This window comes from Serinibacter arcticus, assembly GCF_003121705.1.
In the GTDB taxonomy this organism is placed as follows: Bacteria; Actinomycetota; Actinomycetes; order Actinomycetales; family Beutenbergiaceae; genus Litorihabitans.
Window position 1 is genome coordinate 2,702,856 of sequence record NZ_PYHR01000002.1, and the last position, 115,343, is coordinate 2,818,198.

Annotated in this window: 100 protein-coding genes and 3 pseudogenes (2 of these 103 cut by a window edge); 72 read left to right on the forward strand and 31 right to left on the reverse strand. The window is 72.2% G+C overall.

All coding sequences use genetic code 11. The features are described from left to right. Positions 1-668: the 3' portion of a Gfo/Idh/MocA family protein gene (locus C8046_RS12135; RefSeq protein ID WP_109229675.1), read on the forward strand. Its footprint begins 466 nt before the window's first position; 668 of the gene's 1,134 nt are visible here — the last part of the coding sequence; the start codon falls outside the window, past its left edge; its stop codon occupies positions 666-668. On the opposite strand, the gene C8046_RS12140 is transcribed toward C8046_RS12135, so the two are convergent. Both C8046_RS12140 and uxaC read right to left on the reverse strand, forming a co-directional pair. Then, positions 637-2,109, reverse strand: coding sequence for a mannitol dehydrogenase family protein (locus tag C8046_RS12140; protein ID WP_199224463.1), 1,473 nt, complete (start codon positions 2,107-2,109; stop codon positions 637-639). The two genes, C8046_RS12135 and C8046_RS12140, sit on opposite strands and share 32 nt — an antisense overlap. Continuing rightward, a complete protein-coding gene (uxaC, locus tag C8046_RS12145; protein ID WP_109229676.1) occupies positions 2,106-3,497 on the reverse strand; it encodes a glucuronate isomerase in 1,392 nt (463 codons plus the stop codon). Before uxaC ends, C8046_RS12140 begins: the two co-directional genes overlap by 4 nt. Before the next feature lie 152 nt (positions 3,498-3,649). Between uxaC and uxuA the strand changes: the two genes are divergently transcribed. Continuing rightward, entirely contained in the window at positions 3,650-4,834 is a 1,185-nt protein-coding gene (gene uxuA / locus C8046_RS12150; protein ID WP_109229677.1) for a mannonate dehydratase, read from the forward strand. On the opposite strand, the gene C8046_RS12155 is transcribed toward uxuA, so the two are convergent. The 4 genes from C8046_RS12155 to C8046_RS12170 form a co-directional block, all read right to left on the reverse strand. Next, on the reverse strand, positions 4,756-5,955 hold the full coding sequence (locus C8046_RS12155; protein ID WP_109229678.1) for a LacI family DNA-binding transcriptional regulator: 1,200 nt from the start codon (positions 5,953-5,955) through the stop codon (positions 4,756-4,758). The two genes, uxuA and C8046_RS12155, sit on opposite strands and share 79 nt — an antisense overlap. Before the next feature lie 44 nt (positions 5,956-5,999). Further along, positions 6,000-8,069 carry an alpha-glucuronidase gene (locus tag C8046_RS12160; protein WP_109229679.1) on the reverse strand — a complete coding sequence of 690 codons (2,070 nt, stop codon included), beginning with the start codon at positions 8,067-8,069 and terminating at the stop codon, positions 6,000-6,002. A gap of 73 nt (positions 8,070-8,142) precedes the next feature. Further along, the gene (locus C8046_RS12165; protein ID WP_109229680.1) at positions 8,143-9,534 is read right to left on the reverse strand and encodes a serine hydrolase domain-containing protein; all 1,392 of its coding nucleotides are present in this window, start codon (positions 9,532-9,534) and stop codon (positions 8,143-8,145) included. Positions 9,535-9,570: 36 nt separating this feature from the next. Continuing rightward, positions 9,571-10,608, reverse strand: a complete 1,038-nt coding sequence (locus tag C8046_RS12170; RefSeq protein ID WP_235866306.1) for a LacI family DNA-binding transcriptional regulator — start codon at positions 10,606-10,608, stop codon at positions 9,571-9,573. A gap of 175 nt (positions 10,609-10,783) precedes the next feature. Between C8046_RS12170 and C8046_RS12175 the strand changes: the two genes are divergently transcribed. From C8046_RS12175 to C8046_RS19470, 20 genes and pseudogenes are all read left to right on the forward strand, one after another. Further along, the gene (locus C8046_RS12175; RefSeq protein ID WP_109229682.1) at positions 10,784-13,132 is read left to right on the forward strand and encodes a beta-glucosidase family protein; all 2,349 of its coding nucleotides are present in this window, start codon (positions 10,784-10,786) and stop codon (positions 13,130-13,132) included. Continuing rightward, positions 13,129-14,157, forward strand: coding sequence for an ABC transporter permease (locus C8046_RS12180; RefSeq protein ID WP_199224464.1), 1,029 nt, complete (start codon positions 13,129-13,131; stop codon positions 14,155-14,157). The genes C8046_RS12175 and C8046_RS12180 overlap by 4 nt, the downstream gene beginning before the upstream one ends. Beyond that, complete coding sequence (locus tag C8046_RS12185; RefSeq protein WP_235866307.1) at positions 14,154-15,089, forward strand: carbohydrate ABC transporter permease; 936 nt, start codon at positions 14,154-14,156, stop codon at positions 15,087-15,089. Before C8046_RS12180 ends, C8046_RS12185 begins: the two co-directional genes overlap by 4 nt. A gap of 53 nt (positions 15,090-15,142) precedes the next feature. Continuing rightward, a complete protein-coding gene (locus tag C8046_RS12190; RefSeq protein ID WP_109229684.1) occupies positions 15,143-16,810 on the forward strand; it encodes an extracellular solute-binding protein in 1,668 nt (555 codons plus the stop codon). Between the two features lie 122 nt (positions 16,811-16,932). After that, entirely contained in the window at positions 16,933-18,444 is a 1,512-nt protein-coding gene (locus tag C8046_RS12195) for a GH39 family glycosyl hydrolase (protein WP_109229685.1), read from the forward strand. Then, a complete protein-coding gene (locus C8046_RS12200; protein ID WP_109229686.1) occupies positions 18,441-19,145 on the forward strand; it encodes a YesL family protein in 705 nt (234 codons plus the stop codon). Before C8046_RS12195 ends, C8046_RS12200 begins: the two co-directional genes overlap by 4 nt. Beyond that, positions 19,138-21,300, forward strand: a complete 2,163-nt coding sequence (locus C8046_RS12205) for a beta-galactosidase (protein ID WP_235866308.1) — start codon at positions 19,138-19,140, stop codon at positions 21,298-21,300. Before C8046_RS12200 ends, C8046_RS12205 begins: the two co-directional genes overlap by 8 nt. Then, on the forward strand, positions 21,297-22,505 hold the full coding sequence (gene manD / locus C8046_RS12210; protein ID WP_109229687.1) for a D-mannonate dehydratase ManD: 1,209 nt from the start codon (positions 21,297-21,299) through the stop codon (positions 22,503-22,505). Before C8046_RS12205 ends, manD begins: the two co-directional genes overlap by 4 nt. Positions 22,506-22,586: 81 nt before the next feature. Beyond that, positions 22,587-23,288, forward strand: coding sequence for an FMN-binding negative transcriptional regulator (locus C8046_RS12215; protein ID WP_109229688.1), 702 nt, complete (start codon positions 22,587-22,589; stop codon positions 23,286-23,288). Between the two features lie 170 nt (positions 23,289-23,458). Continuing rightward, positions 23,459-24,789 (forward strand): annotated as a pseudogene (locus C8046_RS12220) (amidohydrolase). A 91-nt stretch (positions 24,790-24,880) separates the two neighbouring features. Continuing rightward, entirely contained in the window at positions 24,881-25,591 is a 711-nt protein-coding gene (locus tag C8046_RS12225; protein ID WP_109229689.1) for a histidine phosphatase family protein, read from the forward strand. 49 nt (positions 25,592-25,640) lie between these two features. Next, a complete protein-coding gene (locus tag C8046_RS12230) occupies positions 25,641-25,973 on the forward strand; it encodes a nuclear transport factor 2 family protein (RefSeq protein WP_109229690.1) in 333 nt (110 codons plus the stop codon). Between the two features lie 73 nt (positions 25,974-26,046). Then, positions 26,047-27,039, forward strand: coding sequence for a DNA-3-methyladenine glycosylase family protein (locus tag C8046_RS12235; protein ID WP_109229691.1), 993 nt, complete (start codon positions 26,047-26,049; stop codon positions 27,037-27,039). Positions 27,040-27,299: 260 nt separating this feature from the next. Further along, entirely contained in the window at positions 27,300-30,092 is a 2,793-nt protein-coding gene (locus C8046_RS12240) for an AAA family ATPase (RefSeq protein WP_109229692.1), read from the forward strand. A gap of 585 nt (positions 30,093-30,677) precedes the next feature. Further along, positions 30,678-30,935 (forward strand): glutaredoxin-like protein NrdH, encoded by a 258-nt coding sequence (gene nrdH / locus C8046_RS12245; protein WP_109229693.1) that lies wholly within the window; start codon positions 30,678-30,680, stop codon positions 30,933-30,935. A gap of 133 nt (positions 30,936-31,068) precedes the next feature. After that, positions 31,069-31,485 carry a class Ib ribonucleoside-diphosphate reductase assembly flavoprotein NrdI gene (nrdI, locus tag C8046_RS12250; RefSeq protein ID WP_109229694.1) on the forward strand — a complete coding sequence of 139 codons (417 nt, stop codon included), beginning with the start codon at positions 31,069-31,071 and terminating at the stop codon, positions 31,483-31,485. 23 nt (positions 31,486-31,508) lie between these two features. Continuing rightward, positions 31,509-33,614 carry a class 1b ribonucleoside-diphosphate reductase subunit alpha gene (gene nrdE, locus C8046_RS12255; protein ID WP_109229695.1) on the forward strand — a complete coding sequence of 702 codons (2,106 nt, stop codon included), beginning with the start codon at positions 31,509-31,511 and terminating at the stop codon, positions 33,612-33,614. Positions 33,615-33,664: 50 nt separating this feature from the next. After that, complete coding sequence (gene nrdF, locus C8046_RS12260) at positions 33,665-34,639, forward strand: class 1b ribonucleoside-diphosphate reductase subunit beta (protein WP_109229696.1); 975 nt, start codon at positions 33,665-33,667, stop codon at positions 34,637-34,639. A 114-nt stretch (positions 34,640-34,753) separates the two neighbouring features. After that, a pseudogene (locus tag C8046_RS20230) lies at positions 34,754-35,140 on the forward strand (TetR/AcrR family transcriptional regulator); the annotation flags it as partial. 51 nt (positions 35,141-35,191) lie between these two features. Next, on the forward strand, positions 35,192-35,584 hold the full coding sequence (locus tag C8046_RS19470; RefSeq protein WP_235866309.1) for a hypothetical protein: 393 nt from the start codon (positions 35,192-35,194) through the stop codon (positions 35,582-35,584). A 491-nt stretch (positions 35,585-36,075) separates the two neighbouring features. Here C8046_RS19470 and C8046_RS12270 read toward each other — a convergent pair whose 3' ends face one another. Beyond that, positions 36,076-36,294: a hypothetical protein gene (locus tag C8046_RS12270; protein ID WP_109229697.1), complete on the reverse strand. Its 219-nt coding sequence runs from the start codon at positions 36,292-36,294 to the stop codon at positions 36,076-36,078. 215 nt (positions 36,295-36,509) lie between these two features. Between C8046_RS12270 and C8046_RS12275 the strand changes: the two genes are divergently transcribed. Then, positions 36,510-39,623: a glycoside hydrolase family 2 TIM barrel-domain containing protein gene (locus tag C8046_RS12275; RefSeq protein ID WP_109229698.1), complete on the forward strand. Its 3,114-nt coding sequence runs from the start codon at positions 36,510-36,512 to the stop codon at positions 39,621-39,623. A 688-nt stretch (positions 39,624-40,311) separates the two neighbouring features. Here C8046_RS12275 and C8046_RS12280 read toward each other — a convergent pair. Next, positions 40,312-40,938: a TetR/AcrR family transcriptional regulator gene (locus C8046_RS12280; protein WP_109229699.1), complete on the reverse strand. Its 627-nt coding sequence runs from the start codon at positions 40,936-40,938 to the stop codon at positions 40,312-40,314. Positions 40,939-41,272: 334 nt separating this feature from the next. On the opposite strand from C8046_RS12280, the gene C8046_RS12285 reads away from it, so the two are divergent. The 6 genes from C8046_RS12285 to C8046_RS12310 all read left to right on the forward strand — a co-directional run bounded on the left by C8046_RS12285 (position 41,273) and on the right by C8046_RS12310 (position 48,406). Next, a complete protein-coding gene (locus C8046_RS12285) occupies positions 41,273-41,983 on the forward strand; it encodes a hypothetical protein (protein WP_146197153.1) in 711 nt (236 codons plus the stop codon). Positions 41,984-42,553: 570 nt separating this feature from the next. Further along, a complete protein-coding gene (locus C8046_RS12290) occupies positions 42,554-43,216 on the forward strand; it encodes an S-layer homology domain-containing protein (RefSeq protein WP_235866310.1) in 663 nt (220 codons plus the stop codon). A gap of 222 nt (positions 43,217-43,438) precedes the next feature. After that, a complete protein-coding gene (locus C8046_RS12295; protein ID WP_109229702.1) occupies positions 43,439-45,457 on the forward strand; it encodes an AAA family ATPase in 2,019 nt (672 codons plus the stop codon). 533 nt (positions 45,458-45,990) lie between these two features. Further along, the gene (locus tag C8046_RS12300) at positions 45,991-47,193 is read left to right on the forward strand and encodes an amidohydrolase (RefSeq protein ID WP_109229703.1); all 1,203 of its coding nucleotides are present in this window, start codon (positions 45,991-45,993) and stop codon (positions 47,191-47,193) included. Between the two features lie 63 nt (positions 47,194-47,256). Continuing rightward, the gene (locus tag C8046_RS12305) at positions 47,257-47,883 is read left to right on the forward strand and encodes a Pr6Pr family membrane protein (protein WP_109229704.1); all 627 of its coding nucleotides are present in this window, start codon (positions 47,257-47,259) and stop codon (positions 47,881-47,883) included. A gap of 64 nt (positions 47,884-47,947) precedes the next feature. Then, positions 47,948-48,406, forward strand: a complete 459-nt coding sequence (locus C8046_RS12310) for a GNAT family N-acetyltransferase (protein ID WP_109229705.1) — start codon at positions 47,948-47,950, stop codon at positions 48,404-48,406. Between the two features lie 14 nt (positions 48,407-48,420). Here C8046_RS12310 and C8046_RS12315 read toward each other — a convergent pair whose 3' ends face one another. Next, positions 48,421-48,777, reverse strand: coding sequence for a nuclear transport factor 2 family protein (locus C8046_RS12315; RefSeq protein WP_109230916.1), 357 nt, complete (start codon positions 48,775-48,777; stop codon positions 48,421-48,423). 237 nt (positions 48,778-49,014) lie between these two features. On the opposite strand from C8046_RS12315, the gene C8046_RS12320 reads away from it, so the two are divergent. The 8 genes from C8046_RS12320 to C8046_RS20235 all read left to right on the forward strand — a co-directional run bounded on the left by C8046_RS12320 (position 49,015) and on the right by C8046_RS20235 (position 61,212). After that, positions 49,015-52,260: a chitobiase/beta-hexosaminidase C-terminal domain-containing protein gene (locus C8046_RS12320; protein WP_109229706.1), complete on the forward strand. Its 3,246-nt coding sequence runs from the start codon at positions 49,015-49,017 to the stop codon at positions 52,258-52,260. Positions 52,261-52,416: 156 nt separating this feature from the next. Beyond that, complete coding sequence (locus C8046_RS12325) at positions 52,417-53,274, forward strand: hypothetical protein (RefSeq protein WP_109229707.1); 858 nt, start codon at positions 52,417-52,419, stop codon at positions 53,272-53,274. A 99-nt stretch (positions 53,275-53,373) separates the two neighbouring features. Next, positions 53,374-54,573: an ROK family transcriptional regulator gene (locus C8046_RS12330; protein WP_199224466.1), complete on the forward strand. Its 1,200-nt coding sequence runs from the start codon at positions 53,374-53,376 to the stop codon at positions 54,571-54,573. Between the two features lie 204 nt (positions 54,574-54,777). Further along, complete coding sequence (locus C8046_RS12335; RefSeq protein ID WP_109229709.1) at positions 54,778-56,148, forward strand: extracellular solute-binding protein; 1,371 nt, start codon at positions 54,778-54,780, stop codon at positions 56,146-56,148. Positions 56,149-56,151: 3 nt separating this feature from the next. Beyond that, the gene (locus tag C8046_RS12340; RefSeq protein ID WP_109229710.1) at positions 56,152-57,108 is read left to right on the forward strand and encodes a carbohydrate ABC transporter permease; all 957 of its coding nucleotides are present in this window, start codon (positions 56,152-56,154) and stop codon (positions 57,106-57,108) included. Continuing rightward, a complete protein-coding gene (locus tag C8046_RS12345) occupies positions 57,108-58,034 on the forward strand; it encodes a carbohydrate ABC transporter permease (protein WP_109229711.1) in 927 nt (308 codons plus the stop codon). Before C8046_RS12340 ends, C8046_RS12345 begins: the two co-directional genes overlap by 1 nt. 122 nt (positions 58,035-58,156) lie before the next feature. Next, entirely contained in the window at positions 58,157-60,202 is a 2,046-nt protein-coding gene (locus tag C8046_RS12350; RefSeq protein ID WP_419183556.1) for an alpha-mannosidase, read from the forward strand. Next, a complete protein-coding gene (locus C8046_RS20235; RefSeq protein WP_419183557.1) occupies positions 60,151-61,212 on the forward strand; it encodes a glycoside hydrolase family 38 C-terminal domain-containing protein in 1,062 nt (353 codons plus the stop codon). Before C8046_RS12350 ends, C8046_RS20235 begins: the two co-directional genes overlap by 52 nt. 209 nt (positions 61,213-61,421) lie before the next feature. Here C8046_RS20235 and C8046_RS12355 read toward each other — a convergent pair whose 3' ends face one another. Both C8046_RS12355 and C8046_RS12360 read right to left on the reverse strand, forming a co-directional pair. Next, complete coding sequence (locus tag C8046_RS12355) at positions 61,422-61,889, reverse strand: hypothetical protein (protein ID WP_146197154.1); 468 nt, start codon at positions 61,887-61,889, stop codon at positions 61,422-61,424. Then, positions 61,886-62,431, reverse strand: coding sequence for an RNA polymerase sigma factor (locus tag C8046_RS12360; protein ID WP_109229713.1), 546 nt, complete (start codon positions 62,429-62,431; stop codon positions 61,886-61,888). Before C8046_RS12360 ends, C8046_RS12355 begins: the two co-directional genes overlap by 4 nt. A gap of 121 nt (positions 62,432-62,552) precedes the next feature. On the opposite strand from C8046_RS12360, the gene C8046_RS12365 reads away from it, so the two are divergent. The 7 genes from C8046_RS12365 to C8046_RS12395 all read left to right on the forward strand — a co-directional run bounded on the left by C8046_RS12365 (position 62,553) and on the right by C8046_RS12395 (position 65,533). Further along, a complete protein-coding gene (locus C8046_RS12365; RefSeq protein ID WP_109229714.1) occupies positions 62,553-63,122 on the forward strand; it encodes an Asp23/Gls24 family envelope stress response protein in 570 nt (189 codons plus the stop codon). 2 nt (positions 63,123-63,124) lie between these two features. After that, entirely contained in the window at positions 63,125-63,517 is a 393-nt protein-coding gene (locus C8046_RS12370) for an Asp23/Gls24 family envelope stress response protein (protein WP_199224467.1), read from the forward strand. A 15-nt stretch (positions 63,518-63,532) separates the two neighbouring features. Beyond that, positions 63,533-63,712, forward strand: coding sequence for a DUF2273 domain-containing protein (locus C8046_RS12375; RefSeq protein ID WP_109229715.1), 180 nt, complete (start codon positions 63,533-63,535; stop codon positions 63,710-63,712). Further along, positions 63,705-64,073 carry an Asp23/Gls24 family envelope stress response protein gene (locus C8046_RS12380; protein ID WP_109229716.1) on the forward strand — a complete coding sequence of 123 codons (369 nt, stop codon included), beginning with the start codon at positions 63,705-63,707 and terminating at the stop codon, positions 64,071-64,073. Before C8046_RS12375 ends, C8046_RS12380 begins: the two co-directional genes overlap by 8 nt. Then, positions 64,070-64,705 (forward strand): DUF6286 domain-containing protein, encoded by a 636-nt coding sequence (locus tag C8046_RS18105; RefSeq protein WP_146197155.1) that lies wholly within the window; start codon positions 64,070-64,072, stop codon positions 64,703-64,705. The genes C8046_RS12380 and C8046_RS18105 overlap by 4 nt, the downstream gene beginning before the upstream one ends. A 248-nt stretch (positions 64,706-64,953) precedes the next feature. After that, complete coding sequence (locus tag C8046_RS12390; RefSeq protein ID WP_109229718.1) at positions 64,954-65,247, forward strand: hypothetical protein; 294 nt, start codon at positions 64,954-64,956, stop codon at positions 65,245-65,247. A gap of 73 nt (positions 65,248-65,320) precedes the next feature. Beyond that, complete coding sequence (locus C8046_RS12395) at positions 65,321-65,533, forward strand: CsbD family protein (protein WP_109229719.1); 213 nt, start codon at positions 65,321-65,323, stop codon at positions 65,531-65,533. Positions 65,534-65,652: 119 nt separating this feature from the next. On the opposite strand, the gene C8046_RS12400 is transcribed toward C8046_RS12395, so the two are convergent. Both C8046_RS12400 and C8046_RS12405 read right to left on the reverse strand, forming a co-directional pair. Continuing rightward, entirely contained in the window at positions 65,653-66,660 is a 1,008-nt protein-coding gene (locus tag C8046_RS12400) for an LLM class F420-dependent oxidoreductase (protein WP_328587596.1), read from the reverse strand. Between the two features lie 204 nt (positions 66,661-66,864). Beyond that, complete coding sequence (locus C8046_RS12405; RefSeq protein WP_109229720.1) at positions 66,865-67,785, reverse strand: LLM class F420-dependent oxidoreductase; 921 nt, start codon at positions 67,783-67,785, stop codon at positions 66,865-66,867. A gap of 133 nt (positions 67,786-67,918) precedes the next feature. Here C8046_RS12405 and C8046_RS12410 point away from each other — a divergent pair, with 133 nt between their 5' ends. From C8046_RS12410 to C8046_RS12425, 4 genes are all read left to right on the forward strand, one after another. Then, positions 67,919-68,824, forward strand: a complete 906-nt coding sequence (locus tag C8046_RS12410) for a hypothetical protein (protein ID WP_146197156.1) — start codon at positions 67,919-67,921, stop codon at positions 68,822-68,824. A gap of 337 nt (positions 68,825-69,161) precedes the next feature. Beyond that, on the forward strand, positions 69,162-70,580 hold the full coding sequence (locus C8046_RS12415; RefSeq protein ID WP_109229722.1) for a polysaccharide deacetylase family protein: 1,419 nt from the start codon (positions 69,162-69,164) through the stop codon (positions 70,578-70,580). Between the two features lie 48 nt (positions 70,581-70,628). Then, positions 70,629-71,939, forward strand: coding sequence for an amidohydrolase (locus tag C8046_RS12420; RefSeq protein WP_109229723.1), 1,311 nt, complete (start codon positions 70,629-70,631; stop codon positions 71,937-71,939). Next, a complete protein-coding gene (locus tag C8046_RS12425; RefSeq protein ID WP_235866311.1) occupies positions 71,936-72,436 on the forward strand; it encodes a low molecular weight protein-tyrosine-phosphatase in 501 nt (166 codons plus the stop codon). Before C8046_RS12420 ends, C8046_RS12425 begins: the two co-directional genes overlap by 4 nt. Positions 72,437-72,448: 12 nt before the next feature. Here the strand turns inward: C8046_RS12425 and C8046_RS12430 are convergent, their stop codons facing one another. Both C8046_RS12430 and C8046_RS12435 read right to left on the reverse strand, forming a co-directional pair. Continuing rightward, positions 72,449-72,973: a phosphoribosyltransferase gene (locus C8046_RS12430; RefSeq protein ID WP_109229724.1), complete on the reverse strand. Its 525-nt coding sequence runs from the start codon at positions 72,971-72,973 to the stop codon at positions 72,449-72,451. Positions 72,974-72,998: 25 nt separating this feature from the next. Beyond that, the gene (locus tag C8046_RS12435) at positions 72,999-73,631 is read right to left on the reverse strand and encodes a DNA-3-methyladenine glycosylase I (RefSeq protein WP_109229725.1); all 633 of its coding nucleotides are present in this window, start codon (positions 73,629-73,631) and stop codon (positions 72,999-73,001) included. Between the two features lie 114 nt (positions 73,632-73,745). Here C8046_RS12435 and C8046_RS12440 point away from each other — a divergent pair, with 114 nt between their 5' ends. Beyond that, positions 73,746-74,420: a GNAT family N-acetyltransferase gene (locus C8046_RS12440; RefSeq protein ID WP_109229726.1), complete on the forward strand. Its 675-nt coding sequence runs from the start codon at positions 73,746-73,748 to the stop codon at positions 74,418-74,420. Then, positions 74,417-75,124: a pentapeptide repeat-containing protein gene (locus tag C8046_RS12445; RefSeq protein WP_109229727.1), complete on the forward strand. Its 708-nt coding sequence runs from the start codon at positions 74,417-74,419 to the stop codon at positions 75,122-75,124. Before C8046_RS12440 ends, C8046_RS12445 begins: the two co-directional genes overlap by 4 nt. A 31-nt stretch (positions 75,125-75,155) precedes the next feature. Here the strand turns inward: C8046_RS12445 and C8046_RS12450 are convergent, their stop codons facing one another. Beyond that, positions 75,156-75,554 carry a VOC family protein gene (locus tag C8046_RS12450; RefSeq protein ID WP_109229728.1) on the reverse strand — a complete coding sequence of 133 codons (399 nt, stop codon included), beginning with the start codon at positions 75,552-75,554 and terminating at the stop codon, positions 75,156-75,158. A gap of 142 nt (positions 75,555-75,696) precedes the next feature. Between C8046_RS12450 and C8046_RS12455 the strand changes: the two genes are divergently transcribed. Further along, positions 75,697-76,875: a glycosyltransferase gene (locus C8046_RS12455; RefSeq protein WP_235866312.1), complete on the forward strand. Its 1,179-nt coding sequence runs from the start codon at positions 75,697-75,699 to the stop codon at positions 76,873-76,875. Here C8046_RS12455 and C8046_RS12460 read toward each other — a convergent pair. Then, positions 76,872-77,417 carry a MarR family winged helix-turn-helix transcriptional regulator gene (locus C8046_RS12460; protein WP_109229730.1) on the reverse strand — a complete coding sequence of 182 codons (546 nt, stop codon included), beginning with the start codon at positions 77,415-77,417 and terminating at the stop codon, positions 76,872-76,874. The genes C8046_RS12455 and C8046_RS12460 overlap by 4 nt on opposite strands. A gap of 426 nt (positions 77,418-77,843) precedes the next feature. Between C8046_RS12460 and C8046_RS12465 the strand changes: the two genes are divergently transcribed. Further along, on the forward strand, positions 77,844-79,151 hold the full coding sequence (locus C8046_RS12465) for a hypothetical protein (RefSeq protein ID WP_109229731.1): 1,308 nt from the start codon (positions 77,844-77,846) through the stop codon (positions 79,149-79,151). Positions 79,152-79,154: 3 nt separating this feature from the next. Here C8046_RS12465 and C8046_RS12470 read toward each other — a convergent pair whose 3' ends face one another. Beyond that, complete coding sequence (locus tag C8046_RS12470; RefSeq protein WP_109229732.1) at positions 79,155-80,093, reverse strand: NADP-dependent oxidoreductase; 939 nt, start codon at positions 80,091-80,093, stop codon at positions 79,155-79,157. A gap of 54 nt (positions 80,094-80,147) precedes the next feature. On the opposite strand from C8046_RS12470, the gene C8046_RS12475 reads away from it, so the two are divergent. Continuing rightward, positions 80,148-80,870 carry a phosphatase PAP2 family protein gene (locus C8046_RS12475; protein WP_109229733.1) on the forward strand — a complete coding sequence of 241 codons (723 nt, stop codon included), beginning with the start codon at positions 80,148-80,150 and terminating at the stop codon, positions 80,868-80,870. On the opposite strand, the gene C8046_RS12480 is transcribed toward C8046_RS12475, so the two are convergent. Together C8046_RS12480 and C8046_RS12485 are read right to left on the reverse strand one after the other, a co-directional pair. Beyond that, entirely contained in the window at positions 80,857-81,294 is a 438-nt protein-coding gene (locus tag C8046_RS12480; protein ID WP_109229734.1) for a hypothetical protein, read from the reverse strand. The two genes, C8046_RS12475 and C8046_RS12480, sit on opposite strands and share 14 nt — an antisense overlap. Positions 81,295-81,458: 164 nt before the next feature. Next, positions 81,459-83,525, reverse strand: a complete 2,067-nt coding sequence (locus C8046_RS12485) for an HNH endonuclease signature motif containing protein (RefSeq protein ID WP_109229735.1) — start codon at positions 83,523-83,525, stop codon at positions 81,459-81,461. 770 nt (positions 83,526-84,295) lie between these two features. Here C8046_RS12485 and C8046_RS12490 point away from each other — a divergent pair. The 5 genes from C8046_RS12490 (at position 84,296) to C8046_RS12510 (ending at position 91,054) form a co-directional block, all read left to right on the forward strand. After that, the gene (locus C8046_RS12490; protein WP_109229736.1) at positions 84,296-85,231 is read left to right on the forward strand and encodes a carbohydrate ABC transporter permease; all 936 of its coding nucleotides are present in this window, start codon (positions 84,296-84,298) and stop codon (positions 85,229-85,231) included. After that, complete coding sequence (locus C8046_RS12495; RefSeq protein WP_109229391.1) at positions 85,231-86,172, forward strand: carbohydrate ABC transporter permease; 942 nt, start codon at positions 85,231-85,233, stop codon at positions 86,170-86,172. Before C8046_RS12490 ends, C8046_RS12495 begins: the two co-directional genes overlap by 1 nt. Positions 86,173-86,239: 67 nt before the next feature. Further along, complete coding sequence (locus C8046_RS12500; protein WP_109229737.1) at positions 86,240-87,586, forward strand: ABC transporter substrate-binding protein; 1,347 nt, start codon at positions 86,240-86,242, stop codon at positions 87,584-87,586. A gap of 147 nt (positions 87,587-87,733) precedes the next feature. Then, on the forward strand, positions 87,734-88,786 hold the full coding sequence (locus tag C8046_RS12505) for a LacI family DNA-binding transcriptional regulator (protein ID WP_109229738.1): 1,053 nt from the start codon (positions 87,734-87,736) through the stop codon (positions 88,784-88,786). A gap of 141 nt (positions 88,787-88,927) precedes the next feature. Then, complete coding sequence (locus C8046_RS12510; protein ID WP_109229739.1) at positions 88,928-91,054, forward strand: beta-galactosidase; 2,127 nt, start codon at positions 88,928-88,930, stop codon at positions 91,052-91,054. 13 nt (positions 91,055-91,067) lie between these two features. Here the strand turns inward: C8046_RS12510 and C8046_RS12515 are convergent, their stop codons facing one another. Beyond that, entirely contained in the window at positions 91,068-91,736 is a 669-nt protein-coding gene (locus tag C8046_RS12515) for a TetR-like C-terminal domain-containing protein (protein ID WP_109229740.1), read from the reverse strand. 77 nt (positions 91,737-91,813) lie between these two features. Here C8046_RS12515 and C8046_RS12520 point away from each other — a divergent pair, with 77 nt between their 5' ends. The 4 genes from C8046_RS12520 to C8046_RS12535 all read left to right on the forward strand — a co-directional run bounded on the left by C8046_RS12520 (position 91,814) and on the right by C8046_RS12535 (position 96,197). Further along, entirely contained in the window at positions 91,814-92,566 is a 753-nt protein-coding gene (locus tag C8046_RS12520; RefSeq protein WP_109229741.1) for an SDR family oxidoreductase, read from the forward strand. 214 nt (positions 92,567-92,780) lie between these two features. Further along, positions 92,781-93,647, forward strand: a complete 867-nt coding sequence (locus tag C8046_RS12525; protein WP_199224468.1) for a cohesin domain-containing protein — start codon at positions 92,781-92,783, stop codon at positions 93,645-93,647. A gap of 56 nt (positions 93,648-93,703) precedes the next feature. Continuing rightward, the gene (locus tag C8046_RS12530; protein WP_235866313.1) at positions 93,704-95,560 is read left to right on the forward strand and encodes an amidase family protein; all 1,857 of its coding nucleotides are present in this window, start codon (positions 93,704-93,706) and stop codon (positions 95,558-95,560) included. A gap of 214 nt (positions 95,561-95,774) precedes the next feature. Further along, the gene (locus C8046_RS12535) at positions 95,775-96,197 is read left to right on the forward strand and encodes an organic hydroperoxide resistance protein (RefSeq protein WP_109229743.1); all 423 of its coding nucleotides are present in this window, start codon (positions 95,775-95,777) and stop codon (positions 96,195-96,197) included. Here C8046_RS12535 and C8046_RS12540 read toward each other — a convergent pair. Continuing rightward, a pseudogene (locus tag C8046_RS12540) lies at positions 96,194-97,116 on the reverse strand (ROK family protein). The gene C8046_RS12535 and the pseudogene C8046_RS12540 overlap by 4 nt on opposite strands. Further along, entirely contained in the window at positions 97,074-97,406 is a 333-nt protein-coding gene (locus C8046_RS12545; RefSeq protein WP_158277210.1) for a MarR family transcriptional regulator, read from the reverse strand. The pseudogene C8046_RS12540 and the gene C8046_RS12545 overlap by 43 nt, the downstream one beginning before the upstream one ends. 233 nt (positions 97,407-97,639) lie before the next feature. On the opposite strand from C8046_RS12545, the gene C8046_RS12550 reads away from it, so the two are divergent. Both C8046_RS12550 and C8046_RS19475 read left to right on the forward strand, forming a co-directional pair. Next, complete coding sequence (locus C8046_RS12550) at positions 97,640-99,784, forward strand: alpha/beta hydrolase-fold protein (protein ID WP_146197158.1); 2,145 nt, start codon at positions 97,640-97,642, stop codon at positions 99,782-99,784. Positions 99,785-99,988: 204 nt separating this feature from the next. Then, positions 99,989-103,153, forward strand: a complete 3,165-nt coding sequence (locus C8046_RS19475; RefSeq protein WP_235866314.1) for a discoidin domain-containing protein — start codon at positions 99,989-99,991, stop codon at positions 103,151-103,153. Positions 103,154-103,306: 153 nt separating this feature from the next. Here C8046_RS19475 and C8046_RS12560 read toward each other — a convergent pair whose 3' ends face one another. From C8046_RS12560 to C8046_RS12585, 6 genes are all read right to left on the reverse strand, one after another. After that, entirely contained in the window at positions 103,307-103,948 is a 642-nt protein-coding gene (locus C8046_RS12560; protein ID WP_235866315.1) for a rhomboid family intramembrane serine protease, read from the reverse strand. Positions 103,949-103,974: 26 nt separating this feature from the next. Next, complete coding sequence (locus tag C8046_RS12565; RefSeq protein ID WP_235866316.1) at positions 103,975-104,754, reverse strand: sulfite exporter TauE/SafE family protein; 780 nt, start codon at positions 104,752-104,754, stop codon at positions 103,975-103,977. Beyond that, positions 104,751-105,308, reverse strand: a complete 558-nt coding sequence (locus tag C8046_RS12570; RefSeq protein ID WP_109229748.1) for a TetR/AcrR family transcriptional regulator — start codon at positions 105,306-105,308, stop codon at positions 104,751-104,753. Before C8046_RS12570 ends, C8046_RS12565 begins: the two co-directional genes overlap by 4 nt. A gap of 42 nt (positions 105,309-105,350) precedes the next feature. Next, positions 105,351-106,856 carry an MFS transporter gene (locus C8046_RS12575; protein ID WP_109229749.1) on the reverse strand — a complete coding sequence of 502 codons (1,506 nt, stop codon included), beginning with the start codon at positions 106,854-106,856 and terminating at the stop codon, positions 105,351-105,353. Between the two features lie 110 nt (positions 106,857-106,966). Then, positions 106,967-107,464 (reverse strand): DUF6992 family protein, encoded by a 498-nt coding sequence (locus tag C8046_RS12580; RefSeq protein WP_109229750.1) that lies wholly within the window; start codon positions 107,462-107,464, stop codon positions 106,967-106,969. Next, positions 107,428-108,084 (reverse strand): VOC family protein, encoded by a 657-nt coding sequence (locus C8046_RS12585; protein ID WP_109229751.1) that lies wholly within the window; start codon positions 108,082-108,084, stop codon positions 107,428-107,430. The genes C8046_RS12580 and C8046_RS12585 overlap by 37 nt, the downstream gene beginning before the upstream one ends. Before the next feature lie 104 nt (positions 108,085-108,188). Here C8046_RS12585 and C8046_RS12590 point away from each other — a divergent pair, with 104 nt between their 5' ends. Both C8046_RS12590 and C8046_RS12595 read left to right on the forward strand, forming a co-directional pair. Continuing rightward, positions 108,189-108,680 carry an SMI1/KNR4 family protein gene (locus tag C8046_RS12590; protein ID WP_199224469.1) on the forward strand — a complete coding sequence of 164 codons (492 nt, stop codon included), beginning with the start codon at positions 108,189-108,191 and terminating at the stop codon, positions 108,678-108,680. Positions 108,681-108,694: 14 nt separating this feature from the next. Continuing rightward, complete coding sequence (locus tag C8046_RS12595; protein WP_109229752.1) at positions 108,695-109,264, forward strand: mismatch-specific DNA-glycosylase; 570 nt, start codon at positions 108,695-108,697, stop codon at positions 109,262-109,264. A gap of 27 nt (positions 109,265-109,291) precedes the next feature. Here the strand turns inward: C8046_RS12595 and C8046_RS12600 are convergent, their stop codons facing one another. Further along, the gene (locus C8046_RS12600) at positions 109,292-109,798 is read right to left on the reverse strand and encodes a hemerythrin domain-containing protein (RefSeq protein WP_109229753.1); all 507 of its coding nucleotides are present in this window, start codon (positions 109,796-109,798) and stop codon (positions 109,292-109,294) included. A gap of 140 nt (positions 109,799-109,938) precedes the next feature. Continuing rightward, positions 109,939-110,361 carry a transferase gene (locus tag C8046_RS19790; protein WP_158277211.1) on the reverse strand — a complete coding sequence of 141 codons (423 nt, stop codon included), beginning with the start codon at positions 110,359-110,361 and terminating at the stop codon, positions 109,939-109,941. A gap of 535 nt (positions 110,362-110,896) precedes the next feature. On the opposite strand from C8046_RS19790, the gene C8046_RS12610 reads away from it, so the two are divergent. From C8046_RS12610 to C8046_RS12635, 6 genes are all read left to right on the forward strand, one after another. Next, positions 110,897-111,667, forward strand: a complete 771-nt coding sequence (locus C8046_RS12610; protein ID WP_109229755.1) for an isocitrate lyase/PEP mutase family protein — start codon at positions 110,897-110,899, stop codon at positions 111,665-111,667. A 10-nt stretch (positions 111,668-111,677) separates the two neighbouring features. Beyond that, positions 111,678-112,160: a hypothetical protein gene (locus C8046_RS12615; protein WP_109229756.1), complete on the forward strand. Its 483-nt coding sequence runs from the start codon at positions 111,678-111,680 to the stop codon at positions 112,158-112,160. A 149-nt stretch (positions 112,161-112,309) separates the two neighbouring features. Then, the gene (locus tag C8046_RS12620) at positions 112,310-112,930 is read left to right on the forward strand and encodes an HdeD family acid-resistance protein (protein ID WP_109229757.1); all 621 of its coding nucleotides are present in this window, start codon (positions 112,310-112,312) and stop codon (positions 112,928-112,930) included. Between the two features lie 39 nt (positions 112,931-112,969). Further along, positions 112,970-114,124, forward strand: a complete 1,155-nt coding sequence (locus C8046_RS12625; protein WP_199224470.1) for a GTPase family protein — start codon at positions 112,970-112,972, stop codon at positions 114,122-114,124. Positions 114,125-114,176: 52 nt separating this feature from the next. Beyond that, positions 114,177-114,950: a deoxyribose-phosphate aldolase gene (gene deoC, locus C8046_RS12630; RefSeq protein ID WP_109229758.1), complete on the forward strand. Its 774-nt coding sequence runs from the start codon at positions 114,177-114,179 to the stop codon at positions 114,948-114,950. 236 nt (positions 114,951-115,186) lie between these two features. Next, on the forward strand, positions 115,187-115,343 hold the 5' portion of the coding sequence (locus C8046_RS12635) for an MDR family MFS transporter (protein ID WP_328587597.1). Its footprint extends 1,613 nt past the window's final position; 157 of the gene's 1,770 nt are visible here — the first part of the coding sequence; it begins with the start codon at positions 115,187-115,189; its stop codon lies off the right edge, out of view.

Below are 115,343 nucleotides of genomic sequence, written 5' to 3' on the forward strand. Positions count from 1 at the left end.
GCCACGAGGCCTGGCACCCGCAGCCCGACTTCTACTACGCCCGCGGCGGTGGCCCCGTGCTCGACATGGGGCCGTACTACCTGACGAGCCTCGTGCACCTGCTCGGTCCGGTCGTGGCCGTCAGCGGCGCCGCCTCGAGGCTCCGGGACACCCGCACGATCGCGACGGGTCCGCGGGCCGGGGCCGTCATCGACGTCGAGGTCCCCACGCACGTCGCCGGGACGCTCGTCCACGCGAACGGGGCGATCTCGACGGTCACCGTGAGCTTCGACGCGGTCGGCACGCATGCGCGACCGATCGAGGTGCACGGCGAGGAGGGATCGCTCGCGATCCCCGACCCCAACCGTTTCGACGGCGACGTCGAGCTCCTCGCGCGGGGCACCCGCGACTGGGTCACACTGGAGCCGAGCGCCGGGTTCGTCGACGCCTCCCGCGGGATCGGGCTGCTGGAGATGGTGGAGGCGGCCGGGCTGGAGGCGGCGTCGTCGGCATCGTCGGCATCGTCGGACACCCCGCGCGCGAGCGGCGGCGTCGCGCTCCACGTCATGGAGATCATGACGGCGCTGCTCGACTCCGCGGAGACCGGCCGGCGGATCGACCTCACCACCGCGCCCCTCGTCCCGCCGGTCGTCCCCCTCACGCCGGCCGAGCGGTGGCGCCGGGGCTGATCTCGCCGCAGTGCCGCGAGCCCTCAGCCGCCCCGACCAGCCGCCGCACGCCGTCGCGCACCCGGGCGCCCACGGGCGTCCCGGCGAACAGCGCCGGATCGAGCATCGCCAGCAGCGCCTCGACCGGTTCGGCGGCCGAACACGCCCGCGCGACGTCGTCCCCGGCCGCGTCCACGAGCGGGAGGCCGCGCCGGTGGGCCGCGACCCAGGCCGCGACGGCGAGCTCCGCGCCCGGCGCCGCGCGCCCGGCGTCGGCCTCCGCCCGCAGCACGGGCAGGATCCGCAGCCGGATCTTCGCGCTTCCGTCGGCCGAGATCTGGGCGAGCCGGTGCTCGACCCGGTGGTTGCGGAAGCGGGCCAGCAGCGCGCGGCTGTAGGCGGCGGCATCCAGGTCGGCCGGGAGGTGGCGCGCGGCCTCGCTCCACCAGCCCTCGACGGCGCGGCGGAGCGTCGGGTCCTCGATCGCCTGCGCCACCGTGACGTGGTCCGCGAGCAGCCCGGCGTACGCGAGCAGGCTGTGGGCGCCGTTGAGCAGCCAGAGCTTGCGCGACTCGAAGGGCTCGACGTCGTCGACGACCAGCGCGCCCGCGGCCTCCCACGCCGGTCGGCCGGCCGGGAACTCGCCCTCTAACACCCAGTCCGAGAACGGCTCGGTGACGACGGGGACGGCGTCGGACCGGCCGGTCGCCCGCCGCACCGTCTCCGCGAGGTCGGGTTCAGCGCGCGGGGTGATGCGATCGACGGAGGTGGAGATGACCGATGCGTGGTCGGCGAGCCAGGACGCGAGCGAGCCGTGGTGCCCGCCGGCGTCGACCTCCGCGGCCAGCGCGAGCAGCCCGCCCCGCAGCAGCGCGCCGTTGCCGGGCAGGTTGTCGCACGGGACGAGGGCGATCGGGCCGGCGCCCGCCCGCCGTCGAGCCTCGAGCCCCGCGAGCAGGCGTCCGGGGGCGGTGGTCGCCCCGGTGAGGGCGGCGGGGTCGTCGACGGCGGACGCCTCCCGCAGCCGCGCGAGGTCCGCGAGGAGTGCCGGATCCGCGAGGTCCGGTCCGCCGTCGGGCGCGAGGCGGTAGCCCGCCTCGGTGATGGTGAGGGTCACGACGGCGGTGCGCGGGTCGGCGAGGTGGGCGTTGATCAGGTCGGTGCGGGGGCCGGGGTGCGCGGCGACGATGCTGTCGACCACGGTGAACGCGTCGCCGTCCTCGCTGCGCTCGACCAGCGTGTAGAGCCCGTCCTGGCGCGCGAGCGCGGCCGGGACGTCGAGGTCGCCCGGCCGGGGGGCGCGACCGCCGAACGCGACGATGCCCCACTCGGCGGCGTCGTCGGCCCTGGCGGTGTACCAGGCCTGGTGCGCCCGGTGGAAGGCGCCCAGGCCGAGGTGGACCAGGCGCGGCGGGGCGGCGGGGGCGGTGTCGCGCCGCAGGGGGCGCGGATCGGCGGTCACAGCTTGAACGCCCGGCGCGGCACGGCGTCGACGAGGTCGCGGGCGACGCGCCCGGCCTGGTCGTGGGAGAGGCGCCCCTCGCCGACGAGGCGGGCGAGGTAGGCGGCGTCGGCGCGACGCGCGGTGTCGTGGCGGGCGGGGATCGACAGGAACGCGCGCGTGTCGTCGATGAAGCCGGTGCCGCGGTAGAAGCCGGCCGTCTCGGTGACGGCGGAGCGGAACCGCGCGATCGCGTCGGGAGCGTCGAGGAACCACCACGGGGCGCCGACGTAGACGCTCGGGTAGAACCCGGCCAGCGGGGCGAGCTCGCGCGAGAACGTGGTCTCGTCGACCGTGAACAGCGCGAGGTGCAGGCCCGGCTCCAGGCCGTGGCGCTCGAGCAGGGGGCGCAGGCCGTCGACGAACGACGTCGGCAGGGGGATGTCGTGCCCCGTGTCGGGCCCGAAGGTGCGCAGCGTGGCGGAGGAGTGGTTGCGGCGGACGCCGGCGTGGATCGTCATCACCAGGCCGTCCTCGACGCTCATGCCCGCCATCTGCAGCAGGAGGTGGCCGCGGAGCGCGCGGTTCTCGGCGGCGTCGGACTCTCCGCGCAGCGCGCGCTGCAGCAGGCGGTCGGCCTCCCCGGGCTCGAGGTCGATCGTGAACGGCTCGACGACGCCGTGGTCCGCCGAGAAGGCGCCGTGGCCGACGAAGTGGGCGCGTCGCTCGCGCAGGGCGTCGAGGTAGCCGGCGAACGTGGCCGGGTGGCCGGTCGCCGCGAGGAGCGCCTCCGCGCGACCGACGAACGCCGCGCCGTCGGGATCCAGGTAGGCGTCCGGCCGGAACGTCGGCGCGACGCGCAGTCCCTGGGCCTGCAGGAGGGCGTGATCGGCGAGATCGTCCAGCGGGTCGTCGGTGGTCGCGAGCACGTCGATCCGGAACCGCTCGAGCAGCGCGCGGGGCCGGAAGGCCGGGGTGCTGAGCGCCTCGGCGACGGCGTCGTAGATCTCGTCGGCGCTCGCGGCGTCGAGCGGGGTGTCGATGCCGAAGACGCCCGACAGCTCCTCCTCGATCCAGTAGCCCGTGGCCGTCCCCGCGAAGAGGTGGAAGCGCCGCGCCACCTCGCGCCAGGTCTCGCGCGGATCGGCGACGGCGCCGGCCATGCCGATGAGGTGGGGGTCGGCGCCGTCGGCGTGCAGGAGGCGCGTGAGGTAGTGGTCGCCGACGACGAGCAGCTCCGTCGGGTTGCCGAACGGCTCGTCCGCCCGCAGCAGCGAGGCGGGGACGTGACCGTGCGGCGAGAGGATCGGCGCGTCCGCCACCGCCCGGTACAGCTCGCGCGCGATCGCGCGCAGCGTCGGGTCGAGGGGCAGGAGGCGATCGGGGTCGCGGCGGTGCGAGCGGGGCATCGCACCAGCAGACCGGATAGCCCTGGGCTTGTCAATCGTTTGCCACCAGGCGGGCCGCCCCGCTACCGTCGTGGACGACCCCTCGGCCGGTCGCCGTCGAGTTCGATGGGGTTTTCCGCCGAGACGCTGCGACGACGCACGAGGAGACGACTGTGGAGCACACCTGGCGCTGGTTCGGGCCGGAGGATCCGGTGACGTTGGCGGAGATCCGTCAGACGGGGGCGACGGGGATCGTGCATGCGATGCACGAGATTCCCAACGACCGGCCCTGGCCGTTGGAGGCGGTCCTGGAACGCAAGGCCGTGATCGAGGAGGCCGGGCTGACGTGGTCGGTGGTGGAGTCGATCCCGGTCACGGAGTCGATCAAGCGCGGCGACGCGGGTAGGGACGAGGCTGTCGCGACGTGGATCGCGTCGTTGCGGTCGGTGGCCGCGGCCGGGATCGAGGTGGTCTGCTACAACTTCATGCCGGTCCTGGACTGGACCCGGACCGATCTTCGTCACCGCCTCCCCAGCGGGGCGTGGGCGTTGCGGTTCGACCAGGACGCGTTCGCGGCGTTCGAGCTGTTCATCCTGCAGCGGCCCGGGGCGGTGCGGGAGTATGACGACCTCGAGCAGGAGCAGGCGCGGCAGGTCTACGACGCGCTCGGTGATGCCGGGCGCGCCGAGCTGGTCGAGACGGTGATCGCGGGCCTGCCGGGGTCGGAGGAGCATCACACCCTGGAGACCCTGCGGGCGGCGATCGCGGCCTACGACACCGTGTCCGAGGCTGACCTGCGGGCCAACCTCGCGGCCTTCCTCCGGGCGGTGGTGCCGGTCGCGCAGGAGCTGGGGGTGCGGTTGGCGATCCATCCCGACGATCCGCCCCGACCGCTGCTGGGTCTGCCGCGGGTGGTCTCGACCGCCTCCGATGCGCGTGAGCTGCTGGCGGCGGCGCCGTCGGTCGCGAACGGGTTGACGTTCTGCACGGGCTCCTACGGGGTGCGGGCCGAGAACGACCTGGTCGCGATGGCGGGGGAGTTCGCCGAGCGGATCTACTTCGCCCACCTGCGCTCGACCGTGCGCGAGGAGCCGGATGCGCGGTCCTTCCACGAGGGCAATCACATCGCGGGTGATGTCGACATGGTCGGGGTCATCACCGCGCTGGTGAAGGAGGAGCGTCGGCGGGCGGCCCTGCCGCAGGGTGGTCCCCGGATCCCGATGCGTCCCGACCACGGCCACCAGATGCTCGATGACCAGCACCGCACCACCAACCCCGGCTACCCCCTCATCGGACGCCTGATCGGACTGGCCGAGCTCCGCGGGGTCGAGACCGCCGTCGCCGCACTGCTGCCCTGAAGCGCCCCGCGACCGGACCCAAATGGCCTCGCGACCGGCCCCCAAAGGGCCTCGCGACCGGACCTGAAGGGCCTCGCGAGTGGACCCGAAAGGCCTCGCGAAGGGTTAGGCGGAGGGGCCGGGCCCGTCGACGCGCGCAGCACCAGCTCGGCCGGCAGCGCCGGGGCGGCCTCCGGCTCCGTGCCCTCGATCTCGGCGAGCAGCAGCCGGACGGCGGCGTCGCCGGCCTTCCCGAGCGGGCTGCGCACCGTCGTGAGCGCCGGGCTCGCCAATGCCGCCCCGAAGATGTCGTCGAACCCGACCACGCTCAGGTCGTCGGGCACGGCGACGCCCCGCTCGCGCAGCTGCGCGATCAGGCCGAGCGCCACGAGGTCGTTGTAGGCGACGACGGCCGTCGCGCCCGACGCGAGCACCGCCGTCGCCGCCTCGCCGCCCCCCTCGAGGGTCGCCGCGTACGGACCGAGATCCACGACGTCCAGGCCGCGCGACGCTGCGGCCGCGCCGAGCAGCTCGCGTCGTCGGCGGCTCGCCCACGACGCCGGGGGCCCCGCGATCCAGCCGAGGCTGCGGTGGCCGTGCGCGTGCAGGTGGGCGACGACGTCGTCGATCGCCGTCGTGAGGTCAGGCACCAGCGTGGGCAGGCCCGCGACCTCCCGGTTCACCACGACCACCGGCGTGCGCTCGGCGAGGGCGAGCACCTCGGCGTCGTCGACGCGCGGCCCCATCAGCAGCACGCCGTCCACGGCCTGCGCGAGCCGGTCGACCGAGGCGATCTCCAGCTCGGGGGAGTCGTGGGACTCGGCGAACAGCAGGGTGTACCCGGCCGCCGTCGTCACCGCCTCCGCGCCCCTGACGAACCCGGAGTACACCGGGTTCGTCAGGTCGGAGAGCATGACGGCGATCATCCGCGTGCGCCCGGTCTGCAGCGCCCGGGCCACCGGGTTGAGGCGGTAGCCGAGCTCCGCCGCGGACGCCTGGATCCGCGCCTCCGTGGCGGCCCCGAGCCGGCCCGGCTTGTTCAGGGCGCGCGAGACGGCGGACGTGCTCACCCCCGCGTGGCGCGCGACGTCGGCGAGGGTCACCCCTCGCGCCCGCCGGACCCCCGGTTCGCTCCGTACCACGCACGCTCCTTCCAGCGACGGCCCAGCCTAGGGCGAAGCGCCCGTCAGTAGATCGTCCGTCCGCTCGCGTCGGGGACGCCGGACTTGCGGAAGAAGTACGTCCGGATCTGGTCGCGCCACTCGATCGCGCTGCGACGCTGCTCGGCCAGCCGTTCGCGGACCCGCGCGTCGAACGAGGCGGGCAGCGCCCCGCCCACGAGGTCGGCGACCGACTCCCACGCCTCCTCGACGCCGTCCAGCTCCTCGACGGCGTCGGACCGGGAGTCGTAGATGTGCTGGATCACGGTGGTGCCCGAGTGCAGCACGTGGGTGTACGGCACGTGGTGGAAGAACAGCACGAGCTCGTCCGGGCAGGTCTCGAGCGACTCGTAGACGTCGTGCCACGGCTGCGGGTACTGCCCGGTGAAGCCGGTCCCGGTCGCCCGCGTGCGGTCCACGCCCACGCCGTCGCGATCGGCGAAGTGGTACGTGCCCCACGCCGAGTACTCGTAGCCGTCGACGTCGGGCCCGTAGTGCTGGCGCGTCGGGCTCACCATGAAGCAGACGCCGAGCGGCGCGGTGTAGCCCTCGTACCGGCGCCAGGACTCGTCCATCACGGAGTGCAGCACCGCGCGCAGCCGCGTGAGGTCGGCGTCGTCGGCCCCCGCGAAGGTCAGTGCGATCCACTCGTCCAGAACGTCCTGCGCCCGCAGCGTCGGGTCCCAGGCGAGCCGGCCGAACGCGTACAGGTTGGCCTGCGCGAGCGGGTGCCCGGTCCAGAACTCGTCCGAGCCCACGTTGGAGACGGCGGAGATCCCGCCCGGGCGCCCGCCGCCCTCACCGGCGACGATCTGCGCGACCGACCGCTCGCCGTCGAGCGGGAAGGAGAGGATCTCGCTCCACCACGGCGCCAGGTAGCAGACGTGCTTCTGCTGACCCGTGTACTCCTGCGTCACCTGCAGCTCCAGGGCCACGCGGGTGCGGGGCATCGCCGCGATGACCGGCGAGACGGCCTCGCGCACCTGGAAGTCCAGCGGGCCGTGCTTGACCTGCAGCACCACGTTCGGCTCGAACGAGCCGTCCAGCGGCGCGAAGTGGTCGAACGAGGCGCGGGCGCGGTCGGTGCGGCGGTCGCGCCAGTCCTGGTGGTGGTTGTAGACGAACGCGCGCCAGATCAGCGTGCCGTCGTGCGGGGCGAGCGCCCGCGCGAGCACGTTCGCGCCGTCGGCGTGGGTGCGGCCGTAGGCGAACGGCCCGGGCTGACCCTCGGAGTCGGCCTTGACGAGGAAGCCGCCGAAGTCCTCGATGACGTCGTAGACGCGGGCGGCCGCCGTCGCCCACCACTGCTCGACGGCCGGCTCGAGGGGGTCGGAGGTGTCCAGGTCGCCGAGCAGCACCGGGGACCCGAACGAGACCGACAGGTAGGTGCGGATGCCGTAGGGCCGCAGCGCGTCGGCGATGCGCGCGACGTCGGGCAGCCCGTCGGTGAGCAGCCGCGCCTCGCGGGCGTGCACGTTGACGTTGTTGATCGCGACGGCGTCGACCCCCGTCGCGGCCAGCAGTCGCGCGTACTCGCTCACCCTGCTCAGGTCGGCCCGCACCTCGCCGTCGGCGTAGAAGATCGACCCGCCCGAGTAGCCGCGCTCGATCTGCCCCATCACGGGGTGCACGGCGATGTTGTCCCAGTGGTCGAGCATCCGCAGCGGCTGGTGCGGTGCGGACGCGGTGACGCCGTCGGCCGGGACGGCGCCGGTGAGGCGCGCGACGGCGGTCTCCCGCACGAACGCGTAGAACCCGCGCAGCGCGGCGACGTCGTCGTGCCCGAGCACGAGGGTCCGGCCCGCCTCGCGGACGAGGACGTAGCCGTGCGGCGCCGGGTCGGGCAGCGCGGTGAGCGTGGTCAGGCCGAGGTCGGCGGGGGTGGCGACGGCGTCGCGCACCGCCACCACTAGCTCTGCCCGTGCGGACGTCCCCTCGGGGGCGCCGGACAGCTCGGCGCGGACGGTGTCGAGCAGGCCGTGGCCGAGGACGGCGACGCTGCGGGTGCGCACGGCGTCCAGGGCGGCGTCGGGCAGCCAGGCGGCGTGCGGGGTCGGGGTGGACGTGGGCGTGGACGTGAGCGAGGAGGTGGTCATGGCTCCGAGGGGGATCGGTGGGCGGCAGGGTGGTCGGGGGGCCGGCGGGCAGCGTGGCCAGTGAGCGGCACGGTCAGCGGGCAGCGCGGTCGGTGACGTGGTCGGGCACGAGCAGGGTGGTGAGGTCGGGTCGCCACAGCGGCGTGGTGTGCCAGCGCACGTCGAGCGCGCCGGCGGGGTCGCGGCGCACGAGCAGCCGGTGGGGCGAGCTCGTCACCACGAGGTGGGCCAGCGCGGAGCCGTCGGCGCGTCGCTCGCCGCGCGTCGCCGTCGCGAGCCCGCGCTCGCCGTGCGGCACCCGGGCGTGGCGCCAGTCGCCGTCGGGCACCGGCAGCACCACCGACCCGTGGCCGAGCGGGAACCGCAGCTCCCAGCCCGCGCCGCCGTCGGCGTCGCGCAGCTCCCAGCCGACGGGGTCGATCGCCTCGCCCGGGATCCCGGCCACGACGGCGTCGCGCGCGCCCCAGGAGTCGGCGGCCACGACGCGCTCGGCCAGCAGTGCGGCGGCCTCGTCGTCGGGCGGCAGCGCGTCGTCGGCGAGCTCCGCGAGCAGCGCCCAGAACGCGTCCAGCGTGCGCTGCACATCGGTCGTCGCGCCGAGGTAGCCGATCACGAGGCCGCGCTCGGGCACCGCGACGCCGAGCTGGCCGTAGGCGCCGTCGAGCCGGAAGCCGTGCCGGCTGCGCCACAGGTGCAGCCCGTAGCCGTGCGCCCAGTCGCCGGTGGTTCCGGGCTCGCCGCCGTCCCCCGCCGACTCGGACGGGAGCGGGGTGGCGGGGGTGGTCATCGCCGCCACGACCTCGGCCGGCACGAGGCGGTGCCCGCCCGCGCAGCCGTCCTGCGCGATCAGCAGGGCGAGACGCGCGAGGTCCTCCGCCGTCAGGTGGAGCCCAGAGAACCCCTCGTCGAGGTCGCCGAGGGGGCGCCACCAGCGCTCGCCGATCCCCAGCGGGTCGAGCAGTCGCGGCCGCACGTAGTCCCCGAGCCGCTCGCCGGTCAGCGTCGTGACGATCTGCGAGAGCGCGAAGCTCGCGGGGGAGCTGTAGGCGAAGTGGCCGCCCGGCGCGTGCTCGGGCGGGGTGGTCAGCAGCGCCTCCACCGAGAACGGCAGCGCCAGCGTCTGCTCGCGGGAGTGGCCGGTGGCCATCGCCAGCAGGTGCCGCACGGTGAGGCCGTGCGGGTTGGGGAGGTCGAGGTGGGTCTCGAGCCGGTCGTCGAGCGTCAGGCGCCCCTCGCCCACGAGCAGCCCGATCCCCAGCGCGGTGACGGTCTTGGAGACGGAGTAGACGAGCGCGGGGCCGTCGGTGTCGTAGGGGCGCCAGGCGGTGCGCAGCACCACGTCGCCGTGCCGCAGCACGACGAGGGCGTGCGGGTCCAGGCCGTCCTCGAGGCGGTCCAGCAGGGCCAGCAGCGCACGTTCGGGGACCCCGCGCGACGACGGCGTCGCTCGGTCGAGGTGGGGCATCGGTGCTCCAGGGGGTGGGGGTGAGGGGCGGTCGGGTCAGACGGCGCCCGGGGTGGGCGTCGGAGGGGGTGGTGCCGTCGAGGCGCGCACCACCAGCTCGGTGCCGAGCTCGACCTGCGTCGTCGGCGCGGGGCCGCCGGCCGACAGCGTGAGCAGCATCCGCGTGGCGAGCGACGCCATCTCGCGCAGCGGCTGGTTGATCGTGGTGAGGGCGGGGTTGAGCCACTGCGTGATCGGCAGGTTGTCGTACCCCACGACCGAGACGTCCTCGGGGATGCGCAGTCCGAGCTCGCGGGCGGCGCGCATGACGCCGAGCGCCTGGTAGTCCGAGCCGGCGAAGATCGCGGTGGGGCGGTCGGGCAGCGACAGCAGCTCCCGCCCGAACCGGTAGCCGCTCTCGGCGTCGAACGCCCCCCAGCGCACCAGCGCGGGATCGCGCGGCAGCTGGGCCTCGTCGTGCGCCGAGCGGTAGCCGTCGACGCGGGCGCGGGAGCACAGCACGTCGTCGGGACCCGAGATGACGGCGATCCGCCGGTGGCCGAGCCCGACCAGGTGACGCGTGGCGGCGAGGCCACCGTTCCAGTTGTTCGACCCGACGGTGGGCACCCCGGCGGGCGGCTCGCCCTGGGTGTCGAGGACCACGAACGGGATCGAGCGCGAGCTGAGCTGGTGGCGGTGGGTCTCGTCGAGGCTGGAGAGCACGAGCAGCACGCCCAGCGGGCGGCGCGCCATCACGTCGTCGATCCACTCCTGGGGCGGGCGGTGCGAGCCGCCGAGCTCGGAGAGCACGACGCCGACGCGCTGCTCGCCGCACACCCGCTCGACGCCGGTGATGATCTCCTGCGCCCACAGGTTGTCGGCCTGGTGGAAGACCAGGTCGAGCAGGCGCGGGCCGCTGCCGTTCGTGGGTCCGGCCACGGGTTTGCGGTAGCTGTGGCGGGCGAGCGCCTCCTCGACGCGCGACCGCGTCCCGGGGGCGACGTCGAGCCGGCCGTTGAGCACCTTGGAGACGGTCGGCACCGAGACGCCGACCTCTCGGGCGATGTCCGCGATCGTCGCGCGGGTCTGTGCCACGTTGTTTCTCCTTCGAAAGTGTCGCCAGCCTAGCCCCATCCGGGCGTGAGGTGGGTCACTGATCAAACGTTTGCCATTGGGGGTTGACGGATCGCCGACGCGCTCCGTACGGTCGTGGCACTAAAGATATCGGAGACGATGTCGAAATGTTTCGACCACAGCGGAGTGGGGACGGATGACTGACCAGACGCAGGCACCCTGGCACGACACCCGGCGAGGTGTGCCCGAGCGCGTCGAGGCCCTCGTGGCGGAGATGACGCTCGAGGAGAAGGTGAGCCAGCTCGTCGGCCTGTGGGTCGGGGCGGACGCCTCGGGCGGCGACGTGGCCCCCCACCAGGGCGACATGACGCAGAACGGTCCGGAGCTGGCGGACGTGATCGTCGGTGGCCTCGGCCAGCTCACGCGCCCGTTCGGGACCGCGCCCGTCGACCCCGCCCTCGGGGCGCGGTCGCTGGCCCGGTCACAGCGCGCGGTGATGGCGGCCAACCGGTTCGGCATCCCCGCGCAGGTGCACGAGGAGTGCCTCGCCGGCTTCGCCGCCTGGGGCGCCACCGCCTACCCCGTCCCGCTCTCGTGGGGCGCCACCTTCCACCCCGAGCTCGTGCAGGAGATGGCTGCGCAGATCGGTGAGTCCCTCCGCTCGGTCGGCGTCCACCAGGGCCTCGCCCCCGTGCTCGACGTCGTCCGCGACTACCGCTGGGGACGCGTGGAGGAGACCATCGGCGAGGACCCCTACCTCGTGGGCACGGTCGGTGCCGGCTACGTGCGCGGTCTCGAGAGCACCGGCCTGGTCGCCACGCTCAAGCACTTCGCGGGCTACTCCGGCTCCCGCGCCGCCCGCAACCACGCGCCGGTCTCCGCCGGCCCGCGCGAGATGCAGGAGATCTTCTACCCGCCGTTCGAGATGGCGCTGCGCGAGGGCGGGGCCCGCTCGGTGATGAACTCCTACGCCGACGTCGACGGCGTCCCCGCCGCCGCAGACGAGCAGCTGCTCACCGGCCTGCTCCGCGAGGACTGGGGCTTCGAGGGCGTCGTCGTGGCGGACTACTTCGCGATCGCGTTCCTGCGCACGCTGCACCGCGTGGCGGCGACCGACGGCGAGGCCGCGGCGCTCGCGCTGACGGCCGGCATCGACGTCGAGCTGCCCTCGGTGTTCGCCTACGGCGAGCCGCTGATCGAGGCGGTCCGCACGGGTGCGCTGGACGTGGCGGTCGTCGACCGCGCGCTGCGGCGCGTGCTGGAGCAGAAGGCGCAGCTCGGGCTGCTCGACGCGGGCTGGACGCCCGAGGTCGACGGCGAGATCGACCTCGACGCCCCGGCCCACCGCGAGGTGGCGCTGCAGCTCGCCCGCGAGGCGGTCGTCCTGCTGGCGAACGACGGCGGGGCCCTCCCGCTCGCTCCGGCCGCCCGGCTCGCGGTGCTCGGCCCGCTCGCCGACGACCCCTTCGGGATGCTCGGCTGCTACTCCTTCCCCGCGCACGTCGGGGTCCACCACCCCGACCACGCGACGGGCATCGAGATCCCCTCGGTCCTGGCCGAGCTGCGCACCCACCACGCCGGTGAGGTGACCTTCGCCCGGGGCTGCGACGTCAAGGCCCCCGGCCGCGAGGGCTTCGAGGAGGCCGTGGCGGCCGCGCGGGCCGCGGACGTCGCCGTCGTCGTCGTCGGCGACCAGGCCGGGCTGTTCGGCCGCGGCACGTCGGGGGAGGGCTGCGACGCCGCCGACCTCCGTCTTCCCGGCGAGCAGCAGGCGCTCGTCGAGGCGGTGCTGGAGTCGGGCACCCCCGTCGTCGTGCTGGCGCTCGCGGGCCGGCCGTACGCGTTCGGCACGTTCGCCGACCGCGCCGCCGCCCTCGTGCAGACGTTCTTCCCCGGCCAGCTCGGCGGGCGCGCGATCGCCGAGGTCCTCACGGGCGCGGTCAACCCCTCCGGCCACCTGCCGGTCGGGATCCCGCGCGACGCCGGCTCCCAGCCCTCGACCTACCTCGCGCCGCCCTACGGCCGACGCAACGAGGTCTCCAACATCGACCCGACGCCGCTGTACCCGTTCGGGCACGGCCGCTCCTACGCCGAGGCGACCTGGGGCGCGGTCACCAGCACCGGTCCGACCTGGGACGTCGACGGCGAGGTCGAGGTGGGCGTGGACGTCACCAACACCACGGACACCACGGTGGCCGACGTCGTGCAGGTCTACCTCCACGACCCGGTCGCCCAGGTGCCGCGGCCCGACCACAAGCTGATCGGCTACCAGCGCCTGACCCTCGCCCCGGGTGAGACGGGCCGGGTCTCCTTCCGGATCCACGCGGATCTCACGTCCTACGTGAACCGCGCGGGGGAGCGGATCGTCGAACCCGGCGCCGTCGAGCTGCGCGTGGCGCGCTCGAGCCTCGACGTGCACGAGGTCGTCCCGCTCGAGATCGTCGGCGCGCAGCGACCGGCCGGTGCGGCCCGACGGCTCGTCACCTCCTCCACCGTGGCGCTCGCCGCCCGCGCGGGAGCGTCCGAGACGGTGGTGCCGGCATGAGCCTCACCGGGCCGGAGGCCACGCGCGGGGCCGACGCCCCGGCGACGCCCGGCGTCGCCGCCGTCGCCCTCGAGGAGAAGACGGTCGTCCCGCGCCGCAAGACCCGCCGCGACGGCAGCGCCAAGCTGACCTGGCGCAAGGCGCTGCGTCGCGACTGGCAGCTGTACACGTTCCTCATCGTGCCGCTGGTGTTCCTGCTGATCTTCCGCTACCTGCCGATGCTGGGAAACATCATCGCCTTCCGGCGGTTCCGTCCCGGCGGCTCGATCTTCGGCGACGAGTGGGTGGGCCTGTACTACTTCGAGGCCTTCATCAACAACCAGCAGTTCTGGACGGTGTTCTGGAACACCGTCATCCTCGGCGGGCTCACGCTGCTGATCTGCTTCCCGCTCCCGATCGTGCTCGCGCTCCTGCTGAACGAGCTCCGCTCGCGGCGCGCGAAGAAGTTCGTGCAGACGATCTCCTACCTGCCGCACTTCATGTCGATCGTCATCGTGGCCGGCCTCGTGCTGCAGCTCACGGCGGTCAACGGCACGGTGAACCAGATCGTGGAGGCGTTCGGCGGTGACGCGGTCGCCTTCATGCAGAGCCCGGAGTGGTTCCGCACGATCTACGTCTCCTCCGAGGTGTGGCAGACCGTGGGTTGGGGAACGATCCTCTACCTGGCCGCGCTGACCACCATCGACTCCCAGCTCTACGAGGCCGCGCGCATCGACGGCGCGAACCGGTGGAAGCAGACCTGGCACATCACGCTGCCCGGCATCCGCCCCACGATGATGGTGCTGCTCATCCTGAACATCGGGTCGTTCATGGCGGTGGGCTTCGAGAAGGTCCTCCTGCTGCAGAACCCGTTGATCTACTCGACGGCCGACGTCATCTCGACCTATCTCTACCGGGTCGGCATCCAGTCGGCCCAGTTCTCCTACGGCACCGCGATCGGCCTCTTCGAGGCCCTGATCGGGCTGGTGCTCGTCCTCAGCGCGAACGCCATCTCGCGCCGCGTGGTTGGAGCCTCGCTGTGGTGACCGATCCCCTGACCAGGACGCCCGACATCGCGGAGGTCCGCCCCGAGGGCGGCTCCCTCAAGGACACGACGGGCTACCGCGTGTTCCGCGTGGTGAACGTCGTCATCCTCACGCTCGTCTGCGCCGTCACGCTCTACCCGTTCCTCAACCTGATCGCGAAGGCGTTCTCCTCGGAGGGCTTCATCGCGGCCGGCGAGGTCAACCTCATCCCGCGCGGCTTCAACACGGCCACGTTCGCCGCCGTGATGAGCGACCCGCTGTTCTGGACGAACTACCGCAACACGTTCGTCTACACGGTGCTCGGGACGGTGATCGCGATGGCGATCACCACGACGTACGCCTACGCGATCAGCCGGCCGCGACTCAAGGGCCGCACGTTCTTCGTCGGCATCGCCGTCTTCACGATGTTCTTCAGCGGCGGCCTCATCCCGAACTACATCCTCGTGGCCAACTTCCTGGGCTGGCGCAACTCGATGTGGGCGATCGTCGTCCCCGGGGCGCTGTCGGTCTTCAACCTCCTGGTCATGAAGTCGTTCTTCGAGAACTTCCCGGTCGAGCTCGAGGAGGCGGCCTCGATCGACGGCCTGTCCACCTACGGCGTCTTCGCCCGGATCGTCCTCCCGCTGTCGAAGGCCGTCATCGCGACGATGACGCTCTTCTACGCCGTCAGTCTGTGGAACTCGTGGTTCAGCGCGTTCCTCTACCTCGACGACAAGAACCTGTTCCCAGTCACGGTCTACCTGCGCAACCTCATCGCGGCCGCCACCGGCACCGAGGCCGTCACGGGTGGCGCCGGGGGCGACGCCGTCCAGATCGGCGCCAACATCCAGTCGGTCACCATGCTCCTCACGGTGCTGCCGATCATCTGCTTCTACCCGTTCATCCAGAAGTTCTTCGTCTCGGGCGTGATGCTCGGGTCGGTCAAGGGATGAGCACCCGCCCCACGCGTCGAAACGACGACGTTTCACTCGAAGGAGACAGCACCATGATCACCACCCGCAACAGATGGACGACGGCCGTGGCCGCCGCGGCGGCCTGCGCCGTTCTCGCCGCCTGCTCGAGCGGCGGTGGAGGCACCGGAGGTGGCGACGCCGACGGCGAGGCCGGCATCGGCGAGGCCCAGTCCGTGGGCGCGATGGAGGAGTTCGAGGCCGGCACCACGTTCCGGGCGACCGAACCGCTCGAGTTCTCCCTGATGTACCGCGACCACCCGAACTACCCGGTGCTGGGTGACTGGCTCGCGTTCTCCACGCTCGAGAGCGAGCAGAACGTCACCTTCAGCCGCACCGACGTGCCGCTGGCCGACTGGGACCAGAAGAAGGCGCTGCTCATCGGTGCCGGTGACGCCGCGGAGCTCATCCCGGTCACCTACCCGGGCCAGGAGGTCCAGTTCATCAGCGGCGGGGCGATCCTGCCGGTCTCGGACTACCTCGAGTACATGCCGAACTACACGCAGAAGGTCGAGGACTGGGGCCTCCAGGACGACATCGACGCGCAGCTGCGCCAGGCCGACGGCAAGTACTACCTGCTGCCCGGCCTGCGCGAGATCCCGGACGTGCAGTACTCGGTCGTCATCCGCGAGGACCTGTTCGCGAACGCCGGCATCACCGAGGACCCGGAGGACTGGGAGGAGTTCGCCGAGCAGCTCGAGCAGGTCAAGGCCGCGAACCCCGGGCTCTCCCACGCGTGGTCGGACCGCTGGACCGACAGCACGCCGCTGGGCTCCGCGCTCAACGTCATGGCGCCGACCTTCGGGACGTCGGCCGGCTGGGGCTACGAGAACGCCTGGTACGACCAGGAGGCCGAGGAGTTCGTGCTGGCCGGGACCACGGACGCCTACCGCGACCTGGTCACCTACGCCGCCGGCCTCGTCGCCGACGGGTCGCTCGACCCGGAGGTCACGCAGAGCGACGACCAGGCGATCCAGAAGTTCGTCTCGGGCTCGTCGGCCGCGATCTCCGGCAACACGCAGGAGCTCACGTCCTACCGCACGAAGTTCGCCGACAGCGGTCAGGCCGACGTGCCGCTGCGTCTGATCGAGATCCCCGACGGCCCGTTCGGCAACTACCTCTCCGGCAGCCAGCTCTCCTCCGGTCTCATGATCTCCGCGAAGGCCGCCGAGCAGCCGCACTTCAAGGCGCTGCTGCAGTTCGCGGACTGGCTCTACTACTCCGACGAGGGCATCGAGTTCGCCCAGTGGGGCGTGGAGGGTGAGACCTACACCAAGGACGCCGAGGGCGTGCGCACGCTCGAGCCGACCATCGGCTGGAACGCCCTCAACCCGGACGCGCCGGAGCGCCTGAACGCCGACTACGGCTTCAGCAACGGCGTCTTCCTGCTGGCCAACGGGTCCACCACGGACCTGCTGCAGTCGGTGATGTCCGAGGAGATCCAGACCTGGACCGACGAGGTGCTCGCCGGCAAGGAGACCCTCCCGGTCTCTCCGTCCCCGCAGTTGGAGGAGCTCGAGCTCGAGCAGACCTCCCTGCTGGACACCCAGATCCAGGACGCCGTGATGGCCGCGACCGCCGCGTTCATCACCGGTGGCCGCTCGCTCGACACCTGGGACACCTACGTCTCCGAGATCGAGGGTCTGGGCGCCACGCAGCTCATCGACACCTACAACGCCGCGCTCGAGCGGCAGCAGGGCTGAGTCGACGGCCGCCCCACCCGGACCCCAGGTCCGGGCGGGGCGGCCGCGTCGCGCCCGGCCCTGTCGGGTACGGCCCCAGCCCGCCGTCCCCGCACCGCCCGAGTCGGACCACCGGAGCTCCCATGACTCACGTCCTCGTCCCCGCCACCCCGCAGCGCACGCTGACCGACGCCTGGCGCGCCTGCGTCGGCACCGGCCGCACACGCGAGGTGCTGCACGCCGACTACCGCGACTCGCTCGCGCTCGTGCAGCGCGAGATCACCTTCGGCGCCACCCGCGCGCACGGGATCCTGCACGACGACATGGGCCTCGTGCGCCGCTACGAGCACGAGGGCGTCGCCGGCACCCGGTACTCCTTCAGCTACGTCGACCTCGTCATCGACACCTGGCTCGAGGCCGGCATCGCGCCGTTCCTCGAGCTCGGGTTCATGCCGCGCGACCTGGCCTCGGGCGAGCAGACCATCTTCTGGTGGCAGGGCAACGTGACACCGCCGCGCGACGCGCGCGAGTGGGCCGACCTCGTCGCCGCGCTGCTGCGCCACCTGGTGGCGCGCTACGGCGTCGAGCAGGTCCGCACCTGGCCCGTGGAGGTGTGGAACGAGCCGAACCTGCCGGACTTCTGGAGCGGGTCGGAGGCGGACTACCACGACCTGTACGAGGTGACCGCGCACGCGGTGAAGGAGGTCGACGCCGAGATCGCCGTCGGCGGCCCCGCCGTCTCCCCGGGGGCGGACGACTGGCTGCCGCGGTTCGCCGACGTCGTCGAGCGCCGGGACCTGCCGTGCGACTTCGTGAGCAAGCACGCCTACACCAGCGGTCCCGCGCAGCACGTGCCGTTCGGGACCTACCAGACGCTGCGCCCCGCGTCCCACCTGCTCGAGCAGTTCGCGACGCCGTCGACGCTGCTGGCGGGGACGGCCCTGGCGGGCCTGCCGGTCCACATCACCGAGTTCTCCTCCTCCTACCGCCCCGACAACCCGATCCACGACACCGCCTACCAGGCCGCCTACCTCGCCCCGGTGCTCGCCGCCGGCGGTGACCACGTCGCCTCCTTCTCCTACTGGACGCTGTGCGACGTGTTCGAGGAGGTCGGGATCCCGACCGCGCCCTTCCACGGCGGGTTCGGCCTGCTCGGTCACCGCCAGGTGCGCAAGCCCGTGTTCCACCTCTACGCCTTCGCCGCCGCGCTGGGCGCGGACGTGCTGGCCCGCGGCGGGGACCACCTCGTCACGCGGCACCCCGACGGCCGGATCGCGGCGCTGCTGTGGCAGCCCCTCGACCCGACCCGCGTGGCCGAGGCCGGGCACACCGTCCGCCTCGACCTCTCGGTCGCCGCGCCTCAGGTGCACGTCAGCGAGCGCCACGTCGACGCCGAGCGCGGCAACGCCCGCACCGCCTGGCAGGCGATGGGCTCCCCGCTCGCACCGTCGGCGCGGGCCACCGAGGACCTGCACGCCGCCTCCGTCCCGGCCTACCGGGGACGGGCCGTCCGCGCCGAGGGCGGCCGCGTCGTCGTCGACGTCGAGCTCGGCCGGCACGGGATCGCGCTGGTCGAGGTGGCGCCGACCGACCCGCAGCCCGCACCCTGGCTGGACGAGGGCCGCCTGCTCGGCGGCCCGGGGACGAAGGGATGACCGCCATGACGGAGCGCGGTGCCACCGGCGCGGAGGAGGTCGGCCGGGGACCGCTCTCGCGCGGGACGGCGGCGTTCTACCGATACCTCGTGCTCACGGCCCTGATCGCGCTGACGACCCTGCCGGGGAGCGTGCTCGCGTTCCTGCTGCACCGGGACGCCTCCAACGCCCCGCTGTTCGCGCTCGCGCTGGTGCCGCTCGCGCCCGCGCTGTCGGCCGCCCTGTACGCCCAGCGGGAGTGGGAGCGCGACGACGACCAGCGCCCCGCGCGCCCGTTCTGGCGCGGCTACCGACGCAACCTCGGCGACGTGCTGCGGTGGTGGGTGCCGGCGCTCGCGCTCGGGACCGTGCTCGCGATCAACCTCGCCGGGGCGGGCCTGGTCGCCGGGGCCGCGTTCTACGTGCCGGTCAGCCTGCTGCTCCTCGTCGTCCTCGCCTTGCTCTGCGCGCAGATGCTCGTCATCACCGCCACGCTCAGCTTCCGCACGGTCGACGCCGCGCGCATCGCGCTGCACGGCCTCGTGCGGTACTGGCGGTTCGACGTCGCCGTGCTCTGCCTCCTGCTCGTCGTCGGCGCGCTCGTGGTCCTGGCCTGGGACCCCGCGCCGATCCTCGCCTCCGGCGTGCTCCTCGCCATGCTCCGCCCGTTCGCCCGACCCGTCGTCGCCGACGTCACCGAGAGGTTCACCACCCGTGACTGACCCGCAGCTCCCGACCGCCCCGACCGCTGCCACCACCCCCGTGTCCGTGCCGCTCCCGCTGGCGCCGCTGCGCACCCCGGCGCCCGCGCCGACCCCCGCGCGCCTGCCGGCCACGCCCGGCCTCGCGTTCGGCGGCGACTACAACCCCGAGCAGTGGGGCAAGGACGTCTGGGACGCGGACTACGAGGCGTTCGACGCCGCCCGCATCACCACCGTCACGCTCGGCGTGTTCATCTGGTCGCTCACGCAGCCGGCGGAGGACACGTTCGACTTCACGGTGCTCGACGAGATCGTCCAGCGGGCCGCCGACGAGGGCCGCACGATCTGCCTCGCCACCGGCACCGGCGCGCTGTCGCCCTGGATCGCCCGCGCCCACCCCGAGGTGACGCGCGTCGACTTCGAGGGGCGCAAGCACCGCTACGGACAGCGACACAACGCGTGCTGGAGCTCGCCGCACTTCCGCCGGCTCGCCGTCGGGATCGCGGGGAAGGTGGCCGAGCGCTACGCCGACCACCCGGCGGTCGTCGCGTGGCACATCGGCAACGAGTACGGCGGCGACGGCGGGGCCTGCTACTGCGACCTGTGCGCGGCCGAGTTCCGCCTGTGGCTGCAGCAGTGCTACGGCACGCTGGACGAGCTCAACGAGGCCTGGAACACGACGTTCTGGTCGCACCGGTTCGGCGACTGGGACGAGATCGTGCCGCCGAGCGCCCTGACGGAGCACTGGAAGGGGCGCGGCTACACCGCCTTCCAGGGCATCACGCTGGACTACTACCGGTTCACCACCGACAACGCGATCCGGCAGTACAACGAGGAGAAGGCCGCGATCCGGCAGTTCTCCGACCTGCCCGCGACCACCAACTTCATGGGCTTCTTCCAGCCGCTGGACTACCACCGCTGGGCGCCCCACCTCGACTTCGCCTCCTGGGACAACTACCCGCCGCGCAGCGACGAGCCGTGGCGCACCGCGCTGACGCACGACCTCATGCGCGGTCTGAAGGACGGCGCCCCGTTCTGGCTGATGGAGCAGACGCCGACCGTCACCGCGTCGCGCGACGTCAACCCGGTGCGCCGCCCCGGCATCATGCGGCTGTGGTCCTGGCAGGCCGTCGCGCACGGCTCCGACTCGGTCCTGTACTTCCAGATGCGGCAGTCACGGGGCGCGTGCGAGATGACGCACGGCGCCGTGCTCGACCACTCCGGGCGCCTGGACACCCGCGCCTTCCGCGAGGTCGCCGGCCTCGGCGCCGAGCTCGAGCGGGCGGGCGAGGCCCTGCGCGGCGGCCGGACGCCGGCGCGCGTCGCGCTCCTGGTGGACTGGGACTCCTGGTGGGCCGTGGAGATGGCCGACGGGCCCAACCGCCTCGTGAAGTACGCCCCGACGGTGCTGGAGTGGGGCCGGGCGCTGTGGGAGGCGGGCGCGCAGCTCGACGTCGTGCCCGTGACGGCGGACCTCGGCGGGTACGACGTCGTGGCCGCGCCCCTGCTGCACCTCGTGGCCGGTGACCTGCCGGAGCGGCTCGCGGCCGTGACGGCGCGCGGCGGCACCGTCGTCACCGGCTACCTCTCGGGCCGGGTCGACGAGGACGACCGCCGGTTCCTCGCCGACGTGCCCGGCCCGCTGGCCGACCTCGTGGGTGTGCGCGTCACCGAGACGGACGCGGCCGAGCCGGAGGTCGGCAACCCGGTGGCGTTCGACGGCGACGCCCCGCTCGAGGTCCCCGGCCGGATGATCTTCGAGCTGCTGGAGCCGCACCCCGGCACCGAGGTCGTGGCGCGCTACGGCGCCGACTTCTACGCGGGCGTCCCGGCCGTGACCCGGCGCCGCACCCCGGCGACGGGTGACGCGGCGGGCGACGGCGAGGCCTGGTACCTCGGCACGCAGCTCGACCAGCCGGGCCTGGCCCACGTGCTCCGCCGCGTGCTCGCGCGGCACGACCTCCTCGGGCCGTACGCCGACGTCCCCGGGCTCGAGCTCGCCACGCGCGTGGCGCCGTCGGGCGGTCAGGTCGACCTCCTGCTCCACCACGGCACCGAGGCCGTCACCGTGGCGCTGCACGCGAGCGGCACGGACCTGATCACGGGCCGTCGGCTGCTGGCCGGCGAGGAGCTGCGCCTCGAGCCGACCGACGTCGTCGTGCTGGCGCTGTCGTGACCACCATCGAGCGGGCCGAGGTCCTGCTCACCTCGCCCGGCCGGAACTTCGTCACGCTGCGGATCACGACGTCGGACGGCGTCACCGGGCTCGGTGACGCGACCCTCAACGGGCGCGAGCTCGCCGTCGCGAGCTATCTGCGCGACCACGTCGTGCCGCTCCTGGTCGGCCGCGACCCGGCGCGCATCGAGGACCTGTGGCAGTACCTGTTCCGCGGCGCCTACTGGCGCCGCGGCCCGGTGACGATGACCGCGATCGCCGCGGTCGACGTCGCGCTCTGGGACGTCAAGGGGAAGGTGGCCGGCCTGCCGGTCTACCAGCTGCTGGGCGGCCGCTCCCGCGAGCAGGTGCTGGTCTACACGCACGCCTCCGGCGAGAGCGTGCCCGAGATGCTCGAGGACGCCGACCGCGCCCGCGAGCTCGGGTACGCGGCGATCCGCGTGCAGGCCGCCGTGCCGGGGATCGCGGGCACGTACGGCGTGAAGAAGAACGGTCGGTACGAGCCCGCCGACCACGCGCTGCCGCAGGAGCAGCCCTGGTCGACGGAGGCCTACCTGGCGTTCGCGCCCGACTACCTGCGCGCCGCGCGCGAGCACCTGGGCGCCGAGGTCCACCTCCTGCACGACGTCCACCACCGGCTCACGCCGCTGGAGGCGGCCCGGTTCGGGCGCAGCGTGGAGGACGTCGGCCTCTACTGGATGGAGGACCCCACGCCGGCCGACAGCCAGGACGCGTTCCGGCTGATCCGTCAGCACACGACGACGCCGATCGCCGTCGGGGAGGTCCTGACCTCGATCTGGGACGTCAAGGACCTCATCACCGAGCAGCTCGTCGACTACGTCCGCTGCTCGGTCGTGCACGCGGGCGGGATCACGCACCTGCGGCGCATCTACGACCTCGCGGCCCTGTACAACGTGCGGTCGGGCTCGCACGGCGCCTCCGACCTCTCACCCGTGACGCAGGCCGCCGCGACCCACCTCGCGACGGCGATCCCGAACTTCGGGATCCAGGAGCACATGGGCTACCCGGACCTGACGGCGGAGGTGTTCCACGGCGGTGCCCGCTACGACGGCGGGGCGCTGCACGTGGACGACGTCCCCGGTCTCGGCGTGGAGTACGACGACGCCGCGGCGGCCCGGTTCGAGTACTCGCCGAAGTACCTGCCGGTCGCCCGCCGGCTGGACGGGTCCGTGCACGACTGGTGAATCCCGGGTGAGGCTGCGGGCGGGGCTCGCGCGGACCGTTCGTGTCACCGGCCGGACACCTGCCGGTGCGACACTCCTCCCATGCTCGACACTCCCGACTACGAGGTGCACGACGTCGCGTGGGTGCGCGACCTGCTCGCCCGTCGACCCTGGATGACGATCGTCGCCGCGCCCGGCGGCGTCCCCACGGCCACGCACATGCCGGTGCTGCTGGAGGACGCCCCGGCCGGTGACCCCGGCGCGCCGCTCACCCTCGTCACCCACCTCGGCATCCCCGACGACGAGATCCTCGGCCTCGCCGACGGCGTCGAGGTGCTCGTGGTCGTCGAGGGCGCGAGCGGCTACGTCTCACCCGGCTGGTACGCCTGGGGTCCGGCGGTGCCGACCTGGAACTACGAGGCCGCACACCTGCGTGCCCGCGTCGAGATGCTCGACGCCGAGGCCACCTGGGACGCGCTGGTCGCCACGATCGACGTCTTCGAGCGCGAGCGCTCCGAGCCGTTCGTCCTCACGACGGCGGGCCCGGGCGGCACCGACGACCTGGCCTACGCGCGCCGCATCCAGCGCGGCGTGGTCGGCGCGCGCCTGCACGTCACGTCGTGGCAGGCCAAGAGCAAGCTGTCGCAGGACAAGCCGCCGGAGGTCGTGGCGCGCATCGTGCGCGGCCTGGAGACCGACGGCGACCCGCACGCGGACGCGGGCCTCGCCGTCGCGATGCGGACGGCGCACGGGCTCGGGAGCCGCGGCCACGCGGGAGCCGGCCTCGCGGGGGACGTGGCGTGACCGCCGTCCTGACCCCGACCCTGACCCTCCTGCGCGGCGCCCGGCTCGTCGGTGCGGACGCGCCCGTCGACGTCCGGCTCGCGGCCGGCCGGATCGCGGGGATCGCCCCGGCCGGCACGCTCACCCACGAGCGCGGCGAGGACGTCGTCGAGCTCGCCGGGCGCTGGCTCGTGCCCGGTCTGTGGGATGCGCACGTCCACTCCGTCCAGCACGCGCTCGCGGCGCAGCGGCTCGACGTCAGCGGCGCCACGTCCGCGCGCGAGGCCGCCGACCTCGTCGCCGAGCGCGCCGCGTTCCTGCCCGCGGGGAGCGAGGGCGTGCTCGTGGGCTACGGCTTCCGCGACGCCGCGTGGCCCGACGTCCCCTCGACCGAGCTGCTGGACCGTGCGGCGCCGGGGCTCGCCGTCGTGCTCGTCAGCGGCGACCTGCACTGCGGCTGGTTCTCGACGGCGGCGCTCGCGCGGTTCGACCGCGTCGCGCCCGACGGCACCGGCCTCGTGCGCGAGGACGAGTTCCTCCCGATCGCGGGCGACCTCGACAACGCGGGCGACGCCGTCCGCGACCGGTGGGTGCTGTCCGCGGCGGCCGAGGCGGCCAGGCGCGGCGTGGTGGGTGTGGCCGACTACGAGGCCGAGGACCCGCTCTCGTGGTCGCGCCGCGCGACGGCCGGCGAGGTGCCGCTGGCCCTGCGCGTGCGCGCGGGCGTGTGGCCGCAGTTCCTGGCGGAGACCATCGCGGCCGGCCGCCGCACGGGGGACGCGCTGCCGGGGTCGCCGCGCGACGCCGTCGGGCAGGCGCTCGTGACGGTCGGCCCGCTGAAGGTGATCACGGACGGCTCGCTCAACACGCGCACCGCCTACTGCCACGACCCCTACCCGGGCACGAGCGACCGGGGCGTGCTCACCTACGCCCCGAGGAGCTGCGCGACCTCATGGGCCGCGCGCACGCGGCCGGGCTCCGGTGCGCGATCCACGCGATCGGCGACGACGCGTGCGGACTCGCGCTCGACGCGTTCGCCGCCACCGGCGCGCGCGGCAGCATCGAGCACGCCCAGCTGCTGGCCGGCCGCGACGTGCCGCGGTTCGCGGAGCTCGGCGTCGTCGCGAGCGTGCAGCCCGCACACCTCCTGGACGACCGCGACGTCGCCGGCGACCTCTGGCCCGGACGGACCGACCGCGCGTTCGTGCTGGCCGCGCTGCACGCGCACGGCGCGTCGCTGGTGCTCGGTTCGGACGCCCCCGTGGCGCCGCTGGACCCGTGGCTCGCGATCGCCGCGGCCGTCCGTCGTACGGGCGACGAGCGCCCGGCCTGGCACCCGGAGCAGCGGCTTGAGGCGACGACGGCGCTCGCGAGCTCGACCGACGGGCGCGGCACGACGCCGTCCGTCGGTGAGGTCGCCGACCTGGCGATCACCGACGTCGACCCGCTGGCCGCCGACCCCGGGACGAGCGTCGCCGGGACGCTGCTCGCGGGGGAGTGGACGCACCGCGGGGAGATTTGAGGCCCCGCGCGAGGATGACGCAACACAGAGTTCACCCGACCGCCACGCGGGCGTCGCCCAACCGGCCACGGGGCGTCCTAGCGTCGCTGCCATGACCACGACAGCACCGGTCGCACCGACGACGACCACGCTCACCCTCGTCCGCCACGGGCAGACGCACCTCAACGCCCGCCGCATCATGCAGGGCTCCTGCGACTCCCCGCTCACCCGCACCGGCCGCGCCGGCGTGCTCGTGACCGCGCAGCACCTGTCCACCCACGACTTCGACGCCGCCTACTCCTCCCCGCAGGGTCGCGCCGTCATGACGGCGGTCGAGATCGTCCGCCACCACGCGGACCTCCCGCTGCGCAGCGTCCAGGGCCTGCGCGAGTTCTCCTTCGGCGCCTACGAGCGCCGCCCCGAGCGCGAGCTCGACGAGGTCGAGCCGTGGGCCGAGCTCATCCCCCGCGTGCTCTCGGGTCAGCACCCCGGCCTGCCCGGGGGCGGCGAGTCGGGCGAGGCGTTCATGGACCGCGTCCGCACGACGTTCTCCGAGATCGTGGACGCGCACCCCGGCGAGCACGTGCTCGTGGTCGGCCACGGGCTCACGCTCGGCGCCTACCTCGCCACGATCGACCCGGTCGGCCTGGTGCCGCTGCCCAACGCGTCGGTGTCCACCGTCGAGGTGGTGCGCGAGCCCGGGACCGACGTCACGATCTCGCGGATCCTCTCCGTCGCGGTCGACGTCGCCGGCCACGGCTCGCTGTCCGCCCGCCCGGCGCCCGCCGTCGTCGGCGTGCGCGAGGCCGAGCGGGTCGCCTGACCGAGGGCCTAGGCTGACGCCCCCGCACGTCTGTCAGCAGGAGGCACCCATGTCCGGCACCACCCTTCCCGAGCCCGTCGCCCGCGTGGTCGCGGCCATCAACGACGCCGACATCGACGCGTTCGTCGACGCCTTCACGCCCGACGGCGTGGTGAACGACTGGGGCCGCGTGCTCACGGGTCCCGAGGGCGTGCGGTCGTGGGGGCAGAGCGACGCCATCGGCGCCGGCGCCCGGATGACGGTCGTCGAGGCCACCACCGACGGCGACACGACGATGATCACCTTCGACTGGCGCAGCTCGGTCTTCAACGGTCGCTCGGACGCGTACGTCACCGTGCGCGACGGGAAGGTCGCGGAGTTCCGCATCCCGCCGTCGCACTGACGGGGCGTGTGTCGCGGACGACGCGGTGGTGGCCGGGGCGCCCGTGTCGGTGCCCCGGCCTACCGTGGCTCCCGTGACGAACGGGGCGGAGGGCGGAGAGGGGCCGGGTCCGCCGCGCCCCCTCGCGACCACGTACGCGCCGTCGCACCCGCTCGACCTCGCCCGCACGATCCGGCCGCTGCGGCACGGGAGCGGCGACCCCGCCGCCGTCCTCGTGCGCGACGGCGCGTGGCTGGCGCTGACCACGCCGCTCGGCCCGGCGACGCTCGCCCTGGCCAGGACGCACGACGGCGTGTCCGCGCACGCGTGGGGGCCGGGCGCCGAGTGGGCGATCGCCTCGGTGCCCGACCTGTGCGGTGCCTCCGACGACCTCGAGGGGTTCGACGCGACGCGCCACCCGGTGCTGCACGAGGCCGCGCGGCGCTTTCCCGGGCTGCGGCTGACGCGCACGAACCGCGTCCTGGACGCCCTCGTGTCCGCCGTGCTCGAGCAGGAGGTGACCACGATCGAGGCCCTGCGCGGCTGGCGCCTCCTGGTGGGGCGGTACGGCACCCCCGCCCCCGCCGTCGTCGGGATCCCGACGGCGACCGCCGCGTCCGCCCCGCGACTCACCGTCCCGCCCACCGCCGCCGGGTGGCGGGCCGTGCCGTCCTGGGCCTTCCACGCGGCGGGCATCACGGAGCGGCGCTGGCGCACCGTCGTCGGCGCCGCCGAGGTGGCCCCGCGGCTGGAGAGGACGCTGCGCGCCGGTCGCGGGGGTCCGGAGACCAGCCGGCTGCTGAGGACGCTGCCGGGCATCGGGGTGTGGACGGCGGCGCTCACGACGCAGACCGCGCACGGCGATCCCGACTCGCCCGCCTACGGCGACGAGCACATCGCCCGCGCCGTGTGCTGGCAGCTCGCGCGCGAGCTGCTCCCCCCGCGCGTGGCCGACCTCCGGATGGCCGAGCTGCTCGAGCCGTGGGAGGGGCACCGGGAGCGCGTCGTCCGGCTCCTGCTCGCCACGGGGGTGGCCGCTCCGCGTCGCGGTCACCGGCTGGCCCCGCCACCGCACCGGTCCTGGTGACGGCCCGTCCCGGTGACGGGCCGAGAACGGGAGTGCAGGGGGCAGGCGCTCCCGTTCTCGGCGGCGGCGCAGCGGCCGGTCGTGGGGGACACGGGACCGGCACCGCGCGGCACCTCCAGCGTGGTCGGGGTGAGCGGTCGCCGTCAGTAGGGGGTTCCCTACAGTGAGGCGAAACCGTGCGCGAGATCGACCCCAACGCGCCGGAAGGGTGTCACGACCCGGTCGTTGGCCCTAATCTCGTCGGCAACGGGGGTGTGTGAGTGGCCGGAGAGACGGCGTTCGTGGCGCGGCAGGAGCCGCTCGACGAGCTCGTCCGCGCCTGTGCGACGGCCCAGGCACGCGGGCGGGCGTTCGCCGTCGTGGTCCGCGGGGAAGGTGGCGTGGGCAAGACCACGCTGCTCGCCCACCTGCTCGCCGCGGCGGAGGAGCGGGGCTTCTTCCTCGCTGTCGGACGTGCGGACGAGATGGACCGGGGGCGGCCGTTCGCCGTCGTCCGCGACCTCGTCGCCCGCGTCCCCCGCGAGAAGGTCCCGCCCTCGGCGCTGACCGCGCTCGCCGCCCTCGTCTCCACCCTCGGTGCCGGTCCGGGCCGGAGCCACGTCCCCGATCCCGACACGGACGCCGTGCTCGGCGACATCGCGACCGTGCTGACGGAGGTCAGCCGGCACGGTCCGGTTCTCGTCGCGCTCGAGGACCTCCACCACGCGGACGTCGCCACGCTCGCCGCCGTCGCCGCAGCGGTGAGGCTGTGCGAGTCGCTGCCGGTGGTGCTGGTGGTCACGATCCGCACGGGCTACTCCGAGCGGACGGCCGTGCTGGAGGACTTCGTGCGACGCCGGGAGCGCGAGGGGTGGGGCCTCACGACCGATCTCGGCGCCCTTGGGCACGACGACGTCGCCCAGCTCATCGGCCGGCACCACCCCGCGCTCTGCGTCGACGGGTCGCCGCCCGGCGACCTGGTGGTCCAGGTCCTCGAGCGCACGGGCGGGAACCCCCTCTTCGTCACGGAGCTGCTCCGACACCTCGCCGACCCGTCGCACCTCCAGGGCCCGATCGATCCCCGTGACGCGCTGTCGGTGCGGATGCTGAACCACGACCCGGAGGCGATCGAGGTCGCCCGGGCGCTCTCGGTCTACTCGCGGCTGCACGTCGAGGACCTGCGGTTCGCGGAGACCGTGACCGGACTGCCCGGCCCCGCGGTGACCGCCGCCTTCGACCGTCTCCTGCGGACGGGGCTGCTGACGGCTCGCAGCAACGCCTACGTCTTCGCCCACCCCCTGTTCCGCGAGGCGCTCTACGACAACCTCGGGGCCGCCACCCGGACGCGGCTGCACGGCATCGCCGCCGCCGTGATCGCGCAGAGCCGGGACCAGGGCCACGCCGTCGACGTGTTCGAGTGGGCGACCCACGTGCTGCGCTCGACCCCGCGCGGGGGCGAGGAGGGGGTCGCGGCCGCCCTCGCCGCCGCCGAGGCGGCCGCTCCGCTCTCCCCCCTCGTCGCGGCGACCTGGCTCCAGCAGGCGGCCGACCACCTCGCCGACGGTGACGGCAGGGGCGCCGACCTGCTCGCGCGCGCGGCCAGCTCGCTGAGCCTCGGGGGCGACGGCGCAGCGGCCATCGCCGTCGCCGTCAGCGCCGTGGAGCGGTACGGCGTCATCGGCGGCGGGCGGGAGCTCGCCCGCACCGCGGGACTGGTGCTCGCCGCCGCCGGGCGATTCGACGAGGCCCTCGCGCTGATCGACCGGTCCCGGGCCGCGGGAGCCGCGGATCCGGCGCTCGTCGGTCTCCAGGCCCTGGCCCACGGCCAGCTGGGTCACCGTGAGGAGGCCGCGGCCTCCTGGGGGTCGTCGACCGCGTTGCTGGACGCGGCGGCCGAGCCTGACCTCGCCCACCTCCTCACCGCCGCCCTGGGTGCCCACGTGCTCGGTCGCCCCGAGCTGCAGACGTACGCGGACCGGCTCGAGGAGATCGCCGGCGCGGTCGGCCCGGCCCTGCGGCTGGAGCTGCTGGCGTCATTGCTGCCGGGGGCGCTGCACGGTCCGGGCGGAGCCCCCGAGGCGCGCCGCCTCGTCGACGCGTGCCTCAGCGTGCGCCGCGGGTCGCCGTTGACGTCCGCCGGACCCCGGGTGCTCGCCGAGGTCGAGCTCGCGTTCTTCGACCGGGGCTGGGAGCGCGCGATCGACGACGCCACGCTGGCGCTGCGGGCGGCGCTGCACCCCGACAGCAGCACGGCCTTCGACGGCGTCCGGGCGCTCGGCGCGATCCTCCTCGACGACGCGGGTCGCCCCGGCGAGGCGGCCCGGTTCGTGGACGGGCTGCGGTCACGGGCGACGGCGGTCAGCGTCTACGTCGACGTGGCGCTCGCCCGCGTGCTGGCGGGGCGGGGTGACGTGGACGGGGCGGCGGAGCGGCTGGCAGCCCGCGTGCGAACCCTGCTCGCGCTGGGCCAGCCGACGGCGATCGGGCTGGCGCTCGACGAGCTGGTGCAGCTCGGATCCCCGCGTGCCGCCGCAGCGGCGGTGACGCTGGTCGGGCCGGTCCGCGACCTGGTGGCCCCGCTCGGCAGGCCCCTCGAGGACCTCTACACGCTGCGGTGCCAGGCCCGGGTCCACGGTGACGTCCACGCCGCGCGGGCCTGCCTGCGGATCGCCCAGGAGCAGGACGTCACGGCGGAGATCGGCCGCTCCTCGCTCGTGCTCGGCACGCTCGGCGACTCCCCGGCCGAGAACCTCCGACGCGCCCACACGATCTTCCGCGACCTCGGCGCGGTGCGGCTGGTGCGGCTGACGAGCGCCGCGATGCGCGTCCGGCGCGTCCCGGTGCCGCGGACGCGGGGGCGCGCCGGGGTGGCGCTCGGCATCGAGGTCGAGGTGGCGCGCCTGGCCGTCGAGGGGCTGACGAACCAGCAGATCGCCTCCCGGCTGAGCTACAGCGTCAAGACGGTCGAGGTCTACCTCTCGCGCGCCTACCAGCGTTTCGGCGTCGCCGGTCGGGTGGCGCTGGCGAGCGCGGTCTCCCGCGGGGAGATCGTGCTCGACGGCGGCGCCGGCTGACGGGGCGCCGTCGCCGCTCCCGCCCTCCCGCCGCGCCCGCCCTCCGGCGGTGGTCCGCCGTCGCCCTCCCTCGAAGCCCCGACCGCGCCCTTGTGGTCGCCGGCCCGCCCTGACCGCGTCCTTGTGGTCGCGATCCGGCGCTCGCAGCGACCACAAGGACGCGGTCGGCCACCCGCAGCAACCACAGGGGCGCGCCCGCGGAGCTGCCTTCCTCGCCCCGTCGTCGCCCAGCACCGATGTCAGTGGTCGGTGAGACGCTTCTGGCATGTCGCAGCACACGAGTTCTTGGGCGTGTCGACCGCCTCGCCGGGCGGTGCGGGATCGGCGCTCCACAGGTTGCCCACAGGGCCTGCAGACGGCGATCGGCGCGGTGCCGCGGGCGGGCACGAACCTGTCCACAGGGTGGGGAAACGTCGTACCCAGCCTGTGGGCCGACACGCCGCCAGACACGACATGTGGTGGTGCGTTGCGTGGCCGACCACTAGGTGTAGTGTCTGGAAGCCGGGAAGCAGTTCACCCGACCAAGAACAACATCCGTGTAACTACACGGGTCGAAGCCGACCGGGCGTCGTCGAGGGGAATCACGTGAGCATCACCGTTTTCAGCAAGCCGAACTGCGTGCAGTGCACGGCCACCTACCGTGCGCTCGACAAGCACGGCCTGAGCTACGAGATCGTCGACCTGAGCGTCGACGCCGAGGCGCTCGAGTCCGTCAAGGCGCTCGGCTACCAGCAGGCTCCGGTCGTGCTGGCGAACGGCGACCACTGGGCCGGCTTCCGTCCGGACCGCATCAAGGCGCTCGCGACGGCCGCCGCCGCCACGGGCGTGGTCGCCACGGCCTGATCGCCGCGAGGCCCGCACGGTTCCACCGGGACCGTGCGGGCCGCGCCGCGGTCGCCCGTCGTCACGACGGCGTACGCGGCACCGGTCCGTCGGCCGCCCGGCGCCGGCACCACGAGAGGGAGAGGAGCGGGAGTTGTCCATCGTCTACTTCTCGTCCGTCTCCGAGAACACGCACCGGTTCGTCCAGAAGCTCGGACTCCCGGCCAGCCGCATCCCGCTCCGCGCGAAGGACGATCCCCTCGTCGTCGACAGCGAGTACGTGCTGATCCTTCCCACCTACGGGGGAGGGGTGACCAAGGGTGGGGCCGTCCCCAAACAGGTGATCCGGTTCCTCAACGACAGCCACAACCGCCTCCTCCTGCGCGGCGTCATCGCCGCCGGGAACACGAACTTCGGCGAGGCGTACTGCCTCGCGGGGGACATCATCGCCGCCAAGTGCGACGTCCCCTACCTCTACCGCTTCGAACTCCTCGGAACCGATCAGGACGTCTCGCGCGTCCGTGAAGGATTGGCACAGTTTTGGCTACGACGCTCGCAGATCCCGGCCTGACCACCACCCACCGCTTCGACGGCATGGACTACCACGCCCTCAACGCGATGCTCAACCTGTACGGCCCGGACGGCCGGCTCCAGCTCGACGCCGACCACGCCGCCGCGCGCCAGTACTTCCTCCAGCACGTGAACCAGAACACGGTGTTCTTCCACAACCTGGACGAGAAGCTCTCCTACCTGGTGGAGGAGGGCTACTACGAGGGCGAGGTCCTCGCGAAGTACTCCCAGGAGTTCCTGCACCAGATCTGGGACGAGGCGTTCGCCTACAAGTTCCGCTTCTCCACGTTCCTCGGCGCGTTCAAGTACTACACCTCGTACACGCTGAAGACGTTCGACGGGAAGCGTTACCTCGAGCGCTTCGAGGACCGCGTCGTCATGGTCGCGCTCACCCTCGCCGACGGCGACGAGGCGCTCGTGCGCAACATCGTCGAGGAGGTCATCACGGGCCGCTTCCAGCCCGCGACCCCCACGTTCCTCAACGCCGGCAAGCAGCAGCGCGGCGAGCTCGTCTCGTGCTTCCTGCTCCGCATCGAGGACAACATGGAGTCGATCGCGCGGGGCATCAACTCCGCCCTGCAGCTGTCCAAGCGCGGCGGCGGCGTGGCCCTGCTCCTGAGCAACATCCGTGAGCACGGCGCCCCGATCAAGAAGATCGAGAACCAGTCCTCCGGCGTCATCCCCGTGATGAAGCTGCTCGAGGACTCCTTCTCCTACGCCAACCAGCTCGGCGCGCGTCAGGGTGCCGGCGCGGTGTACCTCTCGGCCCACCACCCCGACATCCTGCGGTTCCTCGACACCAAGCGCGAGAACGCGGACGAGAAGATCCGCATCAAGACGCTCTCGCTCGGCGTCGTCATCCCGGACATCACGTTCGATCTGGCGAAGAAGAACGAGGACATGTACCTGTTCTCGCCGTACGACGTCGAGCGCGTCTACGGCGTGCCCTTCTCGGAGATCTCCGTGACGGAGAAGTACCACGAGATGGTCGACGACGGCCGGATCCGCAAGACGAAGATCAAGGCCCGCGACTTCTTCCAGCTGCTCGCCGAGATCCAGTTCGAGTCGGGCTACCCGTACATCGTGTTCGAGGACACGGTGAACGCCGCCAACCCGATCAAGGGCCGCGTCACGATGAGCAACCTGTGCTCGGAGATCCTCCAGGTCTCCACGGCCTCGACGTTCAAGGACGACCTGAGCTACGACCACATCGGTCGCGACATCTCCTGCAACCTCGGTTCGCTGAACATCGCCAAGGCGATGGACTCGACCGACTTCGCCAAGACGATCGAGACGTCGATCCGTTCGCTCACCGCCGTGTCCGACCAGACGGAGATCACCTCCGTGCCGTCGGTCCAGGAGGGCAACGACGCGTCGCACTCCATCGGCCTCGGCCAGATGAACCTCCACGGCTACCTCGCTCGCGAGCGCGTGCACTACGGCAGCGAGGAGGGCGTCGACTTCACGAACATCTACTTCTACACGGTCGCCTACCACGCCATCCGCGCCTCCAACCGCATCTCGATCGAGCGCGGCACCACGTTCCGCGGCTTCGAGGACTCCAAGTACGCCTCGGGCGAGTACTTCGACAAGTACACCGACCAGGTGTGGGTGCCGGCGACGGCGCGTGTGGCCGAGATCTTCGCCAAGGCCGGCATCGCGATCCCGACGCAGGAGGACTGGCGCGAGCTGAAGGCCAGCGTCCAGGCGCACGGCATCTACAACGCCTACCTCCAGGCCGTCCCGCCGACGGGGTCGATCTCCTACATCAACCACTCCACGAGCTCGATCCACCCGATTGTGGCTCCGATCGAGATCCGCAAGGAGGGCAAGATCGGGCGCGTCTACTACCCGGCGCCCTACCTGTCCGACGACAACCTGGAGTTCTACCAGGACGCGTACGAGATCGGCTTCGAGAAGATCATCGACACCTACGCGGCTGCGACGCAGCACGTGGACCAGGGTCTGTCCCTGACGCTGTTCTTCAAGGACACCGCCACCACGCGCGACGTCAACAAGGCGCAGATCTACGCGTGGCGCAAGGGCATCAAGACGCTGTACTACATCCGCCTCCGCCAGGCCGCCCTCGAGGGCACCGAGGTCGAGGGCTGCGTCTCCTGCACGCTCTGACGAGCGCGCACGCAGACCAGAGCTGACACGAGAAGAAGGTCGACGAAACAGTGGTTGAGAAGCTCAAGCTGGTGAGCGCCGTCCAGGCGATCAACTGGAACCGTCTCGAGGACGACAAGGACGCCGAGGTCTGGGACCGGCTGACGTCGAACTTCTGGCTGCCCGAGAAGGTGCCGGTCTCCAACGACATCCCGTCGTGGGGCACGCTGACCGAGGACGAGAAGCTCCTCACGATGCGGGTGTTCACCGGACTGACGCTCCTGGACACGATCCAGGGCACGGTCGGCGCCGTCAGCCTCATCCCCGACGCGCTCACGCCGCACGAGGAGGCCGTCTACACGAACATCGCGTTCATGGAGTCGGTGCACGCCAAGAGCTACTCCTCGATCTTCTCGACGCTGTGCTCGACGAAGGACATCGACGAGGCGTTCCGCTGGTCGGAGGAGAACGACAACCTCCAGCGCAAGGCCGAGATCGTCATGAAGTACTACCAGGGTGACGACCCGCTCAAGCGCAAGGTGGCCTCCACCCTGCTGGAGTCCTTCCTGTTCTACTCGGGCTTCTACCTGCCGATGTACTGGTCGAGCCGGGCCAAGCTGACGAACACGGCCGACGTGATCCGCCTGATCATCCGTGACGAGGCGGTGCACGGGTACTACATCGGCTACAAGTTCCAGAAGGGGCTGGCGTCCGCGACGCCCGAGCGCCGCGCGGAGCTCGAGGCGTACACGTACGACCTCCTCGAGGAGCTGTACGAGAACGAGGAGAAGTACACCGAGGACCTCTACGACGGCGTCGGCCTGACCGAGGACGTCAAGATGTTCCTCCGGTACAACGCCAACAAGGCGCTGATGAACCTCGGCTACGACGCGCTCTACCCCAAGGAGCTGACGGACGTGAACCCGGCGATCCTCGCGGCGCTCGCCCCCGGTGGGGACGAGAACCACGACTTCTTCTCGGGTTCGGGTTCGTCGTACGTGATCGGCAAAGCCGTCACCACGCAGGACGACGACTGGGATTTCTGAGCCCCCGGCTCACACCCTTCTGAACGACGACGACGGCGCCGCTCACCTCCCGAGGTGAGCGGCGCCGTCGTCGTCCCGGGCCCGTGCGACGGCCCCCGGCGGGAACGCGTGTCCGTGACGTCCCGGCTCACGGCGCAGGACTCCGGCCGGGTTCCCGTACGGGGACGACCGCGACGCCGGCGACTGCGACAAGGATGGCCGCTGCCAGCCAGATGCTTGCGTAGCCGCCGGTCGCGACGAGCACGCCGCTGGCGAGCAGGGGCGCGAGGGCGTGGCCCAGATTGGTGGCGGTGTGAGCGAGGGCAAGGTCTCGGCCCGCTGGAGTACGGAACCGATCGCGCCGCGGAGCCCGCCGGGGGCAAGCGCGAGGAGATCGTCCAGGCCGCGACCCGGCTGATCGCGGAACGCGGGTACAAGCGGGCCTCGCTCGCTCAGGTCGCCGCGCAGGTCGGTCTCACCGCGCCCGGTCTGCTGCACTACTTCCCGACCAAGGACCACCTTCTTCTGGCAGTCCTCGGTGAGAGGACCAGCAAGAGCGCATCCCGGTCGCAGGTGCCTCAGGGCCGGCCCGAGACCACCGGGGATCTGGCCTCGGTGTTGGCGACGCTCGCCCGGACCGTCGAGCAGAATGCACGGCAGCCCCTCCTCACCCAGCTGCACTCCGTGATCGTGGCTGACAGCCTGACCGAGGGGCACGCTGCCAAGGAGCCGATGCGTCGGCGCTACCGCGAGGCGCGCTCGAGGGTGGCAGCTCCCCTCGCCGCAGACGCCTCCCTCGAGGGCGACGTCGACAGAGCCCCTGCGATAGCGGCACTCATCCTTGCTGCGCTCGACGGCCTGCAGATCCAGTGGTTGCTCGACCCTGACGCGGTCGACATGCAGGCGTCCTTCGCTGTCCTGGAAGAAGCGCTGCTCGGACTTCGCAAGGATGATGACGACCGCTAGCTGATGGCCCAGTGTCGGCGCAGCCAACGGCGGCAGGACCTGAGATTTTGCCGGCGCGACCGCTCGATCTGTCCTGCCCCGCGGTTGTCAGGGGTTGACGGCGGGTGAGGCCATCGCTTCGTCGAGGTAGTCGCTGAGCGATCGTGTCTGGACGCTCTCCAGCCAGGCCGTCGGGCGGCCTGAATGCAGGCGGGGGCGCAGGCGCAGAAGTTGCCAATCAGATTGACCAGAAGCTCCGTCGCCGGGCCCGGCGACGGACGCGAGACCTGCCGAACCGTGACGAGGTGAAGGCGACTGTGCCGTGAACCATCGCCGCCGGGGTCACTTCCTCCGGGCGGCGTGAGTAGCTCGGTGGTACAGGTCGTACAGGTCGACCTCCCCGTCGTGTCGAACCCATTCCTCGATCGCGACCTGGAGGCAGGTGATGGCCACGGCCGCGATGGCGCGCGCCTGGAATGCCCGGTCCTCAGAGGGTGGCAGCCGTTGCTCGATCAGGGGGCGAGCTGATCTTGCCAGCGTGACTGCTTCTCGGCGTGGCCAGCGCGCAGGGCCTCGTTCCCGAACAGGAGCGTGGCCAGCTCCAGTCGGCGTTCGGCCGTGAGGTCGATCTCGTCGAGCGCCCGGAACGCTGCCTCCAAGGAGACCCACAGATCCTCGTCGTCAGGCCGCTGCGCGAGGCGTGCTGCGATCTGGCCACCCTGCTCGGCCAACCCGCTGAGCGCGAGGTCCTCCTTGTTGCGGAAGAAGTTGTAGAGGTGTTACTACCCGTCGCTCATCGGCGCAACAGTCCCCCGTGGTCCCCGCGCGCGAAGCCGACTCGGTCAAACGACCAGGATCTCGCAATATCGGTCAGACTTGCACACTGTGCAACTCGAGCTTACGCTCGCCCTGCTAATCCACGGCAAGGACGACGTAGGAGACACACATGCACGGACGACGAACGCGCTCAGCGCTGGTGGCCGGAGTGGCCTGCGCGGCGCTTCTGGCGGGCACCGCGGTGACCGCCAACGCAGCACCCGCCCCCGACCCGGGCGCGGATCAGGTGATCAGTGCTGGGGACGTTGATGGCCGGAGCACCAACTTCAACAGCGACTGGAAGTTCGTTCGGGGGAACCCTGCCGGGGCTGAGGAGCTCGGCTTCGATGACGATTCCTGGCGGACTCTCGACGTGCCGCACGACTGGATGATCGAGCAGGACTTCAATGTCACCGCCAACCCCCTCGCGGCGCTTGCCGGTCACTTGTCTGCTGGTACGGCGTGGTACCGCAAGTCGTTCACGGTGCCCGAGGTCGCGCTCGGACAGCGCGTGTCGTTGGACTTCGACGGCGTGCAGCAGATCGCCACCGTCTTCATCAACGGCGAGCAGGTCGGCGTGCACCACCACGGCTACACGGCCTTCTCCTACGACATCACCGACTACCTGACCACCGACGGCTCCGCCAACGAGGTCGCCGTCAAGACGGACTCCCTGGACTACTCCACCCGTTGGTACGCCGGCGGTGGCATCTACCGTGACGTCGCGCTGACGGTCACCGACGCGGTGCACGTCAAGCGCGACGGCACCTTCATCACGACCCCGACCCTGGCCGACGACCTCGCCTCGCAGGAGGCGAACCTCGCCGTCGCCACCGAGATCGAGGCCCCCGAGGACGCCTCGAGCGAGGTCACCCTGGTGACCGACGTCGTGGACGCGACCGGCGAGGTCGTGGCGACCGACACCGTGAGCGGCACCGTCACCGGCGGCGAGCACACCTTCGACCAGACGATCACGGTCGCCGACCCCGAGCTGTGGTCGATCGACCGGCCCTACCTCTACGACGTCGTCTCACGCGTGATGGTCGAGGGCGAGCAGGTCGACACCTACACGACCTCGACCGGCCTGCGGACCATCGAGTTCAACTCCGACGGTTTCGCCCTCAACGGCGAGTACGTCGAGCTGCGCGGCGTGAACCTCCACAGCGACCTCGGGTCGCTAGGCATGGCCTACAACGAGAGCGCCGCACGCCGTCAGCTCGTGACGCTCAAGGAGATGGGCACCAACGCCATCCGCACCGCGCACAACCCCACGGCCCGCAACTTCATCGAGCTCGCCGACGAGATGGGCTTCGTGGTCGTGGAGGAGGCGTTCGACAACTGGGAGACGCCCCGCTTCCTGGCCAACGAGTACACCAAGTGGTGGGCCACCGACGCCGAGATGGACATGAAGGCGATGGTCCGCCGCGACCGCAACTCCCCGTCGGTCATCATGTGGTCCATCGGCAACGAGATCACCTACGGCCCCACCAGTGCCGCGACCGCCGACAGCCTCATCGAGTGGACGAACGAGGAGGACGGCTCCCGTCCCACCACGCTGGGGAACAACAAGTACGACGAGAACTCCCTCAGCATCCTGTCCAAGGTCGACGTGCCCGGGGCGAACTACCCCAACCCGCAGCGGATGGACGAGGTCGCCGCGCTCAGCCCGACCGGGACCTTCATCTCCAGCGAGGTCTCCTTCTCGATGCAGAGCCGCGGGTACTACTACGAGCCGAACCAGGTCATCAAGGGCCCGTACGGGACCGAGATGCAGGGCTCCTCCTACGACAACCACGTGCACGTGCAGTCCACGGGCGGCGGTGGCACGACCACGCACAGCGAGACGATCCAGCGCGACCGGAACAACGTCCACACGGCCGGCTCCTTCGTCTGGACCGGCATCGACCACCTCGGTGAGCCCCTGCCGTTCATCAATGGTGGTTCAGGCGACAAGACCGAGTGGGCGCGCAGCACCTACACCGGCCTGATCGACACCGCGATGTTCAAGAAGGACGTCTGGTACCTGTACCAGAGCCAGTGGACCGACACCCCGATGGTCCACCTCCTGCCGCACTGGAACTGGACCGAGGGCGAGACCGTCCAGGTCTGGGCCTACACCAACGCCGACAGCGTGAAGCTCTACCTCAACGACGAGCTCGTCGGGGAGCGCACCTTCGAGGACAAGAACTCCCCGCGCGGCGAGGCCTACCGCGAGACCGCCGACGGCAAGCTCCACCTGTCGTGGGACATCCCCTTCACCCCCGGCACCCTTCGCGCCGAGGCCTACGCCGACGGTGAGCTCATCGCCACCGACGAGGTCACCACCGCCGGCGACTCCGCGGCCATCGAGCTGACCCCCGACGCGACCACCATCGACGGCGACAACGGCGACCTCGCCTTCATCACCGCCGACATCCTCGACGCCCAGGGCACCTTCGTCCCCCGCGCCACCGACAACCTCACCTTCGAGGTCACCGGCGGCACCCTGGTCGCCACCGACAACGGCAACCCGATCAGCCTCGAGAAGTTCCAGGGCACCAACCAGCGCAAGGCCTTCTCGGGCAAGGCGCTGGCGATCGTCCGCCCCGACGGCAGCGGAGCACCGATCCGCGTCACCGCCACCGCCGACGGACTGGAGGTGGGATCGACCGTCATCCGCACCACCTCCCCGATGTTCTCCGACGTTCCCGAGGGCGTGCAGTTCTACGACGAGATCCAGTGGCTGGGTCGCGCCGGCGTCTCCACGGGCTGGGTCCAGGCCGACGGGACCCGCGAGTACCGTCCGCTGAACTCCATCGCCCGCGATGCGATGGCAGCGTTCCTCTACCGCCTCGCGGGTTCGCCCGAGGTCCAGCTGCCGGCCACATCGCCGTTCACGGACGTCAAGCCGGACAACCAGTTCTACAAGGAGATCGTCTGGCTGTCCCAGGAGGGCATCTCCACCGGCTGGGACAACGGCGACGGAACCTTCTCCTTCCGCCCCCTAGACCCGATCGCGCGTGATGCGATGGCCGCGTTCCTCTACCGTTCGGCGGACTCGCCGAGCTTCGAGGTCCCGGCGATCTCTCCGTTCCAGGACGTGTTCACCTCGGATCAGTTCTACGAGGAGATCGCCTGGATGCACGCCACCGGTGTGGCCACCGGCTGGCAGGGCAACGACGGACGGGACTACTACCGCTCGCTGGCCCCGGTCGCTCGTGACGCGATGGCCGCCTTCCTCAGCCGCTACCACGAGCTCAGCTAGCAATCAGCAGTCCTGAGAACGGCAGAGGCCTGCGCTGGTGCACCACGCCCAGCGCAGGCCGCCGCATATTTCTCCAGCGAGATGGTCAGATCACGACATGATGCGAGGTGAACGCAGGGTGGACCGCTCTTTCACACGCGCGAGGGCGTGGCGCCCCGTCTGGGTGGTGGAGTATCTCGAGGGCCACCTCCTCGGAGTATCGCCCGCTCTATCCGATCGCGGGCCCGAAGTCATCGCTCTCCTCCCCGGCCGCTTTGGGACCAAGAGCGTGGAGGCGGCCATCGCCGGCCTGGCCCAAACGCTCGCGCTCACCCGACTGGAGCGGTACCAGCGGGCAGTCGTACCCGCACGGAACTCAGGCGTGCGATGGAACCGGGCTCGTCGTCGAGGCAGTGTCATGCTCGATGAGTACGCATTCCTGACGGCGACCCGCTCCCGCGTGCGACTCGATCACGACGGAATGCTCGAGATCAGCCCCCAGCCCTCCACGCAGGCCCCGCTCCCGCTCGCGACGAAGCCACAACCTGGGTCCGCCACCGCGCCACAGGAGTCGATAGCTAGTTGAGAGAGGTCTAACGCTGGCCAAGGCAGACGTGAAGCAGCGAGGCGTACGCCGGACGCCTTCAGAGCCCCTCTGCCCTCGCACCGACTACTCGGCCAGCATCAGGCCGACTGTCGGGAGGTCTATCTAGGCGAGCGAGGCCGCAGCCTGCTGAGCACCGCGCGAGAGTGCTGAAAGAACATCGTCCATCGCCTCTGCGAGGTCGTCGATCTCTTCACGAGCCCAAAGACGCGTGACCTGATTACGCGCCTCGTTGAATGAACTTGCTGCGGCACGAGTCGCGGCTCGAGCCTGAGGAGAGTGATCTGGCGCAGTGAGGACGTGACTCACCTCATCGACCCAGAGCAGTTCGTGAACCGGGACGGAACGGTTTAGTTCATCGACTGAGTCGATCATCTCGATCAGAGCCTGCAAGCCCTGACGTCCTCGCTTCTCCACCTGATGAGCCCAGGACACCTGGGCTGTGACAACAGCGCCCCAGGGGTCAGACGTTGCGCCAGCCGAACGGACCTGCGCCAGGAGATCGGCCTGTCCCATCTGCGCCGCATACCAGAACGCGTCAGCCTTGGTCTTGAAGTAGTTGAAGAACGTTCGCCGGCTCGCGCCCGCAGCTACAACGATGTGATCGATAGTCGTGGCGTCCCACCCGTTTTCCCTGACGCAGGACAGCGTGTGTAGTGCGATCGAGTCGCGCCTGGCTCTCGCCCTTGGCCCCAGCGTCACCTCTGCGTCCACGCTCACCGGGTCAGCCATGGCTCGAGGCTATCGCTCGGGCGGGGGCGTCCTGGTCCTATCGCCTCCTCCTCTGAGCGTTTCGGGCAAACCGAGAGTCACGGAACAGCGCAGGCCCTGCGCTGTTGCTCAGTGACTGCACTGCTCGTTCGCTCGCCGACTAGGCTCGCGACTGCGAGCCGCTCGTTCCGCTCTTCGAGCCTGCGCGAGGACTCGAACAAGTTGCTAACTCAGCCGCTCCAGGGCAGACGCCCTCGTGAGCAGGCGCATGGGAGGTCGCTCCTCACAGGTCGACTAGTTCAGGGGAGACATGGGAGGGGAATCGTATCGGGAGACGGCTAGATACGCTGGGGAGGTGAGCAACCCAGCCTTCGCACTCGCCGACATCCTCGAGTCGTGGTCGGTCGGACCTTCAGGTCCACGACAGGCTCGCATGGAGGCCGCCAAGAAGGCCGGCACAAACTACAGCGACCAGACTGTTGCGGCGATGCGTGCTCTCGCCAACCTCGTGTCCGAGCTCGATGACCTTCAGGCGCGCGGGATGATTGACGTGAACGCCCGGCACGGCATCCCCGACTGGGTGAAGGCCGTCCTCTCAGAAGATTTCCCCTGGGGTGCCGGAGTCAACCGGACGACGCCCGCGATCTCCGAGGCAAGCCTTGCCAACCTTCGGACCATTGGGCACCTCATCGAGGTCTACGGGTCGACTCAGTTCCCCCGGTCTGAAGCGCTCGATGGAGTCATCGCCGCGATCGGAGACGCACGCAGTCACATCGAGGGCGCAGGGCTCGCCGACTCGACGAAGCACTACCTTTTCTCGGTCCTGGCGCGTATAGAGGAAGCGTTGACCTCCAGGAGGCCGCGCGACTACGTAGCTGCTGTCAACGAGTTTGTTGGGGCGACAGCAGTCGCTGAGGCGGCTGAGAGTGATCCAGAGCGCAAGGTCTGGTGGGTAGGCCTTCGCGACACGTTCGTGGACTCGTTCGCGAAAGCTGGCGGGCAATCCCTATGGGCGGGAACGGTTTTGGTCGCCGGGGGTGCGGTGAAGGCGATCACTGGGGGTTGATCCACCTCCGTCCCCACGGTGTTCTCGTTCTACGGTGATAGAGAACGGCATGCTCGCGGCTGATCTCGATCGCCGGCAAGAGTGCCGAAAGGGCCACTCGCACCGAGCGAACGGCTGCCTACATCACCCTGGCCACCGCCACCGCCTCCGCCACCCGGGGCGAACTGGAGCTCATCCACGCCACCGGTCACGACGCCTCCCTAAACCACCCACTGGATGAGGTGCAGCGACGCTGGACCCCATCCCCGGACGAGGCCGCAACGGACCCCGGGCGCTCCGTGAGTTCTGGCGTGCCGGACCGCCGATGGGCTGTGGTCCTACGACTCCCTCAGCAACCAGCGCATCAGCGACACCGTTCGCGCCCAGCTCACCGCCCAGATCGCCCAGCTCATCGCCGGTGACGACGCAGAGACCGGGTCGGGCCCGTCTTGATCGCGCTCCTGTGGGGAACTGTCCTGCACCGCGGCCTGACCCGGGCCCTCCGGCCAGGTCGTCGAGGCGACCTACACCGACGGCAGCATCGACACCGTTCCGTGGGACGAGCTCACCGTCTCGGACTACAGCCCCGACGTGCTCGGCGAGCAGGTGGTGACCCTCGCGCTGACTGCCGAGAACACAACGCGCGAGGCGACGTTCACCGTCGTCGTGCGCGACCGGTTCGTCGACGTCGCCGATGACAACCAGTTCGCGCTGGAGATCAACTGGCTGGCTGCCCGCGGCATCAGCACAGGATGGACCACCCCGGCCGGCCAGGAGTTCAGGCCGGTCACGCACATCGCGCGTGACGCGATGGCGGCGTTCATCTACCGTCTCGCGGGCTCGCCGGCCTTCGAGGAGCCTGAGACCTCGCCGTTCGTCGACGTGGCGCCCGGAGACCAGTTCTACCGTGAGATCACCTGGCTGGCCGAGCAGGAGATCACCACAGGATGGACCACGGCGAGGGGAGCGGAGTTCCGACCGCTCGCGCCGATCGCGCGCGACGCGATGGCCGCGTTCCTCTACCGGTACGCGGACGAGCCTGCTGTCACGCTCCCCGAGACCTCCCCGTTCACGGATGTGACGCCGAGCACCCAGTTCTACGCCGACATCGCATGGATGGGTGAGGCAGGGATCTCTACCGGCTTCCAGGGCAACGACGGGACGGCGCAATACCAGCCGCTCGGACCCGTCAACCGCGACGCCATGGCCGCCTTCCTGTTCAGGTACCAGGGCTACGAGGACCAGCTGAGCTGATCGAGCACAGCACCAAACGACGACGGGGGTGTCACCGCGAGGTGACGCCCCCGTCGTCATTGCGCCACCCTCGCTGGACCAGAGGAAGGTCAGCAAGGTCCGGGGTCGAAGGAGCCGAACGTTCGTGGGAAGCTGCAGTCTCCGCCGTGCGAAAGTAGCGCTGATGAGTGAAGATGGCGGCGACGCGTGGGCCGGCTCGGCCCCTGGAGGAGAGCCAGATAGATGCTGCTGAAGTCGTTCCAGATCTCTGACTACCGGTCGGTCCACGATAGCGGAGAGGTCGAAGTCGAAGACGCCAAGACGCTACTCGTTGGAGTGAACGAGGCCGGGAAGACGGCTGTGCTCCGAGCGTTGCAGCAGATCAATGCTCCAAGCGACACAGAGGGCTTCAGCGCACTGCGCGACTACCCGCGTTCGCGCTATACCGAGGTGCAGCGCGGGGAGAGATCTCCCGACGACGTCGTGGTCGCGAGGGCGACGTTTCGCCTGACAGATGCTGACAAGGCGCTTGTGATTGAGCACTCGCCGCTCTCGACCGATGTCGAGGTTCTGACGGTCTTCCGGTACCTGGACAACTCGCTGAAGTGGAACTTCGGTCACGCAAGACTCTTTGCAGTCCAGGACGATATCGAGAAGGACCTGGCCCGGCTCCGGGCGCATTTGGCGAATCGGACCGACACAGGCGAAGTGGTCGCAGCGCTTGACGCTCTGAACACTGGGCGTTCCGCGACAGCTCCGTTGAACGGCGTCTTCGCGACCAAGCTCACGGCCTGGCTCGCCGAGGCGTACCCGCTCATCGATGAGGACGATGAGAAGGAGGAGCAGCGCTTCGACCGCATCAAGGGGCACGTCACGCTGGCGGTCTCGGTTGCAGCTGCTGGGAAGGCCGTGCGAGCGCGGATCCCGCTGTTCGTCTACTACTCGACGTACTTCACGGTTCGGCCACGCATCAACCTCGCCGCCCTGGCAGCGCGCGAGGCGGCCGGAGACATCGACGTCGAGTACGACTTCGGCAACCTGTGTCTGCTGCGCCTGTTGGGACACACCGCTGCGGAGCTGTCGGAGCTCGCCGCCGGGGAACCTCGCCCTGAGAACTACCGAGGGGGTGCCGGCAGCGCCGAGTACCAGACGGCGATGACGGATCGTCAGGCGGCGCTCGATGACAGGCAGTACAGACTCAACGCAGCCAGCGTTGACCTGACCCGCTCGATCCGCGAAGTCTGGGGTGACGAGTCCGTTCAGCTCCGACTCGTCGTCGACGGTCAGTACCTCAAGGTCGTGGTCGTCGACGACATCGGTGTCGAGGTCGAGCTCGATCAACGCAGTGAGGGCTTTCGCTGGCTCGTTTCGTTCTTCGTGGTTTTCAAGGCCCAGGCGAGGGATAATCTCGCCAACGCGATCCTGCTCCTCGATGAGCCCGGACTCAGTCTGCACGCGCTCAAGCAACAGGAGTTCCGGAAGACGGTCTCGCGGCTCGCCGAGGACAACCAGGTGGTCTACTCCACCCACTCACCCTTCATGGTGGGCACGGATGAGCTTGACCTCGTTCGGATCGTCGAGATGACTGATCGCACGACCGGCACGCGAGTGCACACTCGGATGGTCGTTGACGACCCCCGCTCGATCTACCCTCTTCAGATCGCCCTGGGGTACGAGTTGGCCCAGAGCCTCTTCGGGCAGAGCCGGAACCTGATCTGCGAAGGTCTGACCGACATGATGTACGTAGAAGCGCTCAACATCGCCTTCACTGACGCGGGCAAGGGACTGCGGACTGGCGTCAGCATCGTCCCGGCCTCGGGGGCTAGCAAGGTCGCCTACTATGCCACCATCCTCGTGAGCCAGAACCTGAAGGTCGCGGCGCTACTCGACTCGGACCAAGCTGGAAACCGCGCCGCCGCTCAGGATGATCTCGTCCAATTACTGACCTCCAAGAAGATCCTGCGGACGAAGGACTACTGCAGCCCAACGGTCTCGCATCCCGAGATTGAGGACCTCCTGCGCGAAACCCTGGTTCGCGTTGCTCGCGACGATATGGGTTGGGACGTCACGGCCACGGCGACAGCGCAGCCTCACCGTCCAATCATCGACATCCTCACCAAGGAAGTCAGCGGCTTCTCCAAGTTCAAGCTCGTTCGGGGGTTCATCCGCTGGATCGGTTCGCATGAGGTCACCGACCTCACAGCCGATGAGCAAGCAGGGGTCGCGAAGCTGCTCGCCGCGATTAATAAGGCGCTCGTCTAGGCCGTGCGAAGTCGGCTGGGATCCGAGGGACGACCCTCTGCGGCTGTAGGGCGGGGCGAGGGAGCCTGGCGCAGCTCAACACGATTCACTGCCCCGCGGGAGGCAGCCCACCGGCAGTGGAGGAGCGCTCTAGGGGTGCTGGGCCGGTCGCTCGTCGACCTGCTTCCATTGCTCCGAAACTAGCGCCCCAATCTCACTCGGGCACACGAGACGAAGGTCGCCCATGGAGGACATCGGGACCGAACCGGGACCTGGCGCGACCTGGATAGACCCAGAAGTTGCCAAGTAGGTTGACCGTGAGTGATGCTCTCGGGCCCAGTGAGGTCTCGAGGATCGCCAGATTCTCGTCAAAGGTAAAGGCCACTTTGCCTGTCGTCTCACATGAACGACGACGACGGCGCCGCTCACCTCCCGAGGTGAGCGGCGCCGTCGTCGTCGTTCGCCGAGGTTCCGACACGGCTACCCGACGGCCCGCCGCCCAGGCTCACCATCTCGACCTCTCACGCGCCTCCGACCTGGGGCACGATGGCCGGATGACCGACGTCTCCCAGTCCCCGGCGGAGCTCTACCGCGACCTGCACCGCCACCCGGAGCTGGCGTTCCAGGAGACGCGCACGGCAGGCATCGCTGCGGAACGACTGCGGTCGGCGGGCTACGACGTCGTCACCGGGATCGGTCGCACCGGGGTGGTAGGGGTCCTGCACAACGGGGACGGCCCGACCGTGCTCCTGCGCGCCGACATGGATGCGCTCCCGGTCCGGGAGGACACCGGACTGGACTACGCCAGCGAGGTCGACGGAGTCATGCACGCGTGCGGTCACGACGTCCACGTCGCGTGCCTGGTCGGTGCCGCCGATCGGCTCGTCGAGACCCGACAGGAGTGGTCGGGCACGGTGGTCGCGCTCTTCCAGCCTGCCGAGGAGGGCGGCGGCGGGGCTCAGGCCATGATCGATGACGGGCTCTACGAGAAGGTGCCGGTGCCGGACGTCGTGCTGGGTCAGCACGTCGGGCCGGCCCCCGCCGGTGCGGTGGGGGTGCACCCGGGTTCGGCGTTCGCCGGGGCCAACAGTCTCGACGTCACGCTCGTCGGCCGGGGTGGTCACGGTTCCCGCCCGGAGACCACCATCGATCCGGTCGTGCTGGCCGCCGCGGTCGTCCTGCGGCTGCAGACGATCGTGGCCCGGGAGGTGGCCCCCCAGGAGACGGCGGTCGTCACGGTCGGGCGCCTCCACGCGGGCACCACGAACAACGTCATCCCCGACTCCGCGACCCTCGGTCTCACCGTGCGCGCGTTCACCGAGGAGGTGCGCGTGCGGATCCTCGACGCGATCGAACGGATCGTCCGCGCCGAGGCCGCCGCGTCCGGAGCTCCTGCGCCGTTGATCGAGCACGTGGAGTCCTTCCCGGTCCTGGTCAACGACGTCCCGGGTGCTGAACGCATCGAGGCTGCGTTCCGCGCGGCGTTCGGGGACGCCGCCGTGCTCGACCCCGGCCAGGTCAGCGGCAGCGAGGACGTCGGACTGCTCGCGACCGCGGCCGGAGCGCCGCTCGTCTACTGGATCCTCGGTGGAGCCGACACGCCGTCGTACCTGGCGGCCGCAGCCGCCGGCACCCTGGATCGCGACGTGCCCTCCAACCACTCGCCCCACTTCGCACCCGTCATCGAACCGACACTCACCCGGGGTGTCGAGGCGCTCGTCACCGCCGCGCGTGCGTGGCTCGCACCGGCACGGTAGCCATCCGCACGTCGGGAGCCGCGCCGTCGGGCGACCGGTCCCGCCCCTGGGTACCGTCGACCCATGAACCCGCTCGGACCCGTCGTCGTCCGTCTCCTCGCGGCCGCTGCCTCGCTCGCGGGGGTGGTGACGCAGCTCGTCATCGCGATCCGCACCGACTTCGGGCTGGTCAACTTCTTCAGCTACTTCACGACGCTGAGCAACCTGTTCGGGAGCGTGGTGCTCGTCGTCGGCGCTGTCCAGCTCCTCCGGAAGCGTCCGGGCGGTCCCGGGTGGGAGGCGGTCCGCGGCGCCTCGGTGGTCTATCTCGCCTTCGTCGGGATCGTCTTCAACACGTTGCTCGTCGGCGCCGATCTCGGAGGTCTGCTCCCGTGGGTCAACGTGGTGCACCACATGCTGCTCCCCCTGATCGTCGTGCTCGACTGGATCCTCCTGCCTCCCCGGACGCCCGTCAGCCTCCGGACCGCGATGCTCTGGGTCGCCGTCCCGGTCGTCTACACGATCTACTCGGTCCTCCGGGGTGCCGCGACCGGCTTCTACTGCTACCCGTTCTTCAACCCGGGCGCCGTCGGCGGGTACGGCGGCGTCGCCGCCTACTGCGCGGGGCTGCTGGTGGCCTTCGTCCTGCTGGCCGTTCTCGTGCGCGGAGTCGGCAACGCGCGACGTCGTCAGGTGGAGCGGCGCGGCTGAGCACCCCGCCGCGCGGCCCGGGCGGGGCAACATCGCAGAAACGCGCGGATGGCACCATGCCGCCATGCTGACGATCCGACCCGACGACCTGACCGGGTCCGCGGTGCGGGCCCTCGTCGCCGAGCACCTCGCCCAGATGCACGCGACCTCGCCGGCCGAGAGCGTCCACGCGCTCGCCGCCGACGCTCTCGTCGGGCCGGGGATGCGATTCTTCACCGCCTGGGACGGCGCGGAGCTGCTCGGCATGGCGGCGCTCAAGGAACTCGACCCCGAGCGTGCGGAGATCAAGTCCATGCGCACCAGCGCCGCCGGCCGCGGCCGGGGGACGGGGCGCGCCCTGCTCCGCCACCTCGTCGCCGAGGCCGCTGCTTCGGGGCACCGCTCGCTGTGGCTCGAGACCGGGGTCGAGGACCTCTTCCTCCCGGCCAGGACCCTGTACGGCAGCGAGGGCTTCCGCCCCTGCCCGCCGTTCGGGGACTACGTCCTCGACCCGCACTCGGTCTTCATGACGCGCGCGCTCTGACGCCGCGCCGGCGGTCAGACCGCGATCGCCAGCCGCGTGATCCGCTCGCCGTCCAGCGCGAACCGGTAGCGCAGCGTCACCGTCCCACCCGGGAAGGTGCCGTCGAGACGGACCTGCACGACGACGTCGCCCCCGTCCTCGACCCGCTGCCCGATCCGGGTGGCCGTGTAGGTGAACTCGGTCGAGGTCTGCTCGACCCACGCGCGGATCGCGTCGATCCCCGGGTAGGTGCCGCCGTCGTCCAGCACGGTCGCGTCCGCGGCGAAGAGAGCGACGGCGTCGGCGAACCGCTCGTCGTCACGCGCGTCGAGGTAGGCGAGCACTGGCGCCGGCAGGTCCACCGGGTCGTACGGGGCGAAGGTCGTGGTCACGGGTGTCCCTCTCGAGCGGGCGTCGCGGGCCGACGTCACGTCCGATCGTTGCACCCTCACCGCCGCTGGTGACGTCATCACCTCGCGCTGTTCGGCCGGGAGGTGTCCTGTCACCGGCCCCACATCGGTTGAAAACCCATCCACCAGACGGAATCGGTTGACTCCACCCGCCCGCATGTGTTTACGTCACCATCTGACCGATCTCCGGTCTCCCCCTGGTACTCGAGGAAGAGTTCAATGACGCAGACGTCATCCGGTGCACCCCCGTCACCGATCACCGCCCCCCACCGCAGGTCGGCCGGCCCGTTCCTGCGGGCCGTCGCCGCCCTCGCCGCGATCCCCGTCGGTCTCGTCGGCCTGACCGCCGTCGGTGCCGCCGCCGACCCGACCGACCCGGCCGTCGCCGTCCCGACGCCGATCGGTGCGGCCGTCGTCGCGAACGGCACGCCCGAGCTGCCCGAGGAGGTCACCGTCCGCACGGCCGCCGGCGCCACGCGCGAGGCCGCCGTCGAGTGGGACACCTCCGACCTGGTCTTCGACCGCCACTACGCGACCGTCCCGGTCGCCGGGCTCGTCGAGGGCACGCTCGCCACGACCGCCTACGTCGAGGTCGTGCCCGAGGACCTCGCCTACTTCATCGACTCCGGCACGGCCGGCCAGGTCTCCACGTCGTTCGACGCCGTGGCCGCGCTCGAGGACGGTCTGCTCAACGCCGCCTCCGACAAGGCCTACGCCGCCGGTTCCTGGGGCTACAACGCCTCCGGTTACGACGGCACGCGGCGCCCCAGCCCGTACGACTCCAAGGACAAGGCCTCCAACGGTCTGTACGGCATCAACAACTCCGCGCTGCCGCTCAGCTACACGCTGTCGGGCCTCGAACCAGGTACCTACACGATCACCGCCGGCGTGAACGAGTGGTGGAGCGGTCCGCGCACGCTGCGCGCCTTCGCCTCGGGCGCCGGCCTCGCCGCCGACACCCCGGTCGGCAACCAGGTCGTCGTCAACAGCTCCTCGCGCAGCGCCACGCTCTCGGGCACCGTGACCACGACGGCGGCCGGCGACGTCACGCTCAACTTCCGCCGGACGGCCGGCACCGAGGCCCCCGCGGTCTCGTGGGTCGCCGTCGCCCGCGGCACGGTCGCCGTCGACACGACGCCCGTCGTCGTTGCCGCCCCGACGATCAGCGTCCCGACCGGCGTCTACGAGACCGCGCAGCAGGTCACGCTCGCCACGACCACCGCCGGCGCCTCGATCTACTACACGACCGACGGCTCCGTGCCCTCGCGCGCGAACGGCACCCGCTACAGCGCGCCGATCGAGGTCACCTCCGACACCTCCGTCCAGGCCGTGACCATCCGCAACGGCACGGCCAGCGCCGTCGTCACCGCGGACTACCTCATCGACCCGGTGCCCACGAGCCCGTACACCGCCCCGCCGGTCGGCCGCACCTGGTACGACACGAACGGCGACTCCATCCAGGCCCACGGCGGCGGGTTCCTGCAGCACGAGGGCTGGTTCTACTGGATCGGCGAGAACAAGGCGCACGACCGCGCCGTCCTCAACGCCGTCTCGCTCTACCGCTCGCAGGACCTGCTCAACTGGGAGCACGTCCACGACATCGTCACCACCGAGACGCCCGGCGTCTGCGAGACCGGCCTCTACCCGAGCGCCGCACTCGCCTCCGAGGGCGACGAGTGCAAGATCGAGCGCCCGAAGCTCCTCTACAACGAGGCGACGGACAAGTTCGTCATGTGGGGCCACTGGGAGACCGAGAACTCCTACTCGGCCTCGCACGTGATCGTCGCGACGAGCGACACGATCGACGGCGACTACGAGATCACGGGCAACTTCCGCCCGGGCGTCGGCGTCGTCGGCACCGAGCACGCCGACCCGACCTACCCCGGCACGGACGGCCTGTGGGGCTACGGCTCGCGCGACTTCACGGTCTTCAAGGACCCCGACTCCGCCAAGGCGTACCTGTTCAGCACCGAGGACCACCAGAACATGCGCGTCTACGAGCTGAGCGACGACTACACGACCGTCAAGCTCGACACGTCCTACCGCCTGTTCGCCGGCGGTCACCGCGAGGCCCCCGCCGTCGTGAAGATCGACGGTCGCTACTTCGTGATGACCTCGGGCCAGAGCGGCTGGTACCCCAACCAGACCCGCGTCGCCTCGACGACCGACCTGTCCGACCCCGAGGGCTGGTCCGACCTCAGCCTCGTGGGCAACAACACCTCGTTCTACAGCCAGCCGACCAACATCATCACGGTCGAGGGTGAGGCGGGCGAGCGCTCCTACCTCTACATGGGCGACCGCTGGAACTCCAAGAAGCTCGGCACGTCCACCTACGTCTGGCTGCCGCTCGAGATCGACGGCACCGACGTCAGCCTCACCTACCAGCCCGGCTGGTCGTTCGACCCGGTGACGGCGGAGATCACGACGCCGCGCGTCGAGCTGGTCTCGCAGGGCAAGCCGGCCACGGCCTCCTCCGAGACGACGCCGGCGTCCCGCGCCAACGACGGGATCGTCACGAACCTCAACCTGCAGGGCGACAGCACCAACTACTGGCAGCCGTCGACCGTGCCGGCGAGCTGGCAGGTCGATCTCGGCGAGGCCCGCGACCTGGCGCGCATCGACCTGTCGTGGCGCTCCTGGAACGGCTCCGAGAGCCGCAGCACCTACTCCGTCTACGGCTCGCTCGACGGCACGACGTGGGAGCGCATCGCCCAGCGCGAGGCCAACCGTCTCGTCGCCTTCACCACGGACGACCTCGAGGGCACCTACCGCCACGTCCGCGTGGACATCTCCTCGGTCAAGAACGACCACAACGGCAACGACGCGCACTGGGCCGCCGGTCTGGTCGAGGTCCAGGTCTACGCGGAGGCGCCGCCCGAGCCGATCCGGTTCGCCGACGTCGCCGACGGCGACCAGTTCTTCACGGAGATCGACTGGCTCGCGAACGCCGGCATCTCGACCGGCTGGGTCGACGAGGACGGCACGCGGGAGTTCCGCCCGCTCGCCCCGATCGCCCGCGACGCCATGGCGGCGTTCCTCTACCGGCTGTCGGGCTCGCCCGACGTCCAGCTGCCCGAGGTCTCGCCGTTCACCGACGTCGACCCGAGCAACCAGTTCTACGAGGAGATCACCTGGCTCGCCCAGGAGGGCATCTCCACGGGCTGGGTCGACCCGGCGACGGGGAAGGCGCAGTTCCGCCCGCTCGAGCCGATCGCGCGTGACGCGATGGCGGCGTTCCTCTACCGCCTGGCCGACGAGCCGACGTTCGACGCCCCGGCCACCTCGCCGTTCACGGACGTGGCCACGACCGACGCGTTCTACGCGGAGATCGCGTGGCTCGCGCAGTCGAAGATCGCGACCGGCTGGGTCGGCAACGACGGCACCTCGGTGTTCCAGCCGCTCAACCCGGTCAACCGCGACGCGATGGCGGCGTTCCTCTACCGCTACGTCCACGACCGCGGCTGAGCCGATCGAGCACAGGTAGCACCAGCGGTTCCTGGCGATCCCCGTCCCACCCGATCCGGGTGGGGCGGGGATCCGTCGTCCACAGCCTGCGGTTCCCAGTTATGCGCCAAGCGAACCTCCAGCGCTCGTCAAGGTTCCTCCCGTAGCGTCGCGGGTATGAGCAGCTCCTCGCCCACCGTCAGCACCACCTTCACCGCCCTGGCGGGAGGGTCAGGCATCGACGGGGCGACGATCGAGCTCGCGCTGCTGCCGGAGCCCGGCAGCCCGGTCCCGGGTGAGGCCGACGCCGAGGAGCTCCTCGCCGTCGACCCGGACCCGACGGACACGGTCGCCACCACCGACACCCTGACGTTGGACCCCGCCGTCGCCGTCCCGACGGCGGAGGCCACGGTCGCGGGCGTGACCGTGCGCCGCGGCGGTCTCGTCGACGTGAACTCCGTGGTCAGGCTCCTGCGGGAGGGCAGCCAGGAGGTCGACATCGACGGCGACGGCGACCCCGACGGTCCCGTCGACCCCGAGGCCGCGCGCTCCGCGGCCCGCATGGCGATCTCGCACGTGGTGCTCGAGCAGGGCGACCTGTGGGTGGCGCACGACGACGCGGGCACGCTCCAGGCCATCTCCGTCTGGATGCCCGGCGCGCTGCCCGGCGCCTCCGACGAGCTGCACCGCATCCTCGAGCGCGAGCTCCACCTGCCCGACCCGAGCGAGGCGATCGGCCCGCCCGAGCACGTCCGCCCGCAGCTCATGGAGTCGATGGCCGGCGTGATGGAGCACGTGCACGCGCACGAGCCCCGGCTGGTGCTGTTCGCCGTGACGGTGGCCCCGCAGTCCGACCCGGCCGCCGTGGTCGCGCTCGCGCGCGCCGTCGTCGCCCCCGTGGTCCGCGGCGACGGCGACGTGCTCGCCGTCGCGCTCGACGGAGACCGCGCCCGGCTGCTGCAGGCCGTCGGCTTCGCGGAGGTCGCGGCGGTGCCGCTCGGGGAGCTGAACACCGTCTGGATCGGACGGGCCTGAGCGCCGTCGTACCCTGACACTGCGGGTCCCGCACGGGGCGGGCCGCCAGGAGCAGGTGCGATGAGGTATCCGGGGCGACGCGGCACGAACCTTCCCAGGATGGGCGACTACAACCAGCTGGTCGTCCTGGACCACATCCGGCGCGCCCGCGTGAGCGTCAGCCGGGTCGAGCTCGCCGCCGTCACGGGGCTGTCCGGTCAGACCATCTCCAACGTCGTGGGCCGGCTGCTCGAGCAGGGCCTCGTGCAGGAGGGCGAGCGGCAGATCACCGGCCGCGGCAAACCCCGCACGCTGCTCCACCTGCGGCCCGGCGCCGGCTACGCGCTCGGCGCCCACATCGACCCCGTCTCGGTGACGATCGTGCTGCTCGACCTGGCCGGGACGATCGTGGAGCGAGCGGTGGTGACGACGCCGGACGGGTCGCCCGCCGTCGTCGCCGCGATCGCGGACGAGGTGGCGCGGATGCGCGCGCTGGTGCCGGGTGGTGAGGTGGTCGGGCTCGGCGTCGCCGCCCCCGGACCGATCGACCCGGAGGCGGGTCGCGTCATCCACCCGCCGCTGATGCCCAGCTGGGGCGACGTGCCGCTGCGTGACCGCCTCGCCGACGCGACCGGGCTGCCCACCCTCCTGGACAAGGACGTCGCGGCCGCGATGGTCGCCGAGCTCTGGCAGGGCCACCACGAGCTCCACACGACGACGCTGTTCGTCTACCTGGGCTTCGGCATCGGGTTCGCCTTCGCCCGCGAGGGGGAGGTGCTCTCGGGCAGCTCTCGCAACGCCGGCGAGATCGGCCACCTCATCGTCGACGCCGACGGGCCGCCGTGCTTCTGCGGCAACCGCGGCTGCCTCGGCGTGAGCGTCGCGCTCGACCGGCTCGTGGCCGAGGCGGTCGACGGCGGGGTGCTGCCGGCCTCGACGCCGCGCGGCACGCCCGCGGAGCTCGACGTGGCCATGGGACGACTGGCCGCGGCGGGGGAGGCGGGCGACGCCGTCGCGCGCGAGATCCTGGACAGGGCCGCGCGCCGCCTCGCCCGCGGGATCGTCATCGTCTCCGACCTCATCGACGCCGACGGCGTGGTGGTCGGCGGCGCGAACTGGGCGCGGCTGGCGCCGTACCTCTCGGCCGCGGCCCGGACCGAGTTCGCCGGGCACGCGACGATGCGGGAGCTGCACGGGGTCGAGGTGGGCGGGACGGCGCTCGGGCCGTGGATCGGCGCGGTCGGGGCGGCCAGTCAGGTCCTCGACGCCGCGTTCACGCCGCACGCGTCCCTGCTGGTGGCGCAGCCCGCGGGGGCCTGAGGACGCCACAACCCCCTCGCGGGTGGTGCAGAAGCCCCTCGCCGGTGGTGCGCAACCCCCTCGCGGAGGGTGCGGAAACCCCTCGCGGATCACGAATGGGACACGGATGCGATCCGCCCCTTGACCGATTAAATCCAGACGTTAGAGTAATCGGCGAGAGCTCCTCAGGGCCGAGGAGCGTTTCGTATGCGGCAAAGGAGCACCATGCGTAAGACAGCACAGCTGGTCACGGCCACGGCAGCCCTCGCCCTCGTCCTCGCGGCGTGCTCGGGGGGCGGCGACGGCGGCGACAGCGGCGACGGCAGCGGCGGCGACATGACGATCACCGTCGCCTACCAGAAGACTGACGCGTTCTTCCAGCTCCACGACCTCCTGACCAAGTCCAAGGCGGAGTTCGAGGAGGCCAACCCGGGCTACACGATCGAGCTCGAGCCGATCGCGGCGCAGGAGACGGACTACTTCACGAAGCTCGCGCTCATGAACGGCTCGCCCGACACGGCGCCGGACATCATCTACGAGGACACCTTCCAGGTGCGCCCCGACGCCGCGGCGGGCTACCTGCTGCCGATGGACGACTACCTGGCCGAGTGGGAGGATTGGGGACAGTTCCCGGAGGGCATCCGCGAGGCCGGCAAGGGCGACGACGGCAGCATCTACGGCGTCTCGATGGGCACCGACACCCGCGGCGTCTACTTCAACAAGGACATCTTCGAGCAGGCCGGCCTCCCCGTCGACTGGCAGCCGGAGACCTGGGACGACCTGCTCGAGGCCGCGCGCGCGGTCAAGGAGGCCGTGCCCGACGTCATCCCGATCAACATCTACTCCTCCAAGGCGCAGGGCGAGGCCGCCTCGATGCAGGGCTTCGAGATGCTGCTCTACGGCACCGAGGACACGCTCTACGACGCCGACGAGGGCAAGTGGATCGTCGGCTCGCAGGGTTTCACCGACTCCCTCACGTTCCTCAAGACCCTCCAGGACGAGGAGCTGGCCCCCAGCCTCGAGGACGCGCTCGACACGAACCTCCCCAACCGCGTCTCCGGTGAGCTGCTGCCGCAGGGCAAGCTCGCGATCGCCGTCGACGGCTCGTGGGTCCCGGGCGGCTGGATGGCCGGCGACAACGCCTGGCCGGAGTGGCAGGAGGTCATGGGCATGGCCGCCATGCCGACGCAGAACGGTCAGGAGCCCGGCTCGACCTCGATGTCCGGCGGCTGGCTGCTGAGCATCGGCGCGAACGCCGACGACCCGCAGGCCGCGTTCGACTTCATCGCCCTGACGCTCAACGAGGAGAACAGCTTCAAGTTCGCCACGGAGAACAGCCAGATCGCGGCGCGCGACGACGTCGCCGCCAACCCCGAGTACGTGAGCTTCAACCCGTCGTTCGAGTTCTTCTCCTCGCTCGTGCCGACCACGCACTTCCGTCCGGCCACGCCCGACTACGCGCAGATCTCCAACAACATCCAGGTCGCGGCCGAGTCGGTCATCACCGGTCAGGCCACGCCCGAGCAGGCCGCAGCCACGTACGACGAGGCGGTCACCCGCGTCGTCGGCGAGGAGAACGTCGCGGACGCGAGCTGATCCATGGCCACCCTCGCCCTCGACGGGCGGGACGGCCGCGGCACCGGTGACGGCGGGGAGCCGGGACGCACGCGCGTCCCGGCCTCCCGCCGGGCCCTGCAGCAGGTGCTGCGCACCTCGCCGCTGCTGCCCGCCGTCGTCCTGCTGGCCCTGTTCCTGCTGGGCCCGATCGTCTACTCGCTGTACGGGTCGCTGACCAACGCCTCCCTCACGGGGCCGCGCGCCGCGAACCCGGAGTTCATCGGGCTGGACAACTACGCCCAGCTGTTCGACAACCCGCAGTTCTGGAAGTCGCTGGTCCTCACGCTCGTCTTCGTCATCGCCTCGGCGCTGATCGGGCAGAACGTGCTCGGGATGGCGCTGGCGCTGCTGCTGAAGACGGCGCACGGGCCGGTCCGGGCCTTCGTCTCCACGATCGTCGTGGTGGCGTGGGTCCTGCCCGAGATCGTGGCGGCGTTCGCGCTGTACGCGTTCTTCGCGTCCGACGGCACGCTCAACATCATCCTGGGCTGGTTCGGGATGGAGGGGCGCGCGTGGCTGGTGGTGGCGCCGATGGTGTCGGTCATCATCGCCAACGTCTGGCGCGGCACGGCGTTCTCGATGATGGTCTACTCGGCGGCGCTCGCCGAGGTGCCGCCGGAGATCACCGAGGCCGCGGAGATCGACGGCGCGTCCGGCTGGCAGCGGTTCACCCGCATCACGATCCCGATGATCCGCCGGTCCATCTCCACCAACCTCATGCTCACCACGCTGCAGACCCTCGGCGTCTTCACCCTCATCTGGGTGATGACGGCGGGCGGCCCCGGCGTGGAGAGCTCCACCCTGCCCGTGCTCGCCTACCAGGAGGCCTTCAAGTTCTCCCAGGTCGGCTACGGCACCGCGATCGCCACGGTGACGCTGATCCTCGGCGGCCTGTTCGCGATCGTCTACATCAAGGCGCTGAAGCCGGAGGTCGACTGATGACTCAGGCCACTCCCGACGCCGAGACGCTCGGTCTCGGCGCGAGTCCCGAGCGCGGCGCCCCTCGCGCCTCCCGCGGCGGCGCCGGTGCGGCGCTGGCCTCGCCCCGTCGTCGCAACAGCAAGATCGCCGCCACGGTGGTGCTGCTCGCCATCGCGGTGGCGTTCATCATCCCGCTCGGGTGGATCCTGCTGGCCGCGTTCGACTCGGCCGCCACCGTCAGCGTGAAGCTGCCCACCAGCGTCACGCTCGACAACTTCACCCAGATCATGAACGTCGACACGACGTTCCGTCCGCTCGGCAACAGCTTCATCATCTCGATGGGGACGGCGGTCATCACCGTGCTCTGCTCCGTGCTGGCGGCCTACCCGCTCTCGCGGTACGCGATGCGCTGGCGCAAGCCGTTCCTCTACGGGATCCTCTTCGGCACGTGCCTGCCGATCACCGCGATGATGGTGCCGGTCTACGCGCTGTTCGTGGCCTTCGGGCTCCTGGACAACCTGTGGGGCACGGTCCTCTTCCTCGCGGCGACGTCGCTGCCGATGGCGATCTGGATGACCAAGAACTTCATGGACTCCATCCCGATCTCGCTGGAGGAGGCCGCCTGGGTCGACGGCGCGAGCGCGATGACGGCGCTGTGGCGGATCGTCGTGCCGCTCATGCGGCCGGGCATCGCCGTCGTGTTCATCTTCGTGTTCACCCAGGCCTGGGGAAACTTCTTCGTGCCCTTCGTGCTGCTGTTCAGCGAGAGCAGCCAGCCGGCCGCCGTCGCGATCTTCGGCTTCTTCGGCACCTACGGAACCATCTCCTACGGCCGCCTCGCCGCGTTCTCGATCCTCTACTCCGTGCCCGTGCTGGCGCTCTACCTCCTGGTGCAGCGCCTCTCGGGCAGCAGCTTCGCGATGGCGGGAGCCGTCAAGGGCTAAGTCACACACACCCCGCCGAGAACGCTCCTCGCTGCCGTATCGGCGCGGACGAGCAGCCAGGGCGTTCTCGGCGCCCCGATCCCGACCTTCGTCACGCCCTCGACCGTTCGGAAGGACGTCACATGCACGACAACACCGACCTCACGCTCGCCCGGATCGACCGGTTCCTGGCGGAGTGGATCGCCCCCGCCCTCCACCGGGAGCGGCACCCGCTGGAGGTGAGCAGCTGGACCGTGCCGGACGAGCCGGTGCCGTTCGACCAGGCTCGTGCGGCGACGTACACGCCGCACCCCGTCGGCACGCCGTGGGGCGCGCCGTGGAGCACCGTGTGGTTCCACGTCACGGGCGACGTGCCCACCGACTGGCCGCTGCCCGGCACGCGGGTCGAGCTCGACGTCGACCTCGGCTTCATCGCCCAACAGCCCGGCTTCCAGGCCGAGGGCGCCGCCTGGACGCCCGACGGCGTGCTGGTCAAGGGCATCTCGCCGCGCAACTCCTGGGTGCCTATCGCCGACACCTCCGCCCCGATCGACCTCTACCTCGAGGGCGCCGCGAACCCGGACGTCCCGGGCAACCAGTGGACGAAGCCGACCGTGCTGGGGGACAAGGCCACGTCCGGCGCCGATCCCATCTACCGGCTGCGCCACGTCGACGTCGTGCTCGTGGACACCGAGGTGGCCGGCCTGGTGGCCGACGCGACAGCGCTGCGCGGCCTGGTCCACACGCTGCCCACCACCTCCCCGCGCCGCGCCGAGGTGGTGCGCGCCCTGGAGGTGATGTGCGACGTCGTGGACCCCGACGACGTCCCGGGCACCGCGACCGCCGGGCGCGAGGCGCTCGCCGCCGCGCTCGCCGCGCCGGCGGTGGCCAGCGCCCACAAGGTCCACGCCGTCGGGCACGCGCACATCGACTCGGCCTGGCTGTGGCCGGTGCGCGAGACTGTGCGCAAGGTCAGCCGCACCGTGGCGAACGTGCTGGCGCTGATGGATGAGGACCCGGACGTGACGTTCGCGTTCTCCTCGGCGCAGCAGTTCGCGTGGATCGAGCAGTACTACCCGGAGCTGTTCGAGCGGCTGAGGGCGCGCGTCGCGGAGGGCCGCGTGCTGCCCGTGGGTGGCATGTGGGTGGAGTCGGACACGAACATGGTCGGCTCCGAGGCGCTCGTGCGGCAGTTCGTGCAGGGCAAGCGGTTCTTCATCGAGCAGCTCGGCTTCGAGCCGACGAACGTCTGGCTGCCGGACTCCTTCGGCTACACGGGCTCGTTCCCGCAGGTCGCGGCGCTCGCCGGCTCCCCGGACTTCCTCACGCAGAAGCTCTCCTGGAACGACACCAACCGGATCCCGCACCACACGTTCTGGTGGGAGGGCATCGACGGCACGCGCGTGTTCACGCACTTCCCGCCGGTGGACACCTACAACTCCGACCTCACCGGCCCCGAGCTGGCCCGGGCGTCGGACCAGTTCGCCGAGAAGGGGGCCGCGAACACCTCGCTCGTGCCGTTCGGCTACGGCGACGGCGGTGGCGGCCCCACGCGCGAGATGGTCGCCGCGGCGCACCGCACGGCCGACCTCGAGGGCTCCCCGACCGTGGCGCTCTCGACGCCGCAGGGGTTCTTCGACGCGGCACGCGCCGAGTACGCCGAGAACGCGCCGACGTGGGTCGGCGAGCTCTACCTGGAGTACCACCGCGGCACCTACACCTCGCAGTCGCGCACCAAGCGCGGCAACCGCCGCAGCGAACACCTCCTGCGCGAGGCCGAGCTGTGGGCGGCGACGGCGGCCGTCCGCACCGGCGCCGCCTACCCGTACGAGGACCTCGAGCGGGCGTGGCGCACCACCCTGCTCCAGCAGTTCCACGACATCCTCCCCGGCTCCTCGATCGCCTGGGTGCACCGCGAGGCGGAGCGGAACTACGCGGCGCTCGCGGCCGACGTCGAGGCCCTGATCTCCGCGTCGCTGCTGTCGCTCACCTCGGGCGAGGGCGGCGCGGCGGGCGACGGCGGGGGCGAGCTCGTGCTCAACGCCTCACCCTTCGCCCGTGGCGGCGTGGCCGGGCTGGGGGCGGGGCCGCCGTCGCGGCGACGCCGGCCACCCGCACGGCCGACTCGGGCGGCTGGGTGCTGGAGAACGCGGGGGTGCGGATCGCCGTCGACGGCCGCGGTCTCGTGACCTCCGTGGTGCACCGCGCCACGGGGCGCGAGGTGCTGCCCGCCGGCCAGGTCGGCAACCTGCTGCAGCTGCACCGCGACATCCCCAACACGTGGGAGGCGTGGGACATCGACGCGCACTACCGCCGCAACGTCACCGACCTGGTGGACGCGGAGTCCGTGGCGCCCGACGGCGAGGCCGGCCTGCGCGTGGTCCGCACCTTCTCGGGGAGCCGGGTCGAGCAGGAGCTGTGGCTGGCCGACGGCGACGACCCGACCCTGCACGTCGTCACGCACGTGGACTGGCACGAGAAGCAGAAGCTGCTCAAGCTCGCGTTCCCGCTCGACGTGCACTCCGCCGCCGCGACCAGCGAGATGCAGTTCGGGCACGTCACGCGGGCCACGCACGTCAACACCTCCTGGGACGTCGCACGGTTCGAGACCGTCGCCCACCGGTGGGTGCACGTGGGGGAGCCGGGGTTCGGCGTCGCCGTCGCGAACGACTCCAGCTACGGGCACGACATCACGCGGCAGCGGTTCGCCGGTGCCGACGGGAGCGACGGGGCGGTGGGGTCGGTCGTGCGCGTGACGCTGCTGCGGGCGCCCCTGTTCCCCGACCCGGTGGCCGACCAGGGTGAGCACACGTTCCGCAACGCCGTCACGTTCGGGGCCGACGTCGCCGAGGCCGTGCGCCAGGGCTACGCGATCAACCTGCCCGAGCGCCGGGTGGCCGGCACGACGGCGGTCACCCCGCTCGTGGCCGTCGGCTCGCCCCAGGTGGTGGTCGAGGCGGTGAAGCTCGCCGAGGACCGGAGCGGTGACGTCGTCGTGCGGCTCTACGAGTCCCTCGGGGCGCGGGCCGCGACGACGGTCTCGTTCGGCTTCGACCACGGCGCGGTGACGGTGACGGACCTGCTCGAGCGCGAGCTGGACGGCGCCGGTACCACCGGCGTCACGGTCGGGACGGACGGCGTGGTCGACGTCGAGCTGCGCCCGTTCCAGATCCTCACGCTGAGGGTCGCCCGCGGCTGACCCCTCGCGGCCCGGAGACCTCCGCGAGGCGATTGCCGCCGCCCCGCGTGAGGACGACGACCGGCCCGCGCACCCGCGCGGGCCGGTCGTCGGCACGTTCGCGAGGCCCTTCGGGCGCGACGGCGAGGCCCTTCGGGTGTGACGGCGAGGCCCTTCGGGTGTGACGGCGAGGCCCTTCGGGTGTGACGGCGAGGCCCTTCGGGCGCGCGTCAGTCGGTCGGATCGGCCTCCGGGAGCGCCAGGTGCACGTCGGCGACCATGACGTCCACCGAGATGCGCTCCGGCTCGAGCCGGATCCCGGTCGTCTCGTGCACGGCCGTCAGGGCTGCCTCGCGCGCCGCCTCGGCCTGCTCGGTGATGGGGTGCGGGAACTGGACGCTGAGGGCGAGGGCGAGCCCGGTGAGGCGCTGGTCGTCGTCGGTCTCGACGCCGATCCGGAGGACTCGTGCCCGGGGGACGGCTGCGAGGGCGAGGTCGACCTTGGCCACCAGGACCGTCGAGGCGACGGTGAACGTGCCCTCGCCGTGCGTCGCCAGGACGGGCTGGGAGGGGCGCAGCGCCGCGAGCAGGCGCGCCGCGATGCCGTCCTTCGCGCGCACCCAGCCGGCGTCGCTCGATTGCCGCAGCTCGCGCGCCGCCGAGGCGAGGATCTCGTCGAGCGGGTCGTGGTCGGTCATCGCCACCTCTCCATCCGTAGTCCGAGACTCTCCCGGGCGCGGGCCAGGCGCCCGCGGACGCCACCCACCGTGGTCGCCTGCACGAGCGCGATCTCCTCGTAGCTCAGGCCCTCGACCTCCCGCAGGATCCAGCACGCACGCTGGTCGGGCGGCAGCTCCGCGAGCGCCTCCTCCAGCGCCCGCAGCAGCGCCGAGCGCTGCACCTCCTGCTCCGGCTCGTCGGTCCGGCGGGCCGGCACGTCGTCGCTCAGCTCGGCCGTGGGGCGACGTGACCGGCGACGGTACTCGCGTCGCACGAGGTTCGCCATGATGCCGAACAGCCAGGTGCTGAGGCTCGAGTCACCGCGGAAGCCGTCGAGCTGCGTCCACGCGTGCAGGAACGTGTCCTGGACGCAGTCCTGCGTGGTGCCCTCGTCGCCGAGCATGCGCAGGCCGTAGCGGTACAGGCCGGGGCCGTGCTCCTCGACCAGCGCCTCGAAGGCCGCGCGGTCGCCGAGCTGCGCCCGACGGATCAGGTCCGCCTCGTTCGGCCGCGATGTCACCTGTGAGGTGTATCACATCGAATGGACCGTGACGAAACGGGACCTGCGGGCACTCACCTCATGTCAGACACACGGCGGGCCCGGGAGATCCCGGGGCCGGCCACGAGAAGGAGAATTCGCCATGAGCCAGACCACTCCTCGCACCGACGCCACCGACGCCGCGAGCAGCATCAGCAGCACCGACGTCGCGCGCACCTCGACCGGCGGCGGCCGCGTCGGCCAGCGTCGCGAGCAGACCTCGCCGCTCAGCACCGACGAGGGCACGACCACGATCGCCGACGGCGTCGTGAGCAAGATCGCCGGCCTCGCCGCCCGTGAGGTCATGGGCGTGCACGACGTCGGCGGCGGCGCCGCCCGCGCGTTCGGCTCGCTCCGCGAGCGCATCCCCGGCGGCTCCACCAACTACAGCCAGGGCGTGAACGTCGAGGTCGGTCAGGAGGAGGCGGCCGTCGACCTCGAGATCGTCGCCGAGTTCGGTGTCGCGATCTCCGACGTCGCCCAGTCCGTGCGTCGCAACGTCATCTCCTCGATCGAGCGGATGACCGGCCTGCGCGTCATCGAGGTCAACGTGAACGTCAACGACGTGCACTTGCCCGAGGACGAGGACCACTCCGGCTCCTCGCGCAGCTCGCAGCGCAGCGGCGGCAACGGCGACGACGACGGCGCCGGCACCGAGCCGCGCGTTCGCTGATCATGACGCTCCCGACGGGCGGTCCGGGACCGGCTGAGGGTGGTGCGACCGGCGAGGACCTCGTCGATCGCGTCGCCGCAGCGGTCCTGGCCGTCCCCGGGGTGGTCGACCTCTCCCCGGGTCTGCTCGGAGAGATCGCCACCTACCTCCCCGGCCGCCGCGTGCCGGGGATCCGGCTGACGGCCGAGCGCGCCGAGGTCCACCTCGTCGTCTCCCCGTCGGCCCGGATCCCGGAGCTGGCCGGTGAGGTGCAGGCCGCGGTCCGCACCCTCGGACTGCCCGCCGTCGACGTCCACGTCGACGACCTGCGCGAGCCGGCGCCGCTCGGGGACACCCCGCCCGAGCCGGACCCGCCCGCCCTCCCTGCCACGCCCGCGACACCCCCTCGCGGCTGAACGAAGGAACACACGATGGATCTCATGCGTACCGGCCTGTTCGCCGGACTTCTGCTGGCTCTCTCCGCCACCGTGGGCGGGTTCGGCGGATTCCTCCTCGCCCTCGTCCTCGGGGCGATCGGCCTGGCCGTCGGAGCCGTGCTCGAGGGTCGTCTCGACCTCGGGGCTCTGACCGGGAACCGTCGTCGTGGCTGACGACGCCCCGGGCGCCGGTCGCGAGCTCGCCGACCCCTCGCACCGCGGCCGGACCACGGTCGCCGACCGAGTGATCGAGAAGATCGCGCGCCAGGCGGCCCGGTCGAGCTCCCCGGTCACCTCCGGTCGCGTCCTCGGCAGCGGGCTGCCGGTCGTGAGCGTGACGACGGCGGGCGAACGCGCCCGCGTCGACGCGCGGATCGCCGCCCCCTGGGGAGCGCCGCCGTCGAGCACCGCGGCCCGCGCCGCCCGTCACATCCGCGAGAGCCTCGAGGCTCTCACCCCCCTGACCGTCGACGTGGTCGAGGTCGCCGTCGCCGAGCTCGTGCTCGCGACGACCCCCGAGAGGAGAGTGCGATGACCAGCGAGACCCCCGACCTGCACGCCTCCACCCCGCGACCCGACGTCTCGCTCGCCGGCCCGACCGGACGCAGCGCGACCGTCACGACGCTCGCCGTCGTCGGCTCGCTCGCCCTCCTCGGGATCGCCGTGCTGCTCGGCCAGCAGGTGCTCGCCTCGCGCGGCGCCCTCGCCGGTGACGGCTGGATCGCCCAGGCGCTGACCTGGGCCGGTGCGCTCCACCCGACGTGGGCCGCGGCGCTCGGGCTCGCCGTCCTCGTCCTCGGCGTCGTGCTGATCGCCGCCGCGCTCGGGGCCGGGCGCGTCCGTGAGGTCGCGTTGCCCGACCGCGACGGACTCGTCGTGGCCGACGGCGACCTCGCGCGGCTGTCCTCGGCCACGGCCAACGCCGTCGGTGGCGTCCTGTCGGCCAGCACCGTCGCCGACCCGCGTCGCCTCACGGTGACGCTGTCCACCACCGGGGCCGACCGCACGCCCGGTGACGTCGAGGGCGCCGTGACCGCGGCCCTGGGCGGCCTGGGCCTGGCGCGCCAGGTGCGGGTGGTGTCCCGGACGCCCGCCGCGGCTCCCTCGAGCCGTCCCGCGCCGTCGACCACCGCCCCGACGACCACCCAGGAGGTCCACCATGCGTAGCCACCACTCCCGTTCCGGCGGGAACCGCGCCGGGCTGCTGCTCCTCGGGCTGCTGCTGGTCGCCGTCGGTGGCGCCGCGGCGCTGCCCTCGCTCTGGTCGGGCAGCCCGTGGACGCTCGACGACGCCTCGGCCGTCGTCACGGGCCTCGCCGACCAGCCGTGGTGGGTCACCGCCGCAGCGGTGCTGCTCGCCGTCGTGCTCGTGGTCCTCGCGCTGAGCTGGCTCCGGGGCAGGCCCCGGGGAGCGCGTGGCGCGCATCGGCCTGGCCGGCTCGACGGCGGACGACCAGCTGTCGCTGGACCCGTCGGCCGCGATCCGCGCGGCGAACACCGTGCTCGGCGACCACCCCGACGTGCGCCGCGCCCGCCTGGAGCTCGTGCACCGCGGCGGTCGCATCGAGGTCCACGGCTCGGTGCTAGCCCGCGCCGACCGTCCGCTGACGCGCACGGCGGACGACGTCCGCGCCACGCTCGCCGACCTCGGGACGGCTCTCGAGGTGCCGAACCTGCCCGCACGCGTCAGGATCACCGTGAGCCGCTGATCCGGTCCACGGTGCGCGCCATCCAGGTCTGCACCACGTACTGCACCACCCCACCACCACGAAGGAGAGAACGATGGGACTCGGAGACAAGCTGGGCAACGCCGGTCAGGACGGCGCGGGTCGCGCCAAGGAGGCCGCCGGCGCGCTGACGGGCAACGACGACCTCAAGCGCGAGGGCAAGGCCGACCAGGCCGCCGCCGCGGCGAAGGACGCCCTCGAGGACGCCAAGGACGCCGTCGCCGGCGCCGTGGACAACCTGAAGGACAAGTTCAGCAAGAAGGACTGAGCCGGCGCGCCGTCAGGCGCCCCGCTCCACCGACGACCGGTCGGCGCCCGTGCGCCGGCCGGTCGTCGGCGTTCGCGAGGCCGTTCGGGCGCGTTCGCGAGGCCTTTCGGGTGCGCGACCTACGCCGTCGTGAGCAGCGGCGCCAGCGCCGGGAGCGCGCGAGGGTCGGTCTGCAGCACCAGGGTCGTCACGCACGTGGACTCCCACCGCGCGACCTGCTCGGCGATGTCCGACGGTGTTCCCACGAGGCACACCTCGCGCACCAGCTCGAGCGGGATCGCCGCGGCGGCCCGCGCCCTGTCGCCCGCCGCGTAGTGCGATGCGACCTCCGCCAGCGCGTCCTCGTACCCGAGGCGGGCCATCGCCTCACGGTGGAAGTTGGTCGAGGAGGACCCCATTCCCCCGGCGTACAGCGCCAGGTGGGGCCGGAGCAGGTCGGCGGCGTCCTCGATGCTGCCGGCGACGGCGAGCGGCACCGTTGCGCAGACCTCGAACGTCGGATCGTGCTCACCCTCGGGGCGCCGGCCCTCCGGACGGGCGGCGAACCCCTCCGCCAGGAGAGCGCGCGCCTCGCCGTCGAGCGCGGGGGAGAGGAAGGCCGGGAGCCAGCCGTCGGCGATCTCGGCCGCGAGCGCCGTGTTGCGCGGACCCTGCGCGGCCAGGTGGATCGGCAGGTCGGCGCGCAGCGGGTGGACGGTCGAGCGCAGCGACTTTCCCTGGCCGGTGGCGCCGGGGACGTCGGCCGGCAGCGGCAGCGGGTAGGCCGGTCCGTCGGCCGCCACGGGACCCTCGCGGCGCAGGACGTCCCGCACGATCGCGACGTACTCGCGCGTGCGGGCGAGCGGTCTGGCGTAGGGCTGGCCGTACCAGCCCTCGACGACCTGGGGTCCCGAGGCGCCGAGCCCGAGGACGAACCGACCGCCCGACAGGTGGTCGAGCGTGAGGGCGGCCATCGCCGTCGCCGTCGGGGTGCGGGCGGACATCTGGGCGATCCCGGTCGCGAGCCGGACCCGCGTCGTCGTCGCCCCCCACCACGCGAGCGGCGTGAGGGCGTCCGAGCCGTACGCCTCCGCCGTCCAGATCGAGTCGAGCCCGGCCTCGTCGGCCCAGGCGACCGCCTCGGCCATCCCGGCGGGGGTCCCGCCGACCAGTACCCGGTGTGCAGTCCGAACTTCATGGCGCTCCTTCGCGTCGTCCCCGACGACCGTACGCCAGGGCGTGCGGAGGTACCTCCGGGTGCGGCCACGAGCACCCCCGGGTGCGATCAGGAGTACCCCTTGGCAGGACTAGAAGTACCCCTTGGCAGGACCAGAAGTACCCCCTGGAGAGACTCAGCCCAGGTGCGGTGCGATCTCCGCGGCGACCAGCTCGAGGTGGTCGAGGTCGGCCAGGTCGAGCACCTGGAGGTAGACGCGGTCGGCGCCCCACTCCTTCAGCTGGGCCAGCCGGTCGAGCGCCTCGGGCACGGTGCCCGCGATGCCGTGCTCGCGCAGCTCCGCGGGCTCGCGCCCGATCGCGGCGGCGCGGCGGGTGAACTCCGCCTCGTCCTTCCCGACGGCGAGCACCAGCGCCGCTGAGTACTTCAGCGAGCCCGGGTCGCGTCCGGCGTCCTCGGCGGCGGCGCGGACGGTGTCGAACCGCGTCGGGATGTCGGCGATCTCCGGGAAGCTGGTGTTGTACTCGGCGGCGAACCGGGCGGCGAGTGCGGGCGTGCGGGACGGGCCGTTCCCGCCGATCACGATCGGGAGCGGCGCCTGCACGGGCTTGGGAAGGGCGGGGGAGTCGACGAGCGTGTAGTGCTCGCCGTCGTAGGAGAAGGTCTCGCCGGCGGGCGTCGTCCAGAGCCCCGTGACGATCTCGAGCTGCTCGGTGAGCAGGCCGAACCGCTTCGCGGGGAACGGGAACCCGTAGGCGGCGTGCTCGCGCTCGAACCAGCCGGCACCGAGGCCGAGCTCGACGCGCCCGCCCGACATCGCGTCGACCTGCGCGACCTGGATCGCGAGCAGACCGGGCAGGCGGAAGGTCGCCGAGGTGACGAGGGTGCCGAGGCGGATCGTGGAGGTCTCGCGGGCGATCCCGCCCAGCGTGACCCAGGAGTCCGTCGGCCCGGGCAGTCCGTCGCCACCCATCGCCAGGAAGTGGTCGGAGCGGAAGAACGCGTCGTAGCCGAGGCGCTCCGCGGCCTGGGCCACACGGAGCTGGTCGTCGTAGGAGGCGCCCTGCTGGGGCTCGATGAAGATGCGAAGGTCCATGCCTCCAGTCTCACACCGGGGCGCGGGTGGCGGTTCGGCCGCACCCTCGGTGTCTCACCCGGCCGACCGATCTCGCCACACCGCAACGGGCGTTGCAAGCCCTAGCCTGGGGCGACGCGCCGCTCGCCCTGGGGTGGCCGGAAGCTGGAGGAGGAATCGTGTCCCAGCCCCGACCGACCACCCCACCCATGCCGTCCAGGCCTCCCAGCCCGCCGGGACGGTCCAGCCGCCGCAGCGTCCCGCGCAGCACGCGGGACGCACGCTTCGCGCCGTCGTCCTGCTCGCCGAGGTGCCCGCGTCGATCGGCCCGATCCTCGACCAGCTCATGCCCGACGCGTCCTCAGCCCTGGGTGGGCTGCCGCTGAGCCAGCTGAGCATGGACGTCAACGGCGTGCCGATGACGTTCCAGGTGGTGGCAGGGCCGCTCGCGGCGCGCGAGCTCGAGTACGCCGTCAGCCAGTCCCTGCTCCGCGACCGGGTGCGCGCCGCCGTCCAGGCGCACCGCGGCTACCTCGTGCTCTCCGCCGACGACGTCACGGACGTGTTCCGCGCCAGCGCGCTCCTCTCGGACGTGACAGCCACCTACGCGGCCTCCGACGCGGGACTGGCGGTCTGGCTCCCCGAGATGGACCTCGCCACGACGGACGTCATCTACGCCGGTGAGGCGTCGCAGCGACCGGCGCTGACGTGGTTCAACACGATGGCCGCCGCGGTGGACCAGGCGACGTCGATCGCCCACACGATCGGGCTCGCGCACCTCGGCGGCCAGGAGGTCCAGCTCCGTTCAGGGGCGCTGGGCCCCGCTGACGCCTACCGGGAGCTGCGCTCCTCCGTCGCCACGGTGCTCGAGTCGGGCACGTTCCCGACCCCGGGGTCCACGCTGACCGTCGCCGGCGTGCCGCACATGCTCACCGCCGGGGAGAGCGAGATCGGGATGGGGCGGGTCCTGGACGCCGTGCCGCCGGCGCGAGCGAAGGCGGCGACGCCCGCACCGGAGCAGGAGGCACCGAGGAGGAAGGGCTGGTTCGGGCGACGCTGACGGGTGCGAGCCGGCGGAGGCGGAGGAGCCGACGGAGCGGGGCGCGGAAGAACCCGCGGGCTGCCTGGTGGCTGCCGCACTGGACGAGTGTGCGGCTCCCGCGGGCTCCGGTGATCGCCGTGGTTTCGCGCCGTGCGCGAACGGCGAACCGTCCCACGCCCGACTAGCGGGCGATCACCTCACGAGTCCGTGAAAACGTCATGTCTCGGACCACCTCCTTTCGCGTGTGCCACGACGCTACGCCCGCCCCCGCCCGTCTGCCACGGATTTTTCGCGAGCGCGTGACAGGATCGCCGAGGCAGAGCACCCGGCGACCGGAAGCAGGAGCACGACCCGCATGATCTCGCGGAGAACCGGACGCGCCCTGGCGCTCGGCGCGGCCACGGCGCTGCTCGCCCTGACGGCGTGCACGGACCCGGGGGACCGCCCCGCGGTCGTGCTCCTCGAGGCCGTCGAGCCCCCTCCGCTCGTCGACGCCGCGTCCGTCGGGCTGGTCGAGGTCTCCTCCGGTGTCCAGGCCCCCGCGGCGGGAACCGAGGCGGCGGGGACCAGCGTGGCGACGTCGGCGCTCGCGTTCTTCCCTGAGCTCGCGGACCGCGCGGCCCGGTTGCTCGCCGGGCTGGGGTCGGTGGACGAGGGGCGGCTCGACGTCGTGGCCGCCCACCGTCAGATCCTCGGCATCGAGGTGCGGCCGCAGACGGCCGACGGCGACGGCGGCGGTGACGTCCTGTACGGCGACGTCACCTCGGGAGCGACGTGGGCTGCGCGCGACCTGCTGGCGGAGACCAGCGCGGCCGACCTCGAGGAGGCGGTGCGCGCGGCGATGGCTGACGACGGCGATCTCGACGGCGACGGCGGCGCCCCCGACACCGTCGAGGTGCCCGACGACCTCCTGCGGGACCTGCGGTTCACGCCCGAGGGCGACCTGGTCGTCGTCGCGCCCCGGGGCGATCGTGCCTGGGCCGTGACGCGGCCAGCCGACGTCGCGCTCACCGAGGCGGGCCGGCTCGTGCGCGGTGCGGCGCGGCAGGGTGGCGCGTTCGTCGGGTCCGTGACGTCCGACCCCCTGCCGGTGACGCCCGCCACGGTCCCGCTGCCGCCGCTACCCCTCCCGCCCGACCCCCCGCCGCCCGGTGGACCGCCGCCCGTGGACTGCGCCGTGCTGGCGTGCGTCGCGATCACCTTCGACGACGGACCGGGCTCCGAGACGCCCCGACTGCTCCAGATCCTGGCTGATCACCAGGCCCGGGCGACCTTCTACCTCGTGGGCTCGCGGGTCGGGAAGAACGCCGCCACGGCGAAGGCGATCGTCGACGCCGGTCACGCGCTGGGCAACCACACGTGGAACCACCCCGACCTCACCACGGTCGATCCCGCGACGCGCGCGAGCGAGATCGCCCGGACGTCGCAGGCGATCCTCGAGGCCACCGGTCGGGTACCGACGACGATGCGGCCGCCGTACGGGGCGATCGACGACGCCGTGCGCGCCGATCTCGTGGCGGACGGCCTGCCCGCGATCCTCTGGGACGTGGACTCGCTGGACTGGCGATCCAAGGACGCGGTCAGGACGACCGAGGAGGTGATGGCGCACGTGAGGCCGGGGTCGATCGTGCTCCTGCACGACATCCACGCCTCCACCGTGGACGCGGTCCCCGCGATCCTCGACCAGCTCGCCGCCCAGGGTTACACCTTCGTGACCGTCGACCAGCTGCTCGGTCCGATGCAGCCCGGGCAGACGTACTACGCCCGGCGCTGAGAGATCCTGGTCGGCGCCGCCGCCCGGCGCGCGTGGCAGGGTGGAGAGATGACCACGCCCTCTCCCGCCAGCTCCGTCAGCCCCCGCTCCTCCGGCACCGTCGCGTTCGTCGGGGGCCACGTCGTCCCCGTCTCGGCGCCGCCGATCCCGGGCGGGACGGTGGTCGTGACCGACGGGGTGATCACCGCGGTCGGGGGTTCCGACGTCGTCGTCCCCGAGGGGGCGCGTCGCGTGGACGCGACCGGGTCGTGGGTGCTGCCCGGGTTCGTCGAGGCCCACGGGCACCTCGGCGTGCACGAGGACGGCGAGGGCTGGTCCGGCAACGACACCAACGAGATGACCGACGCCAACGGCGCGCGGTTCCGCGCCCTGGACGGCATCGACATCGAGGAGCTCGGGTTCCGCGACGCGCTGCGCGGCGGCGTCACGACGGCGGTCGTCAAGCCCGGTTCCGGCAACCCGATCGGCGGGCGCACCGTCGCGCTCAAGACGTGGGGCGGCCGCACGGTCGACGAGCAGATCGTCTCCGACGCCGTCTCCGTGAAGTCCGCGCTCGGCGAGAACCCGAAGCGCGTCTACGGCGACCGCAAGCAGACGCCGGCGACCCGGCTCGGCGTCGCCGCCGTGCTGCGCGAGGCGTTCGTCGCGGCCGACAACTACCGCACGAAGCGGGCAGCGGCGGCGGAGGAGGGCAAGCCGTTCGACCGCAACCTCACGCACGAGACGCTCGCGGCCGTGCTCGACGGCGAGCTCGCGTGGGACCAGCACTGCCACCGCCACGACGACATCGCCACGGCGATCCGGCTGTCGGAGGAGTTCGGCTACCGCCTCGTGGTCAACCACGGCACGGAGGCGCACAAGATCGCCGACGTGCTCGCCGAGAAGGAGATCCCCGTGATCTTCGGCCCGATGCTCACCTCGCGCTCGAAGGTCGAGCTGCGGGACCGGGCCATCCGCAACCTGGCCCTGGTCGCCGCCGCGGGAGTGCGGGTGGCGATCACGACCGACCACCCCGTCGTGCCGATCGAACAGCTCGTGCTGCAGGCGCAGCTCGCGGTCCGCGACGGGCTGCCGGCGGCGACGGCGCTCGAGGCGCTCACCACCAACCCGGCCGCGATCCTCGGGCTGGACGACCGGGTCGGTGCGCTCGAGGCGGGGCGTGACGGCGACGTCGTGCTCTGGTCGGGCGATCCCCTCGAGCTGGCCTCGCGCGTGCGTCAGGTGTTCATCGGCGGTCGCGAGGTGCTGCGGCCGGGTGCGGTGGGCGACGGCGATCCCGCGGCCCCGGAGGTCGTCGAGCGCTGGGAGCGGTTCGAGCGGACGTCGTGGTCGCCGCAGCGCGGTGAGGACCGCTCGTGACCTACACGGTGATGACGGTCTGCACGGGGAACATCTGCCGCTCGCCCATGGCCGAGGTGGTCCTCCGGCAGGCGTTCGCGCACGCCGGTCTGGACGACGTCGAGGTGCGTTCGACCGCCGTGACCGCCTACGAGGTCGGCAACCCGATCGACACCCGCGCCCGTCGGGTGCTGGCCGCGGCCGGCTTCACCGTGCCCGACCGCGGGGCGGTGCAGGTGGAGGCCGAGGACGTCGCCGGCACCGACCTGGCGCTGGCCATGACGGCGGAGCACGCCCGGGCCCTGCGACGCCTGGGCTTCCCGGCCGAGAAGGTCGTGCTGTTCCGGGCGTTCGAGAGTCCCGAGGTCGGCGGAGCGTTGCACGAGGTGCGCGCGGAGGACACTCCCGACCCCTGGTACGGCGGCGAGGAGGACTTCGTCGAGACGCTCGCGACGATCGAGGCGTGCGTGCCCGGGATCCTCGCCCACGTCACGCGCGAACGGCAGCGCGAGGCCTGACGACGTGCGGCGTCAGCCGTCGGTGCTGGTCGCGCCCGTGACGGGTGGGAGCGAGGACCACGGGAACATGATCCAGCGGTCCGTGTCGCGCCAGACGTAGGTCGGCTGCACGATCGAGGTCGGCTTGGCGTAGATGACGGCGCTGCGGACGTCGGCCCCGTGCGAGCGCATGAGGTCCAGCACGAGCAGGAGCGTGCGGCCGGAGTCCGCGACGTCGTCGACCACGAGCACGCGCAGACCGGACAGCTCGGAGGTGTCGAGCGCCGGCGGCAGCACGATCGGGTCGGGCAGGGTCTCGCCGACGCCGCGGTAGAACTCGACGTTCAGGGTGCCCATCGCCTTCGTCTCGAGGGCGTAGGCGATCGCGCCGGCCGGCACGAGGCCGCCGCGGGCGATCGCGACGACGACCTCCGGCTGCCACGCGGAGGAGACGATGGTGCGCGCGAGGTCGCGCATCGCGTGACCGAACTCTCCCCAGGTCAGGACCTCGCGGTCGGGGTGGTCCTCGGACACGGGGAACCGCTCGACGTCGCTCATGGGTCTCGAGGCTACCGGGCGGGCCTCACCCCCTCGCGAGCCGGGTCGGGCACGTGGCGAGGTGGTCGTCGACGATCCCGACCGCCTGCATCGCCGCGTAGGCGGTGGTCGGACCGATGAAGCGGAACCCGAGCTTCTTGAGGTCCTTGGCCAGGGCGGCCGAGTCCGGGGTCGTCCCCGGCACGTCGGCGAACGAGGACGGCACGCGCACCTGCGCGGGGCGGTAGCGCTCCAGCACGTCGCGCAGCCGCTCGCCCCGCTCGTGCATCGCGAGGAGGGCGCGCGCGTCGGCGATCGTGGCGTCGATCTTCGCGCGGTTGCGAACGATGCCGGCGTCGCCCATCAGCCGCTCGACGTCCGCCTCGTCGTAGGCCGCGACGACCACGGGGTCGAAGTCCGCGAACGCCGCCCGGAACGCCTCGCGCTTGCGCAGGATCGTGATCCAGGACAGCCCGGACTGGAACGCCTCGAGCGCGAGCCGCTCGAAGAGCTCGCGCTCGTCGGGGCTGTCGGTGACCGCGACCCCCCACTCGGTGTCGTGGTAGGCCTCGTAGAGCGGGTCGCCGTCGCCGAAGCACCGGCCGCCGGCCGTCGGGGCTGGATCGGTGCCGTCGGGGTCGCCCGTGCCGGAGCCGCTGCTGGTCGTCTCGGTGGTCATGGCGGCGAGGCTACCCGCGGGTTCCGACAGCGCTCGTGACCCGGGTCCGGCCGGGGAAGGAGAGCCCGCGCCAGGTGCCTGGGGACAGCCGACGGCCAGGGCTACGCTCGCCGGGTGCCCTTCCTCACCCCCCTCGCGCCCCTGACCCTCACCGGCGAGCTCGTCGAGCTGCGCCCGCTCGACCCCGCCGATCACGACGGCCTCGTCGCCGCCGTCGAGGACGGTGAGATCTGGCGCCTGGAGTACACCCGGGTGCCGGCGCCGCAGGAGATGGCCGCGGAGATCGACCGCAGACTCGCCCTCGCGGACGCCGGGCTGATGCTGCCGTTCACCACGGTGCGGCGCGGCCGCGACGGCGCGGAGGACACCGTGATCGGGATGACCACGCTGTGCAACGTCGAGGAGGCCCACCGCCGGGTCGAGATCGGCTACACCTGGAACGCGCGGTCGGCGCAGCGGTCGGGCACCAACACCGAGAGCAAGCTGCTCCTGTTCCACCACGCCTTCGACGTGCTGGGCGCCGTCGTGGTGCAGTTCCACACCGACGCGCGCAACCTCCCGTCGCAGAAGGCGATCGAGCGGCTCGGCGCCCGGCGCGACGGGGTGCTCCGCAGCGACACCACCATGCCGGACGGGTACGTCCGCGACACGGTCGTCTACTCCGTGATCGCCGCCGAGTGGCCGGCCGTGAGGGCCGGCCTGGAGGCGCGGCTCGAGGCGGGGGCGATCGCGGCGGCACGCCCGGCGGTGACCTCCGCGAGCCCCACGACGACGGCGGACCCGGCGTGACCCGCGTCCGCCGCACCGCCCCGGCCGGCTCCCCCCGGATCGACCCGCTCGTCCTGCAGGACATCGCCGACATCGACCTCGCGACGCTGCTCGCCGAGGACTCGCACGAGGGCGTCAGGCTCGTACCGGGTGCCGACGGGCGCGCGGACGAGCTGGACGCCGTCGCGGACGAGCTCGACCTCGCCGGGCTCGACCTGCGCGAGACCGAGCTCGGCCCCCTGCGCACGGCGCGGCTCGACCTCCGCGCCGCCAGGCTCCGCGAGGTTCGTCTGCAGGGGGTCGACGCCCCCGTGGTGAACGCGACACGCGGTTCGTGGATCGACGTCGAGGTCGTGGGCGGACGGCTCGGTTCGGTGGAGGCGTACGAGAGCGAGTGGCGCAGCCTGGTGGTCAGCGGGGTGCGGCTGAGCTACCTGAACCTGCGCGGGGCGCGGCTGACGGATGTCCGGTTCGTCGACTGCGTCGTCGACGAGCTGGACCTCGGCCAGGCGAGGCTGGAGCGCGTCGCGTTCGAGGGCTGCCGCGTCACGCGTCTCGACGTCGGGCGCGCCGAGCTCTCCCAGGTCGACCTGCGCGGGGCGGACCTCAGCGAGATCGTCGGCATCTCCCACCTGCGGGGAGCCGTGATCGACCACGGTCAGCTCATGGCGCTGGCCCCGGCGATCGCGGCCGGTCTGGGTATCGCGGTCCGCGACGGCGACTGAGCCCGCGCGCCGGCGAGCCCTCCCGCAGCGCCTACATCTCGCGCGACGACAGCACGCAGAACTCGTTGCCGTCGATGTCGGCGAGGACGGTCCAGGTGACGTCGTCGCCCTGGCCGACGTCCACCCGCGTCGCGCCCAGCTCCTCCAGGCGCGCGATCTCGGCGTCCCGGTCGTCGCCGGTGTGGGGCGCGAAGTCGAGGTGCAGCCGGTCCTTGGACGTCTTCTCGTGCTCGACGAGCACGAACACCAGGCCGGGCGGCACCCGGTGGAACGGAAGCTGCTCGGAGAGCTCACGGGCCCACGGCGGCACGAGGACCACCTCGTCCCGGGCGGCGTAGACCTCGTCCCAGCCGAGCGCCTCCCGCCACCAGGCGGCGAGCTCGCGGGGTCGGGTCGACTCGATCACGGTCGAGTACCAGCGCAGTGCCATGGGTCACTCCCTCGGGGTCGGATCCGCAGGACTCCGCCACGTCGGCGTGGCCCTGGCCACGGACGATACGACAGCCGTCCGACATCCCACCGGGCGGCGAGGCACAATGGGAGGCGTGCCATCGAGCCTGAGAGTGGGAATCGTGTGCCTGCACACCGATCCCTACGCCCCTCCGGGCAGCGGTGACGTGGGCGGGATGAACGTCGTCGTCCGCCACACCTGTGACGCGCTCGCGCGCGCCGGGCACCGGGTCGAGGTCATCACGCGATGGAGCGATCCCGCCACGGCCGGGCGCGAGGAGATCGACGGCGTCGTCGTCCACCGCCTCGCCGTCGGCCCCCCGCGCACCGTGCTGAAGGGCGAGAACGAGGCCTTCATGGACGACTTCGGGCGGGAGCTCGCGCTCCTGGGACCGATGGACCTGCTCCACTCCCACCACTGGTTCTCGGGCATCGCCGCGTTGCCCGTCGCCCGGTCCTGGGGCGTGCCGCACCTGCAGTCCTTCCACAGCATCGCCGCGCCGGAGAGCACCGACCTGTCGGCCGGGGAGCGGCCCGAGTCGCCCGGCCGACTCCAGGGCGAGGCTTTCCTCGCGCAGCAGAGCGACGGCGTGCTCGCCGTCTCCCGCGCCGAGGCCATGACCGCGCTGGAGCGCCTGGGTGCGCCGCCCGAGCGGCTGACGGTCGTCTACCCGGGTGTCGACTCGGCGCTCTTCCACCCGGCGCCCGAGACCCCGGGGAAGCGGAGCAGCGTGCTGGTCGCGGCCCGGCTCGAGCCGCTCAAGGGTGTCGACCTCGCGATCCGCGCGCTCGCGCTGCTGCCGGTCGAGCGGCGACCGCTGCTGCGCATCGCCGGCGGGGCGACGGCGGACGCCTCGTTCGGCCCCGAGCTCCTCGAGCTGGCGGCCGGGCTCGGGCTGCGCGACGACGTCGAGCTCCTCGGACCGCAGTCGCGCACGGGCCTCGCCGACCTGATGCGCAGCTCGACGATGGTGATGGTGCCGTCGCACTCGGAGACCTACGGGCTGGTGGCCCTGGAGGCTGCCGCGAGCGGCGTCCCGGTGATCGCGAGCGCGACTGGGGGTCTCGTCGAGGCGGTGCGCGACGGTACGACGGGTCTCCTCGTGCAGGGGCGACGGCCGCAGGACTGGGCGGCCGCCGTCGACCGCCTGCTCGCCGAGCCCGAGCTCCGCGAGCGACTCGGCCGCCAGGGCCGCGAGCACGCCGTCGCACGCACCTGGGACTCGGTCGGCGCCGTCGTGGCCCGCGCGTACCGCGGCGTGGTGGTCGGCGCCGGCGTGTCGGCCGTCGGCCGGGCCTAGCCCAGGTCCGTCCCGCCGTCGCTGCCCTGGTCGACCAGCTTGACCAGGAGCTGGACCAGCATCGCGCGCTCCGCGGGGGTCAGCCCGCTCGACCACGCGGCCTCGCCCCTGTTGGCCACCTCGAGGTCGTGCAGGAACACCTCGTGCCCGGCGTCCGTCAGCGACAGCAGGACGATGCGGCGGTCGCGGTTCGATCCCCGCCGCAGGACGAGTCCGTCGGCCACGAGAGTCTCGACGAGCGTGGACGCGGCCGCCTTCGAGAACCCCCCGTGCCGCACGAGGTCGCCCTGCTCGATCTCTCCGCGCACGTGCATGAGCAGGAGGGCGTTGAGGGTCCGGGGAGGGGAGGCGTCGGCGTGACGGAGACGCCGCTGGAGATCGCTCGCGAGCGCGCCGCTCGCGCCGCGCAGGGTGAAGGCGAGACGCATGGCGTCCGTGTCGACGGTCGACTCCCGGCCGAAGGACTCGACCGCCTCGTCGATGAGCCGCCACATCAGCAGCGGTGAGCCGTCGTTCTCGCGTTCGGGTGTGCTGATCGCCATGTTGCCCCCCGGCCCCGCCCTCCCGGGATGTCACGAATTCAACGAGACCGGGAGGTGGTTCTAATTTCAACAAGTAGTACGTCCGCCTGCTCGGCGATGCCGAGGGTCACGATAACCGACGCTCTACGTTCGTGGGGGATCGATCCCGCACGGCGGGGTCCGTCGATCGACGGACGGCGCGATGCGAGCAACGGGGCGGCTGCGGACTGTTCGACGTCGGCGTTCGGATGCGTTCGGGAATGCGGCGCGAATGACCTTCGACGAGGCAGGGTAAAGGCGCGGTGCAGGTGTGGATGCCGGCGTTCTGGAAACAGGGGGGTGATTTCCAGGGGCCGCGTTCCTACCGCGTGGATGTCGGCGGTGCCGGCGTCCACGCGGTGACGCCCTGGTGCCCGCGGGATCCCCACGACGGGCAGAATCGCCGACGTGACCTCTCCCGTCCGCCTCGCCACCACGCTCGTCGGTCTCGTTCCTGCTTTCGGTTCGGAGGCCTTCCTCGCGCCGTGGCCGGATGCCGACACCTGGCACCACGAGGGCCTGACCCGGCGAGCCGCCGGTGCGGTCGGGTGGTCCGAGGCCGCCGCGTCCGAGATCGCCTTCCACGCCACCTACGTCGACCACTACCTCCTCAACCCGCTGTGGCTCTGGGGCGGTGGTCCGGACCGCGTGCGGGCCGCACGGGAGATCCGGTCCGATCTCGCGACGCTCCACTTCGACGACCTGGCCACACCGCAGGACGTGGCCGCCACGTGGCGGCGCTACCTGGGCGGCACGGTGTGCGCGCTGCTGTGGGCCGCTGGGCTCGATGACGACGTCGCGGTGCCGGCGGCCCGTCAGGCGGTGGGGCTCAGCCTCCACGCCGTGCAGGACTTCGCCTCGCACTCGACCTGGATCGACCGCGCGGAGCGGCGGGGTCTCACCTGGCACGAGTGGACGGCGCGCGGGGGCGACGTCTCCGACGTCGTCACCGGAGCGGTGGACGGCGACGGCGAGCCGCACCACGGCGGTCTCGGCCGGCGGCGGGCGGGGTGGCACCCCGTCGCGATCCCGCTGCGCGGACGGTTCGCGACGCCGTCGCGGCTGACGGCGGCGCAGCCGGGGATCAACCTGGACACCCGCTGGCAGGCACCGTTCGGCGTCGCGGCGCGCGGGGATGCGCTCGAGGGTGGGCTGACGGGGGAGGGGGCCCACGCCGTGGCGATGACGCAGGCGCTGCGGGCCTCGACGGCGTGGCTCGCCTCGCTCGAGGCGACGCTGGTCGCCGTCGGGCTCGGGGAGCTGTGGCGGCGGGTCGCCGACGTCCGCGGGGCGGAGGTGCCGCCGTCGACCCGGGAGCTGCGCCGCACGGGGGCCCGAGCCTTCGAGGATCCGGGACTGCGGGCGCACCAGCTGATGGCGGCCGGCGCGGAGGGGCGCTGGTGGCTCCGGCTCGACGGCGCGGGGCCGGGTGTCCGGCGTGGCCGGCACGGTCGAGGCGTCGGCGGACGACGCTCGCGGGTGCTCGGTCCGTTCGTCGACGTCCCGCGGGCGATCGGGGGGCCGAGGTCGGCGTGGGGGTCGGAGCCCGGGGTCGACCCCGCGTCCGTCGCGGTCGCCGCGTTCCGGTACGGGGCGGACGACGCCGAGGTGCGGCGCTACGCCGTCGTGCCCGGACGGGGAGCGGGGGACCGCGCGGTGCTCGGCCTGCTGGAGACCGGTCGCGTCCGCGCGGACCTCCTCACCCCGCCGGTCTGAGGCTCAGGCGGTGGGGTCGGCGACGGTGACGACGACCTTGCCGCGGACGTGGCCCGTCTCGACGGCGCGGTGCGCGTCCGCCGCCCGCTCCAGCGGGAAGGTCTCGGCGATCTCGAGTCGCACGACGCCGTCGGCCACCAGCTGCGCGAGCTCGCCCAGCTGCTCGGAGCTGGGGCGCACCCAGACGTAGTGGCCGCCGAGCTCGGTGCGGGCGCGGGCGTCGGTGATCGAGGTGATCGTGCCGCCGCGGGCGAGCAGCGCGGGCGCCGTCTCGATCGCGTCGCCGCCGACGTAGTCGAGGATGACGTCGAAGCCGTCGGGGGCGGCGTCCTTCGCCTCGGCGACGAGGGTCTCGCCGTAGCTGATCGGCGTCGCGCCGAGGGACCGGAGGAAGTCGTGGTTGCGGGGCGAGGCTGTGCCGACGACGCGTGCGCCGGCGTGGACCGCGAGCTGGACGGCGATCGAGCCGACACCGCCCGCGGCGGCGTGGACCAGGACCGTCTGTCCTTCGCGGACGCCGGAGCGGCGCACCGTCTGGAGGGCGGTGAGGCCCGCGAGCGGGAGGGCTGCGGCCTGCTCGAACGACAGGGCCGCGGGCTTGCGGGTGGCCGTGCGGACCGGGACCGCGATGTACTCGGCGAGCGATCCGCCGTCGAGCGAGTCCTTGCGCGCGTACGCGAGGATCTCGTCGCCCTCCGCGAACTCGGGAGTGTCCAGGCCCGGCTTCACGACGACGCCGGCGACGTCCCAGCCCGGGACGACGGGGAAGGTCGCGTCGATGAGGCCCTGCAGGTAGCCCTCGCGGATCTTGTGGTCGACGGGGTTCACGCCGGCGGCGACCACCTTGACGAGCATCGTGTCCGGGCCGATGTGGGGCTCGGGGAGGTCGGTGAGGGTGAGGACGTCGGCGGAGCCGAACTCGGAGTACGTGATTGCCTTCATGGTGAGGGCCAACGTGTCCGGGAGGGGAGCCATTCCCCGTTGTAGCGTGGCGAGATGCCCGATCTTCCTGATGCAGCTGCCGGTGCCGACCCCGTGGGTGCTGCGACACCGGTGGATCCCGCCGACGATCGTCCGCGCCGGCGGGAGGCCGCCGTCGCCGGCGGGCTCGCCGTCGTGGTCTCCGTGGTGATCGGGCTCGTGGTGATGTTCGGCTTCCGCGGTGAGAACGCGCTCGACCGCGGGTGGGCGGACCTGATGGCGTCGATGCGTGACGCCGCGCCGTGGTTCATGGCCGTGGCGCGGGGGCTGGACCAGTTCGGTGGGCACCTGCTCGGGATCGTCGTGGTGCCGCTGGTGGTCGCTCTCGTGCTGCTGCTCGCGGGTCGACGATGGGGAGCGCTGTACTTCCTCGTCTCGACGGTCGCGGGCGCTGCACTGGTGCAGCTGCTGAAGTTCCTCTACGCCCGCGAGCGGCCGCAGGACATGCTCGTGACCAGCGACGCCGGCTCCTTCCCGTCGGGACACGTCGCGAACGCGTGCGTCATGGCGCTCGTGCTCGCGATCCTCGTCGGGCGGGCGTGGTTCTGGGTCGTCGCGGTGCTGTACGCGCTCGCGATGCTCGTGTCTCGCACGTACCTCAGCGTCCACTGGCTCACGGACACGCTCGGCGGGCTCGCCGTCGCCGTCGGGGTCGTGCTGTTGATCGGCGCGGCGATGTGGAAGCCGTTGAGTCGCGAGTGGGAGGGTCGGCAGTCCCGCGCGGTCAGTGCAGCATGAGGGCGTCGCCCGGCTGGGCCGGCGGCCACTCGCCACGTGCGACGAGGTTGTAGCCCAGCACCAGAGCGATCTCGCGGTTGGCGTTGCCGGCGATGTCGTAGACCCAGTTCATCGGCTGGTTCCCGACGGCGTGGGTCTCGTCCAGGACGGCGAACGCCGTCGCCCCGTCGGGGTAGGTGAGGTTGGCCCACTCCCAGCCCAGGTTGCGGACGAACACGTCACCGACGACGACGCCCAGCGTGATCAGGTCCTGCCTGTCGAGCTCGTCCCCGCCACGGCGATGGAGGTGGAGCACGTCCTCGACGGCGCGCAGCACCTCCTCGGGATCGGCCTCGGGGATCAGGCCGAGGCGCGCGTAGCCGTCCGGCGCGACGGACAGGATCTCGCCGACGACGTCGTCGGTGAGCGGGCTGATGTGGGGCATCGGGGGTCCGTTCGTCGGTGAGGTTCGAGTTTGTCAGAGGGGTCTGACAGGGCGGGCTGGGGGGGTGTTCGGGTAGGGCAGGGAGGTGCGGATGTCGTGGGTCTCGTGCTGACTTACCCCGGCCCGGCCCGGCCCGGCCCGGCCCGGCCCGCTGGCTCGCCGTCTCACACCGCGTTGCCATTGCGAGCTCCCCGTCGGTGTCGTCGTGGTGTGCCGATGAGGCGGGTGTCGCCTGCTGGGGGTCGGTGGTAGGTGTGGCCGGTGGGGGTGGTCCAGATGGTGGAGCCGTCGGGGGTGATGCGGTAGCTGTGGCCGTGGTGGGTCTTGAGTCGGTGGTGGTGGCGGCAGAGGGGGCGGAGGTTGGGGGCGTCTGTAGGACCAGACGGCCATTCGACGGCGTGGTCGTTGTCGCAGGCGGTTGAGGCGACGGTGCAGGCGGGGGCGATGCAGGTGGGGTGGAGCGCGCGGACGAGGCGGTCGAGCTCGGCGCCGGGGCGGTAGTTGGGTGTGGCGAGGTGGGGTGCGGGGTTGAAGGAGGGCGGCCAGTAGCGCGTGGTGTCCTCGCCCGGGGCCGCTGTTGACGGCGGGTAGCTGTTGGCGTCCCCGGGACCGATGGCACTGATGGGTTCGGTGGTGCTGGCGTCAGTGCTGCGGGCCTGAGAGTCGGCGTCCGCCTGGCTGGTTCGATCCCGTTGAGCCTGACGTTCGCGGTCTGCTTGTTGGGTGATGTCGGCGAGGGCGGTGGTGATGGTGAGCCAGCGGGGCGGGTGGGCGGCGAGGAGTCGGGCGGTGGTCGGGTCCAGGGGGGCGAAGCCGAGGAGTTCGGGGACGTCGATGCCGGTGCGGCAGGTTTCGGGGGCTTCGTAGGTTTCGAACCGCCACTGCGACTCGTTCGTGGTGAGGGCGAGGTCGTCCTGCCAGGGGTGGACGGGGTCGATGTGGTCGGGATCGGGCTCGGTGAGGTGCTCGGGGGCCAGGGCGAGCGTCAGCCGGGAGGTAGTACCGGAGAACGGCACGAATGGCCGGAACTGTTCGGTGGGGTCGGCCAGGCCGTTGCCGGGGTCAAGGTCTTGGGTGCTGTCGGGCTGGGTGGGCGCGTTGGCGCTCTCGGCGTCCTGGTGCAGGAGGGCGTCGGCGATCGAGGCTGGACCCTGACTGCCGGTAGCGGTGCCGGTGCTGGTGCTGGTGGGTGGGTGTCCGAGGCGTTGTCTGGTGCGGGCGCTGACGGCCTCGATTGCGGCGTCGAGGGTGCGGCGGACCTGGCCGAGTGGGCTGGGGTCGTTCTCGGCTGCATGGTGCTCGCGCTTGGCCAGCTCGATGAGGTCGTCGAAGGACGCCACGGGGCCCGTGCCCGACCCTGATCGGATCGTGGCGTCGCCAACGCCAACGCCAACGCCAACGCCAACGCTCGCGGTGCCGCTGCCGGTCCTCGAACCGATGCCCGCACCGGTGCCGGTGCCGGTGCTGGTGGCTGTGGTGTCGTCGTTGGTGAGGAGGGTGTGGCATCCGGGGACGGATGTGAGGGTGCCGTTGTTGAGGGCGGTGGTGGCCAGGGTGGTGAGGGCGTCGGCGCGGAGCTGGTCCAGGGTGCGGGGGTCGCCGGTGGCGCGGGCTGCTTTGGCTGCTGCTTCGGTGGCGGTGTAGATGGCGGCGATGTCCAGGGCGGGGGCGATGACGCGCAGGCAGGCTTGGCCGTCGGGCAGCAGTCGGGGGTGCTCGACCCGTCGGCGGGTGGCGGCCTGGAGGGCGCGGTGGTGGGCGGTGGTGGGGTCGGTCTGGATCAGGGCGGCCTGGATCCGCTTCTTCAGGGCGTGGTGGGGAAGTCCCGGTGCTGCGGGGAGGACCTGGTCGGTGACGGCGAAGCAGACGGCTGGTTCCTGGGTGGCGAGCAGGTCGGTGAAGATCGCGGCCTTGCCGGCGTCGATGTGTCCGGCGGCCAGGGCGGTCCCGACGGGGTGGAGGGTGCTCTCCAGCAGGTGTCCTTCCCCGACCAGTCGGGCGGCTCGTTGCCGGCTGAGGCCGAGTCGCATGGCGAGCTCGTCGGCGGCGGGGCCACCTCGCTCGACCCGTGCGGGGGCGCCGGGGACGTCAGCGGCGAGTCGGTTGGCGTCCAGGATGCCGTGGCGGGTGTGGAGCCGGGTGGCGGTGGCGCGGAGTCCGGCTTCGGCCCAGCCGGCGACAGCGGCGAACGCGGCTGCTGTTTCCAGGAGTTCACCGGGGTCCAGGGTCATGAGGTGGGTGAAGTCCGACAGCTGCAGCAGACGCTCGAGCAGCTCTGTCGGGGGCCTCCGTCGTCGGGCTGGGTGAGTCCGAGGCGGTCACGGATGGTGTCGGGGTCCTCGGTGGGCGTGAATCCGAGACCCCACACGGTGGTGGGGGTTGCTCCGGATCCGTTCTCGAACATGCGTACAGTTTACGCTGTCTGGGTGCGATGGGAAGGGGTTTGGCGCGATCTGTGGATACAGGTTTCGGCGGTGGGTAACCCTGTGGATCTCGGCGGCAGCGACTCGTGCCCTCGGTCCGACTCGCGGGACAGCTTCTGGGTGCACGTAGGGGGATCGGTAGCGCGTAGTTGTTGAACGAGGGGCGCCGGAGCCTCTCGCGAGCGGTGCGCCAACCTCTCGCCGGCAGTGCAGAAGCCCCTCGCGGGTGGTGCGGAAGCCCCTCGCGGGTGGTGCGGAAACCCCTCGCCGGTGGTGCAGAAGCCCCTCGCCGGTGGTGCAGAAACCCCTCGCCGATAGTGCGTAAACCCCTCGCCGGTGGTGCGGGGCTCCGTCGGGGTAGCTGACGCGTCGTTGACAACGTAGTCAGTCGGGCCTACTGTCGTGCCATCGCGGATCCTGACTACGCAGTCAGGGCCGATGGAAACCGTCGAAGGAGACGTCTTGAGCCAGCACAGCCTCCGGAACCCGCACCGCCTCGTGACCCTGTACGGCCTTGCCGTGCGCGAGCTCGGCCGGCCTGGTGCGGGTGACCGCCTGTCGGCGTCGGGGCTGCTCCGATGACGCAGGCCGTGGTGCCTCCTCAGCAGGCGGATGTCGTGGGTGCTGGTGTCCCGTTCCGTGCTCGTCGTGCGCGGGTGGCGTGGGGTGGGTGGGGTTTTGTGGGGCCGTTCATGGCGGTGTTCACGTTGGTGTTCATCGCACCTCTGGCCTATTCCCTGTACATCTCCCTGTTCCGTTCCCAGCTGGTGGGGGGGACGGTGTTCGTGGGGTTGGACAACTACGTCCGGGCGTTCGGTGATGCGCAGTTCTGGAACGGTGTGGGCCGGGTGAGCCTGTTCCTGGTGGTGCAGGTTCCGATCATGTTGGGGATCGCGATGCTCGTGGCCCTGGCGGTGGACTCGGGCCGCCTGTACGGGAAGGACTTCTTCCGCATCAGTGTGTTCATGCCGTACGCGGTGCCGGCGGTGGTCGCGGCTCTGATGTGGGGGTTCATGTACGGGCCGAGGTTTGGTCTGGTGGGTTACATCAACGACTTCTTCGGGTGGAGCATCCCCAACCCGTTGGGGCCGGAGTGGGTGCTGCTGGCGATCGGGAACATCGTGACGTGGTCGTTCGTGGGCTACAACATGCTGATCTTCTACTCCAGCCTCCGCACGATCCCGGTCTCGCTGTACGAGGCGGCCGAGCTGGACGGGGCGCGTCAGCATCACGTGATCCGTCACATCAAGATGCCCGCGATCCAGGGTTCGATCGCGGTGGCGTTGATCTTCTCGATCATCGGGTCCTTCCAGCTCTTCAACGAACCCTCGATCCTGCAGAAGCTGGCGCCGAACGCGATCACGACCTACTTCACCCCGAACCTGTACGCCTACAACCTGTCCTTCGCCGGTCAGCAGTACAACTACGCCGCTGCGGTGGCGATCATCATGGGGATCTTCACCATGGTCATCGCCTACGTCGTCCAGCTGCGCGGCATGCGGAAGGACGCCTGATGACCACCACCACCCCCACCACGACCGTGGGCGTCTCCACCACCAAGTCCCGCTCCGCGGGTCCGCGGCTGCGGTCCCGCAAGGCTCACAGCAACGACAAGCCCCGCAGGAACGTCCTGCTGACGGTGTTGACCGCGATCGTGCTGCTGTACGCGCTGCTGCCGCTGGCGTGGCTGCTGATCAGTGCGACCAAGACGCAGCCGGATCTGCTGTCCACGTTCGGGTTCTCCTTCGGGGACTCCTTCGCCCTGTTCGAGAACATCGCCAACACGCTGGCCTACAACGACGGGATCTTCCTGCGCTGGCTGGCGAACACGCTCATGTATGTGGTCCTGGGTGCGGGTGGGGCGACGCTGCTGGCGATCCTGGGCGGCTACGGTCTGGCGAAGTTCACCTTCCCCGGCAAGAAGGCCATCTTCGCGATCGTGATCGGCGCGGTCGCGGTGCCCGGGACGGCGCTGGCGGTCCCGACGTTCTTGATGTTCTCCCAGATGGGACTGACCAACACGCCCTGGTCGGTCATCATCCCCTCGCTGATCTCCCCGTTCGGGCTCTACCTGATGTGGACCTTCACCACCCAGGCCGTCCCCACCGAGCTGATGGAAGCCGCCCGCATGGACGGGTCCAGTGAGTTCCGCACGTTCTGGCAGGTCGCCCTGCCGCTCCTGGCGCCGGGGACGGTCACGGTCCTGCTGTTCACGACCGTGGCGACGTGGAACAACTACTTCCTCCCGCTGATCATGCTGAAGGACCCCGCCTGGTACCCGTTGACGATCGGTCTGAACGCGTGGAACGCCCAGGCCTCCACCGTCGGCGGCCAAGCGATCTTCGACCTCGTCATCACCGGCTCCCTCCTGACGATCATCCCCCTGATCATCGCCTTCCTCTTCCTCCAACGCTTCTGGCAGTCCGGCCTCGCCGCCGGCTCCGTCAAGGAGTAGCGGTCACCCCTGTTCGTCCCCTGCTTCTCCCTGTTTTCGCCCCTTTCAACAACGAAGTGAGAGACCCATGACACGCACCACCACCCGTCGACGCGCGATCGCCTCGAGCGCCGCCGTCGCAGCCCTCGCCCTCACCCTCACCGCCTGCGGCGGTGGCGATGCCGGTGACGGCGGCGGCGAGGGTTCGGCCGACGACGTCGCCGCGGCCCTCGAGGAGGGCGGCGACCTCCTCGTGTGGGGCTGGGACGCGACCCTGCCCCCGATGATCGAGGCCTTCGAGGAGGCCTACCCGAACGTCAACGTCGAGCTGGCGAACGTCGGCACGAGCACGGACGCCTACACGGCGGTCCAGAACGCCATCCAGGCGGGTTCGGGCATCCCTGACGTCGTCCACATGGAGTACTCGGCGGTGCCGCAGTTCGCCCTGACCGAGGACCTCGCCGACCTGACCGAGTTCGGCGCGGCGGACCTCGAGTCCTCCTACACGCCGGGCACCTGGGGCTCGGTGAAGATCAACGACGGCATCTACGGCCTTCCGCTCGACTCGGGCCCGATGGCGATGTTCTACAACGCGACGGTGCTCGAGGAGCACGGCATCGCCGTGCCGACCACGTGGGACGAGTTCGTCGAGGCTGCTCGCGCGCTGCACGCCGCCGACCCCACCAAGTACCTCGTCGGCGACGCCGGTGACGCCGGGTTCACGCAGAGCATGATCTGGCAGGCCGGCGGCCGCCCGTTCCAGGTCGAGGGCACCGACATCACCGTCGACCTCGAGGACGAGGGCTCCGCGAAGTTCGCCGAGATGTGGCAGCCGATGCTCGACGAGGACCTCGTCGCACCCGTGGTCACCTGGAGCGAGGAGTGGTACAAGGCTCTCGGCGACGGCACGATCAACTCCCTCCTCATCGGCGCGTGGATGCCGGTCAACCTGGAGAGCGGCGTCCCGGAGGCCGAGGGCGACTGGCGCGCCGCTCCGATGCCGCAGTACGAGGCGGGTGACGCCGTGAACTCCGAGAACGGCGGCAGCGCGCTCGTGGTCACCGAGGCCAGCACCCAGCAGGCTCTCGCCTACGGTTTCGTCGAGTTCTCCAACGCCGGCGACGGCGTCGGCGTCCGCCTCGAGGCGGGCACCTTCCCGGCCACCGTCGCCGACATCGAGTCGACCGAGTTCACGGACAAGGAGTTCCCGTACTTCGGCAACCAGAAGGTCAACGAGGTCCTCGCCGAGGCCGCGACGACCGTCTCCTCCGGCTGGCAGTACCTGCCGTACCAGGCCTACGCCGTCTCGATCTACAACGACAACCTGGGCTCGACCTACACAGGCAGCCAGCCGCTGATGGAGGGCCTGACGGCCTGGCAGGACGCCATCGTCAGCTACGGCAACGGCCAGGGCTTCACCGTCAACGGCGGCTGACGCCCCGGCGGTCGGGGCGCCGAACCCACGGCGTCCCGACCGCCGGAACCTCCGGCGTCCCGACCGCCGTCGTCCCTCCCGTACCCGGGAAGGCCGACCTCTTCCCCACTAGAGTGACTGCGCAGTCACCGTCCCGAGGAGTCATCGATGCCGCCCTCCACCCGTCGCGCCGAGCGCCCGCCGGCGATGGTCGACGTCGCCCGGCTCGCCGAGGTGTCGCAGAAGACCGTCTCGCGCGTGGTCAACGGTGAGCCTCACGTCTCGCCGCACGTCACCGAGCGGGTGCTGGCAGCCATCGAGGAGCTCAACTTCCGCCCGAACACGGCGGCCCGCGCGCTCGTCACGGCGCGGACCCGGGTCATCGGCTTCGTCTACACCGGGAGTGCGCTGTTCGGCCCGAGCTCGATGTCGGTCGGGGTGGAGCGCGCGGCGCGCGACGCGGGCTACTCGGTCGCCGTCGTCCACACGCCTGACGGTTCGCCCGCCAGCGTCCGCGCGGCGTTCGACGACCTGATCGGTCGGGGCGTCGAGGGCATCGTCGTCTCCGAGCCGGCGGACAACGTCCGCCCCTCCGACCTGGGGGTCCGCGGGGTCCCGGTGCTCTCCCTGGAGAACAACCCGGGCGACGCCGGCGACTGGATCATGGTCGGCGCCGACGACCGGGCCGCCGCCCGTGAGGCCACCGCCCACCTGATCGGACTCGGTCACCGTGCCGTCTGGCACGTCGCCGGACCCGCGGGCTGGGCCACGAGCCAGAGCCGGCTGCTCGGCTGGCAGGACGCCCACGCCGCCGAGGGGCTCGTGGCGCCCCAGGTGCTGCGCGGCGACTGGTCGGTCGGGTCCGGGTTCGACGCCGGTCAGGTGCTCGCGTCCCGGACGGACGTCACCGCCGTCCTCGCCGGGAACGACGAGATGGCGATCGGCGCGATCCACGCGCTCGAGCTCGCCGGACTGGCCATTCCGACGGACGTCAGCGTCATCGGCATCGACGACATCCCGCTCGCCGCCTACCTCTCCGTGCCCCTGACCACCGTCCGCCAGGACTTCGACGCCATCGCGCGCGAGGGCATGTCGCGCCTCCTCGACGTGATCGAGGGACGCCCGCTCGCCTCGCAGCGGTTCGCCGTGCCGACGGAGCTCATCGTCCGCGACTCGGCGGCGGCCGCCCACCCCGACCGCGTCGGCCGGCTCGCGAGCTGACCCGCACCGCCCGCACACCCGAGCACCCACACACCACCGCACCCGCACACCCCGTACCCACTCACCCCGCACCCGGAACGACGACGCGCGCCTCCGCCGTCGTGATCCCGCGCCCCCGCCCCACGAAGGAAGACGCTCGTCATGACCGACCACGCCCCCTCCCGGATCCACTTCGGGGCCGCGTACTACCTGGAGTACCAGCGCGACCCGCAGCTCGACCGGGACCTCGACCTCATGGTCGAGGCGGGTTTCACCGTCATCCGGGTGGGTGAGTCGGTCTGGTCGACGTGGGAGCCCGAGGACGGCGTCTTCGACCTCGACTGGCTGCAGCCGGTGCTCGACGCCGCGCACGCGCGCGGGATCGGCGTCATCCTCGGCACGCCGACCTACGCCGTCCCGATGTGGCTCGCGCGCAAGTACCCGGAGATCGGTGGTGAGCGACGCACCGGCCAGAAGATCGGGTGGGGCACCCGGCAGGAGGCCGACTTCAGCCACGCCGCGTTCCGGTTCCACGCGGAGCGGGTCGTGCGCAAGGTCGTCGGCCGCTACGCCGACCACCCCGCCGTCATCGGCTTCCAGGTCGACAACGAGCCGGGCAACGAGCTCTTCCACAACCACAGCGTCTTCCAGCGGTTCGTCGACGAGCTGCGCGGTCAGTACGGCACGGTCGAGCGGTTGAACGAGGAGTGGGGGCTGACCTACTGGTCGCACCGACTCTCGACCTGGGCCGACCTGTGGACGCCGGACAACAACGCGCAGCCGCAGTACGACCTGGCCTGGCGCCGGTTCCAGGCGCGGCTGACGACCGAGCTCATCACGTGGCAGCGCGACGTCGTGAAGGAATACGCCCGCCCCGAGCAGTTCGTCACCACCTGCATGTCCTACGACCGCCCCGCGCTCCGGGACGACGCCGTCGGGGCCGTGCTCGACATCGCCTCCGGCAACCCCTACTTCCGCGTCCAGGACCACCTGGCGCTGCCGGACACGGCCGATCTCGACGTCGAGCAGTCCTGGTACACGACCGGCGCGTGGTCGGTCTACCGGACGGCCGACCGGATGTGGTCGACGAAGCAGGCGCCGTTCCTCGTCACCGAGACGGCCGCCGCGTCGATCTGGGGTTCGAGCCTCAACGAGCCGCCCTACCGCGGCCAGCTCCGGCAGGCGGCGTGGGCCCTGGTCTCGCGTGGCGCGCACGCGATCGAGTACTGGCACTGGAACTCGCTGCCCTACGGTGCCGAGACGTACTGGGGCGGCGTGCTGCCGCACACGGACCGGCCGGGACGTATCTACCACGAGGCCGCGCAGCTGGGTCGCGAGCTCGCGGCCGCGGGCGCCGACGTCGCGCGGCTCGTGCCCGAGGCCGACATCGGCCTCCTCTACTCCACGGACTCCAAGTGGGCGATGGCCTTCCAGCCGCCGTTCGGCCTGGCCGAGCCCGACGTGCGTTCCTACGAGCGCATCGTCGACGGCTGGTACCGCGCCGCGTTCGACGCCCGCCTGCAGACCCGCGTGGTCCAGCCTCGGCACGTGTTCGCGGACACCCCGGCCGACGTCGCGGCGGATCTGCCCGTGCTCGTCGTGCCCGGCTTCTACATCGCCACCGACGCCCAGCTCGACTGGCTGCGCGAGTACGCCGCGGCGGGCGGGCACCTCGTGCTCGGCATCCGTTCGGGCTACGCCGACGCCGAGGCTCGGCCGCGCACCGACGCCCAGCCCGCGCGCCTGGCCGAGGCGGCCGGGGTCAGCTACGACGAGTTCTCCAACCTCGCCTCCGTGCCGGCCGTCGGGTCGGGGACGCTGCCGGTGCCCGACGGCGCCGCGGCCCGGCTCTGGGCGGACGCGCTGCGCGCGGACGAGGGCACGGAGGTCCTCGCAGGTTACGCGCACCCGCACTTCGGTCAGTCACCGGCGGTCACCACGCGCGAGCACGGCGCGGGCCGGATCACCGTCGTGGGCACGCAGCCCGATCCGGTGTTCGGCGCCGCGATCCTGCGGTGGGCCGTACCCGACGCGGCGACGGCGGCATGGGTCTCCGGGGTGGACCGGCCCGAGTCGGTGACCGTGACCGGGGCGCGCGGCGCCGACGGTCCCGTGCGCTACGTCCACAACTACTCGTGGGAGCCTGCGACCGTCGTCGTCCCGGTGGACTCGGAGGACCTGCTCGCCGATCGCGACGACGACGGCGCGCGCCCCGTCCTCGCGGCCGGCACCCGGGTGGAGCTCGGGGCGTGGGACGTGCGCGTGCTGCGGGAGGTGGCAGCCGGCTGAGCGGCGGCGCCTCTCAGCGCCGCCCGAACCGCCCGCGCGCGGCCGTCACGAGGCCGGTGAGCCCGTCGCGCACGCCCGCCCCCGGTCCCGACCGCGGCGCGATGCCGTGCAGCACGTTGCGCACGAGGTGGCGCGCGAGGTCGGGGGTCAGGGGCTCGTCGGGGATGAGCAGCCGGTGGTAGCAGGCCCCCCAGAGCTGGTCGACGACGACGGCGAGGTCGACGTCCTCGGCGACCTGACCGCGCGAGCGTGCTCGCCGCAGCGCCCGGACGGCGAGGTCGCGGCGGGGGCGGGAGTAGTGCTCCGACCACGCCGCGGCGAGCGCCGGATCGGACTGGGCGGCGCCCAGCAGCCCGGCGACCACGGGACCCGTGGGCCCCGTGAGCAGGACGACGAACGCCGTCAGCTGGGTCGTGAGGTCCGCCTCGACGTCCGCCGTGTCCGGGAAGTCGAGCAGCGGCTCGGCCCGGGCGAAGTAGGCCTCGACGGCGAGCGCCCCCGGAGTCGGCCACCACTTGTGCAGCGTGGTCCGGCTCAGTCCGCCGGTCGTCGCGACCCGCTCGAACGTGACGGCCCTGATGCCCTCGGACAGCAGGACCTCGGCGGCGGCGGCGAGCGCGGCGGTCCTGACCTCGGCGGCGGGGCGGCGGCCGCGGCCCGGGCGCGGTGCGGGATCGGTCATGCCCCCACGGTAGTGGACGCGCTGTCCATCTCGGGCGTACGCTCGATGTGGACACCGTGACCACTAAGGAGATCAGCATGTCGGCCGAGCGTGAGGCGAGTCAGGACGGGCGCACCGTCATCGTGACGGGGGCGTCGGGCGGGATCGGTCGGGCGATCTCCCTCCGGCAGGCGCGCGAGGGACACCGCGTCCTCGTGCACTACAGCGGCAACGCCGGACGGGCCGACGAGGTGGTGGCGGAGATCCGCGAGCGGGGCGGCGAGGCCGTCGCCGTCGGCGGCGACGTCGCCGACGAGGTGGCGATGGCGGCGCTGTTCGAGCGGGCGGAGGCGGAGCTCGGCGGCGTCGACGTCCTCGTCCATTCGGCCGGCGTGATGCCGCTCGCTCCCGTCGCCGAGATGGACCTCGCCGAGTTCGACCGCGTCCAGCGCACCAACGTGCGCGGCGCGTTCGTGGTCAACCAGCTGGCGGCGCGGCACGTGCGCGACGGTGGGGCGATCGTCAACCTCTCGACCTCCATCACCCGGTTGCAGCTGCCGACCTACGGCGCCTACGCGGCGTCGAAGGCCGCGGTCGAGGCGATGACGCTGATCCTGGCGCGCGAGCTGCGCGGGCGGGACGTCACGGTGAACGCCGTCGCGCCCGGGCCGACGGCGACGCCGCTGTTCTTCGAGGGCAAGTCCGACGACGTCGTCGCGCGCATCGCCTCGCTCAGCCCGATGGAGCGGCTCGGGGCGCCCGAGGACATCGCGGAGGTGGTGGCGTTCCTGGCGGGACCGGGGCGCTGGGTCAACGGGCAGGTGCTCCACGCCAACGGCGGTGCCGCCTGACGCGAGGCGACCACGCCGCCCGTCACGTCGCAGGCCCAGGAAATGTGAACGTCAACAGGTTGGAACGTCGGGCAACGTCCTCGTAACGGCGGGGTAATGGGGCGCGGGTTGTATCGGAGGCGGCAGGGGGCTGCCCCCATCCGCATCGGCCACGAGGTCGCGGGTGACCGGCGCGCGTCGTGCGCGCCGGGCGAGAGAAAGGACCCTGCCCCCGATGCAGGCCTCTGCCCCACGCCGGACCGCTCCCCGCGCGTCCACCAACCTCGCGACCGCCTCCCAGGGGCGTCGCCACCGTCGCCGCCCTCTCCGCGCCGCCGGCACCCTTCTCCTCGCCCTGACGGCGCTCGTCGGCCTCGGCGGCGTCGCGCACGCAGTGCCCACCCCGGGGACGCCCACGCTGACGGTCACCCCGAGCGCCACGGCGGGCGACGTCGTCGACGTCGCCGTGGCGCTCGGCGGGACCGCCGACCTCTACAGCTCCGCCGTGACGCTGACCTACGACCCCGCGCTGCTGACCTACGCCTCGGGCGAGGTGACCTCCCCCGAGGGTGGCTTCGGCCAGGTGGTGCCCGGCGAGGGCACGGTGACGTTCGTCTACTCGCGCCTCGGCACGTCACCCGGCATCGAGGGTGACGTCCCCGTCGGCACCGCGCAGTTCACCGCGGCTGCGGCGGGCACGGCAACGGTCGCGCTCAGCAGCGTGACGGTGGTCGGCGCGGACGGCGTCGGTGCCGGGATCGCCCCGGAGGACCTGCCGAGCCAGGCCGTCGTCATCGAGGCGGCCCCCACCACGCCGCCGGTCGACCCGACGGATCCCCCGACGGACCCGACCGACCCGCCGACAGACCCGCCGACCGGTCCGACCGACGAGCCCACCGACCCGCCGAGCGACCCCACGAGCACCCTCCCGACCACGGGCCCGACCGACACCGCGACGACCGACGCCCCGCCGGCGGCCGGCGCGGCCACCGGAGGCCTCGCCTCGACCGGCGTCGCCCTGACCGGTCTCGCCGTGGCGGGCACGGTCTTCGTCGTCGTGGGCATCGTGCTGGCCCGACGCCGGACGGTGATGTCGCGATGAGCGCCGCCCTCCGCCGTCGTCCCCTGCCGTCCCGCCCCCTCGCGAAGGACCAGCCCGTGAACCCCTCCCTCCCGTCCCCGGATCGCGGGCGGCGCACCGGTGCCCTCGCGACGGCGTCGCTCGGCGCCCTCGCCCTCGTCGGCACCCTCGCCGTCCCGGCCCAGGCCACCCCCGTCCCGATCTCCGCCGAGGTGCCCGCCCCCGCCGGTGCCTCGTTCCTCGCGCCGTACTACACCGAGCTGGACCTCACGGGCGACGACCAGGTCACGCAGGAGGACCTCGCCGTCGTCGCCGCGGCGCTCGGGGCGACCCCGACCTCCGCGGACTGGATCGCGGAGGCCGACGTCGACGGCGACGGGCTCCTCACGCTCGCCGACCTCGCCGCGATCTCGCAGCGGATGATCTACGACGACGGTCCGTTCGAGCTCGTCGAGGCGTCCGTCGTCGAGATGCAGGCCGCCATGAACGCGGGCGTCGTCACCTCCGTCGACCTCACGCAGGCCTACGCCGAGCGCATCGCGGCCTACGACCGCGTGCAGATCGACCCGGCCGGCCGACCGCTCAACTCGATCATCACGGTGAGCGACGTCGCCCTGGCGGCGGCGGCCGAGGCGGACGCCACCCGCGCCGCGAACGGCATGACGAGCATGCTGCTGGGCGTCCCGATCGCGCTGAAGGACAACTACAACACCATCGACATGCCCACGTCGGGCGGCTGCGAGTGCTGGGCCGACAACCGGACCAGCACCGACTCCACGATGGTCGAGGGCCTCCGGGCCGATGGCGCGGTGATCCTGGCGAAGGCGAGCCTCGACGAGTTCGCCTACGGCTTCGCCTCCGAGTTCACCACCGGGCTCTCGGCCGGGCGGAGCGCGCTCGTCGCCAGCCCGTACCTCACGACCCGGACGGCGGGCGGTTCCTCGGGCGGGACCGGCGCCGCGGTCTCGGCCAACCTCGTCGGCCTCGGGTTCGGCACCGACACGGGTGGCTCGATCCGCGTCCCGTCGTCGTACAACCAGCTCGTCGGCATCCGCCCGACCGTCGGCCTCGCCAGTCGCTCGGGCATCATCCCGCTCGCGCTGAGCCAGGACACCGGCGGCCCGATGGCCCGCACCGTGACGGACGCCGCGGTGGCGCTGGACGCCGTCGTCGGCGTCGACGCCTCCGACCCGGTGACGCTGACGCAGGCCGGCCGTGTGCCGACGTCCTACACGTCCTCGCTCGACGCCGAGTCGCTCGACGGCGCCCGCATCGGCTACCTGCCGTCCATGCTCAGCACCAACCGGACCACGCTGCGCCTGTGGGGCGACGCGCGCGTCGCGATGGAGGAGGCCGGTGCCTCGTTCGTCGAGGTCCCGATCTCGGACGAGTTCCGCGCCGTCCTCAACGAGGGCAGCGGGAGCACGAACGAGTTCAAGCACGACCTCGACCTGTACGTGGCCGAGCACCTCGCGCCGCAGGTGCAGCAGCGCACGATCACGGACATCCTCGCCTCGGGGAACTTCGTGAACTCGCGCCGCTCGGTCTACGTCCAGCGCGACAACGTCCTCCCGGCCACGTACGAGAGCTGGGCGGGGCCGCAGGGCACCCACACGCTGCAGCTCGCCCGCGGCAAGGTGCTGCTCGCGCAGCTCATGGACACCTACGACCTCGACGCCATCGCCTACCCGTCGGGCACGCCGTACGGCACGTTCAGCACGAACATGCGGCTCAGCCCCAACACCGGGATGCCGTCCGTGACGGTGCCGATGGGCCAGGCGATCGAGGCGGACGCCACGATCACGGGGGCCGGGGTCAACCTCGAGCTCCTCGGCCGCGACTTCTCCGAGGGCACGCTGCTCGGCCTCGCCTACGCCTTCGAGCAGGCGACGCAGGCGCGCACCACCCCCGCGCTGTACGGCCCGCTGGGGTAGCGGTCCGGACGCGACGACGGCGCACGGCCCGTCCTCGATCCCGTGCGGATCGGGGGCGGGCCGCGGGCGTTACCGCCGTGCACCGTGAACCGCCGTGCACCGTGAACCGCAGTGCACCGGGAACCGGCGTGCACCGGGAACAGACGGCCGCGCCGCGGGGCTGTACCCCTCGGGCCCGGCGAACGCCGGACCGCACCGAACGGGAGGAACCACGATGGACGCGCTGTACACGGCCGAGGCACTGGCGACCGGGGCGGGCCGCAACGGACACGTCCGCAGCTCAGACGGCCGCATCGACCTCGACCTCGCGACGCCGACCGGTCTCGGCGGCAGCGGTGAGGGCGCGAACCCGGAGCAGCTGTTCGCCAGCGGCTACGCGGCGTGCTTCCACTCCGCGCTGCAGGCGGTCGCCCGCGAGCGGAAGGTCGCCCTCAGCGACTCCTCCGTCGGGGCGAGCGTCTCGATCGGGTCGAACGACGCCGGCGGCTTCGGGCTGGCCGTGACGCTGGAGGTCGTGCTGCCGGGCGTCGAGCCCGACGTGGCCCAGGAGATCGCCGACGCCGCGCACCAGGTCTGCCCGTACTCCAACGCCACCCGCGGCAACATCGAGGTGACGATCACCGTCAGCGACGACTAGCCGCCGACCAGCCGCCCGCGCGCCTCGGCGGCGCCGACCCGGGCGAGCCCGAGCGCGACCTCGGTCGGCCCCGCCGAGGTCGTCAGCACGCCGTCGTCGTCGCCGCCCGCCCCGGTCCCGAGGCGGGACAGCAGCGGCGGCGCGAGGTCCCGCGCCCACGGCAGGAGCTCGCGCAGGTCGCCCGCCAGCACCACGAGCTGCGGGGCCAGCAGGGTGGCGATCGTCGTGACGGCGTCACGCAGCCCGCGGCCGGCCGCCTCGACCGCCGCCGCGGCGGCCGGGTCGCCGGCCCGGGCGCGCGCGTGCACCCGCGCCGACGCCTCGACGAGGTCGTCGCCCGGCTCGAGGCCCGCGGCGGCGACGATGCTGGCGGGGGAGGCGACGGTCGCCAGGCACCCGGTGCGGCCGCAGCCGCACGGGAGCGCGCCGCCGTCGACCCGGATGTGCCCGGGCTCGAACGCCCGCCCGGTGGCCCCCGTGAGCAGCCGCCCCCGGTCACGGCCCCGCCGCCGAGGCCGGTACCGCTCTTGAGGAGGACGAGGTCGGTCAGCGTCGCTCCGGGCCGCTCGCGCCGCAGCGTCTCGAAGACGATCCAGGTCAGCGCGTTCGCGTCGTTGTGGACGGCGACGCCCAGCGGGAGGTCGGGGAGTCGGTGCGCCAGCTCCGCGCGCAGCGGCACGCGTCCCCAGCCCAGGTCGATCGCCGCCACGACGGATCCGTCCGTGGGATCGACCGGCCCCGGGGCAGCGACCTGGAGGGAGACGGTGGTGACGTCGTCGCGCGCGAGCGTGCGGCTCGCGTCGCGGACGAGGTGCGCGACGGCGTCGCACAGGTCGGCCGGGCCCCGCTCGGCCGGGCCGATCGATCGGCCCGCGGTCAGGAGCCGGCGGCCGCCCAGATCCGTGGCCGCGAGGTCCAGCCCCCGTCCCCGACGACGACGGCGAGGGTCGCCACCCCGGTGCCGTCCACCTCCAGGCCCACCCCCGGCCGCCCGCGACCGCGCGGTCCGGCGTCGTCCCCCGCCGCCGCGGTGGGGCGGACGAGGCCGCGCTCGAGCAGGTGGGCCACGAGGGGGGTGAGGGCGCCGGGGGTGAGGCCGACGGCGGTCGCGAGCTCGGCCCGCGACGACCCGGGGGCGGCGTCGAGCGCCCGCAGCACCAGCTGCAGGTTGTGCCGACGCACGTCCTGCGTCTGTCGTCCCCGAGTCACGCCGGACATCCTGCCCCCTCCCGTCGCGGGACGTGGGGCCGACGGGCGCGATCCCGGCGGCCGGACGCCGTCGTCCCCACCGTTGTGCAATTTTATATGAGTCGCTAACTTATTGACTGACGGGCTGACGTCGGCTCGTCGATCCCCCTCCGTCCGAGCACCCCCTGCGCCCGGACGCCCCGATCGAGGCAGCGACGCCTCGAGGATGGAGCACCCCTGTGAAGACTCGACCGTTGCCGACACGAGTGGCGGGAGGGCTCACGCTGGCCCTCGCGCTCTCGGTGGGCATCCCGGCCGCCGCGTCCGCGGAGCCGGCCGCTCCCGCCGCCGCCGCAGCCGCCGCGCTCGGCCCGACCGTCACCGCGACGGGCACCGGCCCCACGGGCCACACCGTCACGTTCCGCCACCAGGCGCCCGAGGGCGTCGAGAGCGTGCAGATCTTCGGCGAGTGGCTGTTCTCGAAGGCGTCCTCGGTGACGACGCTGACGAGCGCCGACCTGCGCACCGGGGCCGACTGGCTGCCGGGCGACATCCTCGCCGGGTACAACAACGGCTGGCTCACCGTGCCGATGACCGAGGGCGAGGACGGCGTCTGGGAGTACACGACGCCGCTGCCGTCGGGCACGTTCAGCTACACCTTCACCTACGACTGCACCTCGCCGACGGCGACCGGGTGCGCGCGGATCCAGGACCCGGCGAACCCGGTGTGGTCCGCGGGCCTGCCGGGTGCCGGCGTGCAGACGCTCAGCCAGGTCTACGTGCCGCAGAGCGCGGCCGTCCCCACCTACGACAACGACTACCAGGACCCGACCGCCGCCGCAGCGAAGGGGACGCTCGAGAACCGCAGCTACCCGTCGCCGCTCTCGACGAACCCGGTCGGCACCCACCACGTCTCCGTCTACCTGCCGCCCGGCTACGACGCCGAGCGCGCCGAGCCGTACCCGACGCTCTACCTGAGCCACGGCGCCGGCGGCAACGACACGGACTGGACCACGCAGGGCGGGGCCCAGCACATCCTCGACAACGCGCTCGCGAGCGGAGACGTCGCCGAGATGGTGATGGTCTCGACCGACTTCAACGGACTGCCCGGCGGCAGCCAGGGCTACGCCGACGAGCTGCGCACGAACGTCATCCCGTTCATCGAGGCCGGCTACAACGTCTCGGTCGAGCGCGAGGACCGCGCGTTCGGCGGACTCTCGGCCGGCGGCGGTCGCGCCGTCGTGATCATGCAGGACAACCCGGACCTGTTCGGGTACGTCGGGGCCTGGAGCGCCGCCGGCGCCTTCACGCCGCCGACGCCGGCGCAGGTCGCGAACCTCCAGCAGGCCACCGCCCTCCACCTCGGGACCGGCCTGCAGGACGTGCTCGCCAACATCAACGTCAACTCCGTCAACCGCAGCAACGCCTACGTCGCGCTCGGCCTCCCGGTCGTGCAGGACGACTTCGACGGCATCCATTCGTGGGACGTGTGGCGCCAGCTGCTGCGCGACTACCTCCACACCGTCGCGTTCCGCACGACGACGACGACCGTCACCGCCGGTGACGCCGTCGCCGGGGGGTCCACGTCGCTCGTCGCGCAGGTCGACGCCGTCAGCGTCGGCGCCGACCCGAGCGGTACCGTGACGTTCCACGCGGGCACCGACGCGAGCGGTGCGGTGCTCGGCACGGCCGAGGTCGCGGCCGACGGTTCGGCCACGACCGAGGTGGTTTTCGCCGAGGCCGGCGCCACCTCCGTCGTCGCGGTGTTCGACGGCGGGGACGTGCACAACGCCTCGACGTCGGAGGCGGTGACCCTCGAGGTCCTGGCGTTCACCGACATCGCGGACAACCAGTTCGTGGGCGAGATCTCGTGGCTCGCCGAGGCGAACATCTCCGCCGGGTGGAGCAACGGTGACGGGACGTTCTCCTACCGCCCGCTGGCCTCGATCGCGCGCGACGCGATGGCGGCCTTCCTCTACCGGGCGGCCGGCTCGCCCGACTTCACGCCGCCGACGACCTCGCCGTTCACCGACGTGCCGACCACCAACCAGTTCTACACGGAGATCGCCTGGCTCTCGGAGAAGGGCATCTCCACCGGCTGGGACAACGGCGACGGGACGTTCTCCTTCCGCCCGCTCGAGCCGATCGCCCGTGACGCGATGGCCGCGTTCCTGCACCGCTCGGCCGGGTCGCCGGTCGTCGCGCTGCCCGCGACCTCGCCGTTCGAGGACGTGCGCCCCGACAACCAGTTCTACGCCGAGATCGCCTACGTCCACGCCGAGGGCATCGCCACCGGATGGGCCGGGAACGACGGCCGGGACTACTACCAGCCGCTGGCCCCCGTGGCCCGCGACGCCATGGCGGCCTTCCTGTACCGCGCCCTCGACCGGGAGGTGTGAGCACCTCCGGAGCCGATCACGCAGCTCCGATCACCCAGCACCGACCGTCGGGCCCGGCGACTCCTCGCGAGTCGCCGGGCCCGGTGGTGTCTCCGGACCGAGCCAAGACACGAGCCTTGTCCGAACCTGACAGTTCGTGTTGTGTTCTGTGCATGGTGACGTCATCATGGGTGCTCACCTACTCAATGCTGAGGAGTTCTGACGATGACGTCACGCACGAGAAGGGGTGCGGTGGTGATGGCCGCCGCACTCGCCGTCGGACTGGTGCCGTCGCTGGTCGCGACCGGCGCCGCCGCCGCCCCGGGGGACGGGGTGCCCTCCACGGACACCCCGATCACCTACACGACGTTCGGCGCGATCCAGGACGGCGGACTGACCTCCGCGGGCTACTTCCAGCCGTTCTGGTACGACACCGACGGCCGCCACATCCAGGCGCACGGCGGCCAGACGGTCACCGTCCAGGAGGCGGGAGAGACCGTCCACTACTGGTACGGCGAGGACCGCAGCAACGGCTACTGGGGCAGCCCCGGCGTCGCCGTCTACCGCTCCACCGATCTGATGAACTGGACCAACGAGGGCACCGCGATGCGCAGCGTGAGCGCGCGCGACGAGCTCACCGAGCCGTACTTCGACGACCTCTACGGCACGCTGGACGCCTCCGGCCAGCCCGACGACGCCCGGATCGACGAGCTGAACTTCCACCTCAACACCACCCAGGCCGAGGACTACACGGCGATCTTCGAGCGTCCGAAGGTGCTCTACAACGACGCCACCGACGAGTGGGTGATGTGGTGGCACTCCGACGGGCGCATCACGCCGGGCGGAAGCACCTACGCGCGCTCGTTCGCCGCGGTCGCCGTCGCCGACAGCCCCACCGGACCGTTCCGGATGACCGGCGCCTACCGCCTCTACAACCGCGCGAACTACCAGGCGTGCACGTCCTCGGCCGTGCCCGGCCAGGCGCGCGACATGACGGTGTTCAAGGACGCGGACGGCACGGCGTACATCTCCTACTCCTCCGAGGAGAACTACTCCCTCTACATCGCGAAGCTGAACGCGGACTACACGAACGTCGAGCACACGGTGCCGACCGACACGATCGGCGCGCACCAGTACTCCGAGGACGGCGAGTTCCCGTACATCTTCGCGGACGGGACGGCGGACGCCCCGGTGCGCGGGGAGGACTTCCAGATCGTCAAGGAGTGCGGCCACCTCGAGGCGCCCGCGATCTTCGCCAACGGCGACACCTACGCGACGCTCGCCTCGGGTGCCACGGGCTGGGGCCCGAACCCGCAGACCTACTACACGGCCGACGACCTGCTCGGCACGTGGATCCGCGGCGTCGAGGCCGACGACGTGCACGAGAACGTCAACTACGCCTCCATCCCCGAGGGCGGTGACGGCCTGCTGTCGGTCGGCGACGTCCGCAAGACGACGTTCGGCTCGCAGGGCACGAACGTCATCACGCTCGCCCCCGGCAAGTACGTCTACATGGGTGACCGCTGGAACGAGGGCAAGAACGACTCGACCTACGTCTGGCTCCCGCTCACGGTCGGCGAGAACGGCCGCCTCGAGATGCACAACCCGGCGATCGAGGACCCGGCCCGCTGGGGCCAGGGCTGGGACGCGAGCTACTGGGACGACAAGGGCTACGGCGTCGGGACCTGGTCGGTGACCGAGGACGGCCTGGTCGACACGGTCGCCCGCGGCACCGACCCGGCCACCGTCCTGCCCACCACCGTGACCGTCGACTCGGCCGGGACGACCCGGACCACCGGGGTGACCTGGAGCGACGTCGACCTCGGACGTCTCGGGAAGCAGACCGTCACCGGGACGCTCGACGGCGATGCCACGTTCGCGGACGGGCGGACGTTCCGCCGCACGATCACCGTGACGGCCGACGGCATCGTCAACATCGCACCGCTGGCCGCCGTCACGGTCAGCAGCCGGTCCGACCTGGCCGGCCGCCTCACCGACGGCGACGTCAAGGGCAAGGGCTGGGACGACTGGGCCGCGGCCGGCGCCTACCCGCGCAGCAGCACGCTGACGTTCGCGTGGGACGCGCCGCGCACGCTCGACTCCATCGCCGTCCACACCTACAAGGACAGCGGGGTCGCCAGCTGGCCCTCCGCCATCGCCGTGCAGGTGCGCGACCAGAGCGGCGCGTGGGTCGACAGCCCCCTGGCCGCCCAGCTGCTGCAGGACCCGAGCCTCCCGGCCCCGACGGCGCTCCTGGACGCCACGGAGCTGCCCGAGGTCACGGGGGTCCGGCTCCGGCTGACCAGCGAGGCCGACACCTGGCAGGCGATCTCCGAGGTGGAGATCTGGGGCGACGCCCCGCCGGTCAACGTCTGCCGCGCGCCCGGGTCGACCGTCTCGGCGTCGTTCCACCAGACCCGGTGGAACACGTTCCCGGCAGCCGGGGCGTGCGACGGCAACGCCGGCACGTCGTGGTCGACCTGGTCCGACACGGACCTGCGCGACTCGGTCACCTTCACGATCGAGGCGGCGCAGGCCCACCTTCTCGACCGGGTGAGCTTCACCAACATCGAGGGCACCATCGCCTCGGTCGGCGTGGAGTACCGCGACGTCGACGGCACCTGGACGCCGACCAGCGCCCAGGACGTGGCTCCGGCTGCGAACAGCACCGTGACGACGATCGGTTTCGACGACGTCACGGCCACCGGCCTGCGGCTCACCTTCGCGACCCCCGGCTCCTACCTCAAGATCACCGAGATCCAGGTGCCCGAGAAGGTCGTGGCGCCGGTCGTCTCCCCGTTCCTCGACGTCCCCGTGGACAACGAGTTCTTCACCGAGATCGCCTGGCTCGCCGAGCAGCGCATCTCCACGGGGTGGACGACCGAGGCCGGCGTGGAGTTCCGTCCCCTGGCGCCGATCGCCCGCGACGCCATGGCGGCGTTCCTCTACCGGATGGCGGGGTCGCCGGAGTTCACGGCCCCGACCACGTCGCCGTTCACCGACGTGCCCACCACCAACCTGTACTACGACGAGATCGCCTGGCTCGCCGACCAGGAGATCTCCACGGGGTGGGCCGTCGGGGCGGGTGCGGAGTTCCGCCCGCTCGAGCCGATCGCCCGCGACGCGATGGCGGCGTTCCTCTACCGCTACGCCGGGGCGGTGCTCGGGACGGACGTCGAGGGCTACGTCACGCCGACCACCTCACGGTTCGAGGACGTCTCCCCGGCGACGCTCTACCACCGGGAGATCTCCTGGCTGGCGGACGCGGAGATCTCCACCGGCTGGGACCTCGGTGAGGGTCGCGCGGAGTACCGGCCGCTGAGTCCGGTCGCCCGGGACGCGATGGCGGCGTTCCTGTACCGCTCGGTGGACGGCGCCGACATCGGCTGAGCCTCACGCCGATCCCCGGTCGCCCGGGGTGGCAGCGCGACGGCGCGACGGGCCCGGACCTTCACGGTCCGGGCCCGTCGTGCGTGCGGTCAGCGGCTGGGTCGGTCAGCGGCGCGGTGGGTCAGCGGCGCGGTGGGTCAGCGGCGCGGTGGGTCAGCGGCGCGGCGACCGATCGGCCCGCGCGACCAGGAAGGCCGCCAACCCGCCGCCGATCGCGCCGAACAGGTGACCCTGCCAGGAGACGGACCCCGGGCCGAACGCGGCCCCGGCGATTCCGGTCCAGAAGATGCTGCCCCAGAGCGCCAGGAGCACGAGCCCGAGCGCGATCTGCCAGGCCGAGCGCGTGAGGAACCCCCGCAGCACGAGGAAGGCGAGCCACCCGAAGACCAGGACGGACGCGCCGATCGTCACGCTCCCCGAGGGGGCGGTGAGCCAGACGCCGAGCCCGCTCACGATCCACACGACGGCGGTGACCCCGACGAACTGTCGGGCGCCGCCGAGGAGGACGAGGAACCCCAGGACGAGCACGAGCGCGAGGTTGGACCACAGGTGCGCCCAGTCGGCGTGCAGCAGCGGGGCGCCGACGACGCCGAGCAGGCCCTCGCCCGTGCGCGGCACGATCCCGAGGTGGCGGGTGAGCGCCGAACCGGTGAGGGAGTTCACGATCTGGAGGAGCAGCATCACGGCCGCCATCGCGCCGATCGGGGTCGCTGCGGCCCGGACGGTGCCGCCGAGATCCGTCGGCGTCCCGCGCCGGGTCGGTGCGGACCGGGGGGTGCGGAAGAGGTCGGTCATGGTCCGAGCCTACGGAGCGGGGCGACTCAGCCCGTCAGGGCCGCACGCGTGAGCAGCGCGGCGGCGGCCACGAGCGCCGCCGTGACGGTGAGCAGCTCGAACAGGCGCTGGTCGACGGCGCGCAGCACGCGGCGCCCGATCCAGGCCCCCACCAGCACGACGGGCACGAGGACGAGGGTGAGCTGGAGCGTCGCAGGCGGGAAGAGCCCGAGCCCGGCGGAGAACGGCACCTTGGAGACGTTGACGAGCAGGAAGAACCAGGCGTTCGTGCCGACGAACCTCAGCTTGTCGACGCGGGCTGCGAGCAGGTAGACGGCCATCACCGGGCCGGCGGCGTTGGCGACCATCGTGGTGAATCCGGCCGCCGTGCCGGCCCCGATCGTGGCGGCGAGGTGCGGGTGGCCGGGGTTCGGCAGCGCGGCGGCGGGCCGGAGGCGCAGCCAGAGCTGCACCGAGAGCGCGGCGAGGATGCAGCCGGCGATGACCAGGGTCATGGTGCGGTCGTCGACGACGTTGATGAGCAGCGCGCCGAGAACGATACCGGGCAGGACGGCGGGGAGCAGGCGCCTCAGCATCGCCCAGTCCGCGCCGCGCCGGTACAGGCGGACGGCGATGACGTCGCCGACGATGAGGAGCAGCAGCACCGCCGCCGTCGACTCCTTCGCGGGGAGGAAGGTGGCGAAGCCGGCGACCGGGAGCGCGGCGACGCCGCCGATCGAGGTCTTCGCGATGCCGACCACGAGGGCCGAGACGCCGAGCACGAGCCACCCGAGCAGCGGGAGGTCGAGCGCGGCGAGGTCGCTCACGCGTCGGTGGCCGGGGCGCGCGTGGCCGGGGCGTCGGTGACGAGCGCGACGATGCGGTCGGCGAGCTCGGCCCGCCGCTCGGGGGGCAGCGCGATGCCGGAGAGTGCCTCGTGGACCCAGAGCCCGTCGGCCGCGATCACCGCGAGACGGTGGGAGTCGGGGACGTCGTCGTCCGGCCCGGGCAGCCAGCGTCCGGTCACGCCATGCCAGATCGCCGCGAGGTCGGGCGTGGCGCCCGACTCGAGGGCCAGCTGGAGCTCGGCCCGGCTCGCCGCCCGACGGTTGACGGCGACGTAGGCGAGCAGGCGCTGGGTCGGGGTGGCCCGTGCGGCGGTCGAGCCGCACGCCGCCTCGAGCTCGCGTTCCCACTGCTGGGCGACGTGCTCGTGCAGCGCGGTCACGAGCCCCTCGCGCGAGGGGAAGTGGTAGGTCACGCCGCCGCGCGTCAGGCCCGCGGCGGCGGCCACCGCGTCGAAGGTGACGGCGGCGACCCCCTGCTCCTCGACGACGGCCACGGCGGCGTCGAGGATGCGCATCCGGTTGCTCGGTCTCACGGGGTCAGCCTCCCAGGTCGGTGCGCGGGCCGCGCGGGGTGCTCAGTGGTTGTCCGCGAACGCCTGCGACTCGGTGCCAGGCGTGTAGCGCCGCAGCAGACGTCCGGTGACCGCCGTGCCGAGCGCGAGCACGACGGCGATGACCACCAGCGTCACGAGGTAGCCGGAGTCGAAGGCGCGGCCCGCGGCGTCGATCACCGCGGCGTCGCCGTCGGCGACCGCCAGGGCGTCGGCGAGGCTGGACCCGGCGCCGTCGGGCGCCCCGGCGGGCAGGCGGACGGTTGCGGAGTAGACCAGCGTGAGCAGGCTGCCCAGCAGCGCGACGGCGGTGAGCGAGCCGAACTCGTAGCTCACCTCCTCGACCGAGGCGGCCATGCCGGCGCGACGGGCCGGGACGTTGCCGACGATCGCGGCGGACGCGACCGACATCGTCGCCCCGAGGCCCGCCCCGGTGACCACGAGGGCGACGACGAGTGCCGGCAGCAGGTCGGCGCGGGCGGCCAGCACGAGGCCGATCGTCCCGAGCGTGGCCAGGCCGAGCCCGCCGGTGACGAGCACGAGCAGGCCGACGCGGTGCAGGAGCGCGCCGCCGAGGAGCGCCGTCGGGAGCGTACCGAGGGCGACGGCGGCCACCAGCAGCCCGGCCTCGATCGGCTCGAAGCCCTCGACCAGCTGGAAGCGCTGGGTGATGACGAGCTGCGCGCCGGCGACGGCGAACATCGCGGTGGCCGCGCCCGCGACCCCGGCGGAGAACGCGGGGTTGCGGAACACGGAGAACTCGAGCAGCGGATCGGCCAGGCGGCGCTGGCGACGGACGAACAGCGTGAGGGCGACGACGGCGGTCGCGGCCGACGCGGCGATCAGGCCCCACTGCTGCGGCAGGTGCGCGAGCTCCTTGATCGTCAGGACGGCCCCGACGAGGCCGACCATCGCCAGGAGCGAGGACAGGAGGTCCCAGTGCTTGGTCGGATCGCCCGAGTCGGCCGGGGTGAGCGCGAGGGTGGCGATCGCCGCGACGACCACGACCGGAACGTTGACGAGGAAGACCGAGCCCCACCAGAACTGCGTGAGCAGGAGACCGCCGACGATGGGGCCGAGCGCCGACCCGACGACGGCGATGCTGCCCCAGACGGCGAGCGCGAGGTTCCGCTCCCGCTCGATGCTGAACGTGAGGCGGACCAGCGCGAGCGTGGCGGGCATCATCGCGGCTGCCCCGACGGCCAGCAGTGCGCGGGCGCCGATCAGGACGGCCGGGTCGGGGGCGAACGCGGCGAGCAGCGAGGCCGTGCCGAAGATCGCGAGGCCGGCCAGGAACATCCGCCGGTGCCCGATCCGGTCGCCGAGCGTGCCCGACCCCAGGAGCAGGCCGGCCATGACGACGGGGTAGGCGTTGATGATCCACAGACTCTGCGACCCGGTGGCCCCGAGCTCGGCCGTCAGCGTCGGCAGGGCCGTGTAGAGGATCGAGTTGTCGAGCGTGATGAGCAGCAGCCCCGCAGCGACGGTGGCCAGGACGCCCCACCGGCGCCGGGACGTGAGCTGGTTCATGGTGAGTCCTCCCGACCGGCGCAGGAGGGTCCTGGCCGACACCCAACTATACAAACATGTTTGTATAGTTGGGTGTCGGATCGGAGGGTGGGATCGCTGTGACTCCGGTCTCAGCGCGCGGCCAGGGCGGCGAACCTCCGGGCGTGCACGGTGTCGAGGACGAGGAGGAACGCGCCCTGGAGGATCACGGCGGCGCCGTCGGCCGCCACGGTCGGACGGGGCGGGTTCCGCCAGCGGGTGAGGAACACACCGCCGGCGACGTAGCCGACGTCGAGCACCGCGTTGACCGCCGTGAGGGTGCGCATCCGCCGGGCCCGCGCGCGGGCGTCGTCGGCGTCGGTCGGTGGCTCGGCCACGCCGCGGCTCCCGGCGGCGGCGATGAGGCCGTCGATCGCCGCCCAGGCGAGGGTCTGGCGACCGAAGGTGGTGGCGTGCGGGCGCGTCGTGGCCGCGCCGACCGCCAGCGCGCCGAGACCGACCACCGCCGACACGGCGGCGCCGGTGGTCAGGGTGCGCAGCAGCTCCCGCTCGACGGCGTGCACCTCGCTCGGGAGCGTGCCCTCGCGTCCCATCAGCTCGCCGCCCGTCCCTGCCAGGTGCAGACGCACGCCTCGTTGCCCTCGACGTCGGCGAGCACCCAGAACGCCGGTGCCTCCTCGGCCGACACGAGCGTGCCGCCGGCGGCCAGGGCCGCCTCGAGCCGGGCGGGTGCCTCGTCGTGCGCGACGGTGACGTCGACGTGGATCCGGTTGCGCTGAGGACGCGGGGCATCCATCTGCTGGAACCAGACGTCCGGTCCGACGCCGTCGGGGTCGACGAGCTCGTCGGGAGCCGTGCGGCGGTACCCGAGCACGGCCTCCCAGAACGCCGAGACGGCGGGGATGTCGATCGCGTCGATGGCGACCTCGATCGCCTGCCCCGCCGAGCCCTTCGCGCCGAGTCCGGCCGCCTCGGCGAGCGCGCTCACGCGGGCGGCCAGCGTGACGTCGCGCTCGGTGAGGCCGCCGACGTCGTGGCTCGTGGTCGTCACCACGACCGCGCCCCACCGCAGCAGCAGGTCCGGGTGGTGGTCGAGCTCCTGGGCCAGCGCCGCGACGTCGGCGGTGAACCGTGTCAGCGCGGGGTAGTCCTTCGACGTGAAGGTGGCGCGCAGCCGCCCGAGCATCACCCGCCAGTGGCGTTCGTCGACGGAGGCGCTGACTTCGGAGTGGGGGAGCGTGACGGCCATGCCCCACCCTCGCACCGGTCACCGACATCCGGCCAGGGCCGTGCCGGACCGTCGTGGCCGCACGGTCGTGGGCCCGGAGCGTCGCCGTCGGTGATGATGGTCGGATGGACGACCTCACGCCCCTCCTCCCGAACGTCACCGGCACCGCTCTCGGATCCCAGGTCGCCCCGCACGAGGCCGCCGAGCTCGAGGCCATCGAGGCCGAGCTGGGCGAGGCCCTCGAGCTGACCGAGCCGGTCGCGCTGCCGCCCGTCCTGGTCGAGCTGCTGACCGCCGGCGTCGAGCTCCTCACCCTGGAGTCCGGCCGCCTGTCCGCCGTCGACGACCGCGTGCGCGACGAGCTCGGCCTGCTCGGGCGCGACACGGGCGCCTACCTGGCCGACTACGAGTTCGCCGAGTACATGCCGGGGGCGGCGCCGATCGCGCTCGACGGCGCCGGCGGCTTCTTCTGCCTCGACCTGCGCGCCGTGGTGGCGGGCGAGGCGGAGAACGACGGCGGGGCGCCCCTGGTGTGGTCGCACGCGGGCAACCTGGGCTGGGACGACGACGCCGTCGTGCCGATCGCCGACGACCTCGCCCAGCTCCTGCTGGGCTGAGCGGGCCGACGCCGGTGCCCCGTCCCACCCGCGAGGAGCTCGCCGCGGCGCTCGAGCGCACGGCCGACGACCTCGTCCCGCCCCGCCTGCGCCTGCTGTTCGTCGGCATCAACCCCAGCCCGTGGACGGCCGCCGTCGGAGCGCACTTCGCCCGTCCGGGCAACCGGTTCTACCCAGCGCTCGCGGCCGCCGGGATCGTGCCCGAGGTCATCGACGCCTCGGAGGGCTACCGCCCGCAGGACCGGGCGCTGCTCGAGGCGGCCGGCGTCGGCGTCTCCAACCTCGTGCGCCGCGCGACGGCACGCGCCGACGAGCTCACGCGCGAGGAGCTGCGGGCCGGGGCCGAGCGGCTGGAGCGCGACGTCGCGGGATGGCGCCCCGCCGTCGTCGCCGTCCTGGGGGTGACCGCCTACCGGGAGGGCTTCGCGCGGCCGCGCGCCGCCGTCGGGAAGCAGGAGGAGACGCTCGGCGGGGCCGAGCTGTGGGTGGTGCCGAACCCGAGCGGCCTCAACGCGCACGAGAGCGTGGCGAGCCTCGCGACCGCCTATGCGGCGCCGGCGCGGGCGGCGGGCGTCATCGCCTGATCCGGCGTCGAGCAGCGAGCGGAGCGCTCACTCGTACGTGGTGTCCAGCGCGAGCGACCCCAGCAGGCGCGTCGGCGGGTCGAGCGCGACCGCCGAGTCGGCGGGCTCGGCCGTCAGCAGCGGGAGCAGGCGCTTCTCCTCGTAGGCGAAGTGCGTGAGCATGACGGCCTCGATGCCGTCGAGGTGGTGCGACAGCGTGTCCTCGTCGCCGCCGGCGGTGAGCGCGCCGTCGAAACCGCGGATGAGGTGCGCGAGCATCGAGTGGTCGCGCTGCAGGTCCGTCACCAGGTCGGCGAGGTCCCGGTGCGCGCCGAGGATGGCCGGGAAGAGGTGCTCGTCCTCGGCGACGTGGTGCTCGGCGAGCGCGAGGCAGAAGCCGGTGCAGTAGACCTGCAGGTCCGTGCTCGCGAGCGCGACGGGGTTGCCGCCGTCGATCGCCGCCCGCGCGAGGTCGACGGCGCGGCGCAGCCGGGCGTGGACGGCCCGGAGCTCGGCAGCCAGGGCCGCGGAGCGCGACCTCGGGACGGCTGACACGCCACCAGTCTGACGCAGCGGTCGGTCGGGCGCAGGGGTCGGTCGGGCGCAGGGGTCGGTCGGGCGCAGCGAAGGGCGGGCGGGCCGCTCGCTCGAGATCGAGCTGCGTCCCGCCCGCCCTCCGGCGTAACGTGCTGGTGCTAGGCGGCCCTGACGACCGAGGACTTCACGAGGGCGCCGGGGCGGATGGTGACGCCCGGGGCGACGTGCACGTCGTCCTCCACGCGGACCCCCGCGCCGACGACGGCGCCCGCTCCGATCTTGACGCCTCGCCCGAGGCGGACGAGATCGCCGATGCGCGCATCGGGTCCGACGTGAACGTTCTCGGCCACGACGACGGCGCGTCCCAGCTGGGCGTTCTCGTCGATCCAGCCGCCGGCCTTGAGCCGCGACCCGGCCCCGATCCGGGCACCCGCCTCGACGTAGGCGCCCGGGACGACGATCACGTCGTCCGGAACCTCCGCCTTCGGCGAGACCAGCCCGCCGCCGTTCTCGTGGCGTGCGTAGTGAACGACCTCACCTCGGTCGTTCTCGAACTCGATGCGACCCCGTCGCCGTGCCATCGCTGTCCCTTCCGTCGGTGCTTCCGCCTTCTCGACCCGCGTTCCGCGAGGATGTCGGCTTCCTCTACCAACGCCGTGGATCCCGGGAATGTTCCCAGGGGTAGGCGAGCCTAAGTCGGCGTCCCGGACGGACGTCGTCGGGAGGGGTGTTCGGGGTCGTTCGGAGAACATGACACAGCTCCGAACCGCCGGGCAGGATCGTTCAGCACGAGACGATCTCGTGCCACTCCCGTCTCGGTCGGTCAGCCCCCTGAGAAACCGAGACGGGGCGTCCCCAGACTCGCCGTCGACCCCGTGCACCGGGGTCGATCGGGCCACCGAGACCTCCCGCCCCATGCCCTGGGCGGCCGGAACCGGTGGGACACGAGATCTGCGGCGAATCGGCGTCGTGCGAGACGCCGGTTCGCCGGACGGGACGGGCCGCGACTTTCTGAGGGGGGAGTCGCGGCCCGATCCGTCGCACCGGCCGTCCCACCCCTCGTCGTCGACGAGGTGCGCTCTGTCGCCGTCGCCCGGCCTGACCTAGCGTGGGGGCATGACTCTCAACGCCAAGGCCCACGTCCTGCGCGACCTCCACACCGCGCCCGAGCTGCTCCAGGTCGTCAACGTCTGGGACGTCGTCAGCGCCCGCGCGATCGCGGACCTGCCCGGCACCCGCGCGCTCGCCACCGCCGGTCACTCCATCGCCGCCACGTTCGGCTACGACGACGGCGAGATCCCCTTCGACCTCACGCTCGACCTCCTCGGTCGCATCACGGCCGCCGTCGACCTCCCCGTGACGGCCGACCTCGACGACGGCTACGTCGAGCCCGGCGAGACCACGCGTCGCGTGATCGGTGCCGGCGTCGTCGGTGCCAACGTCGAGGACCGCCTCCGCCCGCTCGCGGAGTCCGTCGCGCGCGTCGAGGCGATCATCGCCGCCGGCGCCGCCGAGGGCGTCGACTTCGTCCTCAACGCCCGCACCGACGCCTTCGTGCGCGGCGGGGACCGGCCCGTCGAGGAGTCGCTGGCCGACGCCGTCGCCCGCGGCCGCGCCTACGTCGCCGCCGGGGCGACGACCGTCTTCGTGCCGGGCAACTTCGGCGAGGACGTCGTGGCGCAGCTCGTCGACGGGATCGGCGAGCGCAAGGTCAGCCTCATCGGCTTCCCCGCGATCCCGGCGCCGGCCCGCCTGGCCGAGCTCGGCGTCGCGCGCCTGTCCTACGGCCCGCTCACGCAGCGCGTCGCGCTCGGGGCGCTCGTCGACCTCGCCGAGTCCGTCTACTCGGGCGCCGTCCCGCCCGAGGGCATCCGCCCGCTCAACTGAGCCGGCGCCCGTGCCCCGCGACGCCCCTGCCTTCCCCTCCCCGGGGGAGGTCGGGGAGGGCGACCTCGCCGCCGTCGTGCGCGGGGTGCTGTGCGCCCCCGACCGTCCCTGGTGCACCGCGGTGCTGCGGGGGCGGTGGCCGGGCGGTCAGCCGCTGGGCGAGCTGTGGCGCGCGGACGCCGTCCACCCCGAGGGCGACGGCCTCGTCGTCGTGCTCGACGGCGGTCGGCGCGTCCTCACGCTGACCCGGCCGCGCGGGGCGCGGGTCGTGCACACGCGCGACCTCGTCTCGGTGACGATCGCGCGGGTGGACGCCGCGCTGCTCGAGGACGACGGCCGCGTGCGTCGGGTGTCCTTCCGCGTGCGGGGCGGGGTGGCGCGCGGGGCCGCGTCGGGCGAGACGTCGTCGTGGCCGCGGGCCAGGGCGCCGTGGCGGCGTGTCGTCACGGGGCAGCGGCCGCTGCCGGCGGTGGAGCTGGTCGCGATCCTCTGAGCGAGGGCTCGGGGCTGGGGGCTTCGGGCTCGGGGGATCGGTCCACTCCTCAGGACCGGTCCGTTCCGCCGCGCGGGTAGCGGAACCGAGCCCTACGCTCGGCCCGACGGGAGCCCTCACTCCCGCGCCCCTCGCCCGAAGGACCCGAGATGACCTCGCCCACGCAGTCCAGCCAGCCCACGCCCTCGCCGTCGTCCGGTTCATCCGCCTTCCCGCCCGCCCTGGCCGAGGCCTCGGCCAGGGCGCTCCGGATCCTGCGGATCGCCCTCGGCCTCGCCGGGGTCGTCACGCTCCTGGTCGGGGCCCTCATCCTCATCTGGCCCGGCCGCACCGCCGTCGTCGGCACCGCGATCCTCGCCGTCTACCTGATCGTGGTCGGTCTGCTCTACCTGGCCGCGGCGATCTTCTCCCAGCACCGCGGCGCCTGGGCCCGGATCGGTCACCTGGTGCTCGCGGCCCTGTTCGTCGCCGGCGGCATCTCCGCGTTCTCCAACCTCCAGGCGACCACCGCCGTGCTCGCCGTCTTCCTCGCCGTCCTGATCGGCGTGCTCTGGATCGTCGAGGGCATCGTCTCGCTCGCGACCGTCAGCCGGTCCGAGAACCGGGTCTGGACGGTCGTCTTCGCGGTCATCAGCGTGCTCGCCGGCATCTCACTCGTGACCTCGCCCCTGTGGAGCGCCGTGCTGCTGTGGTGGCTCGTGGGCATCTCGCTCGTGGTGATCGGCGCGCTGCAGGTCGCACGAGCGATCACCTTCGGCAGGCCCGCCTGAGCCTACGATCGAGCCTCCGGGTCCGACCAGGAGGTACGCGTGGGCATCACCGACAACCTGTTCCGCAAGACGTTCAGGGACGAGTACGACAAGCAGGGCGTGGCCATCGGTCGCTTCAACCTGGCGATCTTCGGGAAGACCGGGGTCGGGAAGTCGACGCTGATCAACGCGATCTTCGGTGAGGACGTCGCGGCCACCGGCATCGGTGAACCCGTCACGAAGGGCTCGCGCCTGTACATCGACCGGATCGGCGGCCACCTCGGCATCCTCGACACCCAGGGGCTCGAGGTCGGCAAGAACACCAAGGAGCTGATCGGCGAGCTCGACAAGGTGGTCAAGGAGACGCGCGGCAAGCCGATCGAGGAGCAGCTGCACGTCGCCTGGTACTGCGTGCGCGGGCTGGACCGACGATTCGAGGACTCCGAGGCCGACTTCATCAACCGCCTGCACAAGCTCGGCCTGCCCGTGATCGTCGTGATGACCCAGGTGCCGATGCGCGACGGCGAGCACCACCCCGACGCGATCGCGCTCGCCCGGGACATCACCTCGCGCGGGCTGCCGATCGTCGACGGGAAGGTCTTCCACACCGTCGCGCTCGCCGACCGGTTCATCGGGCTCGAGCCCCACGGCCTGCACGACCTCCTCGATGCCACGTTTCGCGTCGCTCCGACAGGTGCTCAGACTGCACTCGCCGCAGCCCAGGCGATCGATGCTGCATCCAAGATTCGGCACGCGCGCATCGCGATCCGAGCGGCTGTAGGCAGCGCCGTCGCCGCGGCGGCGGTCCCGATCCCATTCGCCGACGCCACGCTCCTGGTGCCGATCCAGCTCGGGATGATGGCCAGGATCGCCCAGATCTTCAGGATGCCGTTCGACCGGACGGCGCTGATGACCACGATCGCGACGACGGCCGCCACCCAGGGCGGACGGGCCGCCGTCACCGGGCTGCTCAAGATGATCCCGGGGGCGGGCTCGATCGCCGGCGGGGTGATCGGGGCGTCCGTGGCGTCCACCTTCACGTTCGCGATGGGTGAGGCCTGGCTGACGGTGTGCCAGCGGGCGGCCGCCGGCCAGCTCGACAACGTCGCCGGGGTGCTCGACAACGAGCAGGTGCGCCGGGCGTTCCTGGACGCGTTCGGGACGTGGGTCAAGCTCGACCCGAAGGCGCGCAAGGAGCTGACGAAGGGGCTGTAGGGCGGGGGTGCTGTCGGGTGTGCTGCCGGGAGTGCGGAGTACCGTGGGCGGCATGACTCGTACCGACGCCAACGTCGCCGCCCTGGCGCTCGCGACCCTCGACCTGACCGATCTCGGCGAGAGCACCTCGCTCGAGAACGCCCTCGCCCTCGCGGCGCGCGCCGCCGAGCACGGCGTGGCCGCCGTGTGCGTGTGGCCGCGCTACGTCGCCGCCTGCGCCGAGGCGCTGGCCGGCACCGGCGTGAAGGTGGCGACGGTCGTGAACTTCCCGTCGGGCGACGAGCCGGTCGCCGACGTCGTCGCCATGACGACCCGCGCGGTCGCCGACGGCGCCGACGAGATCGACGTCGTGCTGCCCTACCGTGCGTTCCTCGCGGCCGACGCCGGTCGCGCCGAGGAGGTGCTCGACGGCGTCCGCGGCGCCAGCGGTGACGCGGCGGTCAAGGTGATCATCGAGTCGGGCGAGCTCAGGGCCCCCGCGGTGATCACGGCTGCGGCACGCCTCGCGATCGACCACGGCGCCCAGTTCGTCAAGACCTCCACCGGGAAGTCGCCCGTCTCCGCGACGCCCGAGGCCGCCGAGGCGATCCTCGCCGTCATCGCCGAGCAGCCCGCCGCCGCGCCGCGCGTGGGCTTCAAGGCCTCCGGCGGGATCCGCTCCGTGGCCGACGCCCGCGTCTACATCGAGATCGCCGACCGGCTGCTCGGCGAGGACTGGGTCTCCGCCGACACGTTCCGCTTCGGCGCCTCGAGCCTGCTCGACGACGTGCTGCGCGTGCTCGACGGCGGGGAGTCCGCCGCGCCGGAGTCCCCGACCGCGTACTGACCTCGGCCGACCGCGCCCTCGTGGTCGCTGCCCCGCGTTGACCGCGCCCTTGTGGTCGCTGATCCCCGTGATCCGCGACCGCGAGGGCACGGTCGCGTGTGGGGTGCGACCACGAGGGCGCGGTCGCGCGTCGGCGGCACGCGCGTGGGGCAGATCACCTGAAAGTAGTTGACCGATGTCAACCGATCGGGCGTACAGTTGACATCGGTCAACTACTTTCGCTCGTAAGGAACTTCATGTCGGCGGCTGCCCCCACACCCGAACCCCGGCCCGAACGCACGACCGCGACGGCCACCCCCGCCACGGCCACGGCGCCGCCCAAGCACCGCGCCGGCGTCCTGCCCGTGATGCTCGCGCTGATGATGGCGATGTTCGTCTCGATGCTCGCCGCCA

Excerpts from the sequence above, each read along its gene's own strand:
- uxaC (WP_109229676.1), bottom strand. The coding sequence starts at position 3,497 with ATGCCCCGCTCGCACCGCCGCGACCCCGATCGCCTCCTGCCCCTCGAC.
- C8046_RS12160 (WP_109229679.1), bottom strand. The coding sequence starts at position 8,069 with ATGACCACCTCCTCGCTCACGTCCACGCCCACGTCCACCCCGACCCCG.
- C8046_RS12165 (WP_109229680.1), bottom strand. The coding sequence starts at position 9,534 with ATGCCCCACCTCGACCGAGCGACGCCGTCGTCGCGCGGGGTCCCCGAA.
- C8046_RS12175 (WP_109229682.1), top strand. The coding sequence starts at position 10,784 with ATGACTGACCAGACGCAGGCACCCTGGCACGACACCCGGCGAGGTGTG.
- C8046_RS12180 (WP_199224464.1), top strand. The coding sequence starts at position 13,129 with ATGAGCCTCACCGGGCCGGAGGCCACGCGCGGGGCCGACGCCCCGGCG.
- C8046_RS12190 (WP_109229684.1), top strand. The coding sequence starts at position 15,143 with ATGATCACCACCCGCAACAGATGGACGACGGCCGTGGCCGCCGCGGCG.
- C8046_RS12195 (WP_109229685.1), top strand. The coding sequence starts at position 16,933 with ATGACTCACGTCCTCGTCCCCGCCACCCCGCAGCGCACGCTGACCGAC.
- C8046_RS12200 (WP_109229686.1), top strand. The coding sequence starts at position 18,441 with ATGACCGCCATGACGGAGCGCGGTGCCACCGGCGCGGAGGAGGTCGGC.
- C8046_RS12215 (WP_109229688.1), top strand. The coding sequence starts at position 22,587 with ATGCTCGACACTCCCGACTACGAGGTGCACGACGTCGCGTGGGTGCGC.
- C8046_RS12225 (WP_109229689.1), top strand. The coding sequence starts at position 24,881 with ATGACCACGACAGCACCGGTCGCACCGACGACGACCACGCTCACCCTC.
- C8046_RS12230 (WP_109229690.1), top strand. The coding sequence starts at position 25,641 with ATGTCCGGCACCACCCTTCCCGAGCCCGTCGCCCGCGTGGTCGCGGCC.
- nrdE (WP_109229695.1), top strand. The coding sequence starts at position 31,509 with ATGGACTACCACGCCCTCAACGCGATGCTCAACCTGTACGGCCCGGAC.
- C8046_RS12275 (WP_109229698.1), top strand. The coding sequence starts at position 36,510 with ATGCACGGACGACGAACGCGCTCAGCGCTGGTGGCCGGAGTGGCCTGC.
- C8046_RS12280 (WP_109229699.1), bottom strand. The coding sequence starts at position 40,938 with ATGGCTGACCCGGTGAGCGTGGACGCAGAGGTGACGCTGGGGCCAAGG.
- C8046_RS12295 (WP_109229702.1), top strand. The coding sequence starts at position 43,439 with ATGCTGCTGAAGTCGTTCCAGATCTCTGACTACCGGTCGGTCCACGAT.
- C8046_RS12300 (WP_109229703.1), top strand. The coding sequence starts at position 45,991 with ATGACCGACGTCTCCCAGTCCCCGGCGGAGCTCTACCGCGACCTGCAC.
- C8046_RS12305 (WP_109229704.1), top strand. The coding sequence starts at position 47,257 with ATGAACCCGCTCGGACCCGTCGTCGTCCGTCTCCTCGCGGCCGCTGCC.
- C8046_RS12310 (WP_109229705.1), top strand. The coding sequence starts at position 47,948 with ATGCTGACGATCCGACCCGACGACCTGACCGGGTCCGCGGTGCGGGCC.
- C8046_RS12320 (WP_109229706.1), top strand. The coding sequence starts at position 49,015 with ATGACGCAGACGTCATCCGGTGCACCCCCGTCACCGATCACCGCCCCC.
- C8046_RS12325 (WP_109229707.1), top strand. The coding sequence starts at position 52,417 with ATGAGCAGCTCCTCGCCCACCGTCAGCACCACCTTCACCGCCCTGGCG.
- C8046_RS12330 (WP_199224466.1), top strand. The coding sequence starts at position 53,374 with ATGGGCGACTACAACCAGCTGGTCGTCCTGGACCACATCCGGCGCGCC.
- C8046_RS12335 (WP_109229709.1), top strand. The coding sequence starts at position 54,778 with ATGCGTAAGACAGCACAGCTGGTCACGGCCACGGCAGCCCTCGCCCTC.
- C8046_RS12340 (WP_109229710.1), top strand. The coding sequence starts at position 56,152 with ATGGCCACCCTCGCCCTCGACGGGCGGGACGGCCGCGGCACCGGTGAC.
- C8046_RS12345 (WP_109229711.1), top strand. The coding sequence starts at position 57,108 with ATGACTCAGGCCACTCCCGACGCCGAGACGCTCGGTCTCGGCGCGAGT.
- C8046_RS12350 (WP_419183556.1), top strand. The coding sequence starts at position 58,157 with ATGCACGACAACACCGACCTCACGCTCGCCCGGATCGACCGGTTCCTG.
- C8046_RS12355 (WP_146197154.1), bottom strand. The coding sequence starts at position 61,889 with ATGACCGACCACGACCCGCTCGACGAGATCCTCGCCTCGGCGGCGCGC.
- C8046_RS12365 (WP_109229714.1), top strand. The coding sequence starts at position 62,553 with ATGAGCCAGACCACTCCTCGCACCGACGCCACCGACGCCGCGAGCAGC.
- C8046_RS12370 (WP_199224467.1), top strand. The coding sequence starts at position 63,125 with ATGACGCTCCCGACGGGCGGTCCGGGACCGGCTGAGGGTGGTGCGACC.
- C8046_RS12375 (WP_109229715.1), top strand. The coding sequence starts at position 63,533 with ATGGATCTCATGCGTACCGGCCTGTTCGCCGGACTTCTGCTGGCTCTC.
- C8046_RS18105 (WP_146197155.1), top strand. The coding sequence starts at position 64,070 with ATGACCAGCGAGACCCCCGACCTGCACGCCTCCACCCCGCGACCCGAC.
- C8046_RS12395 (WP_109229719.1), top strand. The coding sequence starts at position 65,321 with ATGGGACTCGGAGACAAGCTGGGCAACGCCGGTCAGGACGGCGCGGGT.
- C8046_RS12400 (WP_328587596.1), bottom strand. The coding sequence starts at position 66,660 with ATGGCCGAGGCGGTCGCCTGGGCCGACGAGGCCGGGCTCGACTCGATC.
- C8046_RS12405 (WP_109229720.1), bottom strand. The coding sequence starts at position 67,785 with ATGGACCTTCGCATCTTCATCGAGCCCCAGCAGGGCGCCTCCTACGAC.
- C8046_RS12415 (WP_109229722.1), top strand. The coding sequence starts at position 69,162 with ATGATCTCGCGGAGAACCGGACGCGCCCTGGCGCTCGGCGCGGCCACG.
- C8046_RS12420 (WP_109229723.1), top strand. The coding sequence starts at position 70,629 with ATGACCACGCCCTCTCCCGCCAGCTCCGTCAGCCCCCGCTCCTCCGGC.
- C8046_RS12430 (WP_109229724.1), bottom strand. The coding sequence starts at position 72,973 with ATGAGCGACGTCGAGCGGTTCCCCGTGTCCGAGGACCACCCCGACCGC.
- C8046_RS12435 (WP_109229725.1), bottom strand. The coding sequence starts at position 73,631 with ATGACCACCGAGACGACCAGCAGCGGCTCCGGCACGGGCGACCCCGAC.
- C8046_RS12450 (WP_109229728.1), bottom strand. The coding sequence starts at position 75,554 with ATGGCACTGCGCTGGTACTCGACCGTGATCGAGTCGACCCGACCCCGC.
- C8046_RS12460 (WP_109229730.1), bottom strand. The coding sequence starts at position 77,417 with ATGGCGATCAGCACACCCGAACGCGAGAACGACGGCTCACCGCTGCTG.
- C8046_RS12470 (WP_109229732.1), bottom strand. The coding sequence starts at position 80,093 with ATGAAGGCAATCACGTACTCCGAGTTCGGCTCCGCCGACGTCCTCACC.
- C8046_RS12475 (WP_109229733.1), top strand. The coding sequence starts at position 80,148 with ATGCCCGATCTTCCTGATGCAGCTGCCGGTGCCGACCCCGTGGGTGCT.
- C8046_RS12480 (WP_109229734.1), bottom strand. The coding sequence starts at position 81,294 with ATGCCCCACATCAGCCCGCTCACCGACGACGTCGTCGGCGAGATCCTG.
- C8046_RS12485 (WP_109229735.1), bottom strand. The coding sequence starts at position 83,525 with ATGACCCTGGACCCCGGTGAACTCCTGGAAACAGCAGCCGCGTTCGCC.
- C8046_RS12490 (WP_109229736.1), top strand. The coding sequence starts at position 84,296 with ATGACGCAGGCCGTGGTGCCTCCTCAGCAGGCGGATGTCGTGGGTGCT.
- C8046_RS12495 (WP_109229391.1), top strand. The coding sequence starts at position 85,231 with ATGACCACCACCACCCCCACCACGACCGTGGGCGTCTCCACCACCAAG.
- C8046_RS12500 (WP_109229737.1), top strand. The coding sequence starts at position 86,240 with ATGACACGCACCACCACCCGTCGACGCGCGATCGCCTCGAGCGCCGCC.
- C8046_RS12505 (WP_109229738.1), top strand. The coding sequence starts at position 87,734 with ATGCCGCCCTCCACCCGTCGCGCCGAGCGCCCGCCGGCGATGGTCGAC.
- C8046_RS12510 (WP_109229739.1), top strand. The coding sequence starts at position 88,928 with ATGACCGACCACGCCCCCTCCCGGATCCACTTCGGGGCCGCGTACTAC.
- C8046_RS12515 (WP_109229740.1), bottom strand. The coding sequence starts at position 91,736 with ATGACCGATCCCGCACCGCGCCCGGGCCGCGGCCGCCGCCCCGCCGCC.
- C8046_RS12520 (WP_109229741.1), top strand. The coding sequence starts at position 91,814 with ATGTCGGCCGAGCGTGAGGCGAGTCAGGACGGGCGCACCGTCATCGTG.
- C8046_RS12525 (WP_199224468.1), top strand. The coding sequence starts at position 92,781 with ATGCAGGCCTCTGCCCCACGCCGGACCGCTCCCCGCGCGTCCACCAAC.
- C8046_RS12535 (WP_109229743.1), top strand. The coding sequence starts at position 95,775 with ATGGACGCGCTGTACACGGCCGAGGCACTGGCGACCGGGGCGGGCCGC.
- C8046_RS19475 (WP_235866314.1), top strand. The coding sequence starts at position 99,989 with ATGACGTCACGCACGAGAAGGGGTGCGGTGGTGATGGCCGCCGCACTC.
- C8046_RS12560 (WP_235866315.1), bottom strand. The coding sequence starts at position 103,948 with ATGACCGACCTCTTCCGCACCCCCCGGTCCGCACCGACCCGGCGCGGG.
- C8046_RS12575 (WP_109229749.1), bottom strand. The coding sequence starts at position 106,856 with ATGAACCAGCTCACGTCCCGGCGCCGGTGGGGCGTCCTGGCCACCGTC.
- C8046_RS12585 (WP_109229751.1), bottom strand. The coding sequence starts at position 108,084 with ATGGCCGTCACGCTCCCCCACTCCGAAGTCAGCGCCTCCGTCGACGAA.
- C8046_RS12590 (WP_199224469.1), top strand. The coding sequence starts at position 108,189 with ATGGACGACCTCACGCCCCTCCTCCCGAACGTCACCGGCACCGCTCTC.
- C8046_RS19790 (WP_158277211.1), bottom strand. The coding sequence starts at position 110,361 with ATGGCACGGCGACGGGGTCGCATCGAGTTCGAGAACGACCGAGGTGAG.
- C8046_RS12610 (WP_109229755.1), top strand. The coding sequence starts at position 110,897 with ATGACTCTCAACGCCAAGGCCCACGTCCTGCGCGACCTCCACACCGCG.
- C8046_RS12620 (WP_109229757.1), top strand. The coding sequence starts at position 112,310 with ATGACCTCGCCCACGCAGTCCAGCCAGCCCACGCCCTCGCCGTCGTCC.
- deoC (WP_109229758.1), top strand. The coding sequence starts at position 114,177 with ATGACTCGTACCGACGCCAACGTCGCCGCCCTGGCGCTCGCGACCCTC.